The following is a 113886-nucleotide window of genomic DNA, read 5'->3' as shown; positions in this document are numbered from 1 at the left end:
AATGGACAAGCAGGGGCGGCGGCCGGCCTGCTTCCTTCAGGTCAACACCGGCGAGGAACCGCAGAAGGCCGGGGTGGTGCCGGGCGAAGTGGAAACCCTGGTGGAACTCTGCCGCTCGCTCGACCTGCCGCTGCGTGGTCTCATGTGCATCCCGCCCCTGGGCGAGCCGCCGGCGCCGCATTTTGCTCTGCTGCGCAAGCTGGCGGCGCGCCATGACCTGCCGCTGCTCTCCATGGGCATGAGCGGGGACTACGAAACCGCGGTGGAGTTGGGGGCGACCCATGTCCGCGTCGGCACCGCCATCTTCGGCGAGCGACCCTATCCGGCGGGCGCCTCCGCAAGCACTTCTACGGCGTCGCCCGGCTGAAGCTGGGCCAGAACCTGCTCCAGATCGCTGCGCCGCAGCGCGACGCAGCCCTCGGTGGGGGCATAGTCCTCGTGGGCGCAGTGCAGGAAGATGGCGCTGCCGCTGCCGGGGCGGGGCGGATTGTCGTTGTGGCCCAGCACGACCAGCAGGTCGTAGAGGCCATCCTGGCGCCATAGGATTTCATGGTGCCCCGGGAAGGGCAGGTTGACCGGCTGGTTGTACTCCCCGCGCTCGGGATCGTCGCACCAGCCGTCGCGCTGGCTCAGCGGGGCAGAGGGCAGGGCGGTCTGTGGTGCCTCGACCCGGTCCGGGCGGAAGAGCAGGCACCGCAGCGGCCAGCGGCCGAGCGGCGTCGCGCCGTCGCCCTCCCACTTCTCGGCAGCCGGACGGACACCACCGCGCCCGATGGCGCAGCGATAGCTCTGCTCGCCGATGCGAGCCACCCAGTGATCGTTTTCGGGATATACCAGGAGATCCATGGACGGCCTCTTAGCATGCTTCCCGCCCAAGGTGGAAGGCTGGACCTGCGACCGGGGCTTGGGCAAGCTGGCGCCGACACCAAGGAGGGGCGGTATGAATCGCAAGGAGCGGCGCGCCGCGGCCCGCGGGGCTGGGAGCGATCGGGGGCAGAATCGGGCGGAGCGGGCGGCGAACCTGGCGGCCGATGGTGCCGGGCTGCACGGCCAAGGCGATCTGGCCGGGGCCGAACGCTGCTACCGCGAGGCCTTGAAACAGGATCCCGCGCAGGCACAGGCAGCACACTATCTCGGCCTGCTGGCCGCGCAGTCGGGACGTCTCGCCGAGGCCGAGCGGCTCATCCGCAAGGCCCTGACGCAGCGCCCCCGGGACGCGGAAGCCCTGCGCAATCTGGCCAAGGTGGAACTGGCGGCCGGCAAGGTCGAGGCCGCGGAAGGCTCCGTGCGTGCCGCCCTGGCCGAGGCGCCCGACGATGGCGAGGCCGCCATTGTGCTGGGCGCGGTGCTGGCGGCGCAGGGCCGTGCCGCCGACGCTGAGACGGCCCTGCGGCAGGCGCTGGATCACCTGCCGGGTCATCCGGAAGCTCTCAACCATCTGGGCGGCGTGCTGCTGGCCGAGGGACGCTTTGCCGAAGCAGCGGAAACCTTCCAGGCCGCTTTGAGTGCTGCACCGGGCTTCGGGGAGGCCTTGATCAATCTGGGGGAAACCCACTTGGGCGCCGGAGAGGCTGAGCAGGCCGAGCAACTGGCGCGCCAGGCGCTCTCCGGCGGCACTCATCCGCGCCTGCTCGATCTACTGTCGCGGGCGCTGGCGGCGCGCGGCGCCAGCGGCGACGCCCTGGAGGCGGCAACTGCGGCCGTTGCGGCGGCCCCGCAGGACCTGCAGCTGCGCTACAACCTGGCGGTCACGCAGCAGGAAACCGGCCGCTGGCCCGAGGCCGAGGCCGACTACCGTGCCGTGCTGGCAAAGGCGCCGGATTTCACCGCGGCCTGGGCCAATCTCGGTGCGCTGCTGCAAAAACAGGAGCGCCTGGAAGAAGCGGAGGCCGCGCTGCGCAAGGCGCTGGCACTTGACCCCGCCCATCGGGAAGCGCGCCTCAACCTCGCTACCGGCCTGGAGCAGGCAAGCCGCCTGACGGAAGCGGCGAATGAACTGCAGCCGCTCATGGAGCTGGCCGCCGACCACCCGGCGACGCGGGTGCTGGCGGCGCGGCTTGACCGGCGTGCCGGCCGCATCGAAGCGGCCGCCGAGCGGCTTGCCGAGGCGCCGCCGCCGGAGGCGCCGGCGGTGCTGCGGGAGGACTGGCTGTTCGAGCGCGGCCGCAACCTGGACCGCCTCGGACGCTACGAGCAGGCCTTTGCCGCCTTCGCCGAGGCCAATGCCCTGGCGGCCGAGCGGGGCGCTGCGCTGCGCGGGGAGCAGGATTACAGCCGTCGGCTGATCGAGACCTTGCAGGCGCGCTTCACGCCGGAGTGGGTGGGCGGCTGGTCGCCTCTTGCCGCGCCGGAACGGGCCGAGAGCCCCATCTTCCTGGTTGGTTTCCCGCGCTCGGGCACGACCTTGCTGCACCACATCCTGGCCGGCCACTCTCAGCTTGCCGTCATGGAGGAGGTGGAGGCGCTGGATGCGGCGCGGCGCTTCCTGGCGGATTTGCCGGGCGGCTTTCCCGATTGCCTGGAGTCGCTGGGCGAGGCCGAGGCGGAGGCCGCACGCCGGGTCTACTGGCAGACAGCTGAGGGCGCGGTTGCGCGCGCACCAGGGCAGCGCCTGGTGGACAAGCTGCCGCTCAACCTCACGCAGCTTGGGTTGGCCCAGCGCCTCTGGCCCGAGGCACAGATCATATTCGCGCTGCGCCATCCCTGTGATGTCTGCCTCTCGGCCTACATGCAGAATTTCGATCTCAACGATGCCATGGCGAACTTCCTGACGCTCAAGGATGCGGGCAGCTTCTATGACAGCGTCATGCGCCTCTATCAGACCTACGCGCAGACGCTGCCGCTCAATGAGATGCGGGTGCGTTACGAGGATCTAATCGAGGACTTCGAAGGCGAGGTCGCGCGCCTGCTGGCCTTCCTGGAACTGGAATGGGAAGAGGGCGTGCGCGACTTCACCGCCACCGCCCACAAGCGCGGGCGGATCAACACGCCCAGCTACAGTCAGGTCACCGAAGGGCTCTACACCCGAGCGCGCTATCGCTGGGACCACTATCGACCGCATCTGGCGCCCTTGATCGAGCAGGTGGGACCCTGGGCGACGACCTTCGGCTATCCCTCGGTCTAGCCAGAAGGGCCTAGGGCCGATTTCCAGACGCTACGACTTTTGGTTAAACTCACGAGCACCGGCGCAGAAGAGAGCGCCGAAAGGGGAGGCGGCGGTTACAGGCAATGATGACACAGCCCGAAGGACAGGCCCCGGCGGCACCCAGGATCCTGGTGGTCGAGGACAACGAGCTCAATATGAAGCTCTTCCACGATCTCCTGGAAGCCCAGGGCTACAGCGTGCTTCAGACCCGTGACGGCCTGGACGCCCTGCGCATTGCCCGGGAGCAACGACCCGATCTCATCCTGATGGACATCCAGCTCCCAGAAGTCTCGGGCCTGGAGGTCACCAAGTGGCTGAAGGAGGACGACGAACTGCGCCGGATCCCCGTGATCGCAGTCACGGCCTTTGCCATGAAGGGCGATGAAGAGAAGATCCGCGAAGGCGGCTGCGAGGCCTACATCGCCAAGCCCATCTCCGTGAACAGCTTCCTGGAAACGATCCGCAGCTTTCTGCCGTAGGCTGGCGCTGCGGCCTTCAACGAGCCCGCTCAATCCCGGTGATAGGGGTGTCCTTGCAGGATGGCGTCGGCGCGGAAGAGCTGTTCGGCGAGCAGCACGCGCACCAGCATGTGCGGCCAGGTGAGGGCGCCCAGGGACAGGCAGAGGTCGGCGCGCTGGCGCAGGCTGGCATCCAGGCCGTCCGCGCCGCCGATGGCCAGGGCCGTTTCCCGCACGCCCTCGTCACGCCAGCGCCCGAGCAGGCCGGCGAAGCTGCGGCTGTCGAGGCTGCGGCCCTTCTCGTCAAGGGCGATGAGCCGGGCACCGGCCGGCAGGGCGGAAAGGAGGAGCTCTGCCTCCCGTGCCTTCTGGGCCTCGGGCGGCAGAGGCTTGCGCAACTCCACCTCTTTGAGCTGCAGGGGCCCGAGCGGCCCGCCGCCCAGGCGTCGGGCATAGTCGTCGAACAGGCTCTGCAGCGGACCAGCACGCCAGCGGCCCACGGCAAGCAGAGTCAGGCGCATGCCGCTCCCTTTCGATCAATCGCGACCTTTGCGCCGGAGCGGCCCGGCGTTACGCCGGCGTCTCGGCCTCCGCGGGCCGGGCGCTGGGCGTGCTCCACATCTTTTCCAGATTGTAGAACTCACGCAGCTCCGGGCGGAAGACGTGCACGACCGCATCGCCTGCGTCCAGCAGCACCCAGTCGCCCTGGGTCAGCCCTTCCACGGCGATATCCTGCACCCCCGCGCCCTTCAGGCGTTCGCGGAGATGCTCCACGATCGACGCGACCTGTCGGGTCGAGCGACCGCTGGCGATCACCATGTAATCGGCGAAGCTGCTTCTGCCGGAAAGATCGATGACGACGATGTCTTCGGCCTTGTCGTCACTCAGCGAGGCCTCGATCAATTCGATGAGGCGTGCTGTGTCTGGCTCGGCACCGGATGCGGCGAGGAAGCCCTCGGGTGCCGGGGAGGCGCTGTGGAGCGCCGTGGCCTTCGTGGTTATGGCTATCAGTCTCCTTGATGATCGGACGCCCGGCCATTCCGTGCGTCCGTGCCAGCCTCGCCCGCCGCCTCGCCAGAGCGAGCGCGGGCTCTCAGCGCCGTTGCCGACTGGGCCACCAGCTTGATGCGCAGGAAGGACCAGACGGGCGGCTTGCGCCGAGCCAGCAGACGCCCGCGAGCGGATCGCAGGCGTTGGCCGGCAAAGCGCCGGGCCGCTTTGGCAGACGACGCTCCTAGAGAATAGGAAGGCCGATCAAACACCGCAACGCCGACGCGATGAAAGATTTCGCTCCAGCGTCCCCAGCGGTGGATTTGTGCCAGATTGTCTGCGCCCATGATCCACACGAAGGTCACGCCGGGAAAGCAACGCTGGAGCTGATCGAGGGTGTCGGCGGTGACCTGGGTTCCCAGCAGGCTTTCCAGCGCCGTGGCGCGGATGCGCGGATGCCGGGCTTGGTGTGTAGCCGATGCAAGGCGTTTGGCCAGGGGCGCCATGCCGTCGCGCTCCTTCAGCGGGTTCTGCGGGCTGACCAGCAGCCAGACCTCGTCCAGGCCCAGGCGGCGCAAGGCCTCGCGCGCCACATGGCTGTGGCCCTCGTGCGCGGGATTGAAGGAGCCGCCGAACAGGCCGATGCGCGCACCGCGAGGCGGCAGCCGGCCGCCAAGCGCCCGGCCCAGTGCGGCCCGCGTCGGGCGGAGCGGCAGGCGATGGCTCGTTCGGGTCACTGGAAGGGCACGGATTGCCTTACGCCCGGGTGCGGCCGTCACTGCGGACCAGATACTTGTAGCTGGTCAGCTGCTCCGCCCCCACCGGACCGCGCGCATGCAGTTTGCCCGTGGCGATGCCGATTTCGGCCCCCATGCCGAATTCTCCGCCGTCGGCGAACTGCGTCGAGGTGTTGTGCATGACGATGGCGGCGTCGACCCGCTCCAGGAAGGCGGTGGCCGCCTCGGGATCCTCCGTCACGATGCACTCGCTGTGCCGCGAGCCGTGGTTCTCGATGTGCGCCAGCGCCTCCTCCAGATCGGTGACCGTCTTGATCGCCAGCACCGGGGCCAGGTACTCGCAATCCCAATCAGACGCGTCGGCCGGCAGTACCCGCGCATCGAGCGCCTGCACAGCCGGATCGCCGCGCAGCTCGCAACCTTCCGCCGCCAGGCGGTCGAGTATCGGTGGCAGCAGGCGCGCCGCCGCCTCCGAGTCGACCAGCAGGGTTTCAGTCGCACCGCAGATACCGGGCCGGCGCAGCTTGGCATTGACGGTTAGCGTCAGGGCCTTGTTGGGGTTGGCGGCACGGTGGAGGTAGGTGTGGTTGTTGCCGTCCAGGTGCGCCAGTACCGGCACCTGCGCCTCCTGCATCACCCGTTCAATCAAGCTGCGACCGCCCCGGGGCACGATGACGTCGATCCAGCGATGGGCGCGCAGCATCTCGCCCACCAGCGCCCGGTCGCGGCCCGGCGGGCGCTGCAGGCAGGTGGTGGGCAGGCCCGCGGCGGCGAGGCCGGCCTGCAGGGCTTCCAGGATCGCGCCGGACGAATGGAAGGACTCCGAGCCCCCGCGCAGGATCGCGGCATTCCCGGCCTTGAGGCAGAGCGCACCGGCATCGGCGGTCACGTTGGGCCGGCTCTCGTAGATGATGCCAATCACGCCCAGAGGCACGGCGACGCGCTGGATGCGCAGTCCGTTGGGCTGCTCCCACTCCGCCAGGACGCGCCCCAGCGGGTCGGGCAGCGCGGCGACGGTTTCCAGACCCTGCGCCATGGCCTCGATGCGCTTGGGATCGAGGCGCAGGCGGTCGAGCAGCGCGTCGCTCAGGCCCTTGGCCTCGGCGGCGCGCATATCCTCGGCATTGGCGGCGAGCAGCGGGGCTTCGGCCGCGCGCAGGGCGGCCGCCCCTTCCAGCAGGGCCTTGTTGCGCTGGTCCAGCGAGCTGCGAGCCAGCACGGCAGCGGCCGTGCGGGCGTCGCGCCCCAGGGCAGCCATCTGCTCCGCGGCGACTTCGGGTTTTTCTGCGAGCGTCACGGTCATCGCGCTTTCCTCACGACAACACCAGGTCATCCCGGTGGATCAGTTCTTCGCGGCCACGGTATCCCAGGATATCCTCGATGTCGCGGCTGTTGTGGCCGATGATGCGGCGCGCATCCTCGGCGTTGTAGGCACTGAGACCGCGGGCGATTTCCCGGCCTTCGGTATCGCACACCAGAACAGCGTCGCCGCGCTGGAAGGTGCCTTCGACCGCGCGCACCCCGGCGGGCAGCAGCGAACGGCCGGCGCGCAAGGCCTTCAAGGCGCCGGCATCCACCTGCAGCGAGCCCGCGGGCTTCAGGCTGCCGGCGATCCAGGACTTGCGCGCGGCGCGCGGCTCCACATCCGAGAGGAACCAGGTGCAGCGCTCGCTCTCCAGGATGGCGCGCAGGGGATTGGGTCGCGTGCCATTGGCGATCGCCATGCGACAGCCGGCGGAGACCGCGATGCGGGCGGCCGCCAACTTGGTGATCATGCCGCCCGTCGATACGCCGGGCAGGGCCTCGCCGGCCATGGCCTCGATTTCCGGCGTCAGGCGTTCGACCACGGGCATGTGGCAGGCCGCCGGGTCGCGTTTGGGGTCGGCGGTATAGAGGCCGTCGATGTCCGAGAGCAGCACCAGGGCTTCCGCGTTCATCATCGCCGCAACACGGGCGGCCAGGCGGTCATTGTCCCCGACCCGGATCTCGCTGGTCGCCACCGTGTCGTTCTCGTTTATCACCGGCAGCGCGCGGTGCTTCAGCAGGGTGTTGAGCGTGTTGCGCGCGTTGAGGTGGCGCCGCCGGGCCTCGGTGTCCTCCAGGGTCAGGAGCACCTGGGCCACGGTGATACCATGGGGCGCCAGCGCTTCCTGGTAGGCATGGGCCAGGCGGATCTGCCCGGCCGCGGCCGCAGCCTGCTTCTCCTCCAGCTTGAGGCGCTGTCGCTCGAGACCCAGCAGCCGCCGGCCCACGGCGATGGCGCCCGAGGAGACCACGATCAGTTCCTGCCCCTGGCCGGCGAGGTCGGCCAGGTCCTGTGCCAGGCTGGCAAGCCAGTCATGGCGGATGGCGCCGCTGGCCTCCTCTACCAGGAGGGCCGAGCCGATCTTGACCACCACACGCTGGGCATTGCCCAGCAGGGCGGCCTGCTCGGCGATGATCGTCTGCTCGCTCATGCTTCGCTGCCCGCTGGTGCCTCCCCAGGCGCGTCCTCTTGCGCGCTTTCCTCTGCCGCCTGGGCATCGCGGATCACCTGCAGGAGGCGGAAGTGCAGGTCGCGCACGCCGCGCCCGCTGACCGCAGAGATGAGGGCGACATCGCTGCCCGCGGCGGCAGCCAGGGCGCTCTGGCGCTCGGCCAGGGCGGAGTCGGGGATGGCGTCGATCTTGTTGAGCGCCACGATTTCCGGCTTATCCGCCAGACCGTGTCCGTAAGCCTGCAGTTCCTCGCGCACGGTGGCATAGGCCGCCGCAGGGTCCTCGGCGGTGCCGTCGACCAGATGCAGCAGCACCCGGCAGCGTTCGACGTGGCCCAGGAAGCGCGTGCCCAGGCCGGCGCCTGCCGAGGCGCCTTCGATCAGGCCGGGGATATCGGCCAGGACGAACTCGCTGTCGTCGGCGCGGACAACGCCCAGGTTGGGGTGCAGGGTGGTGAAGGGATAGTCGGCGACCTTCGGCTTCGCCCGGCTGACCGCGGAGAGGAAGGTCGACTTTCCGGCGTTGGGCAGGCCGACAAGGCCCGCGTCGGCGATCAGCTTCAGGCGCAGCCAGACCCAGCGCTCCTGCCCCGGCCAGCCGGGGTCGGCACGCCGGGGCGCGCGGTTGGTGGAGGACTTGTAGTTGGCATTGCCGAAACCGCCGTCGCCGCCGCGCGCCAGCACCACGCGCTGGCCCACCTCGGTGAAGTCGGCGATCAGGGTTTCCTTGTCGTCGTCGAGGATCTGGGTGCCGACCGGCACGCGGATCACCAGGGGCTTGCCGGAGGCGCCGCTGCGGTCCCGGCCCGCACCGTTCTGCCCGGACTCGGCCTTGAAGTGCTGGGAGTAGCGGAAGTCGATCAGGGTGTTCAGCCCCTCGACCGCCTCGGCCACCACATCGCCGCCGCGGCCGCCATTGCCGCCGTCGGGACCGCCGAACTCCACGTACTTTTCCCGGCGGAATGAGCAGGCCCCGGGACCGCCGTTGCCGCTGCGCAGGTAGATCTTGGCTTCGTCCAGGAACTTCATTGCCGTCACCGAAAAAGAGAAAGGGGGAATGGCGCGCCATTCCCCCTGGGTCTCTGCAGTGGGTCTCTGCAGCCCGTCTCGCGTGGGAAGCGCCTTACTCGGCGGCCTCGCTCATCGGGTTGGGAACCACTGAAACGTGGGTGCGGCCACCGGCGCGCGTCTTGAACTCGACCTTGCCGTCGATCAGCGCGAAGATGGTGTGGTCCTTGCCCACGCCAACGCCCGTGCCCGGCTTCCACTTGGTGCCGCGCTGGCGCACGATGATGTTGCCGGCGGTCGCGCTCTGGCCGCCGAAGAGCTTAACGCCGAGGCGGCGACCGGCTGAGTCGCGCCCGTTACGGGAGCTACCGCCTGCTTTTTTCTGTGCCATAGTGTCTCTCTCCTCAGCCGACGGCGATGTCGGTGATGCGGATGCGCGTCAGTTCCTGGCGATGGCCCTGAGTGCGGCGATAGTGCTTGCGACGGCGCTTCTTGAACACGGTGATCTTGTCGCCGCGGGTCTGCTCGACCAGTTCGGCGTTGACCACGGCGCCCGCCACCGTCGGCGTGCCAATGGTGACACCGTCTTCGCCGCCGACCAGCAGCACTTCGTCGAGCTGCAGTGCGGCACCCGCCTCTCCGGGCAAGCGCTCGATCTCGAGCACGTCGTTCGTGGCGACCTTGTACTGCTTGCCGCCGGTTTTGATCACTGCGTACATCTGTTTGCCTGCGTCGCGCGTGGAAAAACATCGCCGGGCGCGTTCCGCCCGGTCGTGGAAGCCGGACTATACGCCCGGCCCGGGGAGTGTCAACGGCTTTTGGCCGCGAAGATCCGGTAGACGCCCTGTGCCGTGGCCAGCAGCGCACCGTCCGGCGCACCGGCGTGGAGCGCCATGGCGGTATAGGCCAGGGTGCCGCCCAGACGCTCGATACTGCCGATGCCGAAGACCAGGCCCGGCTGCACGGCTTCCAGGAAAGCGGTGTTCATGTTGACCGTGGCCATGCCCGCCATGTCCGGGCGGCGGGCGTGCACGGCCAGGCCGCCGGCCACATCGAGCAGCGCCAGCGCCACGCCGCCGTGGGCGATGGCGAATTGATTAAGGTGCTGCGCTTCCACCTGCATCCGCACGACCGGGCGGCCGTCCGCCAGGCGCGCGATGTCATAGCCGAGCAGGTCCTGATAGGGCCCGGTGTAGGGCAATCCCGTCTCTGGCGTCATGGTGGTTTCTGGTATCGTCGTCGACATTGCCTCTTTTCCGGGCCTCTTCTTCGGCCCCTCCTGTGCATCGGCTGGTCTATGGCCGGCCGATCCGGGACTGTCAACGCGCAGTCCGCTACGTGCCGTTGCGGAAAAGCAAAACGGGCGGCTGCACTGCAACCGCCCGCTCGTATCATTCGGGTCGTTTGATTCGGGCCGTTTGAGTCAGGCCGTGTCGCTGGCGGGTCAGCCGATCAGGCTGGTCAGGACCGTCAGCAAGCTGGCGGCCATGACAACGGCGAGGCCGAAAGTGTGCTGGATGCTCATGGTGCGCGCTCACTCACGATAAGGGTTGGGAGGTTCTCTGCCAGGGACTGCCACAGCGCCGTCCCTGATGCCGGATATGCGCCCCATCGTTGCGCCGCACAATACACGCCAAGGCAGAGCACCACTGCAGGGAATGCATAGCATTTCTGCGGCCTGGCGCACCACCCGGCAGCGGGTGGCGAGGGGTCACCTTTCGCAGTTGCACACACCATCCGCTTCTCGCCGTTCCCCGCGGTCGTTGCGCGACGGGCGGGGGAGGGAAAAACGTTTCAGGTCAAGGTTTTGCGGAAATAGACTCGGGAATAGCCGGCTTCCTCGCGGCGCTCGGTCTCCTCCCAGCCATGGCGCTTGTAGAGCGACTGGTTCTCGGTCATGAGCTCGTGGGTATAGAGGCGCAATTCACGCAACCCTCGTTTGCGCGCTTCGTCCTCGGCGCTTTGCAGCAGGGCACGGCCGAAACCCCGTCCCTGAAAGCCTGGATCCACGGCGATGTTGTCGATCAAAAGGTGGTCCTCTCCGTCCAACAGCACGAGGAGGCCGGCAATAGCGCCGCCGCCGGTTTCCAGCACCCGGGTCCGGCCGGCCGCAATGTGGGCCGCATAGTCTTCCAGCATGGGGCCGGGCGCCTTGCCCAGGCGCACCACGTAGGGCGCATAGGCGGCGTTCACCAGGGTTTCTATCGCGTCCAGGTCTTCGGGTTTGGCCGGACGCACATGGTACTGCAGCGCGATCTCATCCGACATAGGCCCGCTCGATCCGCTCGTCCTCGTCCAGAAGAATGGTCAGTCGGTCGTCCCGATAGTCCGATGTCATCATGCCGCCTTTGGGCACCACCCTGAGACTCATGCCTTTGATGGCATTCAGGTCCGGTTGAGACTCGTCCGGCGGAACATCGCTACGACGGGCGGGTTTCTCTCGTCCTTCGGCCTGGGCGCTGCGCTGCGTGGCGCAGCCCCCCACCAAGGTTACGGCGGCCAGGCCCGCAAGGGCCCGGCGTCGGTTGTGGTCACTGTGCATCTCCACCTCCTCCGAGAGCCTGACGCCCTTGCGCCCGCACTGCAATAGAGGAGTGAAGAGGATTCCCGGAGCGCCTGCCGTGGCGGGGCGGCCATCGCGGCAGGCGACGGGATCAGTCGGTCGGCCGGTTCACCGTGAAACCCTGGCCGTCGCGCTTCAGGGTGAAATCCCCCTCGCTCACGGCATAACTCCAGGCGGCGGTCTTCTGCAGCCCGCCCAGCGGGTACATGTGCACGCCGGTGATGCCACAGTCGGGGTCGCTCGCCTGATAGCGGGCCAACTCCAATGTGAGCCGGTCCGGTGCATTGAGCGTCATCAGCCGGGTGACGTTGCGCGCCTGCTTCAGCAGGAAGGTCATGGAGGGCCCGATGCCGCAGTTGCGCGCGTGGTTCAGCAGGGTTTTCAGGGTGGCCAGCCCCGGCAGGCCGATGCGGATGGGCAGGCGGTTGCCTTCGGCCCGGATGCGCCGGTCCCAGGCGATGATCGGCGCCGCCTCGAAGCAGAACTGCGTGACGATGTAGAACTCGGCATCGCTGCGCGCGGCAAAGGCGTTCTTCCAGGCCAGAGCGGCGGCGACGTCCTCGTCGCGGATGTCGGGGCTGCCCTCGGGGTGGCCCGCCACGCCGATGCGCCGGATGCCATAGCGGTCCAGTACGCCGGTCTCCAGCAGGGCCAGGGAGCTGTCGAACGGCCCCAGCGGCGTGGGCACGGCGCCCGCCAGCACGATCACCTCCTCGACGCCGGCCTCCTCCACCAGCCGCGCCACGCCCTCCTCGAAGGCCGGCGTGCTGGGGAAGGATCGCGCGGCCAGGTGCGGCAGCGGCTCGAAACCCTCGGCGCGCAGCCGCCTGGCTGTGGCCAGCGTGTCGGCGAAGTCCGAGCCGGGCAGGAAGGTCACGGCCACCTTGGTTCCCGGGTGCAGCAGGGCGCGGTAGTCCGGGGTCTTGGCCGCGGTTCCCGGTGTCGTCTCCACGGTGAAGCCACGCATGAAGGCGCTGATGTGCCTTTTGATCTCGCTGTCGACCTCACCCACGTCGTGGATCTCCGGGAGGTAGCGGGGCTCCGGTACGTGGTGCATTTCCGGCAGGCTCATGGCGTGGGTTCCTCACTGATAGGAGGGGTGGAGGTACAATGGTGTCAGGCCGCATCGTCCTCGGCGCCGCCCTTGGCGACCAGTCGGGCGAGCCGCGCCTCGTCGTAGTCCTGCTCCAGGCGCGCCGCTGTCTCGGCAGCGACACTTTCGAGATCGTCGGCGCAGGCCTGGGGTGCGCCCTTGCGCCAGTGGGCGAGATAGCTGTCGGTGTCGCGCAGCTTCGCCTTCATGGCGGCGCGGTCGATGGCTGTCTCGAAGCGCTCGCTCAGCACCTGCTTGGCGGTCTTGCGCCCGTCCTTCACCACGACCTGGGCCGGGATGTCGCGCCAGTAGAGAATGGTTACTTCGGCCATGCGGCGGCGCTCCCCAAGCTCTCGCGGTCAGGATCTTCCTCCTGCGGCATGGCAGCGGCGCGGGCCACGAAGTCGCCCAGCTCGCCCAGGCCGGTGAAGCGATACTCGTAGGCCAGGCCCAGGCGGGCGGCCGCGTCCTCGGCGCGCGACGCCAGCGCCGGATCTGGGGTCTGGGCCAGATAGACCAGGCGGCTGTAGTTGCCGAAGTAGTCGGGCAGCAGTTCGGGATGGCGGTCGAGCCCCAGGCCGCGAATGATCAGGCTGTCGAAATGTCGGGCCAGGTAGTCGGTCAGATAGAAGGCGGTGGGGTCACGCTCGGCCTGCTCCTGGAAGACCGCCTGCCCGCTGAAGAAGGCATAGCAGTGCGGGCCCGGCAGTCGCTCGCCGCCTTCCTCCTCCAGCACCCGGTCCAGCAGGCCGCCGGTGCCGCAGTCGCCATAGGCCACGAAGATCCGCTCCACGCCCTGGGCCCGGGCAGCGCGGATCTTTGCGCGCACACCCTCGGGGATCCTTTCCGGGCGATTGTGCCAAATCGCCGGCAGGCAGGTGACACGCAGCTGGCTGCAGCCGTTGAGGCGCAGGCAATCGATGATCTCCCGCGCCACCGCACCGCAGGCAATGATGAGGCCCGAGGCCGCCTCGGCCGGTGCCAGAGCGAATGCGGACGCTGGTCGGAGGCTGGCCGGTTCTGGAGCCTGTAGGGCAGGGCTTTGATGGGCGGGCTGGGCCATGGCGGCCTCCCGGGTCAGGCGGTGGCGGCGCTTTGGCCTGCCAGATTGTGCCGGCGGGCCATGAAGTCCTTGGCGGTTTCGACCGCAACGGCGGCGTCGCGGCAGTAGGCATCCGCCCCGATGGCTTCCGCGAAGGCCTCGTTGAGCGGCGCGCCGCCCACGAGCACCACATAGTCGTCGCGCAAGCCCTGATCCTTCAGGGTTTCGATCACCACCTTCATGTAGGGCATGGTGGTGGTGAGCAGGGCGGAGATGCCGAGGATGTCGGGCTGATGCTCTTCCAAAGCCGCGAGGTAGGTCTCGACCGGATTGTTGATCCCGATGTCCACCACCTCGAAGCCCGCGCCCTCCATCATCATGGAGACGAGGTTCTTGCCGATGTCGTGGATGTCGCCCTTGACGGTGCCGATCACCATCTTGCCGATCTTCGGGGCGCCGGTTTCGACCAGGAGCGGGCGCAGGATGTACATGCCCGCCTTCATTGAGTTGGCGGCCATGAGCACTTCCGGCACGAAGAGGATGCCGTCGCGGAAGTCGATGCCCACGATGCGCATGCCTTCCACCAGGGATTCGGTCAGCACCCGGTAGGGAGTCCAGCCCCGTTCCAGGAGGATGTTGACCCCTTCACAGACCTCGTCCTTGAGGCCGTCATAGAGGTCGTCGTGCATCTGGGCGACCAGTTCCTCGTCGTCCAGAGAGCGCAGGTCGAGATCGTCGTCGTTGCTCATGATCAGTCCGTGCTTTCCATCGCAGGGAGCCGTGCCAGTTTGGCCCGCTTTCGCCGAACTTCCCGCCGCAGCCTCGCCCCAGCGATAGTGCCGGCGACCGATCGTGGTTGAAACGCGACAGAGCAAGGGAATCTGCCTCTCAGCGGTGTCTTTGCGGCGCATCTTGAGGCTGCCATCGGCAGCTACGGTTCCGCGCCTGGCAAGGGGCGCAAGAATGGCCGCGCGGCGTTGCTCGGCACTCGAAAAGCAGCGGCGGCAAAGATGGAAAGGTCGCCCGGCCGCACCCATATTTGCGAGCGGCCGAGACCCAAGTTGCGGTGGCGGGAAAGAAGGGTGCGGCGGCGGACGCGGAGGGGGCGGTGGCTTGCCGCTTCCGGTCCATGTTGTTATGACCCTGCGCCATCGCCGCATATTGCGACTGCGAAATGGAAGGAATAAGCATGCCGGACTTCACCGACTGCAAGGTCAAGGATCTGTCACTCGCGGACTGGGGCCGCCTGGAGATCGAAATTGCCGAGACGGAGATGCCCGGCCTGATGGCTACCCGCGAGGAGTTCGGCTCTGCGCGCCCGCTTGCGGGAGCGCGCATTGCCGGATGCCTGCACATGACGATCCAGACTGCAGTTCTGATCGAGACCCTGACCGCGCTGGGCGCGGAGGTTCGTTGGTCGTCCTGCAACATCTTCTCGACTCAGGATCACGCCGCCTCGGCCGTTGCCAAGGCCGGCGTTCCCGTCTTTGCCTGGAAGGGCATGAGCGAGGAAGAGTACTGGTGGTGCATTGAGCAGACCGTGCGTGGGCCTGACGGCTGGATCCCGAACATGGTGCTGGACGACGGTGGCGACCTCACCGGTCTCCTGCACAAGCCCGAGTACGCCGACATCATGGACGGCGTGAAGGGCATCTCCGAAGAGACCACCACGGGTGTGCTGCGCCTCTACGAGATGGCGAAGAAGGGCACGCTCAAGGCCCCGGCGATCAACGTCAATGACTCGGTCACCAAGTCCAAGTTCGACAACAAGTACGGCTGCCGCGAGTCCCTGGTGGACGGCATCCGCCGCGCCACCGACGTGATGATGGCCGGCAAGGTGGCCATGGTTGCCGGCTTCGGCGATGTGGGCAAGGGCTCGGCCGAGTCGCTGCGCCGTGCCGGTGCCCGGGTGATTGTCAGCGAGGTCGACCCGATCTGCGCCCTGCAGGCCGCCATGGAAGGCTACGAGGTCAAGACCATGGAGGAGGCCGCACCGGTCGCCGACATCTTCGTGACCGCCACCGGCAACGCCGACGTGATCACCGTTGATCACATGCGGGTGATGAAGGACCGGGCGATCGTCTGCAACATCGGCCACTTCGACAACGAGATTCAGGTCGAGGGGCTGAAGAACTTCAAGTGGCAGACCATCAAGCCGCAGGTCGACCAGATCGAGTTCCCGGACGGCAAGAAGATCATCCTGCTGGCCGAGGGCCGTCTGGTGAACCTGGGCTGCGCCACCGGCCACCCCAGCTTCGTCATGAGCGCCTCCTTCACCAACCAGGTGATGGCGCAGATGGAGCTCTGGGCGAACCACGCCAGCTACGACCGTCAGGTCTACGTGCTGCCGAAGCACCTGGACGAGAAGGTCGCGGCCCTGCATCTGGAGAAGCTCGGCGCCAACTTGGCGAAGCTGACCCAGGAGCAGGCGGACTACATCGGCGTGCCGGTGGAAGGCCCGTTCAAGAACGACGCCTACCGCTACTAAAGGTCATGCTGCGCTGCGGGATCCCTTTGGGTCCCGCGGCGCAGCCTGCCGCGCGAAAAGAAGGGGAGTTCCGCCTAGGTGGAACTCCCCTTTTTCGTTACCCCCTTTGTTGGTGCTCAACTCTTGAGGACTTGCCGCGCATCCAATGGTGACCGCGGGCCTTGCGGCGTGGCATGCTGGGGACATGCGCAGACGCTTTCACCGCTCCACGCTCCGCGTGGCCGTCGTCGGGGCCGGTCCGGCGGGCTTCTACACGGTCGATGCCCTGCTGCGCGCTGAGGTTCCGGTGGAGATCGACCTGATCGACCGCCTGCCGACGCCCTTTGGGCTGGTGCGCGGCGGCGTGGCGCCGGACCATCAGCACACCAAGGGGGTCGAGCGCAGCTTCGAGGCGCTGCTGGACCGGCCGGAGCTGCGCTTCTGGGGCGATGTGGAACTGGGCCGCGACATCCATCTGGCTGAACTCCGGGGCCTCTACGATGCCGTGGTGCTGGCAATCGGTGCGCCGCGCGAGCGCAGCTTGGGCATTCCAGGCGAGGATCTGCCCGGCGTCCATGGCTCGGCCGCCTTTGTCGGCTGGTACAATGGTCATCCGGATTACGAAGACCTGGCCCCGCTGCTGGACGGGCGGCCGGCCGTGGTGGTGGGCAACGGCAACGTCGCGCTCGACCTGGCGCGCGTGCTGCTCAAGACCCCGGAAGAGATGGCCGCAAGTGATATCTGTGACGCAGCCCGCGAAGCAATTGCCGCCGGACCGCCGGAGCGGGTCACCCTGCTGGGTCGGCGGGGCCCGCTGCAGGCCCGCTTCACCCTGGCCGAGTTGCGCGAGCTGGCGGATTTGGCGGTGGGGCCGCCGGCCATCCTTGCGGGCGGTGACGAGAAGGCCTTGCCCGAGGATGCCAGCGCGGTGGACGACGAGCGCGCCCGGCGCAAGGCGGAGCGCGTGCTGAGCGTGCTGCGCGGTTTCGCCGAGACCCCGGCGGAACAGGCGCGCTTGCATCTGCGCTTTTTCACCCGCCCGCTGGAAGTTCTGGGCGAGACACGCGTGGAGGCGCTGCGCTGCCAGCCCACAGGCTTCGATGCCGAGGGGCGGCTGGTCGATCAGGGCGCACCCTTCGATCTGCCTTGCGGCCTGCTGCTCACCGCCATCGGCTATGCGGGCGAAGCCGTGGAGGGGACGGCCTTCGATCCCGGTTCCGGCCGCTTCCGAGCGCAGGGCGCGCGCCTGGAGCCCGGGCTCTATGCCGCCGGCTGGTGCCTGCGCGGGCCCAGCGGGGTCATCGGCACCAACAAGCACGACGGGGATGCCGCCGCGGCGGCCATCCTGGAAGAGGTCAGGGCGGAAGCGAAGCCCGGGCGCGTCGGACTGCACGGCATTCTGACCGGCCGCCAGCGCGACTGGGTCGACCGGACAGGCTGGCGCGCCATTGACGAGGCGGAGCGCGCGGCAGCCACGGCACCGGCGCCCCGGCGCAAGCTGACCGGCTATGCCGCTTTGCGCAGTGCTGCGCAGGAGGCGGAGCAGGGATGAAAAGTCCGCACTCTTTGCGGGGCTGAACCACCGGGGCGCAGGTGTTAAGTACAGCCTAAGCCCAATCAGCCCAATCGAGGACTCTTGTTATGGAAGGCTCCGGCCCGATCGTTCCCAGCCGCCGGGAGGTGGAAAGCGCCGTTGTGCGCTTTGCCGGCGATTCCGGCGACGGGATGCAGGTGACGGGCAGCCAGTTCACCCTGGCCACGGCCCTGGCCGGGAATGACCTTGCCACCTTTCCCGACTTCCCGGCAGAGATCCGCGCCCCGGTCGGCACCACCTTTGGCGTCAGCGCCTTTCAGATCCAGTTCGGCGCCCGCGAGGTGCGCACGGCGGGAGACGAGGTCGAGGTGCTGGTCGCCATGAACCCGGCGGCGCTCAAGGTCAATCTGACCGAAGTGCGCCGCGGCGGGCTCATCATTCTCGACAGCGATTCCTTCAGCAAGCGCAACCTGACCAAGGCGGGCTATGAGGTCGATCCCCGCGCCGACGGCAGCCTGGAGCCCTGGCGGCTGCTGGAGATCGACATGACCCAGCAGACCGAGCGGGCGGTGGCCGGGCTCGGCCTGTCCAAGAAGGAAGCCCATCGCTGCAAGAATTTCTGGGCTCTGGGGCTGGTCTACTGGCTCTTCGCTCGCGAGCGCCAGGCGACGGTCGACTGGCTGGAGAAGCGTTTCGGCAAGCGCCCGGAACTTGTGGCCGCCAACCGCGCGGCCCTGGACGCCGGTCATGCCTGGGGCGAGACGGCGGAGCTGCCCAGCGATGTTTCGGCCTGGTCCGTGCCCTCGGCGCGCCTTGCTGCCGGGGTCTATCGCAATGTCACCGGTTCCCAGGCGCTGTCCTGGGGTCTCCTGGCCGGGGCGCAGAAGGCCGGATTGGGCCTGACCTTCTGCGGCTACCCCATCACGCCGGCCTCGGTGCTGCTGCACAACCTGGCGTCGCTCAAGTCCTTCGGTGTGGTCACCTTCCAGGCCGAAGACGAGATTGCCGCCATCTGTGCGGCCATCGGTGTCGGCTATGCCGGTTCTCTGGGCGTCACCGCCTCCTCCGGCCCCGGTGTGGCACTCAAGACCGAGGCCCTGGGCCTGGCGATTGCCGCCGAGCTGCCGCTGATCCTGGTCAATGCCCAGCGCGGCGGCCCCTCCACCGGGCTGCCGACCAAGACCGAGCAGTCGGATCTCTTCCAAGCCGTCTGGGGCCGCAACGGCGATGCGCCGCTCGCGGTGATCTCTGCGCGCTCTGCGGCGGACTGCTTCGAGGTGGCCATCGAGGCGGCGCGTATCGCCACCACCTGGATGACACCGGTGATCCTTTTGACCGATGGCTACATGCAGAACGCCAGCGAGCCCTGGCGCGTGCCGTCCATGGCCCAGTTTGCCGACTTCCCCGCGCAGTTCCGCACTGAGGCGCCGGTGGAGGGCGAGAGCTTCCAGCCCTATGGCCGCGACCCCGACAGCCTGGCGCGGGCCTGGGTGCGCCCCGGCACGCCGGGTCTGGAGCACCGCATCGGCGGGCTGGAGCGCGACGCCCTGAGCGGCAACATCTCCTACGACCCGGACAACCACCAGGTCATGACCGAGACCCGCGCCGCCAAGATCGCGCGCATCGCCAGCAGCTATCCGCCGCTGGAGCTGGAGCGGGGGCCCGCCGAGGGCGGCGACCTGCTGGTAGTGGGCTGGGGCTCGACCTGGGGGCCGATCGGCCGTGCGGTCTCCAACATGAACGAGGCCGGCCTGGCGGTCGGGCATCTGCATCTGCGCCACATCTGGCCGCTGCCCGAGGATCTGGGCGACCTGTTGAAGCGCTGGCGCCGGGTGGCCGTGGCCGAGATGAACGGCGGGCAACTGGCGACGCTGCTGCGCGCCACCTATCTGGTGGACGCCGTGCCCGTCACCAAGGTTTCCGGCCGGCCCTTCAAGGTGGCCGAGTTGGAAGCGCGGCTGACCGCGCTGATGAAGGATTGAGGCAATGACCGAGATTCCCGCGCCGAAGAAGCTGCAGGCCAAGGACTATGCCACCGATCAGGAGGTGCGCTGGTGCCCGGGCTGCGGCGACTATGCGATCCTCAAGTCGGTGCAGAAGACCCTGGCCGAACTGGAGGCCGATCCGGCCCAGACCGTGTTCGTCTCAGGCATCGGCTGCTCCTCGCGCTTTCCCTATTATATGGCCACCTACGGCTTCCACACCATCCACGGTCGCGCGCCGGCCATTGCGACGGGTGTGAAGCTGGCCAATCCCGATCTCGATGTCTGGGTGGTGACCGGTGACGGCGATGGCCTGTCGATTGGCGGCAACCATCTGCTGCATCTGCTGCGCCGCGACGTCGATCTGCAGCTCCTGCTGTTCAACAATGAGATCTATGGCCTGACCAAGGGCCAGGCCTCGCCCACCAGCCGCCCGGGCACCCGCTCCCCCTCGACGCCCAGCGGCTCCCTGGACCAGCCGGTTTCGGCGACCCGCTTTGCGCTCGGCGCCGGCGGCAGCTTCGTCGCCCGCACCATCGATACCGACCAGAAGCGCATGCCGGCGGTGCTTAAGCGCGCCCGCGCCCATCGCGGCACCGCCATGGTGGAGATCCTGCAGAACTGTATCGTCTATAACGACGGCGTCTTCGACCTCTTCGCCGCCCGCGATGTGGCAGCCGAACGCCAGCTGCACCTGGAGCACGGCCAGCCGATGATTTTCGGGGCCGAAGGCGACAAGGGGCTGCGCCTCAAGCCGGGCACGCTTCGGGTCGAGGTCGTTTCTCTCAGTGAGGTGCCGGAAAGCGATCTGCTGGTTCATGACGAGACCGATCCCATGCTGGCGACGCTGCTGGCGGGTCTGGAGCCACCCTTCCCGGTGGCCATGGGCGTGATCTATGCCGAGGAGCGGCCCGAGTCCTGGGAGACGCGTCAGCTTGCCGAGGTGGCGCAGGACTCCGGGCGGACGGCGCCGGGGCCGATCCAGGGCGATCTCGACGCCCTGCTGCGCAGCGGCAGTACCTGGACGGTCGAGTGAACTGCAGGCGCGTCAAAAGCGTTTGACCGGGGCTGCGCCAAGCCTTAGTGTCCGCGCGGTTTCCGCCAACAGGTCATCCTGTCGGCTCCGAGGAGCACCGCCGGTCCGCGAGGGTTCGCGCACCGGCGCGTAACTGCTTGGAGTGACATCCGGCCCGGCACCAGGAAGAGCGCATGTTCGAGTCTCTGCAAGAACGCCTGTCCGATGTTTTCGGTAAGCTCACCCGTCGCGGTGCGCTGAACGAAAGCGACGTCGACGCGGCTCTGCGCGAGGTGCGCATCGCCCTGCTCGAGGCCGACGTCGCTCTCCCGGTGGTCAAGGACTTCGTTTCCGGCGTTCGCGAGAAGGCGGTCGGGCAGGAGGTGCTGCGCTCGGTCACCCCGGGCCAGATGGTCGTCAAGATCGTCCACGACCAGCTCGTGGAGATGCTGGGCGGCAAGCCCAAGGAAGAGGACGGCAAGCAGGCGCCGCTGCTCGATCTTGCGGCGCAGCCGCCGGTGGCGGTGATGCTGATCGGCCTGCAAGGCTCGGGCAAGACCACGACCTGCGCCAAGCTGGCCAAGCGCCTGACCGAGCGCGAGCGCAAGAAGGTCATGATGGCCTCGCTCGATACCCGCCGCCCGGCTGCGCAGCGCCAGCTCGCGGTCCTGGGTGAGCAGGCGGGCATTGCGACGCTGCCGATCGTTTCCGGCGAGCCGCCACTGGCCATTGCCAAGCGCGCCATGCAGACCGGCGCGCTCGAAGGCTACGACGTGGTGCTGCTCGACACCGCAGGCCGTCTCTCCATCGACGAAGAGTTGATGGACGAGGTTGCGCAGGTGCGCGACGCGGTCAAGCCGCGGGAATCCCTCCTCGTCGCCGACGCCATGACCGGTCAGGACGCGGTCAACGTCGCCAAGGCTTTCCAGGACAAGGTGGGCCTGACCGGCATCGCACTCACCCGGGTCGACGGCGATGCGCGCGGCGGTGCGGCACTTTCCATGAAGGCCGTCACCGGCCGGCCGATCAAGTTGCTGGGCACCGGCGAAAAGCTGGATGCCCTGGAGGCCTTTCACGCCGATCGCGTGGCCGGGCGCATCCTGGGCATGGGCGACATCGTCTCCCTGGTGGAGCGTGCCGCCGAGACCATGGAGCAGGATGAGGCCGAGAAGCTCGCCAAGAAGCTGGAAAAGGGCAAGTTCGATCTCAACGACATGTCCAAGCAGCTGCAGCAGCTCACCAAGATGGGCGGCTTGAAGCAGCTCATGGGCATGCTGCCGGGCGTGCCGAAGCTGCAGGACCAGCTCAAGAACGCGAAGATCGACGACAAGGTCGTCAAGCGACAGGTTGCCATCATCTCATCCATGACGCCGCAGGAGCGCGCGCGCCCCGAGGTCATCAAGGCCTCCCGGCGCCAGCGCATTGCCAAGGGCTCCGGCACCTCCGTGCAGGAGGTGAACAAGCTGCTCAAGCAGTTCTCCGAGGCGCAGAAGATGATGAAGAAGGTCAAGAAAATGGGCAAATCGGGCCGTATGCCCAACCTGCCAGGCATGCCGCCCGGGGGTGGCCTGCCTCCCGGCGGCGGGCCTGGAGGCGGCGGTCTGGGCGGTGGCGGACTCGGGGGCCTGGGCGGTCCCTTCGGCGGTCGCTGAGCGCCAATTCACCACACGATAACGACGTTCATCACAGTTAAGAAACAGAGGAAAAGTTGCTATGGCCTTGCGTATTCGTCTTTCGCGCGGCGGTGCCAAGAAGCGCCCCTACTACCAGATCGTGGTCGCCGACTCGCGCAGCCCGCGCGACGGCCGCTTCATCGAGAAGGTGGGCGCCTACAACCCGATGCTGCCGCGCGAGCATGCCGATCGCATCGTCATCAAGGAAGAGCGGGTGCAGCACTGGCTGAGCCAGGGCGCGGTGCCGAGCGATCGCGTTGCCCGCTTCTTCAGCGATGCCGAACTGATGCCGGCGCGCGCGCGGCGCGACCAGACCAAGAAGAGCCAGCCCAAGGCGAAGGCGCAGGAGCGTCTGCGCGAGGCCGAGGAGCGGCGCAAGGAGGCCGAAGAGGCTGCGGCTACGGCTGCCGAGGCGCCTGAGGCCTCCACCGAAGCCTCTGCCGAGGCCTGAGTCGCATTGGGCTGCCGGCGGAGCGCGGCATGAGCGAGCCTCGTATCTGTCTGGCGGCCATCGCGGGTCCCCACGGCGTACGTGGGCTGGTGCGCATCAAGGCCTTCACCGAAGACCCGGAGAGCGTGGCAGCCTATGGCCCGCTCTCCGACGAGGCCGGCACGCGCCATTACACGTTGCGGCTCAAGGGGCAGGTCAAGGGCCTGGTGTTGGCGGAGATCGAGGGGGTGCGCGACCGCGATGCCGCGGAGGCCCTCAGGGGTTTGCGCCTCTACGTGCCGCGCAGTGCGCTGCCGCCCCCGGAGGATCCGGAGGAGTTCTATCACGCGGACCTGATCGGTCTGCGGGTGGAAACGACCGAAGGGACCAACCTGGGTCGGGTGGTTGCGGTGCAGGACTTCGGAGCGGGCGATCTGCTCGAGATCGAGGGCGAGGATGGCTCCCGCAGTTATCTGCCCTTTACCCGCCAAGTGGTGCCGCAGATCGACCTGGCTGCGGGCCGCCTGGTGGCCGAGCCGCCCGAGGCGGTGACCGCTGCGCCCGACGAGGGGGGTGGGACTGGACAGGAGGGAGACGGCAGGGCATAAGTCCGCGCCGTCCGGAAAGGAAGGCTCTCGTGGCGGCTGACGCGACCTGCGAAGCGGGGGGAAACCCCTGGACCGCAAGCGTGTTGACGCTCTTTCCGGAGGCCTTTCCCGGACCGCTCGGTCTCAGCCTTGCGGGACGAGGTCTGACACGGGGGCGCTGGGCCCTGGAAGTCCTGGACATCCGGGATTTCGCGCGCGATAAACACCGCTCCGTGGACGACACCCCCCTGGGCGGTGGACCCGGAATGGTGATGCGTCCCGACGTGGTGGACGCCGCCATCGAGGCCATCGCCGAGCGACCGGGCCCTTTGGTGTACTTGACCCCGCGCGGGCGGCTGCTGGATCAGGCGCTGGTGCGGGAGTTTGCGGCCGGCCCCGGCCTGCGGCTGCTCTGCGGCCGCTACGAAGGGGTCGATCAGCGTGTGCTGGACGCGCGGGAGGTACTGGAAGTCAGCGTCGGCGACTTCGTGCTCTCCGGCGGTGAGATGGCGGCGCTGGTGCTGCTGGATGCGGTGGTGCGGCTGTTGCCCGGGGTCATGGGCAATGCCGAGAGCGCTGCAGAGGAATCGTTCGAGGAGGGACTGCTTGAGCATCCCCTCTTCACACGTCCGGCCGAATGGCAGGGACGGAAGGCGCCGGAGGTCCTGCTCTCCGGTCACCATGAGAAGGTCCGCCGCTGGCGGCGGGCGCAGGCTGAGGACGTGACAAGGCAACGGCGACCGGATCTCTGGCGCCGTTATCTGGCAAGCCGCGAGAGCGGCGAGAAAGACGAAGGATAGGACCGAGGGCCATGAATACCATTCAGCAGCTCGAGCAGGAGCAGATCGCCCAGCTGACCGAAGCCAAGGCGATTCCCTCCTTTGCGCCCGGCGACACCGTGCGGGTGAAGGTGAAGGTGGTCGAGGGCACGCGCGAGCGCATCCAGGCCTTCGAGGGCGTGGTGATTGCGCGCAAGAACCGCGGCATCAACTCTGCCTTCACCGTGCGCAAGATCTCCTACGGCGAGGGCGTGGAACGTGTCTTCCCGCTTTACAGCCCGCGGATCGACGGCATCGACGTGGTACGCCGAGGCGATGTGCGTCGCGCGAAGCTCTATTACCTGCGCGGCCGTCGCGGCAAGTCCGCGCGTATCGCAGAGGCCACCACCGGTGTCGGCGCCAAGCTGAACCAGGCTGATCGCGAGCGCGCCAAGCGCTGAGCCAGGCGAACCTGCGGGTTCGGGAAAGCATGCTTTTACAGGGCGCCGGGCGAGTTCCGGCGCCCCTTTTCCGTTGGGGCTTGTCCGTGGGCGCTGTCCGTGACCATTTCGGGGCAGACAGCCCCTGCCTTTCTTTTGCCCGGAAGTTCCCGCTAAACAGGCGGCATGGCACCTTCATCGCGAACCCCTAAGCGCGCGCCGAGCGGCAGCGCCAAGACGGGAAAGGCGTCCAAGCCCGCGGGCGCCCGGACAACCCGCAGTGGGGTCACCCGCAGCAGCGCCACGCGAAGCGCCTCAGGCGCAAGCACGCCGGCAGCCGCCTCACGGCGCAAGGCTTCCCCGGCCAAGACCAGTTCGAAGAGCGCGGGCACCGTTCGTGGGCGCGGCGGGGCCAACGGTAATGGCAGTGGAAATAGCCGCAGGGGTGGGCTCTGGCGGCGTCTGCTGGCCTGGAGCGCGGCCGCTGCCATCTGGCTGCTGCTCATCGTGGGGCTCATTGTCGGCTGGTACGCCTGGGACCTGCCCGATGTGCGCCGCATCGCCGAATCCACCCGCCAGCCCAGCCTGCAGGTCGTGGACGCCGAGGGCGGGCGGGTTGCCGCCTACGGAGAACTCTATGGTGTGGCCCTTTCGGTCGAGGACCTGCCCGCGCATGTGCCTCAGGCGGTGCTGGCCATCGAGGACCGGCGCTTCTACGGCCATTTCGGGCTCGACCCCATCGGGCTGTCCCGGGCGGTGGTGGCCAATCTGCGCGCCGGACGCGTGGTCCAGGGCGGCTCGACCATCACGCAGCAGCTCGCCAAGAACGTCTTTCTCAGCTCCGAGCGCACCTACGACCGCAAGATCCGCGAACTGCTCCTGGCCTTCTGGCTGGAGTACAAGCTGAGCAAGGACCAGATCCTCTCGCTCTACCTCAATCGGGTCTACTTTGGGGCCGGCACCTATGGGGTGGATGCCGCGGCCAATCGCTATTTCGGCAAGTCGGCCACTGCGCTGGATCTCTACGAAGCCGCGTTGCTGGCCGGGCTGCTGCGCGCCCCCTCGCGCTACAATCCGGCCAACAATCCTGATCTCGCCCATGAGCGCGCCCGCAGTGTGCTGGACGCCATGGTGGCGGCAGACTTTGTCAGCGAGGAGGAGGCCCTGCGCGCGCTGGAAGAACGGGCCACGCCGGGAGAAAGGCCGCGGGGGCGCGGTCGCTATTTCGCGGACTGGGCGACCACCCAGGTCGAAGACGCGATCGGGCCGCTGGAGCGCGATCTGGTGGCGCACACCACCCTCGATCCCCGGCTGCAGCGCATCGTCGAGGAGGAGATCGAGGCGTTGTTGAGCGACGCCGGCGCCGAACGTGGCGTCAGCCAAGCGGCGGTGGTGATGCTGTCCCCGGACGGCGCTGTGCGGGCCATGGCCGGCGGACGCAGCTACGGCGAAAGCCAGTTCAACCGGGCGGTCCAGGCCCTGCGCCAGCCCGGCTCTGCCTTCAAGCCCTTCGTCTATCTGGCCGCCATGGAGGCCGGCGCGGCTCCCGATCAGCGGGTGAATGACGGGCCGATCACCGTCTCCCTGCCGCAGGGACCCTGGTCGCCCGGCAACTTCGGGGACCGCTTCTACGGCGAGGTCACGCTGCGCGAGGCCTTCGCCCGCTCGCTCAACTCCGTGGCCGTCCAGGTGTTGCAGCAACAGGGGGCGGACAACGTGGTGGAGCAGGCCCAGCGCCTGGGCATCTCCAGCCGGCTCGACAGTCTGCCCAGTCTTGCGCTCGGCACCTCCGAGGTGACTCTGCTGGACCTGACGGCGGCCTATGCCGCCTTCGCCAACGGCGGCTATGGCGTCTGGCCTTTCGGCCTGCGCCACCTCGCCACGCCGGGCGGCGAAGTTGTGTTTCGTCGCGAAGGGCAGGGGCTGGGTCGGGTCATCTCGCCGTCCGCCCATGCAGCCATGCTCGACCTGCTGCAGGCCAGCGTTGCCTGGGGCACCAGCAAGGCGGCCGATCCCGGTCGTCCGGCGGGCGGCAAGACCGGCACGACCCAGGACTTCCGCGATGCCTGGTTCATCGGCTTCACCGCGGAGCTGGTGGTCGGTGTGTGGGTCGGCAACGACGACGGCACGCCCATGCAACAGGTCACCGGAGGCAGCCTGCCGGCCCGCCTGTGGAAATCCATCGTCACCCGCGCCCTGGAGGGTGAGCCGGTGCAGCCCTTGCCGATCCAGGCGCCGGTGCCGCAGCCGCAGCCGGAGCAACGCCAGGCCCAGGCGTCCGAGGATCAGGGCGGATTTCTCGACCGCCTTATCGACAGCATCGCGAGTGGCGGCAGCTCCGATTCCAGCAGCTCTGGTGGTGAGAACGAGGCCCATCAGCGCATGCTGGAGCAGCAGGAGCGCCGCAACCTCTACGGCGGACCCTGATCTGACCGCGTTGAATTGGGATCGCTTTGCGATCCGGTCTACAGCAGCTTGCCCTGCTTCGGTGGCGGGTTCGGCGTCTCGGGTGGGGACTCAGGCTCTGGCGTGGAGGACTTCGCCGGAGGGGGATTAGGCGCACTGTCACCGCTCGCCACCGCGCTCACCGCGCCATCGAAGAACTCAATGCGCAGCGTGTCGCCCTTGCGCACGCCCTTCGCGCGGGGCTGCAGCCCCTTGGGCCCTCGCACCACGGCATAGCCACGCTCCAGGGTGCCCTTGTAGGAGAGCGTCTCCAGCAGGCGCTCGCTTGCTTCCAGCGTGTCCTTCCTGGCGGTCATGATCCGGCGCATTGCCGGCTCCAGCCGCTCGGCGCTGGCAGCCAGTGTCTGGACCGCGTGAGCCAGTTCGCGCCGGGGCGGCAGCGGCCGCAGGCGCTCGACCAGCTGGCGCCGCTGTGTGACCAGGCGCTGCATGGCCGGTGTCAGGCGGTCGCGGGCGCCATCCAGGGCCTGCTGGGCATAGCGGAGCTGCTGGCGCGGGTGCGGCAGGCGATGACCGAGGCTTTCCAGTTCCGCCCCACGGCGGTCGAGGAAGCTGCGTCCGGCCAGTTGCAGGCGCTCGCTGCGATCATCGAGGCTCTGGGTTTTTTCCTGCAGCAGGCGCTGCGGGTCCGGCAGGCCCCGGGCCAGGCCTTCCACCTGATTGCGGCGCTCGACAAGCTGCCGGGCGCTGCTGCCCAGTAGCCGCCGCTCGAAATCCAGCACCTGAGACTGGAGTTCGCTGCGCACCGGCACGGCGATCTCGGCGGCCGCGGTGGGCGTTGGCGCCCGGCGGTCAGAGGCGAAGTCGATCAGGGTGGTGTCGGTTTCGTGCCCGACCGCGGAGATCAGCGGTATGGCGGACTCGGCGGCGGCGCGCACCACGATCTCTTCGTTGAAGGCCCAGAGGTCTTCCAGGCTGCCGCCACCGCGCGCGACGATCAGCAGGTCGGGCCGCGGCACCGGCCCTTTTGCCGGTAGGGCGTTGAAGCCGCGGATGGCCTCGGCCACCTGCTCGGCGGCGCCCTGTCCTTGCACCAGCACCGGCCAGACCAGCACCCGTCGCGGGAAGCGTTCGGCCAGGCGGTGCAGGATGTCGCGGATCACCGCGCCGCTGGGCGAGGTCACCACCCCGATTACCTCGGGCAGGAAGGGCAGGGCCCGCTTGCGTTCTGGCGCGAACAGACCTTCGGCGCCCAGCTTGCGCTTGCGCTCCTCCAGCAGCTTCAGCAGCGCGCCTTCGCCGGCAAGCTCCAGCGAGTCGATCACCATCTGGTATTTGGAGCGCCCGGCGTAGCTGGTGATCCGGCCGGTGGCGATGACCTCGAGACCGTCTTCCGGCTGAATGCTGAGCCGCTGGGCCGTGCCGCGCCAGCAGACCGCATCCAGCACCGCCCGGTCATCCTTGAGCGCCATGTAGCAGTGACCGGAGGCGGCGCGCTTGAATCCGGAGATCTCGCCGCGTACCCGCACGCGGTCGAACGCGCTTTCCAGCGTGCGCTTGATCGCGCCGCTGATCTCCGAGACGGTGAGCTCCGGCAGGTTGGCGCCGGCGCGCTCGGGCTGAAGGCCTGGAGTGGTGTAAGTTTCACTCATGGTTTTGTCGGGCCATGCTACAAGAGCGCGCCTGCAGGACAAGCCGGGAAAGGGATCGAGGCGGGATGAAGGTACTGGTGGTGGGCGGCGGCGGCCGCGAGCATGCGCTCTGTTGGGCAATCGCGGCTTCGCCGGCGTGCGAGCGTCTGTGGTGCGCGCCGGGCAATGCCGGCATTGCCGAGGTTGCGGAGTGCCTTGCCATCGCCGCCGAGGACGTCGAGGGTGTGATGGCCTTCTGCCGGGAAGCGCGCCCGGACCTGGTGATCGTCGGTCCCGAGGCGCCGCTGGTGGCCGGCCTGGTCGACAGTCTGGAAGCGGCCGGCATCGCGGCCTTCGGACCCAGCGCGGCGGCTGCGGCCCTGGAGGGCTCCAAGGGCTTCATGAAGGATCTTTGCGCGCGGCAAGGCATTCCCACCGCCGCCTATGGCCGCTTCACCGATGCTGCGGCAGCCAAGGACTTCGCCCGGGAGCAGGGCGCGCCCATCGTGGTCAAGGCCGACGGTCTGGCCGCCGGCAAGGGGGTGAGCGTCTGCGCGACACTGGCGGAAGCGGACGCTGCCATCGACGCGGCCCTGCTGGAAGGACGCTTCGGGAGTGCCGGAGCCGAAGTGGTGATCGAAGAGTTTCTTGATGGCGAGGAGGTCAGCTTCTTTGCGCTCTGCGACGGCACCACGGCCCTGCCGCTGGCAAGCGCCCAGGACCACAAGCGGGCCTACGACGGCGACGCCGGGCCGAACACCGGCGGGATGGGCGCCTACTCCCCGGCTCCCTTGATGACGCCGGCGCTGCAGGAGCGCGTCATGCGCGAGATCGTCGAGCCCACGGTGCGCGGTATGGCTGCCGAGGGGCGGCCCTTCCGCGGCGTGCTCTTCGCCGGCCTGATGATCGCTGCGGACGGCACGCCGCGCCTGCTGGAGCACAACGTGCGTTTCGGCGATCCGGAATGCCAGACCCTGATGCTGCGCCTGGAAAGCGACCTGCTGGCCGTTCTGAGCGCGGCCGCGGACGGGCGGCTCAGCGAAGTCTCGCTGTCCTGGTCGCCGCAGCCGGCCCTGACCGTGGTGCTGGCGGCCGAGGGTTATCCCGACAGCTATGAGAAGGGCACCACGATCCGCGGCCTGGAGCAGGCGGCGCAGGTCGAGGGTGTGACCCTCTTCCACGCCGGCACCCGGCGCGCCGAAGACGGCAGTCTGCAGGCCGCCGGCGGCCGGGTGCTCAATGTCTGCGCCCAGGGCGAGGACCTGGTCCAGGCCCGCGAGCGCGCCTATGCCGCCGTGGCACGCATCGACTGGCCTCAGGGCTTTTGCCGCAAGGACATCGGCTGGCGCGCGCTCACGTGAGGCCGGTCTGCGAGCCGTGAGGCGGCCGCGGCTGGATCAGCCGCGGCGCACGGCTGCCAGATGCTCGGCGAAGTCCGGATCGGCCATCAGGAGCTTGCAGCGCGCGAAGCGTTCGGTGGCGTAGGCCCAGAAGTCCTCGGCCGGATTGTCGTTGGCGTGCTGGATCAGGCCCCAGAGCGTCCAGAGCAGATCGCACATGGCCTTGTAGATCACCATGCGACCCTGCACGGCCGCCGGGGCCGGGCCGTCGCAGTAGGCTTCCAGCATCTCCCGGTCCTGGGCCGCGTTGAAACCGGCCTCGACGGACAGATCGCCCAGATCCCAGAGCGGGTCGTTCATCCCGGAGTATTCCCAGTCGACGATCCACATCCGGCTGCCGGTGTCGATGAAGTTCTCGCACAGGGGGTCGCAGTGACAGGGGGCGAGAGGCGTCGGCTGCGCCGCCAGGGCTTCGCGCACGCCTTCGGCTTCCGCCACCACGTCATGGTAGCCCTCGGGCAGAGTGGCTCCGAGCCGCTCCAGCACCTTGAGATAGTCGTCGATCATGGCGAAGAGCTCGAAGCGGAACTCGAAGGTCTCGCCGCTGTGGTGCAGCTGCTTGAAGGCCTCGGCGGCCCGGGTGGGGGCCCCCGTCACACTGCGGAAACGTTCGGGGCTCAGGGTTTCGCCCTCGACGTGGCGCATCAGCATCACGCCGCTTTCCGGATCGGCATGGAGCAATTCCGGTGAGACCCCGGCCCGCTGGGCAGCGCGGGCATTGTGCGCCTCCACCTTGCGATCGATGTAGGCCTCGGTGCCTTCCCCCGGCAGCCGCAGAACCCAGGCTTCGCCACCCCGCTCGACCCGATAGACCCGGTTGGTCAGACCGCCCAGGCGCGTGACCCGCGCCTTGTCCGCCAGGGCCTCGAAGCCCGGTAGCTGCCCCAGTACCTCGATCGCTTCATTGTCATTCATGCTCTTCCTACCTCACGTTCCGTGTCAGGGTTGGCGGACGCTATCACTGGAGGCGCGGAAATGCAGCCTCGTGCGGCGACGGAAAAGTAAGGATATCCGCCAGCGCTTTGCATTACAGGGCACAGCGGCTATCAATAGCCATCCCACACCGATAAGGAGTTTCGCATGGTAACCGCGCGAAAAGCGGAGAGTCTCGATACGGTCTACAGCGCGACCAGCCCCGATGATGTTGCGCGCAAGTATGACGAATGGGCCGAGAACTATGACGGCGAGATGGCGTCACTGGGATACCGTCATCCAACCATTTGTCTTGCCCTGCTGTGCCGTTATCTGCCCGTGGGCGAAGGACCGATCCTCGATGCCGGCGCCGGCACCGGCTTGATCGGTGAATGGCTCAGGATCGTCGGCTATGGCAGCGCCGAGGCGCTGGATATCTCCGATGGGATGCTGGAGGTCGCGCGCCGCAAGGGCGTCTACGACCGCCTGCACCAGGCCGCCATGGGCGAGTCGCTGCCGCTGGAAAGCGATCACTTTGCCGGTGTCGTCTGTGCCGGGGTCTTCACCGTGGGGCACGTGGGCGCCGAGGGCCTGGACGAGCTGGCACGCGTGGTGCGCCCGGGGGGCGTCATCGTGCTCACGGTCAAGGATCGTCTTTGGGAGGACGGCTTTGCCGACCGGGTCGCCGAACAGGCGCGCGCGGGCGTCTGGGAGGTGCTGGAGGAAACCTCGAGCTATGTTTCCATGCCTGGCCGGGCCGACACCGTACCCAGCCGCGCCCTGGCACTGAAGGTTCGGTAAAGAGCCACACCCACCCAAGAAAAAAGCCTCCCGGAAGCCCTTGGTCCGGGAGGCTTTTTTGATTCGGCTGAAGCAGCGAGCGTCCCCCGGTCAGGCCAGGCTGCCGTGGCAGTGCTTGTACTTCTTGCCCGATCCGCAGGGACAGGGAGCGTTGCGCCCGATGCGGCCCCAGGTGGCCGGGTCTTCCGGATCGAAGGCGGCCTCGGGAGAGCGGTTGATGCTGGGCTGTGCCGCCGGGCGCGCTGGGCCTGCTTCGGCCGGTCCGGCACTGTCGCCCGGTGTGGCTTCGCCCGCGGCGGCCAGGGCCGGATCCTGGCGGCTTTCATGCATCTCCTGCTGCGGGCGCGGCACGTTTGGCGCCTCGGGCCCGCGGATCTGCACATGGGAGAGCAGGAGCGTCACCTCTTCGCGCACCCGCGAGAGCATGGTCTCGAACATCTCGAAGGCTTCGCGCTTGTACTCGTTCAGCGGATCGCGCTGTCCGTAGGCACGCAGGCCGATGCCGTGGCGCAGGTGGTCGAGCGCCAGCAGGTGCTCCTTCCACTGCTTGTCGAGGACGGCCAGCAGGATCTGCTTTTCCGCCGAACGCATGATCTCCGGACCGAAGCTCTCGTCCTTTTCGGCCATGCGGGCGTCGATGGCCTGGCGCAGGCGGTCCAGGATCTCCTGATCGGCGATCCCCTCCTCCTGGGCCCAGTCCTTGATCGGCATGTCGAGACCAAAGACACGCCGCACCTCCTCGTGCAGCGAGTCGACTGCCCACTGCTCCGCATAGGCCTTCGGCGGGATGCAGCGGGCGACCATGTCCTCCAGCACCTCGGCGCGCATGGACAGCACGGTGTCGCGCACATCCTCGGCCCGCATCATCTCCTTGCGCTGCTCGAACACGACCTTGCGCTGGTCGTTCATCACGTCGTCGTACTTGAGCAGGTTCTTGCGGATATCGTAGTTGCGGGCCTCGACCTTCTGCTGCGCCTTTTCCAGGGCCTTGTTGACCCAGGGATGCACGATGGCCTCGCCGTCCTTCAGGCCCAGGCGCCGGAGCATGGTGTCCATGCGCTCGGAGCCGAAGATGCGCATGAGGTCGTCTTCCAGGGAGAGGAAGAATTTGGAGGCGCCGGGATCGCCCTGACGTCCCGAGCGGCCGCGCAGCTGGTTGTCGATGCGCCGGCTTTCGTGGCGCTCGGTGCCGAGCACGAAAAGTCCGCCGGCCTGCAGCACGATCTCGCGGTTCTTCTCAACCTCGGCGCGGATTTCCGCCTCGCGCTTGGCCCGGGCCGTGTCGTCGACGATATCGCCCGATTCCTGGGCCACGCGCATTTCGACGTTGCCGCCGAGCTGAATGTCGGTGCCGCGCCCGGCCATGTTGGTGGCGATGGTCACCCCTCCCGGGGCGCCGGCCTGGGCGATGATGTAGGCTTCCTGCTCGTGATAGCGGGCATTCAGCACGTGGTGCGGAATCTTCTTCTGCTGGAGCAGGTTCGCCAGGAACTCCGATTTCTCGATGGAGACCGTGCCCACCAGCACCGGCTGGCCGCGTTGGCGGCAGTCCTCGATCTGCTCGATGATGGCGTCGTACTTCTCCCGCTGCGAGCGGTAGACCTCGTCGTCGTTGTCGACACGGGCCACGGCCACGTTCGTGGGGATCTCCACGACCTCGAGGCTGTAGATGTCGGCAAACTCGGACGCCTCGGTCATGGCCGTACCGGTCATGCCCGCCAGCTTGGGATAGAGGCGGAAGTAGTTCTGGAAGGTGATCGAGGCCAGCGTCTGGTTTTCCTGCTGGACCGTCACACCTTCCTTGGCCTCGAGCGCCTGGTGCAGGCCCTCGGAATAACGCCGGCCTTCCATCATGCGTCCGGTGAACTCGTCGATGATGATGACCTTGTCATCCTTGACGATGTAGTCCGTGTCGCGGGCGAAAAGCTTGTGGGCGCGCAGCGCCTGGGTCACGTGGTGCAGCAGGGAGACGTTCTGGATGTCGTAGAGACCGCCGCTCTCCATCAGCCCCAATTCGCGCAGCACCTCCTCGACCTTCTCCACGCCGGCATCGGTCAGCGTGACCGCGCGCAGCTTCTCATCCTTCTCGTAGTGCTCCTCGGTGAGATGCGGGAGGACCTGATCCATCGCCCGGTAGTGCTGGCTGGAGTCCTCGGCCGGACCGGAGATGATGAGCGGCGTGCGGCTTTCGTCGATCAGGATCGAGTCGACCTCGTCGACGATGGCGAAGTTGAAGTCGCGCTGGACCATGTCCTCCAGCCGGTACTTCATATTGTCGCGCAGGTAGTCGAAGCCGAACTCGTTGTTGGTGCCATAGGTCACGTCGCAGGCATACTGCTCGCGGCGCACCGGGTCGGGCAGGCCGTGCACGATGGTGCCGACGCTCAGGCCGAGGAAGCGGTAAATCTGTCCCATCCACTCGGCGTCGCGCGTGGCCAGGTAGTCGTTCACCGTGATGACGTGAACGCCCTTGCCGGACAAGGCATTGAGGTAGACGGCCAGAGTGGCGACCAGGGTCTTGCCTTCACCCGTCTTCATCTCCGCGATCTGGCCGCGGTGCAGCACCATGCCGCCGATCAGCTGGACGTCGAAGTGACGCTGACCCAGGGTGCGCTTGGCGGCCTCACGGACCGTCGCGAAAGCCTCGGCCATCAGGTCGTCCAGGCTCTCGCCCTTCTCCAGGCGCTCGCGGAAATGCTGGGTCCGGGCGGCAAGCGCCGCGTCGTCCAGCTTTTCCAGCTCGGGTTCCAGGTCATTGATCGCTGCCACCTCTCGGCGCAGCGACTTGATGAAGCGATCGTTGGCAGAACCAAAAACGCGCTTTGCAATCGCGCTGAACATGAATCCCTCGATACGGACTGGAAAAACGCCGCCGCGCGGCCGGCGCGCAGGTACGGCACGGGGACCGTGCCTGAGAAATATGGGTCGACCCCGCTCAAGTCAACGCGCGATGGGCGAGACGCTCTAGCAGGGATACCCTTTTCCGCACGCCCTTGCTCCTTGACTTGCCACAGCAAGGGTGAAAGCTCGACCCCATGGCTTGGAACGATGCAGCAAATGGCGTCATAACACCAGAAACGCTGGAAACAGCCGATTTTTCGGATGTCGAGCAGGCGCTGGCGCAGATCGAGCGGATCTACGAGCGCAACACGGCCTTCCTTCGTGCCCACTTCGAGCGCTACCTGCAGGGCGATCCGCCGGCCCGGCGCGTGCGCGCGACCTATCCTTTCGTTCGCATGGCAGCGACCAGCCACGCGCGGCTGGATTCGCGCCTGTCCTATGGCTTCGTGCAGGGGCCGGGGTTCTACGAAACGACCCTCACCCGCCCGGATCTCTTCGGGCCTTATCTTCGCGAACAGTTCGACCTGCTGCTCCGCAACCATGGTTTGCCGCTCACGGTGGGCGAATCCGAGGAGGCGATCCCGGTCCATTTCGCCTACAAGCGCGATGTCAGTCTGGAGACGGCGGCGCTGCGCCGCGCAGCGGGGCCGATCGAGCCGCCGCTGCGCGACCTCTTCGACACGCCTGACCTGGGGACGATGGACGATGCCATCGCCAATGGGACCTTTGTCCACACTGCGGGGGCGCCCGAGCCGCTGGCGCTTTTCCGGGCGGCGCGGATCGACTACTCCCTGCACCGCCTGTCGCACTACACCGGCACCATGCCGCGGCATTTCCAGAACCTGGTGATCTTCACCAACTACCAGTTCTACATTGATGCCTTCGTGCGCATGGGGCGTGAGCGCATGGCGGCCGGCGACCCGGAGTACGATGCCTTTGTGGAGCCGGGCGAGGTGGTCACGCGCAATGCGCGCTTTGGCGAGTCGGTGCGAGCTCCGGAGCCGCCGGAACGCCTGCCGCAGATGCCGGCTTATCATCTGGTGGCCCCGGATCATGGCGGGATCACCATGGTCAACGTCGGCATCGGCCCCTCCAACGCACGCACCATCACCGACCACATCGCGGTGCTGCGCCCGCATGCCTGGTTGATGCTGGGGCACTGCGCCGGGCTGCGGAACAGCCAGCAGCTCGGCGACTATGTCCTGGCCCACGGCTATGTCCGCGAGGACCACGTTCTGGACGAGGAACTGCCGCTGTGGGTGCCGATCCCGGCGCTGGCCGAGATGCAGGTGGCGCTGGAGCAGGCGGTGGTCGAAGTGACCGGCCTGTCCGGCTACGACCTGAAGCGGGTGATGCGCACCGGTACGGTGGCCAGCGTCGACAACCGCAACTGGGAACTGGGCGACCACGCCGCGATCATCCGCCGCCTGTCGCAGTCGCGCGCCATCGCACTGGACATGGAATCGGCGGCGATTGCGGCCAACGGCTTCCGCTTTCGCGTCCCCTACGGCACCCTGCTCTGCGTCTCCGACAAGCCGCTGCACGGCGAGATCAAGCTGCCGGGCATGGCAGGCGAATTCTACCGCGAGCGGGTCGGCCAGCACCTGGAGATCGGTCTGAAGGCCATGGAGCGCCTGCGTCGCCAGGAGCGCGAGCGCCTGCATTCGCGCAAGCTGAGAAGCTTCGCCGAGGTGGCTTTCCAGTAGTGGCAGCCGGTGGGATGGAGGCATCAAGGCAGTACGTAGGCGGAATAGAAGTGCTTGATTGCACACTCGTGCCATCGCCCGGTGCCGGTTGAGGCTATTCCATGTTGGCACCGCTTGCGGATCGCACATACCGCCATCTCTTCATGGCCCAGGTCATCGCCCTCGCGGGCACGGGGCTTTCGACCGTGGCGCTGGCGCTTTTGGCCTATGATCTTGCCGGAGGCGAGGCTGGTGCCGTGCTTGGGACGGCGTTGGCACTGAAGATGGTGGCCTATGTGGGTGTGGCGCCCTTTGTGGGTGGCTTCGCGCATCGACTGCCGCGCAGGTCAATGCTGATCGGCCTCGATATCGCCCGCGCCGGCTTCGTTGTGTGTCTGCCCTTCGTCACCGAAATCTGGCAGGTCTATGCGCTGATCTTCCTGCTGAATGCCTGCTCAGCCGGCTTCACTCCGACATTCCAGGCGACGATCCCCGACGTACTCCCTGACGAAGCCCGCTATACCAGGGCCCTGTCGCTTTCGCGTCTCGCTTACGATCTGGAGAACCTGCTGAGTCCGGTCGTCGCGGCGGCGGCGCTGGTGGTGGTAGCCTACGACACCCTGTTCGCGGTCAATGCAGCAGCGTTCTTGGTTTCCGCGCTGCTGGTGCTGTCAGTGCGGCTGCCCTCTCCGCGGCCAACCGAGCGCGAGCGCGGCATCTGGCGGAACGTCGCCTTCGGCCTTCGTGCCTACCTGGAGACGCCGCGTCTGCGTGGTCTTCTGGCCTTGTCGCTGGCTGTGGCAAGCGCCGGCGCAATGGTCATTGTCAACACAGTGGTCTACGTGCGCGAGCGTCTCGGCGGCTCGGAGAGCGAAACGGCCCTAGCCTTCGCTGCCGTCGGGGCAGGCTCGATGATGGTCGCCTTGCTGCTGCCGCGCCTGCTCGATCGGCATCCCGACCGGCCTTTCATGCTGTCTGGCGGTCTCCTGTTGGGCACAGGTCTGCTGCTCGGGTTGACGGAGCCAGATCTCACCACACTGCTGATCATCTGGTTCCTGCTCGGCGCCGGCTCGTCGCTGGTCCAGACTCCGGCGGGGCGGCTGCTGCGCCGTTCAGCGCATGAAGCCGACCGGCCTGCCGTTTACGCGGCACATTTCGCTCTCTCGCACGGCTGCTGGCTGATTGGCTATCCCCTCGCCGGCTGGACCGGCAGCAGCCTTGGCTTGCCGGTGGCTTTCGTGATCTTGGCTTTCGTGACCCTGGCTGCAACTGCGGCTGGGGCGGCAGTGTGGCCGAAGCGTGATCCCCTGGAATTGGAGCATCGCCATGAAGCCGTGACGCACGAGCACCTGCACGTGCATGACGAGCATCACCAGCACGAGCATGAAGGCTGGGAGGGACCGGAGCCGCACCGGCATGCGCACCGCCACACGCCACAGCGGCACCGACATGTCTTCGTCATCGACAGCCATCACCCGCACTGGCCCGGCACCAAGACCTGAAGCCGGGCGCCCATCAGCGCCAAACCAGTCCTTGTCAGTCAGGTCTCGGGCAGAGCCTAAGGAGCACGTCCGCCGCCACCGCCCCCATTCCCGCCGGGCGGACGAGAAGCGGGTTGATGTCGCACTCCAGCAGGCGGCTGGCTTCTGCTTCCGCGAAGCGGGCGAGTGCCATGGCGGCCTGCACGACCGCCTCGACGTCCCCGGCCGGGCGGCCGCGCCAGCCGTTGAGCAGGCGGTTTACCTTTAGCGTGCCCAGCGCTTCACGGACCGCGGCCTCGCTGGTGGGCAGCAGGAGGCTGACGCTGTCGCCCACCAGTTCCGCCAGGATGCCGCCGGAGCCGAGCAGCAGCGACGGGCCGAAGGGGGGCGAGACCTGCAGGCCCAGGATCACCTCGGCCACGCTGTCCTCGACCATGCGCTCGACCAGGAAGGCAGCATCGCTCGCCGGGCCACCTGCCAAGCGATGGCGCATCGCGGCGAGCGCGTCTTCCACCGCGTCGGCGGAGCGCAGATTCAAGGCGACGGCGCCGGCCTCGGTCTTGTGAGCCAGCGCGGGGTGCACCGCCTTCAGCACCAGCGGCCAGCCGAGCGCTGCGGCGGTCTCCACGACCTCGCTTGCCTGGACCACGCGGCCCTCCGGCACGTTGAGGCCATAGCCGGCCAGGCGCGCCTTGCCCTCGGCTTCACTCAACAACCGTCCTTCCGCCGTGAAGGGCGCTGCGGGCAGAGGCGGTGCTGCCGGCTCGGCAAGCAGGGCAGGGCGGCGCGCGCCGTAATCTCCTGCGGCGGCCAGGGCCGTCAGGGCTTCGCTCAGTCCCTGGAGCGGCGCGATGCCCGCCGCGATGAGGCGTTCGCGCACGGACGCGGGCAGGCTTTCGGCCAGCGTCGAGGCAATGGCGGCCACCTGGCCTCGTCCCCGGCTGGCGGCGACGAAAGCCTGCTCGCTGGCTTCCCAGGCGGCGGGGTCGCCGCGGCCGGCGCGCGGGTAGTCGAGCAGCAGCAGGCCCATGTCGACCGCTTCAAGCGACTCGGCAAAGGCCGGCTCCAGCGCTGCGGCATCGCCCCAGTGCGCCGTGTTGTAGTCGAAGGGATTGGCAACCGCCGCTGCCGGGATTCGGAGCAGGCCGGACAGCCGTTCAGCCCGCGCCACATCCGGCTGCGGGAACTCAAGCGGCAGCGAGCGCACCTCCACGAGGTCGCCCACCAGCGCAGCCTCCCCGCCGGAGCAGGAGAGCGAGATGAGCCGGCGGCCGGCGGGAATGCCGGAGACGGTGAAGAGCTTCAGCGTCTCCAGCAGCGCCGCCGGGCTGTCGACCCGCACCACGCCACTCCGCTCGAACAGCGCCTGGTAGAGGGCGTCGGAGCCGGCCAGCGCGGAGGTGTGGCTCATCACCGAGCGCGCGCCGGACTCGGAGGCGCCCAGCTTCAGAACCACCAGCGGCACGCCCTTCTCCAGGGCCTGGCGCGCCGCACGGGCGAAGGCGGGGACGTCGTGCAACTGCTCCAGGTAGAGCCCGATGGCGGTGACCCGCGGATCTTCCAGCAGGCCCTCGATGTAGTCGGCGATGCCGAGCCCCGCCTGATTGCCCAGGCTGATGACATAGGACAGCGGCAGGGAGCGTTCCTGCATGGTGAGATTGATCGCCACGTTGCCCGACTGGCTGAGGATCGCCGCCCCGCGCCGGCAACGCTCGCCGCCCTGCTCGTCGGGCCAGAGGGCGGCGCCGTCCAGGTAGTTGAGGAGGCCGGTGCAGTTGGGCCCGACCAGGGCCATGTCGCCGGCCGCTGCGGTGAGGGCCTGCTGCAGCCGAACCCCCTCGCCGCCGACCTCGGCAAAGCCGGTCGCGAAGCAGACAGCCCCGCCAGCACCGGCCTCCCGAAGCTCTCGCACCACGTCGACCGTCGGCGCCGCCGGTACGGCCACGAGCGCCGCGTCCGGTGCCTCGGGCAGGGCGGCAATCGAGGGGTAGCAGCCGATGCCGCCGAGGCACTCTCGCTTTGGGTTCACCGGCCAGACGGCGCCCTCATAGCCGATGGCCCGGCACTGGCGCAGGGCCAGTTCGGCATGATGCCCACCGATGAAGGCGATGGAACGCGGTTGCAGCAGGCGGCGAAGAGTAGCGCGGGTCATGGGCTCGCCGGCCTTTACGCCCCCAGCGGGCGCAGCAGGCTGCGGGCGATGATGTGGCGCTGGATCTCGCTGGTGCCGTCCCAGATGCGTTCGATGCGCGCATCGCGCCAGAAGCGCTCCAGCGGCAGTGAATCCATCAGGCCCATGCCGCCGTAGATCTGCACCGCCTCGTCGGTGACGCGCGCCAACATTTCCGAGGCGAAGACCTTGGCCATGGCCGCGTCCTGATCGGTCATGCGACCCTGGCCGTGGTTCCAGGCGGCCATGAGGGTGAGCAGTTCGGCGGCGCGGATGTCGGTGGCCATGTCGGCGAGCTTGAAGCCGACGCCCTGGTTGCGCCCGATGGGCTGGCCGAACTGCTTGCGTTGGGCGGCCCAGTCCACTGCCAGGTCCATGACCCGCTGGGCGCGGCCGACGCACATGGTCGCGACCGTCAGGCGCGAGGCACCGAGCCAGGTGTTGGCCAGTTCGAAACCCCTGCCCTCCTCGCCCAGCAGGGCCGAGCCGGGAATACGGCAGTCGGTGAAGTAGAGCTCGCAGTTCTTGTAGCCGCGATGCGAGACCGGCCGCGGACCGGGCCGCACCTCGAGACCGGCCGTGTCGTGGTCCACCAGGAAGGAGGAGATGCGCTTGCGCGGTCCGCGCGGTGTCTCCTCCTCGCCGGTGACCGCGAAAAGAATGCAGAAGTCCGCCACATCGGCGTGGCTGATGAAGTGCTTCTGGCCGTTCACGATCCAGTCGCCGCCGTCGCGCACGGCCCGGGTCGACATGCCGCGCACGTCGGAGCCGGCGCCGGGCTCGGTCATGGCCAGGCAGTCCATGCGTTCGCCGCGAATGGCGGGCAGCAGGTAGCTTTCCCGCTGGTCGCCTTCGCAGCCCTGCAGGATGTTGCTGGGGCGCACGACAAAGGACTGCAGGGCGTAGTTGGGCCGGCCGAGCTCGCGCTCGAAGAGCGCCAGCTCCACCGCGTCCAGGCCGCCGCCGCCCAGCTCCTCGGGCATGTTGGCGGCATAGAAGCCGGCTTTCAGCGCCTTGTCGCGGATTTCCTGCGCCAGCTCCGGCGGCACCTCATCGCTCTGCTCGACCTGGTCCTCGTGGGGATAGAGCTCCCGCTCGCAGAAGGCGCGAACGGACTCGACGAGCATGCTCTGCTCTTCGGTGAGGGCGAAATCCATCTCTGTTACCGTCCCTTGAAGTCGGCCGGGCGTTTTTCGGAGAAGGCGAGCACGCCTTCCTTGGCGTCTTCGGAATCAACCGCCTTCTCGAAGGCCTCCAGCTTGCCGCTGCGCAGCAGCTCGAAGGACTGGCGGATAGAGAGGGTCTCGCACTCGCGCAGGATCGCCTTGATCGCCTGCACGGTGAGTGGGGCGCCCGACGCGATCTGCTCGGCCCATTCACGGGCCTTCTCCAGCGGCTGGTCCTTGGGCACCACCGCGTTGATCATGCCGTGATGCAGCGCCTCGGCCGCCGGCATGCGCCGGCCGAGTAGCAGCATCTCCATGGCGATGTTGTAGGGCAGGCGGCGCGGCACCCGCTGCACGCCGCCGCTGTCCGGGATGATGCCCAGCGGCAGCTCCGGCAGGGCGAACTCCACGTGCTCGCCGGCGACCAGCAGGTCGCAGGCGATCGCCAGTTCCAGGCCGCCGCCGAGACAGAGCCCGTTGATGGCGCAGATCACCGGCTTGTTCAGGTCCCAGAGCTCGGTGATGCCGGCAAAGCTGCCCGGACCATAGTCGATATGCCACCAGCGGCCGACCTCCTCCTCCTCGTTGGCGGCCTTGAGGTCCCAGCCGGCCGAGAAGATGCGGTCGCCGGCGGCGGTGACGATGCCGCAGCGCAGCTCCGGATCATCGCGCAGCAGCACGAAGGCCTCGCCCAGGGCAATGGAGGTGGCCCGGTCGATGGCGTTCACCTTGGGCCGGTGAAGCGTGATCTCGAGGACCCGCCCGCGGCGTTCGAGTCTGACGGCGTCGGTCATGCAATTCCTCCTGGGCTGGGGCCTGCCGGCTGCCGAGGGGCCGGCGCAACAGGGCGCTTGCGGACCCGGGGCAGGCAGGGCCGCGATGCTAACGGCACGGCCGGTTTCGGCTTGCACGAAACAGCCGGTTTCCGGCTGGATCGGTTCAGACTGCGTCCGGCCGCCTGCCGTCGCAAGGGCGGATCGGGTGGAAGCTGGGGCCCAATCGCGCTATGCCGGAGCCTGGTCCACGCGACAGCCCATCCGAGCCGCAGGAGGTTTCTGCCCGCCATGTCAGAGCAAGTGTCCGAGCAAGCGCAAACCCAGGACGCCTACGTCGTTCCCCCGCCGCCGCTGCCCAGCCTGCCGGTCGCCGGCGACAGTCGCCGCTTTCCTGTGCGGCGCATCTACTGTGTCGGCCGCAACTATGTGGCCCATGCCCATGAGATGGGCGGCGATCCCGAGCGCGAACCGCCCTTCTTCTTCGCGAAGCCAGCCGATGCCATCGTGCCGGAAGGCGGCGATGTGGCCTATCCGCCGGCCACCAGCAGCCTGCACTTCGAACTGGAACTGGTGGTGGCGATCGGTAAGGGGGGCGTCGACATTCCGGTGGAGCGGGCGCTGGATCATGTCTTCGGCTACGGCCTGGGCATCGACCTGACCCGCCGCGACATGCAGAACGAGGCCAAGCAGATGCGCCGGCCCTGGGCCATGGCTAAGGGCTTCGACCAGTCCGCGCCCTGCACGGCCCTTCATCCGGCGGCGCGCATCGGTCACCCGGACAGCGGCCGGATCACCCTGGCCGTGGACGGCGAGACCCGGCAGGACAGCGATATTTCCTTGATGATCTGGAAGACGCCGGAGATCGTTTCCTGCCTTTCCGGCCTGGTCCGCCTGGAGCCGGGGGACCTGATCATGACCGGCACGCCGGACGGCGTGGGGCCGGTGGAGCGCGCTCAGACTATGACCTGCACCTGGGCCGACATCGATCGCCTGAGCGTGCGCATGGTCTGAGGCTGAGCCCGGACGCCAGCATTCGATTGCGGCGCAGCCCGATCTAGCGCTTGCGTCCGGCCGCGGCCTGTCCAATCTGCTGCTCCGCAGCAGCGGGAGAGGGACAAGCATGCAAGACACGCACAAGCAGGGGGGGCTGCGCGGCCGGTTGCAGACCCTGGTGGAAAGCAACCGCTTTCAGCAGGTGATCACGGCGTTGATCGTCATCAACGCCGTCACCCTGGGCCTGGAGACCAGCGAGCGCGCCATGGCGGCGGCCGGCGGCCTGCTGCAGACCCTGGACAAACTTATTCTCTCGGTCTTCGTGGTCGAACTGACGATGAAGATCCTGGTCTACGGCCGGCGCTTCCACCGCGATCCCTGGAACCTCTTCGACTTCCTCGTGGTCGGTATCGCCCTGGTACCGGCCACGGGCAATCTCTCGGTGCTGCGGGCGCTCAGGGTGCTGCGCGTGCTGCGCCTCATCTCCGCCGTGCCCTCCATGCGCCGGGTGGTCGGAGCCTTGCTGGCGGCCCTGCCGGGCATGGGCTCGATCGTCGCGCTGCTGGGGCTGCTCTATTACGTCTTTGCGGTGATGGCGACCAAGCTCTTTGCCGCCAGCTTCCCGGACTGGTTCGGGACCATCGGCGCCTCGGCCTACACACTGTTCCAGATCATGACCCTGGAATCCTGGTCCATGGGCATCGTGCGGCCGGTGATGGAGACCTATCCGTTGGCCTGGCTCTTCTTCGTGCCCTTCATCCTCATGACCTCCTTTACCGTCCTCAACCTCTTCATCGGCATCATCGTCGATGCCATGCAGGCCGGGCAGCAGGCGGAGATCGAGGCCGAGCGCGAACAAGCCCACGCCGATGCCGAGACCATTCTGCGCGAACTGCGCAGCCTGCGACAGGAAGTGGCCGAACTGAAAGGCGAACGCGGCGAGTGATCGCCGCGCTCAGGTCGTTGGGTTGACCGATCAGGTCAGCTGCGCGGCCCGAGGATCAGCCAGGCGATGAAGCCGACGAAGGGGAAGACCAGCAGAACCACGATCCAGATCGCCTTGCCCATGGCCGAGGCGGAGGAGCCGACGGTCTTGATGATGGCATAGACGACCAGAACGAGGAGAATGAGGCCAAGCAGGCCGACTTCGATACCCATGGATCATTTATCCTTTGTCGTGGAGGCATTGCTGCCGGTCCAGGCTCAACTGGGAAGCGACAGCATAACGTCAAGTCCTGCCTCGCAGCGAAGCAGAAATTCCAAAGGGCCGTTTAACGACCTCATCTTGGCTCGAAACAACGGGCGAAGCGCTGGCGGTAGCGGGCGGGAGAGAGGCCGACGGCGCGCTTGAAGAGGCTGCGGAAGAAGGCCGGGTCGGCGTAGCCGACCTCCAGCGCCACCGCGTCCACCGGCGCGCTGCTGCTCTCCAGCATCTGCTTGGCTTCCTCCAGGCGCAGGGACTGGACATAATCCACCGGCGCATAGCCTGTCGCCTTGCGGAAGCGGCGCGAGAAGGTGCGCTCCGACAGGCCGGCCACCTCCGCCATGCGGGTCACCGGATGAGTGCAGGTGTAGTTGAGGGCGATCCAGGCCTGGGCTCGGCCGACGGCGGCATCCTCATGCTGGCGCGGACGGGCCAATGCAGCGAAGGGCTGCTGCCCGCCCGAGGTGTCGCCGATGATGAAGATTCGGCCCATGCGCCGGGCCTCGGTTTCGCCGGCGAAGCGGGCCACCAGATAGAGCGCCAGGTCGGTCCAGGAGGAGGCGCCGCCCGCGGTGACGATCCTCTGCCCCTCGCCCGCGGGACAGAGGATGCGTTCGGCCCGCAGACGGACCTGGGGATAGTGGCGACGGAAGAGGCCCGTTGCGGCCCAGTGAGTTGTGGCTTCGAGCCCGTCGAGCAGGCCTGCCTCGGCGAGGAAGAGGGCGCCGGAGCAGACGGAACAGATCACCGCGCCCGCTTCATGCCTTCGGCGCAACCATGCCGCCTCTTCCTGCCAGCGCCCGCGCGGGTGCGCATCGTTCGACATGCCGAGATCGGTGACGATGACAATGTCGGGCGGCGGCCCTTCGTCGAGAGCGGCCTCCACGGCGATAAGCAAGCCGGCGGGCGAGCGCTGCGGCCGGCCGCTGTGCGAGACCAAGTGGGGCGCAAAGCGGCAAGCGACATCTTCGGGCTCGCCGGTCACACTCTGCCAGGTGCGGCCGACGCAGCCGAAAAGCTCGTGCAGGCAGTAGAGCACGGCGGGATAGGATTCCGGCAGGGCCAGCAGGCTGACCCGGATGAGGGGCGGTGTTCCCGGCATGAAGCGCGTCCGACGGTCGGCGGCACTCAGAAATATATCACCAAAACAGGGACGCCGCTGGCCGATATCCCTCTTTCCTGTCCGGTCCCTCTCTCACGCTCTGTTGGGCGGCGGGTGTAATCGCTGTCGCACCGAAACCTGCAAGAGGAACTGACCTCATGACACAGCTTGACACCCTGTCCTTCGAAACCGCCAAGACCGAGGCGAGCGGCGCCCTGGCCGGTGTGACTGAGACATTCGATGCGACGCGTGCGGAGGACTTCTCCGGCCACGTCGCCGCTCTGCTGGACCACGGCGCCGCCGCGGTGATGATCGCCCATGGTCATCGCCTGGGCCTGTTCGAGCAACTGGCCGCCCTGCCGGCCGTGACCAGCGCGGAGTTTGCTTCCGCCACCGGCCTGAACGAGCGCTATCTGCGCGAGTGGCTGGCGGCGATGGTGGTGGCCGGTATCCTGGACTACACGCCCGAGGGCCGGCGCTATCGCCTGCCCGTCGAGCACGCCGCCTCGCTCACCCGCGAGGGCGCGCTTTGCAACCTGGCAGTCTATGCCCAGCACGTCGCCCTCATGGGCCGGCTGGAGGAACGCACCCTGGAGAACTTCCGCAGCGGTGCTGGTACGGTCTACGAGGACTATCCCTGCTTCCACCAGATCATGGCCGAGGACAGCGGCCAGACGGTGACCGCCGGGCTCTTCGAGCACATCCTGCCGCTGGCCCCGGAAGTGCCGCTGCGTCTGGCCGAGGGCATGGAGGTGCTGGATGCCGGCTGCGGCCGTGGCTCGGCGCTGCTGGCCCTGGCCCGGCGCTATCCGCGCAGCTGCTTCACCGGCTACGATCTGGGCGCCGACGCCATCGCCTTTGCCCGGAAGGAGGCCAAGGCCCAGGGGCTAACCAATATCACCTTCGAGGCCCGGGATCTGACGGGCTATGTGGAGCCGGGCCGCTGGGATCTCATCACCAGCTTCGATGCGGTGCACGACCAGAAGGATCCGCAGGCGCTGCTCCGCGGCCTGCACGACTCCTTGCGCCCCGGCGGCCTCTACCTGATGCAGGACATCGGCGCCTCGGCCAAGCTGGAGAACAACCGCGACTTCCCCTTCGCCACCCTGCTCTACGCCGTCTCCACCGTGCACTGCACCCCGGTTTCCATCGGCCAGGGCGGTGAGGGCCTGGGCACCATGTGGGGCTGGGAAACCGCCGAACGCTTCCTGCGCACCGCCGGCTTCCAAGACATCGAACACCACCACCTGCCCCACGACCCGATGAACGTCTGGTTCATCGCACGGGTGTGAGGCGGGAGGGGGCGGTGCAGCGTATCTCTTGAGAAAAGCGGAAACGGCGCTGGCTCTTCGCCGCCCCGATACCAGTGCGGACTGAGGTCGGGGCGGCGCTTGCCGTGTTTCACTCCGCGGAAGCGGCGCGTTTCTGCTCTGGAGCAGGAAGGAACTGAGACCGATCCAGGCTCCGCCCAACGGACACGTAACTGAGGAAGCCTGCCTCGTAGACGTCGCGCGGCTCGTAGATGTTGCGCAGGTCGGCCATGCGCGGCACGGCCATGACCTCCGCGAGGCGGCTCAAGTCGAGAGCGCGGAACTCGTTCCACGGCGTGATGATGATGAGCGCTTCCGCGTCTTGTGCCGCTTCGTAGGGATCGCTGTGCCACGCAACCCCGGGCAGCAGCGCCTCACCCTCGCGACGGCCCTGGGGGTCGACAACGCGCACGCGGGCGCCGCGGCCCACCAGCGCCGGCACGATTGTCAGCGCCGGGGACTCGCGCATGTCGTCTGTGTTCGGCTTGAAGGTGACGCCCAGTACCGCCACGGCCTTGCCATTCACCGAGTCGCCGCAAAGCTCGCAGACCTTGTCCACCATGCGGCGCTTGACCTCCTCGTTCACGGCGATCACCGTCTCGGTCAGGCGTTGGGGCACGCCATGCTCCTGCCCGATACGGGCGAGCGCGCGGGTGTCCTTGGGGAAGCAGGAGCCGCCGTAGCCGGGGCCGGCATGCAGAAACTTGTTGCCGATGCGTCCGTCCAAACCGATGCCCTTGGCCACGGCCTTGACGTCGGCGCCGACCCGCTCGCAGAGCGCAGCAATCTCGTTGATGAAGCTGATCTTGGTCGCGAGGAAGGCATTGGCCGCGTACTTGATCATCTCCGCACTTTCCAGGTCGGTAAAGACCACGGGAAAGTCGCGCAGATAAAGCGGACGGTAGACCTGCTGCATCACCTCGCGCGCGTGCTCCGACTCGACGCCCACCACCACCCGGTCCGGGCGCATGAAGTCGTCGATCGCCGAGCCTTCGCGCAGGAATTCGGGGTTGGAGGCCACGTCGAACTCGGCCTCGGGTGCCACGCAGCGGATCGCCTCGGCGACCTTGCGGTTGGTGCCCACCGGCACGGTCGACTTGGTCACCACCACGGCATAGCCGGTCAGCGCCCGGCCCACCTCTTCGGCCGCCGCCAAGACATAGACGAGATCGGCATGGCCGTCGCCACGGCGGCTGGGCGTGCCCACGGCGATGAAGACCGCATCGGCTCCGGCGACGCCGAGAGCGGTGTCGGTGGTGAAGGCCAGCCGGCCGGCCTCCACGTTGCGGGCCATCACCGCATCCAGCCCCGGCTCGAAGATCGGCACCTCGCCCTTCTCCAGCCGGGCGATCTTGGCCGGATCCTTGTCGATGCAGACCACCTCGTGGCCGAAATCGGAAAAGCAGACGCCGGAAACGAGCCCGACGTAGCCGGTGCCGATCATTGCGATCTTCATGCCGCCTGGGCCCCAATCTGATTATTCATCTCTTACCTGTGCCATAACGCCTTGGTGTGCTGTTCGACCAGCTACTCGCCGAGCCGCGATCGTGGTCTGTAGTGACACGTCAACCAGCTTCGAACTGAGGAAATGGACGTTCAGCAAACTCACTTCGATCATACTTCGTGGCAAAGTACGCGAGCATAGCGTCGCTCGCTCGGAGGGCTAGGGAAATTCCCGGTTTTGATCTCCCACTTTTGGATGAGTCCCTTGATGCGATAGTAAGACGCCGGGCCGATGCTGGCCCCACCTTTGCCAATATACTTCCCCGGGCGGACTCCCCACGCTACCCCTCACTCCCGCACAAACGCCACGAAGCCCTCCAGAAAACCCGCCAGCTTTTCGCGGGCGGCCGCGTCGGTGAGGGTCTGGGTTTCGTCCATCAGGCTGTCGGCCCGGGCCACCATGAGCTTCTTGCCGAACCAGGGGCGGGTGCCCAGGGTGCGCAGCACGGGCAGCCAGGCGCCTTGTGCCAAAATGGTGCCGAAGCCGCCGGGTGAGGCGCCGATCACGGCCACCGGCTTGCCGGCGAAGTGGGCGGAGACCTCGCCCGGCGGGCGGCTCAGCCAGTCGATGGCATTCTTGAAGACGCCGGGGATCGCATTGTTGTACTCCGGCGTGGCCAGCAGCAGCCCGTCCGCGGCCCGGAGGCGGCGCTTGAGCGCGACCACCGCGGGCGGCAGGCCCTCGGCCGCTTCCACATCCGCGTCGTAGAGCGGAATCCCCTCAATCCCCTGAACATCGAGCCGGGCGCCGGCGGGCATGAGCTCCGCCGCGGCCCGCAGCAGTGCCCGGTTCAGGGAGGCCTGTCTCAGACTGCCGGAAATGCCGAGGATGGTGGTCATGGGTTCTCCTTTTGCGCCTTTGCACGACAGGCTCCCATGCCGCGCCGGCGCCTGGCAACAGGTCACCGCGCAGGGCCCCTTCCTCCCTTTGATCTACCGCAAAGGGTCAGTGGCTGACTCTGTTAGCCTCACTGCTGCGGGCGCCCGGCTGCGTGCGGCGCGAAGTGCCGCTCGCCGTTGCACAAGAAATTCATGGAGGGACCGATGGCGCAGTCCAGCGAAGGAACGGAAAAGCGCGGCCTGAGGTTTCCCACGGCCTACAGCATCCTCTTCGGCCTCATCATCCTGGTGGCCATTCTCACCTGGATCATCCCCGCCGGGCAGTATGAGCGCGCCTACAACGAGGAACTGGACCGTGATGCGCCGGTCGCCGGAACCTACTCCGAAGCGGAGGCGAACCCGCAAGGCCTCATCGACGTTCTCATGGCGCCCATCGCCGGTCTCTATGACCCGGTCAGCTACGAGGCCAACGCCATCGACGTCGCACTCTTCGTGCTCATAATCGGCGGCTTCATCGGCGTCGTGACCGCAACAGGGGCGATCACAACCGGGATCGAGCGTGCCATGCTGGCGCTGCGAGGGCGAGAGAAGTGGATGATTCCCGTTCTCATGGGCCTCTTTGCCTTCGGCGGCACCACCTACGGCATGGCCGAAGAGACGCTGGCCTTCTACCCCCTGCTCATCCCGATCATGCTGGCGGCGCGCTATGACGTGGTGACGGCCGTGGCGGTGATCCTGCTTGGGGCCGGCGTCGGCGTTCTGGGATCGACGGTGAACGCCTTCGCCACGGTCATCGCGGCGGACGCCGCCGGCATTCCCTTTACACAGGGCATCGTGCTGCGCTTCGTCATCCTGGGGCTCTGCTGGCTTGCCTGCGTCCTCTATGTCATGCGCTATGCGGAACAGGTCCGCGCGGATCCGTCACGCTCTCTGGTCTATGACCGCAAACAGGAGCACGAGCGCCACTTCCTCGTGCCCCGCGACCAGGAGAAGAACCCGGAGTTCACCAGCCTGCACAAGATCGTGCTGGTTGTCTTCGGGCTGACCTTTGCGGTCATGATCTGGGGCGTGCTTTTCGCGGGCTGGTGGATGGGCGAGATGACGGCGCTTTTTCTGGGTGCTGCCATTCTGGTCGGCCTGATCGCCCGCCCTGGGGAGGAGCAGTTCGTCGAGTCCTTCCTTTCCGGGGTTCGGGACCTCGTCGGCGTGGCACTGATCATCGGCCTGGCTCGCGGCATCGTCGTGATCATGGACGATGGCCGGATCACCGATACGATCCTGCACTCGGCCGAACTGACGGTGTCCGGCCTGTCCGAGGTGATGTTCATAAACGTCATCTTTTGGCTGGAGGTGGGGCTGTCCTTCTTCGTGCCCTCATCCTCGGGCCTGGCGGTGCTCAGCATGCCAATCCTGGCGCCAGTCGCGGATTTCGCCGGCGTCGGTCGCCACCTTGTGGTTACGGCCTACCAGTCGGCCAATGGCCTGGTGAACCTGATCAACCCCACATTCGCTGTCGTCATGGGGGGATTGGCGATTGCCCGCGTGCCCTATGAGCGCTGGCTGCGCTTCATGTGGCCGCTGCTGCTGATTCTGACCGTCATCATCATGGCGTGCCTCAGTCTCGCCGCCCTGTTCTAAGGAGCCTCAACGATGGCACAAACCTATGGCGTGCACTCGGAAGTCGGAAAACTGCGCCGCGTCCTGGTGCACCGCCCCGGCACGGCGCTGGCCCGGCTGACGCCCGCGAACCGCGAGGAGCTGCTGTTCGACGACGTGATCTGGGTCAAGCAGGCCCGGGTGGAGCACCTCACTTTCGTCGATGCGATGCGGCACCGGGGTGTCGAAGTGGTCTTCCTGCGCGAGCTTTTGACCGAGACCATGAAGATCCCGGAGGCTCGGCGCTGGCTGCTCGATCGCCGGGTGAATGACAACAGCGTCGGCGTCGGCCTGGCTGACGATCTCCACGCCTACCTGATGGAAATGGATGCCGATCAGCTCTCGCGACTGCTCATCGGCGGGATGAGCAAGGCGGAGCTGCCGGTGGCGCCCGACAGTGTGGTGGCCTCGGTGCTGGTACCGGAGGAGTTCATCCTGCCGCCCCTGCCCAACCACCTCTTCACCCGCGACACGACCTGCTGGATCTACGAAGGGGTGACGCTCAACCCCATGAAGTGGAACGCCCGGCAGCTGGAAACGGTCAACATTGCCGCGATCTACCGCTTCCACCCCGACTTCCGTGACGCCGGCTTCCCGGTCTGGTGGGGCGATCCCGATCAAAGCTTCGGCAAGGCCACGGCCGAGGGCGGCGACATCATGCCCATCGGCAATCGCACCGTCCTGATCGGCATGGGCGAGCGCACGACGGCGCACGCCACCGGCCAGATCGCCCGGGCGCTTTTCGCACAAGGGGCGGCCGATCGGGTCATTGCCTGTCGCCTGCCCATCGAGCGCGCCAGCATGCACCTCGATACGGTCTTCACCTTCTGTGACCGCGATCTGGTGACGGTCTTCTCCGACGTGGTGGACGTCATTCAGGCCTTTTCCCTGCGCCCGGGCGACAAGCCGGGGCGGATCGACGTGCGGGCGGAAGAGCGGCCGCTCACCGAGGTCGTGGCCGAAGCGCTGGGTTTCAAGCAGCTGCGCGTGGTGCAGACCGGTGGCGACGCCTATGTCCGCGAGCGCGAGCAGTGGGACGACGGCAACAACGTGATCGCCCTCGAGCCCGGCGTGGTCGTCGGCTACGACCGCAACGTCTACACCAACACCCTGCTGCGCAAGGCGGGGGTTGAGGTGATCACCGTGCCAGGCGCGGAACTGGGGCGCGGCCGCGGCGGTGGCCACTGCATGACCTGTCCATTGATCCGCGATCCAATCTGAGGGAGCACACCATGCCTGTGAACCTGCACGGTCGCAGCTTTCTCAAGCTGCTCGATTTCACGCCGCAGGAGATCCGCTTTCTCCTCAAGCTCTCCGCCTCGCTCAAGCAGGCCAAGTACGGTGGCTACGAGCAGCAGAAGCTCAAGGGCAAGAACATCGCGCTGATCTTCGAGAAGGACTCCACCCGCACCCGCACCGGCTTCGAGGTCGCCGCCTATGACCAGGGCGCGCACGTCACCTATCTCGGGCCCACGGGCACGCAGATCGGCAAGAAGGAGTCGATGAAGGACACCGCGCGGGTGCTCGGCCGCGTCTATGATGCCATCGAATACCGCGGCTTCGGGCACACCATGGCGGAAGCATTGGCCGCCCATTCCGGGGTGCCGGTCTACAACGGTTTGACCGACGAGTTTCACCCCACGCAGATCCTCGCCGACTTCCTCACCATGCGCGAGTACACCCGCAAGCATCTCTCGCAGATCACCTTCTGCTTCCTGGGTGATGCCGGCAACAACATGGGCAACTCGCTGATGGCCGGGGCGGCGCAGATCGGCATGGATGTGCGCCTGGGCGCGCCGAAAGCCTGCTGGCCGGACCAGGAACTGGTCGACCACTGCCGCGCAATCGCGCAGCAGACCGGAGCGAAGATCACCCTGACCGAGGATCCCAAGGAGGCCGCGAAGGGCTGCGACTACGTCTACACCGACGTCTGGGTGTCCATGGGAGAGCCGGATTCGGTCTGGGAGGAGCGGATCAAGCTGCTCACGCCCTACCGCGTGACCTCGGACATCATGGCCGCCACAGGCAATCCCCATGCCAAGTTCCTGCACTGCCTGCCGGCCTTCCATAACCGGGAAACCGAGATCGGCGAGAAGATCTTCCAGCAGTTCGGGATCGACTGCATGGAGGTGAGCGAGGAGGTCTTCGAGTCGGAGGCCTCCGTTGTTTTCGACCAGGCAGAGAATCGGATGCACACCATCAAGGCGGTTCTGACCGCCACCATAGGAGGCTGACATGCGCATCGTGGTCGCACTGGGCGGCAACGCCTTGCTCAAGCGGGGCGAGCCCATGACCGCCGAGGTGCAGCGCAGCAATGTGCGTCACGCTGCCCGGGCGCTGGCCGACCTGGCGCGAGACCATGAGATCATCGTGGCGCACGGCAACGGACCGCAGGTCGGCCTGCTGGCCCTGCAGGCCGCCGCCTATCAGGATGTGGAGCCCTATCCGCTCGATATTCTTGGAGCCGAGAGCGTCGGCATGATCGGCTATCTGGTCGAGCAGGAACTGGTCAATGCCCTGCCGCCGGAGCGAAACTGTGCGACCCTGCTGACTCAGATCGAGGTGGATCGCGGTGATCGCGCCTTCCTGAAGCCGGAAAAGCCCATCGGCCCGGTTTATGATGACGCGGCCGCCGAACGGGTGCGCAGCGCCCACGACTGGCCGCTGGTCGAGGAGAAACCGGGCAGTTGGCGCCGCGTCGTCCCTTCGCCGGCACCCAAGCGGATCACGCAGATTGGAGCCATCCGCCTGCTGGTCGAAGGCGGCGTCATCGTCGTGTGTGCCGGCGGCGGCGGCATTCCGGTGGTGCGCAACGATTCCGGCGAGATGGAAGGCATCGAGGCGGTGATTGACAAGGATCACGCGGCCGGACTGCTCGCCCGTGAATTGGAGGCGGAGGCCTTCCTGATGCTGACCGATGTCGAGGCGGTGTTCCTCGACTGGGGCACGGCCGAGCAGCGCCCGCTGCGCAGGGCCACGCCGGAAGAGTTGGCGCGCATGCAGTTCCCGGCCGGGTCCATGGGCCCGAAGGTGGAGGCAGCCAGCAGTTTCGCATCCACCCCTGGCCGCTTGGCGGGGATCGGCCGCCTCGAGGAGGCGCGGGCGATTCTGGAGGGGCGCAGCGGCACGCTGGTGCAGCAGGAGCCTTGACGGCCTCGACAGTCCGCTCGCACTGTCGGTGCTGGCTCTTCCTTCCGGGCGGGGTTCTGTGATGCGGCTCTCCGGCAAAAGCTGGATCCTGTTGCTGCTCTTGGTTCTGGTGCTCGCCGCGGGCGCCTATCTTTGGCAGGGTCTCGGCGATCAGGATTTGCCGGCCGGTTTCGCCAGCGGCAATGGGCGCATCGAGGCGGTGGAGATTGATGTCGCCACAAGAACGCCGGGCCGCATCACCGAGATTCTGGCGAACGAAGGGGATTTCGTCGAAGCGGGTCAGGTGCTGGCGCGCATGGACACGGCGGTGCTCGATGCCCAGCTGCGCGAAGCACAGGCGCAGTTCCGGCGTGCCGAGATTGCGGTCGGGACGGCGGGCAGCCTCGTGACTCAGAGACGCGCCGAGAAGGCCGCGGCCGAAGCCGTGGTGGCCCAGCGCGAAGCGGAGCTCGACGCGGCTGAGCGGCGCCTTGCGCGCTCGGAAGAGCTGGCGCCGCGGGGCACGGTGCCGGTGCAGCGCCTGGATGATGATCGGGCGCAGACCCAGGGCGCCCGCGCCGCGGTGAGCGCGGCCGAAGCCCAGGTGGCGGCCGCGGAAGCGGCGATCGCTGCGGCCGAAGCCCGCATCGTCGATGCTGAGGCGGAGGTGGAGGCGGTGGCTGCCACGATCGAGCGCGTTCAGGCGGACCTCGACGACAGCCTGCTGCGCGCGCCGCGCAACGGCCGGGTTCAGTACCGCGTGGCCCAGCTCGGCGAAGTGCTGCCGGCCGGCGGGCGGGTGCTCAACCTGGTGGACCTGGCGGACGTTTATATGACGGTCTTCCTGCCCACGAGCGAGGCGGGACGGGTGGCCATCGGCAGCGAGGTGCGTCTGGTGATGGATGCCGCACCGGAGCACGTCATCCCGGCGCGGGTCAGTTTCGTCGCCGACGTGGCGCAGTTTACGCCGAGAACGGTCGAAACCGCGGACGAGCGGGAGAAGCTGATGTTTCGCGTGCGCGCGCGCATCGACCCGCGCTTGCTGGAAGAGCATATCACTCAGGTGAAGACCGGACTGCCGGGCGTGGCCTACATCCGTCTCGACCCCGAGGTCGATTGGCCCGATTGGCTGGCGCTCACCCTGCAGCCATGAGCAGCGCTGCCGTTTCCGGGTCGGCGCAGCTTCCGCCGGTCGCCACGCTGCAAGACGTAACGCTGGCCTACGGGCGCACCCTGGCCCTCGACGGTGTCGGCCTTGCGGTACCGGCGGGGCAAATGGTCGGCCTCATCGGACCGGACGGGGTGGGCAAGTCGAGCCTGCTGGCCCTGATTGCAGGCGCACGGCAGATCCAAAAGGGCCAGGTCGAGGTGCTCGGCTGTGATATGGCCGATGCGGTCCAGCGACGCGCGCTGGGGCCGCGCATCGCTTACATGCCCCAGGGGCTGGGCCGAAACCTCTATCCGACCCTTTCGGTCTTCGAGAACGTCGATTTTTTTGGCCGCCTCTTCGGCCACAGCAGCGCGGAGCGCGCGCAACGCATCGCGCTCCTGCTCGAGGCCACGGGGCTTGCGCCCTTTCCCGATCGACCGGCCGGCAAGCTCTCGGGCGGCATGAAGCAGAAACTCAGCCTCTGCTGCGCCCTGATTCACGACCCGGCTCTCCTGATTCTCGACGAGCCGACCACGGGCGTCGATCCACTCTCCCGGCGCCAGTTCTGGGAGCTGATCGAGCATATCCGCAGCCAGCGGCCGGGCATGAGCCTGCTGGTGGCCACGGCCTATACGGAAGAAGCCGCGCGCTTCGACTGGCTCTTCGCCATGGACGAGGGGCGCCTGCTTGCCCAGGGTAGCCCGCAGGATCTCCAGGAGGCCAGCGGTGCCGCCTCGCTCGAGGCCGCCTTCATCGCACTCCTGCCCGAGGAGAAGCGCCGGCTGCACAAGCCGGTGGAGATCACGCCGCGTCCCGCGGGCGAGGACGCCCCCGTAGCGATCGAGGCGCGCGATCTGACCAAGCGTTTCGGCGATTTCGTCGCTGTGAACCAGGTCACCTTCCGCATCCGCCGCGGCGAGATCTTCGGATTCCTCGGCTCCAACGGCTGCGGCAAGACCACCACCATGAAGATCCTGACCGGGCTGTTGCCGGCCACCGAAGGCGAGGCCTGGCTCTTCGGGCAGCAGGTGGATGCCCAGGACATCGAGGCCCGTCGCCGGGTCGGCTACATGACCCAGAGTTTCTCGCTCTATGGCGAGCTGAGCGTGCGCCAGAACCTTGAACTCCACGCGCGCCTCTTCCAGGTGCCGGCGGGGCGGATCCCGGAACGGGTGGCCACCCTGGCCGAACGCTTCGAGTTGAACGAGGTCCTCGACGCCCTGCCGGGGAAGCTGCCGCTGGGTCTGCGCCAGCGCCTCTCACTGGCGGTGGCTCTGATCCATGAGCCGGAGCTCTTGATCCTGGACGAGCCCACCTCGGGCGTGGACCCGGTGGCGCGCGATGCCTTCTGGCGGCACCTGATCGAACTCTCGCGCCGCGATGGCGTCACCATCTTCGTTTCGACCCACTTCATGAACGAGGCTGAACGCTGCGACCGCATCTCCCTGATGCACGCGGGCGAGGTGCTGGTGAGCGACACGCCGGCGGCGCTCCAGGAAAGGAGCAACTCCGAGACTCTGGAGGAGGCCTTCGTCCACTATCTGCAGAAGGCCGTCGACGAGGAGGGGGACGGGGAGGGTAAGGAGGCCACCCGCGCTACGGCTTCCTTCGACGTCCCCGCCACCGCCGTGGCGGAAAGCGCCTCCGACCGATCTTTCGACCCGCGTCGGCTGTTCAGCTACACGCGGCGCGAAGCCCTGGAACTGCGCCGCGACCCCATCCGCGCAACCCTGGCCCTGCTCGGCAGCGTGCTGCTGCTGTTCATCATGGGCTACGGAATCACCATGGATGTGGAGGATCTCACCTTTGCCGTGCTCGACCGCGATCAGACCACCACCAGCCGCGATTACACGCTCGGCCTGTCCGGATCGCGCTACTTCATCGAGCGAGAGCCGCTTGCCAGCCACGCCGAGCTGGACTCGCGCATGCGCAGCGGCGAGATCAGTCTAGCGCTCGAAATTCCGCCCGGCTTCGCCCGCGATGTCGCCCGCGGACACGCGGTGGAGATCGGCGCCTGGATCGACGGCTCTATGCCGCAGCATGCCGAAACGGTGCGCGGTTATGTCCAGGGCATGCATGCCCACTGGCTGAGCCAGCGGCTCGCTGAAAGCCAGGCTGCCAACCAGTCTTCCGAGCTTTTCACCATCGAGACGCGCTATCGCTACAATCCGAACGTGGAAAGCCTGGTGTCGATCGTCCCGGCCGTCATCCCGATCCTGCTGGTCCTCTTTCCCGCCATGCTGGCGGCGATGAGCGTGGTTCGGGAAAAGGAACTGGGCTCCATCGTCAATCTCTATGTCACGCCGGTAACGCGCCTCGAGTTTCTCGTCGGCAAGCAGTTGCCTTACATCGCGCTGGCGATGGTGAATTTCCTGACGCTTTGGGTCCTGGCGGTCACCCTCTTCGGCGTGCCCATGACCGGAAGCTTCCTCACGCTGCTGCTGGCAACCCTGATCTACGTCAGCGCCACGACCGCCATCGGCCTGCTCATCTCCTCCTTCATGCGCAGCCAGATCGCCGCGCTTTTTGGAACGGCGGTCCTGACCATGCTTCCGGCGGTGCAGTTCTCGGGCATGATCGATCCCGTCTCCTCCCTGGAAGGGGCCGGTGCGGTGATCGGCGCGCTCTACCCCACCACGCACCACCTCACCATCGCGCGCGGCACCTTCGCCAAGGGCTTGGGCTTTGCCGACCTGCAGGCGGCCTTTGTGCCGCTGCTCATCGCCGTGCCGGTGCTGATCGGCCTCAGCGTTGTGCTGTTGAAGAAGCAGGAGCGCTGAGGCCATGCGCAGCCTGGCCAACATCTGGTTCCTGGGGGTGAAGGAGCTGCGCGGGCTGCTGCGCGACTCGGTCATGCTGGTGCTGATCGTCTATTCCTTCACCTTCTCGGTCTACACCGCGGCAACCGCCATGCCGGAGACCCTGAACAAGGCGCCCATTGCCATCATCGATGAGGATCGTTCGCCGCTGTCCTTTCGCATCATCGATGCCTTTTATCCGCCCTTCTTCCTGGAGCCATCGCTGATCGACCATGCGGAGATGGACGCGCGCATGGATGCGGGGCTGGACACCTTCGCGCTCAACATTCCCGCAGAGTTTCAGCGCGACCTGCTGGCGGGGCGCAATCCGGCGGTTCAGCTCAACGTCGATGCTACGCGCATGAGTCAGGCCTTCACCGGCACCGGCTATGTCAGCAGTATCGTCAGTGCCGAAGTCCAGGAGTTTGCCCAGGGCTATCGCGCCATACCCGAGCTTCCGGTGACGCTGGTCGAGCGGGCGCGCTTCAATCCGGAGCTCAATCCGGCCTGGTTCGGCGGCATCGTGCAGGTGATCAACAACGTCACCATGCTCTCGATCATCCTGACCGGCGCCGCGCTGATCCGCGAGCGCGAGCATGGCACCATCGAGCATCTGTTGGTCATGCCGGTCACGCCCTTCGAGATCATGACCAGCAAGGTGCTTTCCATGGGGCTGGTGGTGCTGGTCGCCGCCAGCTTTTCCCTCGCCGTCGTGGTGCAGGGGCTGATGGAGGTGCCGATCGAGGGCTCCATCGCGCTCTTTCTCGCCGGAACCGCGCTGCACCTCTTTGCCACCACTGCCCTGGGCATCTTTCTCGCCACCCTGGCGCGTTCCATGCCGCAGTTCGGCATGCTTCTGATCCTGGTGTTGTTGCCGCTGCAGATGCTTTCGGGCGGCAGCACGCCGCGCGAGAGCATGCCGGAGATCGTCCAGTTCATCATGCTGGGGGCCCCCACCACCCACTTCGTCATGCTGGCCCAGGCGATTCTTTTCCGGGGCGCCGGCTTCGCCCTTGTCTGGCCGCAGTTCCTGGCGCTGATCCTCATCGGTGGCCTGCTCTTCGCCTACACCCTCTCCCACTTCCGCAAGACCATCGGCAGCCTGGCTTGAGCAGGCAGTGCCGCGCCGTGTGCGGTTGTTCTGCTATGCTGACGTGCGAGCAGGGTAACGGCAAGAGGCAGGGCCATGAAAGAGGTGATCGCGGAGCGCATGGCGGCGCGAATCGAGGGGGATTTCGTGGTCTTCCTCATCGGCATGCGCATCAACAAGCCCTGGAAGGCGCGGCGTTGGTGGCCGGTCTTCCGGGCGATGCCGGCCATGCTGCGCGAACTGGAGGCGGCCGGACCTGAGACAGGCTTTCTCGGGCACAGCGGCCTCAGCATGCGCCTCATCGCCCAGTACTGGCGCAGCTTCGAGCATCTGGAGGCCTATGCCCGGGCCGAGGAGGGGCGCCACCGACAGACCTGGACCGCCTTCAACCGCGCCGCCCGCCACGCCCGCGGCGACGTGGGCATCTGGCACGAGACCTATCTGGTCAAGGCCGGCGCCTACGAAGCCGTCTACTCTGGAATGCCGCGCACCGGCCTCGGCCGTGCCGGGGAGCTTGTGCCGGCGAAGGGCGAACTGAGCGAGGCGCGGAGACGGCTGCGTCTTGGCGGGTGAGTGGCGCGGACGGGATTACGTGATCCGCCGTGCGCGATGGGCGATGGCGGAGATCGCGATCCAAACGGTAAGCCGCAGGAGCAACGCGCCCAGCGTGCGCATCTCGTAGGGATTTCCGGCAAGGACATGCAGGAGGAAGGGAAGCAGGGCGCGGGATCGATTCAGGTCCGGCATGTCGATCCCACTCCTCCAGAGCGCGCTGCGCCGAGTGGTGTCGTTTCAATCGTCTGATGCACGCGTCCATCCCCAATCATCGAAGAGCACGTAGATCGCCGGGATCACCAGCAGCACCAGCAGCGTGGCGCTGAGCAGACCGAATGCGACGGCGATAACCAGCGGCTTGATGGCGGCCGCCTGGGTGCTGGTCTCGGCCAGAAGCGGCAGGAGGCCGGCGATCGTCGTGCTGGAGGCAATCAGGATGGCACGCAGTCGGTCGCGGCTGGCCTGACCCGCCGCCGTCACGGCATCCAGGCCCCGGCTGCGATGGGTCTTGATGAAATGGATCAGCAGGATGGCGTTGTTGACGACAATGCCTGCCAGGGAGGCCGCCCCGATCAGCGAGGGCATGGAGAGATAGTAGCCCATGGCCACGTGCCCCCAGATGGCACCGATGAACGCCAGCGGGATCGACAGCATGACGATCATCGGTTCGACGTAGCTGCGGAACTGGAACGACAGGATCACGAAGATGCCGACCAGCCCGACCAGCAGCGCGCGGCCAATGGAGCGGCCGGTTTCAGCAGAGCGCGCCACCTGCCCCTCGAAGCTGACCGATATCTCTGGATAGCGCGCTTGGATTTCGTCCAGCCAGTTGCGGCGCAGGTCGTCGACGATGGCCTGACCGCTGGCCTGGCGCGCATCCACGTTGGCTTCGACAGTGACGGTGCGCCGCCCGTCAACATGCGTGATGCGTGCCCAGTCGCGCGTCTCTCGGACGTTCGCCACCACTTCGAGCGGCACCCGGACACCATCGGGCAGGGCAAGGGTCTGGTCGGCCAGAGCATCGAGGCTGTTGCGATCGGCTGGTGGCTGGCGCACCAGGATCTCCACTTCGCGGTCACCGATGCGCTGGGTGTCGGCAATCTCACCGAGCAGGGAAGCACGTAGCTGGGCGGCCACATCCTCGGCGGTCAATCCCAGGCCGTGGGCCCCTTCGGCGAGCGAGAAGCTGCGCTGCGGCTTGCCCCGGCGAAGATCGTCCATGACGTTGTAAACGGAAGCGTAACCCTCGAGGTATGTGCTGAACTCCCGCGCGGCCGCCTTCAGCATGTCGAGATCCTCGCCGGTCAGGCGCACCTCGACCGGCACGCCGGCGGGTCCAAAACCCGGCTCCTGGATGACCAGCCGCTGCAGTCCTGCAATTTCGCCAATCTCGTCGCGCCATGCGGCAGTGATTTCATCCAGAGACACAGGGCGACGCTCGGCGGTGAGCAGGTCGACGATAACCGTGGCCACGTGGGGGCCGGCCTCACGGGCGCTGGGGTTGTAATTGAAGCGAACCTGGATCGCCTCCACCAGGGCTTCACCGCCCGGCTGCTCCGGGGTGAAACGCGCGTCAAGGCGCCGCATGGCCGATTCCACCTGTCGAGCCACGGTTTCGGTGCGGTGGAGCGGTGTGCCCTGGGGCATCAAAATGCGTGCCTCCAGCACATCGCCATCGATGTCGGGCATCGCTTCACTGCCGATGTGCCCACCGGCTATGAAGCCGGCCGAGCCCAGCATGATCGCCAGGACGCCGCCCAGCACCGCGTAGCGGAACCGGATCGCCAGGTCCGCCAGTCTCCCCACGCCCTCACGAAACCGGGCAAATCCGCGCTCGAAGGCGGCACGAAAACGCGAGTCACCCCGTTCGCGCAGCGCGGCAACGCTGCCTTTGAGGTGATGGGGCAAGATCCAGAAGGCTTCGAGCAGGCTGGCCGCCAGCGCGGCAATCAACACCACGGGCAGCACCTCCAGCACCGCGCCCAGCTCCCCAGCCAGGAAGGAAAGCGGCGCGAACACGGCCACAGTGGTGAGGAAGGACGAGAGCACCCCCGGAAGCACCTGGCGCGTACCGCTCACCACGGCCTCTAGCGGCGTCGCGGCTTCCGTGGCATGGGCGGCGATGTTGTCGGTGATGACCACGGCATCATCCATGACGATGCCGATGGCCATGAGCAGCGCCACCAGGGTGATCATGTTGAGTGACAGCCCGGCAAGGGCCATGGCCAGGAATGCACCCATGAAGGCCACTGGCAGTCCAAGGATCGCCCATAGCGCCAGTCTTGGCCGAAAGAACAGGCTCATCACCAGCACCACGAGCACCAGTCCCGTGATCCCGTTGCTGACCAGCATCTCCAGGCGGTCGCGCACGATGCTGGTCATGTCCTGGGTCAGGTCGAGGGTGACCCGGCCATCGAAGCGCTGGTTCTCGGCTTCGAGCAGGGCGGCCATGGAGTCTCGCACCGTCAGGGCGTCGGCTCGCAGCGACTTGCTCACCTCCAGAATGAGGGCCGGTTTGCCGTTGAAGTGAACCTGTTCCTCGGCGCGCTCGCCCACCTCACGCAGGGTCGCGATCTCGCCCAGGGTCAGTTCGCCGCCCTCGCCATCGGAGACCACGACCACAGAGGCCAGATCGCGCAGCGAACGACGCCGGTCGGTGAAGCGCAGCAGGATATCCCGGTCGGCGGTTTCCAGAGTGCCAAGCGGCAGATCGACGCTTTGGCGCGCCACACGGGCAGCCAGTTCCCGGGCCGAAATACCGTGCTGTCCCAGCACCGCTGCGGGAACTTCGACCTGCCATTGGCGCTGAGACATGCCGTGGATCACCACGTCGGCGACGCCCGGCAGCGCCATCAGCCGTTTTTCCAGCCGCAGGGCATAGTCTTCCAGCTGAGGCTGCGGCATGTCGCCGGTCACCGCGACTGCGGCCACGAGATCGCTGCGGTGCAGCTCGCGCACCACCGGAGCCTCCGCACGTGCAGGCAAGTCGTTGATGGCCTGGACTTCGGTCTGCAGTTCGTTGAGGAAACGGATCGCGTCGCCGCCGGCGGTCATGGTGGCCGTGGCGCTGGCCAGATTATCCTGGGCTACGCATGCGAATTCGTCGAGGAACTCCACGCCCTTCACTGCGTCGTGGAGACGTCGGCAAATGGCGTCCTCCACGTCGGTGGCGTTGGCGCCGCGGTAGACCACCTCGATCGCCACCTCCACCGGGCGGTAGTCGGGAAAGGTCTCGCGCTTGAGCTGTGGTGCTGCGAAGAGGCCAGCTACAATCAGCAGAACCAGCAACAGATTGGCCGCCGTGCCGTGGCTGGCGAACCAGCGGATCATGGTCGTGTGCCCGCGGCCTGGGCAGTAATTCGGCGTTCCAACGCTTCGTCGCGCCGGGGCGCGAGCGCCATGCCACGCAGCGCCGATGGCAAGTCGTCGACCACCACGCGTTCGCCAGCGGTGAGGCCGGAGGTGATCACTGCGAGGCCACCCTGCTCGAATGCCACCTCGACGTGCCGCCGCTCCAGACGATCCGCCTCATCGACAAGGTAGATCTCATCCTGGTGAACCGCGCTGGCCGGTATCGCCATCAAGGGGTCGGGGCTTGCCGCGGAGAGGCGGACCCGCGTGTACATGTCACGCTGCAGCGGCGGGCGGTCCGGTGGCAGGGCGTCGCGGTAAGGGTGATCGACCCGGACCACCACGCGCACCGTTCTGGTTTCCGGGTCCAGGCCGCTGGCAACCCGAACCACCCGGCCCGACCAGCGCACGCCCGGTGCTCCCACCAGCTCGAGTTCGGCTTCGATCGCCGAGAAGTCGATCCGCTCGCCCAGGCCCAAGGCACCCTGGGGTGGTTGCCCGGGTGCCACGCTGCCCAGCAGGCGCCGCAACATCGAGAAGGGAACCCGCGCCTCCACTTCGGCTGCAGCCAGACTGTCGGCCTGGAAGAGCCGCTGACCGACCCCCACAAACTGATGAAGTTCGACCTCGACCTCCCCCAGGCGCAGGTCATAGGGTGCCACGAAGCGGGTGTCATCGAGGTCGCGACGGGCCTGGGCGAGGCGCGTGGTGGCCCGCGCACGCTGCGCGTCCAGCATGGCTCGCCGTGACGGCAGCAGCGCCAAGGTGTTCTCCAGGGAAACCACGGCCTGGCGCTGCGTCAAGGTTGCGCGGCGCTGCTCGTCGCGCCGGGCGGGCGCCACCGTCCCTCTGTCGGCCAGGCTCTCGACCCGCGCCAACTCTCGCTCGGACAGAGCGAGTTGCTCGCGCTCGACCTCCAGCAGCCGTTGGGCGTTGTCTTCCTCGGTGTCGAGCTGCAGGCTTTCAGCCTTCAGGCTGGCAATCTCGCCTTCGATTTCAGCGATTGTCAGTTCGTAGCGGCTGGGATCCAGGACCACGAGCAAGGTGCCGGTGCGAAGAAATGCGCCGCTTTCCAGATCCGGGTGACGCTCCACCACGCGGCCAGCGACGTTTGCCACCGCCTGCCAGGTCTCCGTTGGGCGGGCCACGCCATGACCGCGCGCCTCAAGTCGGAAGGTGAGGGGGCGTGCCTCGATCACGCTGACCGCGACAGGCCTGGCCTCTGCCTCCAGCCGCTCCGGGGCCTGGCGATTGGCGACGAAAAGGATGAGCAGCGCGCCCCCCAGCGCGAGGCCGAGCAGCACGGCAAATGCTTTGCCCGCTTGTTTTGTCGGGAGTCTCATCCGCCTGCTCCAGCATCGGTGCGCAAGCCGTCGAGATAGATGTCGAAGACCCCTGGCGCCCGGCGTGCAATCGACGAAAGATCCCCGGCGATCAGTGATTGTATCACCAGTCCTTGTATGGTGCCGAGGAACTGGGTGGCGGCAGCGTCGATGTCCAGGTCCGGCCTGAGTGCACCGCTCAGGCGTGCCTCGCTCAGTCTGGCCTCGACCCGCCCATGGTAGAGACGCAGGAGCGAATGGATGATCCGACGCGCCGGCGTCTGGCGGTCATGCTGAAGCTGCCCCATCAGCATTCGCGGCACACCGGGGTGCTCTGTGATGAAGGCGATATGAGCGTTGAACATCGCCTCCAGCGCCTTCACGGGGCAAGACGCATCTGCCGCCGCCTCGTCGAGGCGGCGGATCACGCGGTCGGCCACCCATTCGGCCACTGCCTCCCAGATCGCCTCCTTGTTGGGAAAGTGCCGGAAGAGCGCCCCCTGCGTGACCCGCATGTGCTTGGCGATCCTGTCGGTCGTGATGGCCGCCGGATCTGCCTCGGCACACAGCGCTATGACGGTCTCGACTGTGCGCTCGCGGCGTGCCTGCGATGAAAGATAGTGGCCTGAACCCACAGCTTCCTCGCCTCAAAAGAAAGTAAGTGATTACTATCTTCTAGGGCCTACTCAAACCGGATGGCAACCCCCAACATCGGAAAGCCCTGGAGGACTGGCTTTCTCGGCCACAGCGGGCTCAGCATGCGTCTCATCGCCCAGTACGGGCGCAGCTTCTTTCTCACAGGGGTGTGAAACCCGATTGCTTCACGTTCCGCCGGCGCATGTCAGGGGTTGGTCGCAGTGATCTTCCACGAGGCGGAAGGCATGAGAACGCCTTCATCTGTCTGGAACGGAGCCAGCTCCCGTCTCAGTGCAGAGAGGATGTCATCGCGGCGCTCTTCCGTAATCTCCCCTGCCTCGCGGAAAAGCTCGCCTGCGGGGCCGATGGCAAGATGAAACGCGATGGCCTCGTCCACGGTTTGGCCCAAGTTCACCAGGGCGTCGATGCCCTCGAAGGCGATCGCCTCGTATCCGGCAAGATGGAGTTGCTGGCGTACCGCACTCTCGTCCGCCATGGAGAACGGTCCTGGGCCGCAGGTCTCTGCACTTTGCTCGAGCGCAGGAAGATAGGCCGCAACCACCTGTTTCGGCAGGTTCATGCAGGGGCTCTCCTCCAGTGCACGCCAAACGATCATTGTCATCGTACCGCCCGGTCGGAGCGCCGCCCGCATGTTGCGTAAGCCCGCGACCGGGTTCTCGAAGAACTGGGTGCCGAAGCGCGAGAACACGGCATCGTGGATGGGTTCGAAGGGTTGGGTCTGTGCGTCGGCTTCGAGGAATGCCAGGTTGGTGATGCCCGCCAAAGCGGCGTCCTGTCGGCCATGTTCGAGAAAGGCCTGGCAACAATCGATGCCAAGCACCCTGCCAGTGGGCCCGACCATGCGCGCCAGCTTGATTGCCGTGTCCCCAAAGCCGCAGCCGATGTCGACGACGCTGTCGCCCTCCTTCACGCCGAGGGTGGGCAGGACCTGATCGCTGTGTTTGGACGTTCCTTCGACAAGAATATGACGGAAGCGGATGAACTTGGGTGCCAGTATCCTGTTCCAGAAGTCGATGAGTTCGCTTTCCTGTTGAAGAGGGGTCGTGTTCACGCTGTCACCTCGCTTACGGGTGCGTTCTATCGTTCAATAATCGGACGACCCTGGGGGCGCCGTGTTAACAAGAGTCCGTTGTACGACCCATTCACCTTCCACCTTTTCGAGGATGGCCAGGTGATAGCCTTGAAGCGGTTCGCCTTGGGGGCCCGTGATTGTGTAGCGAGCGATGTCCCACGCAGTGTCGCCAAGCACCTCGATTTCGATGGTCTCGACGGTCATGTCGCGGAATCCCGCCTCGAAGCTCTCCCGGTAGCGCTGCTCTACAGCAGCTCGGCCCTCGAAGATTTGCCCCAGCGGTCCGTAGTAGACGACCTCCTGGTCGAACAACTTGGATAAGGCGACGGCATCCTCCTCGTTGAACCGCTCCTCGTACTGCTGAAGCCGCGCCTCGATTGCGCGCCGTTGGTCGGGATCGGCCGACGTCGCGCCGGGCAGCGTTGTCACGAGGACCAGCGCCGAGCCCGCCGCGATAAGGGTTCGTCTTGCGATGTCGAACATCGTGAACTCCTGTGAGTCGGACTGCCGTTGAGACTGACAATTGAGAGCGGACCAGGTAAGTGCGAAACTCGTCCGTATCGGTCCGTTTCCGTCGCGGAGCACAAGAATGACCGGCAATGCGCGCCTTCACGTGAGTCTGGTCGCCGTACCGGGGACCTTGGCAATGCCCGTTGCCGGCCTCTACGAGGTGCTCACGGCCTTTCCGGTGGTGGCAAGTTTCCATGCCGGCGTGCCGGCGTCCCCACCCTTCGTGGTCGACATCGTCGGGACGGCGCGCGCAACCGTGGAAGCGGGCAGTGGCCTGCCGATCACAATCCAGCGTGCAGTGGACGAGATCGCGCGGACAGACATCGTCATCGTGCCAACGATGGCCGTTGACGACCGCTGGGCAACAGGTCGCCATCCCGATTTGGTGGAGTGGATGCGGAGCATGCATGCACAGGGTGCGATGCTGTGCTCGGCCTGTACCGGACTGGGGCTTGTCGCGGAAACCGGGCTGCTGGACGGTCGGCAGGCGACGACGCACTGGGCGTTCGGACCGAGCATCCGCCGCGCATTCCCGAATATCGAGTTGCGCCTGGACGAGGTCCTGATAACGGCCGGCGAGCGCGAGGAATTCGCCATGTCGGGCGGGGCCGCCTCCTGGCAGGATCTGGTGCTCTACCTGATCGGCCGCTTCGTCAGCCCCGTCGCAGCGCAAGCGGTGGCGAAGTTCGAGCTGTTGGAGCGCCACGCCGAAGGCCAGGCGCCGTACCTTCCATTTCTCCCGAACACTCAACATGGCGACGGCATGGTGAGGCGCCAGCAGGATTGGCTGGATAGGAACTTCGCGGTTGCACGTCCGGTGGCGGAGATGACGCGCAGGTCGGGCCTATCCGCCCGCGCATTCGAGCGGCGTTTCAAGCGGGCGACGGGCTTTGGACCGATTGCCTACGTGCATGAACTGCGGGTTGCCGAAGCGAAACAGAAGCTTGAACGGACCGAGATCTCTATTGATCAGATAAGCTGGGAGGTCGGCTACGAGGACGCCGCAGCGTTCCGGCGCCTTTTCAAGCGAATCGCTCGCGTTACCCCCAGCACCTATCGGCGCAAGTTCGCACCGGCCGGAAACCTGTAGACTGCGGATTCCATCACCTGCCGGCCGTGGACACACCCTGGTTGCCGGAAGGAAACGAAGCGATGATCCTCACCCGTCCGCCCCAGCCCGCGCTTGGGCCATTCGCCGCGCGGAGCCACGCGCCGCACCATGTGCCGCTCGTGGCCTGGGTTCGGCCGGTCAGACTCCTTTCAAGACACCCGGCCGGACTCGCGCCAGGGTGGGCGAGACACTGTCGGAAAGGAAAGCGCCATGTCGATACACGAGGTCTTCCCCTATCTTCGCGTGAGCAACGCCGAAGCGGCGATCGCCTTTTACACGCGCGCCTTTGGCGCCGTGGAGAAGTTCCGCCTGACGGAGCCCGGTGGCCGCATCGGGCACGCCGAGCTTCTGTTCGGCGAGGCCATCGTCATGCTGTCCGATCCATTCCCGGAATTCGGCATCCATGCCCTCGACCCCGAGGGGCCCGGCGCCGTGGCCATCCATCTCCATGTCGACGACGCCGACGCGATGATCGCCAAGGCCGTCGAAGCCGGAGGCGCGCTGTCGCGCCCCGCGCAGGACCAGTTCTACGGGGAGCGGTCGGGGACGGTGCGTGATCCCTTCGGCTACGACTGGCTGATCGGCCACGCGATCGAAGATGTCGACCCCGAAGAGATGCAGCGTCGCTATAACAGGATGCTCGCGTCCGACTGCTGACCGGCGGGATTGACCCGATCAGCGAAAGACCTGTGGTGACGGTGACGGGCCCGCGTCACGGGCCTTGCTGTGTCCTCCGAGTGAGTGGAGCTCGAGTTGGGCTAACTTCGGGAGTCCTATTGGAGCTGCTGCGGCCGCGATGGTTTGCGGACGGAACAGCCGGCGATAGGCTCCGGGGGTCAGGCCGGTGAATCGCTTGAACAGCCGGCGGAAGAATGCCGGATTGTCGTAGCCGACGAGCGCGGCGATCTCATCCGCTGATGTGGCTGTGGCTTCGAGCAGGCGTTTGGCCTCTTCGATGCGCAGATTCTGGACATGCACGAGCAGGGGCGCGCCCGTCGCAGCCTTGAATCGACGCTTCAATGTGCGTTCCGGAATGCTGCAGGCCGAGACCACACCCGAGACGGCATTGGGCTCCCGGAAGTTCCGCGTGAGCCAGTCCTCGGCACGACGGACGACGGAATCGGCATGGGGCTGTCGTCGAACCAGACTGGCAAAGGGCAGCTGGCCTTCACTGTGCCACTTCAGCAGATACACCTTGGCAATGCGCAGCGCTTCTCCCGGATGACAGTGTCGCGCGACGATGTGCAGGGCGAGGTCGTGCCACGATGTGGTCCCGCCTGCGGTGACGATCCGCGCCGCTGGATCGGCAACGACGAGACTGGGCTGCGGGTTGAAGCGCACGCTCGGAAAGCTTCTTCGGAACAGGTCCTGGTAACCCCAGTGCGACGTCGCCTCGCGGCCATCCAGCAAACCAGTCGTTGCCAGGAGAATCGAACCGGAACAGGCGGTGTAGATCGTACTGCCGCGCTGGTAGCAGTGCCGGATCCATTCCTTCAGCTCGGCATATCGATCACTCAGATCGTCCGTCGGTGCCAACCAAAGCTCCGGGATGATCAGGATGTCTGCCACGGATGTTTCGCTGAAGGAGAGCTCCGGGTGAACGGGAATGGCGTTGCCGCAGGTGAACGGCTCGCGAGTCTCCGAAACGATGCGCGGCTGGATCATGCGCGGTCCCGGCTCCTCGCCCACCAGTTCCCGCCAAACGGTACCGGTGGCGGCAAGCACATCGACCATGCCATAGAGCGACGATCCGGCGGTTTCGGGAAGCGCCAGGATCAAGGCGTCAACGGGACCCGGTTGCGCGCGCGCCATCGCTTTTCTGAAACTGGCGTAAAGGGAACGATTCTGGCAAGAACCACGCTGATGCGCGACTCTGTCAAGTCCTAAATTGTGGTCATCGCCGGCGCCGGTTCGCGGCCTGGCAGAAACCCAAAGGATGGAGTTCAATCATGACCACACAGCACGCTACCGCCGAGATGGCGCATTTCGTTAATGGTATCAATGTCCAGGCCGCCCTCGACACCATCGAGGCACTGAAGGCCGACAAGAGTCTCGCCCAGTTTCAGTTCCGCGCGCGAAACACATGGGTCAGCGGCGGTGAGAACCGCTCGACAATTCGCGACTTCTTCGGTGCCGGGCGAGAGGATACCTCGCGCACCGCTGCCTTCGAGTTCACCAATGGTGAGCCGCCGGTGCTGCTCGGCAACAACGAGGGCGCCAACCCGGTCGAGTTCCTGCTGCATGCCCTTGCCGGCTGCGTCACCACGACCTTTGTCCTGCACGCCATGGCACGCGGTATCACCATTCATCGGATGTCGACCGAACTGATGGGCGACATCGATCTCCAGGGGCTGCTCGGTCTTGATGAGACCGTTCCGGCCGGCTACCGGCAGATCAACATCCGCATGCAGGTGGACGCGGACTGTTCGGAGGAGGAACTCGACGACCTGCTCGCCTATGCACAGCAGCACTCGCCAGTCTGCAACACTGTGTGCCGACCGGTCCCCGTTGTCATCGAACGCGTTATGGCTTGACCGTAAAGTGTAAGAGCGGACGCGCCACCCCCGGGATTGCTGGGGGTGGCCGTTCGTTTCGGCGTGGCTGTTCGCTTATCGCTGGCCGCAAACGCAGGGTGCCACGGCCTGGACGGGGCAGGATCGGGACTGGAATTTCCAGAATTACCGTATGAGGGTCCTTGCCCTCTGCGGCTCGAACGGCGTCATCAATCGGGTCTGATGAATGCCCATCCCCCGATAATGGGGAAGAGCCGGACGAGCGGAACACTCTACTATGGGTGGCGGAGAGGGAGGGATTCGAACCCTCGGTAGGGGGTTACCCTACAACGGTTTTCGAGACCGCCCCGTTCGACCGCTCCGGCACCTCTCCGCAGGTGTAGGCAAAGGGGCCCGCGGGGCCCGGGTCGACGATGGCGCGGACGTTAGCGAAAGCGCCCCCGAGCCGCAAGCACCGGGCGTGGCGCGCGGCGAGAAATCTGCCCCGGCTCAGCTGCCGCTGCGAATGGAAACGGGCGGCCCGAATGGAGCCGCCCGCAGTTACGCTTGTTGCCCGCTTGCTGTGCGGGCGGCAAGCCCCTCGTCAGTCGCCGATGCTCACGGTCTCCACACCTTGGGAGGCGCTTTGGCCTGATGAGGCACTGCAACAGGGAGCCCACGGTTATGGCAACAAGAGATCCTCCTAAATCGTTGATTCGTCGGGATTGTCTGGCGACCGCAGCCGAGTGACTTGAGCCCCCGGGATGCACAAGATCCTGGTGATCGCGGTTTGCAAGGTTCTGTGCGGCGGACAAACCTGCACGGACAGGGCATTGTTCGCACGCTCGAAGCGCAAGTTCCTGAAGGAGTTTCGGCGCCTGGAGAGGCATGCTCAGGCACGATACCGTCGTGCGGCGCAAGTACTGGCGGGGTCGGCCGGTGCGAGAAGGTGCGAGCAGTAGCTGCATTCGTTGCAGGTTTTGAATCCAAGCTGCCCGTTAGGGAATGCAAAAATATTACGCCGGCGGCGAGCTGGATCTCGCCGCCGGCAAATAGACTCTGACGGCCTCTAGTCGCGTCAGTTGTCCGGATCAGAGATCTCCGAGGTTGCCCGGAATGCCGATGGTTGCCGTGGTGACGTTAAGGGCGCCGATGGCGCTGGTGCTGATCGCACCGATGTTGCCGATGCTGGACATCCAGCCGTCCGCAACGTAGTTGGCACTGCCGTCGATGCTCTCAAAGTTGAGCGCCACGTTCACGATGTTGGTCGCAGCAACGCCTTCGTAGGCGAAGTTGCCGGCCACATCGAGATCACTGAAGCGTGAGGACGACCAGTAATCGACGCCGTCCACGTCAAAGTAGCCCAGCTCGGCCCCGCCGAAGCCGCCTTCGTCGTAGTGCACGTTGGTGATCTCGTCGATCTCCAAGCTGTCCCGGCTCGAATAGGACGTGCTGTCCACCGAGAAGGCGCCGGAGGCTGCATTGCGGCCGATGTTCACGTCGGTCTGGTTGACAGCGCCGGCCGCGAAGGTTTCGCTGACACCCAGATCGCGGCCTTCATGCCAGCCCTGATGGCCGATGTCGCCACCTTCGGCGGAAACGTTAATGGAGCCATCGATCGCAGGCCCGAAGTTGCCCGGGACGTAGTTGACGGCAATGTTTGCAATATTAACGTCTGCATCATTGATGTCAGCTGCCTGCGCAGCAGTGGAAATGCCCAACGCCAAGACCGCGGCGGATGCCGAAAGAAGTACTTTACGCATTTAACCCTCCCAAACTTAGGTGATGAATGATTGGGTTGATGCTCGGGCGCTCTGTTGCCAAAATCAGAACAAGCGAACATCAACTTCGCGCTGACTGCCATTGACCGGGGAAAGCTGATCAGGATCCGACTCCTCAGCTTTCTCCGAGTCAGAGGCATCATCCAGCGGCTTGTACCAGGGCACATTGGCCTCTGGGATGACTGAACCGCTTGGATCCTCTTGGGCAGGGGCCGCTTTCGGCTCCTGCCCCTCGTTCTCTGAATGTTGGTCGTTCGTCTCGCCGCCCACGCGCGCAGGAGCAGGGTGTTTTCCGGACGGCGCAGCAGCATCGCTGCCGTGCAGCTGCGCAAGTTGCGTCTTGCACTCCGCCCAGGTCTCCTGAGGCATCATCTGTGTCAGGAGCTCAAAGGTGGCGAGGTTCAGCATTTCGCGCAGCGCAAAGTGTAGCGCTTCTCGATTCTGGCCACCGATGTCGATGGAAACGAGCGTATCCCCGAAGAAACGGCCGACGCCTACCCCGAACTCCTCGGCAAAGACCTGCTTCTGCAAAGGCACGTTGGCCACGATCCGCCCGCTGCTGGTCTCTGTGACCGCCAGGTCCAGGCCCACGAGTATGCGGTGCTGTCGATAGCGCGGTCCGACGCCAGAGATGGAGACGTCGAGGCCCGAGCCCGGAATGAAATCCAGCGAATTGATGCTGCCAGTAATGTGGAAGGTCGCAGGAACCAGGGACGCAGCGTTACGCAGCCCCCACTGCATCTCATTGACCATGACCCGCGGATCGCGGCGGTTCACGAGGGGAGTGCCCGCCTTGAAAAGGGCGCTTTGAACGATGTCGCCGGCCCCTTGTGTGACAAAACGGCCGGCGCCGCCGTCGGTCAGCTGTTCCTTGCCGGTCTGATCCAGAACCGCCCCTACCGCGAAGCTCAAGCCCTTGCTGATCCGCCCATTCAGGCACATCAAAGCTTCGTCATAGGGGGTCACGATATCCTGTACAGGCGGCCCCTTGACCATGGGCGCGTTCTTTAGCGGCATCTCTACGCCTGTGCCACCAGCACAACCGGCCAATCCAAGTAGCGCAGCACCAACCACCGCAAGCCGAAGCTTCCCCATTATCCCCACCCCCGAGTTCTCAGAAATTATTAAGCGTCAGCTTGTTCTATCAGCAGCCCGCAAATCCGCCGCTCTGGCCGGGATTGCTAGAGACGCGGATACCGCCATCCTGACATCCGGCCGAGTCCGCGAGAGAGTCGATGTTGATGTTGCTGCCGTTGCTTATGTCGACCGCAGTGTTGTTGATCGCGCCGACCGCCGTGGTGGTTGTATCGCCTTGATCGAGGGGCTGGTCGTAGCCCTCTGGAAAATTGTTCGTGAACTCGCGAGAGTTGTCGTTGTTGACGTCGCCCTCAACATTCGTGTTCTGGTAGACGGTGGTGTTGCTTCTCCCGAACTCCGAATAGTAGTCGTTGCTCTTGCGCTCGATCATTTCGGCTTCCAGCAGACGAACTTGTATCTGTTGCGGAGAGCGGAACTGATAACTGCCGTTCCAATCGGAAGAGGGGTTGTTGCTCTGCGCTGCGGCGTTTGCTGACCACAGCAGCATTGCGCAGCAGCCGGATAAGAGGCAGATTTTGATCATTGTCACATTTCCTCGCTGCAAGCCATCAATCTGCGTTTGCATCACGCTGTCTTGAACAAGTGGCGTTGCTATCAAATTTTATTAGAATGCCTAAAGAATGTCCGCAAGGGAATAATTGTATGGGCGGACTTTTCCTCCCGCGATTGCTACCTGCCGGTGAAAGTTCACGCTGCGAGTGACGGCGGAGGTGGCGCGGCGATGCGATTTTGAATCTGGGGCGGGGGATGAGTTCGTCACCGCAGGGCGGTGGCCGTGCGGCCCACAAAAACAAAAGCCCGCCAAGTCGTTGACCTGGCGGGCCTTTTTGATGGTAGCGGGGGAGGGACTTGAACCCCCGACACGCGGATTATGATTCCGCTGCTCTAACCAGCTGAGCTACCCCGCCCCGGAGGGCGCCTTGTAATAGGAAGCGGGGGTGGTCCCTGTCAAGCGTGCTGCAGCGCCGCGCGCTGGGAAAAAGCTGTAGTGCAGATGGCAGTTGCGAAGCGTCCTGGCGGGCGGTCAGCGGTTCCAGGCCTGCTGCACCTCGAAGTGACGGCGGATCGCGTCCACGACGCTCTCGGTGAAGCGCTGGCGGTGGGCCGGGTCGCGCAGGCGGCGCTCCTCATGGCGGTTGGAGATGTAGCCGATTTCCAGCAGCACGGAGGGCACGGTCGGGGACTTCAGCACCGCGAAGCCGGCGAAGCGGTGGGTGTTGCGCAGCAGCTCCACCCGCTGGCCCAGGGAGTCCACCAGCATGGCCGCGTAGGTCTTGGAGAGGTTCATGGTGTCGCGCTGCGCCAGGCCCAGCAGGATTTGCCCCACCTCGGCCGGCCGGGAGGCCAGGTTGAGGCCGCCCACGGCATCGGCGCGGTTCTCCTTCGCCGCCAGGGCGGCGGCTTCGGCGTCAGACGCCTCTTCAGACAGGGTGTAGACCGAGGCGCCGCGGATGTCGCCCGAAGGGTGGGTGTTGGCATGGAAGGAGATGAAGAGGTCGCCGCGGGACTTCTCGGCGATGGCGAAGCGCTGGCGCAGCGGGATGAAGCGGTCGTCGTCGCGGGTCATCACCACGCGATAGCGCCCGGTAGCCGCAAGCGCGTCGCGCAGGCTGCGGGCGTAGCTCAGGACCAGGTCCTTTTCCTTGGTGCCCGAAACGCCGATGGCGCCCGGGTCGATGCCGCCATGGCCGGCATCGATGACGATGGTCGGGCGATGGTCGCGCGGTGGCGACGGGACGCCGGGCAGGGCGATGTCTATGGGCGCCAGCGGCTGGGCCGATTCGCGCAGACGGCCGACCTCCGCGCTCTTAAAGGCGTTGGCCGGCACGGGTTCCAGGTCCACCACCAGCCGGTGACTGCGTCCGGACTGGGGCGGCAGTTCCAGCACCCGGCGCACGCCCGCCGGTCGGTCGAGATCGAGCACCACGCGGCTGGTGCCGGGCGTGAAGAGGCCATAGCGCAGGGCCGAGACGTAGCCGCCGGCGATCTCTCCTGGCGGGTCGTTCCAGGTGACCTCCTGCAGGTCGATGACCACACGATAGGGATCCGGCAGCGCGAAGACGCGCCAGGAGGAGCGCTCGCTGAGTTCCAGCACCACCCGCGTCATGTCCGGGTGGGTGCCGATCCGCGCGTCAAGCACCGACGGCCGCGCCGCTGCCTGGCTCCCCAGTCCGAGGAGCAGCAGCAGCGCGAGCAACAGATGCAGCGTCCGGTATCCCTGCTTTCGACAGGGCATGAAGAATACCCCCTATCGCCCTGACAAACAGTCCAGTTTGCGACGATAGCGCGTCCCAGGCCTCACTGCAACGAAAAGCCGGGGCGGTCATTGGCCTCCAGGGGAGGTCGATGCGAGGCGCCGGAGTGCGTCAGCTCTCGGCGCGCGCCTCGGCGATCAACTGGCGCAGGGTGTCGAGTCCGACCGCGCCCGGCAGCAGGCGGTCGCCGACGATGAAGGCCGGGGTGCCACGGATCTCCAGGGCTTCGGCCAGGGCATGGTTGCTGCGCAGCTGCTCGGTGATCGTCGGGTCGTTCATGTCCTGGCGCAGCCGGGCAATGTCGAGGCCGGCGCCCTCGGCGATGTCCAGGACCTGATCTTCGGTCAACTGGCCGCGATGGGCCATCAGGGCCCAGTGCAGTTCCTCGTATCCGCCCTGCCGCTGGGCAGCCAGAGCGGCGCGCGCGCCCACCAGGGAGGCGGGCCCCAGGATGGGGAACTCCTTCATCACCAGGCGAAGGTTCGGATCCTCGCGCAGCAGAGCCTGCAGCGGCTCGCTCACCTGTTTGCAGTAGCCGCACTGGTAGTCGAAGAACTCCACCAGGGTGACGTCGCCTTCGGGATTGCCCAGGACCGGAGCGGCGGGATCCTCCTCCAGCGCCACCCGATGCTCCGAGAGGCCTTCGCGTTGCCGGCTCTCCTGCCGCTCCTGGCTGCGCCGCTCCAGCACGCCCAGCGCTTCCATGATGATCTCGGGGTTCTCCAGCAGGTAGTCCCGCACCACCTCTTCCACCGCCTGGCGCTCGGCCCCACTCATCTGCGCGTGGGCCGGCTGCGTGGCCGGTTGGGTGATTGTCAGCGCGGCGGCAGCCAGCAACAGGCCGGCGAAAAGGCGTCGGGGGAAGGTCACGGGGCAGGGTTCCTCATGCTCTGGGACTGTCGGCGTCGCGTATGTGGTACGTGGTTCTGCGAGCTGGCGGCGCCGAGGTCAACGCGGACACGCGCTTGCGGCTCACCGGCGCTCGCGCTCGGCGCGTTCTTCCTCGCGCTCCGCCACTTCGGCCAGGTCGCTGGCGCGCAGCCAGGCAGAGGAGCCCTCGGGGAGCATGCGCCGGGCCCGGTCGGCCTGGCCGCGCGCCTCGTGCCAATTGTCCTCGGCGAAGTGCATCTCCGCCAGGGAGAGCGCTGCCAGGCCGGTCTCGCCCTGGCGGCCCTGGGCGATGGCCTTGAGCCGCCAGGCGCTGGCATTGTCCGGCTCGCGCGCCAGAACCTGCTCGAGGTTGCTCAGCGCCGCCCGGTTGCTCTCCGACTGGTTCAGCTCCACCTGGGCCTGGGCAAGACGCAGACGCATCTGCGCGGCGTCTGGCTGCAGGCTCACCGCCTGCTGGTAGGCGGGCACGGCTTCGGCGGCCCGGCCGTTCTCCAGCAGGATCTGGCCGCGCAGTTCGTGGAAATAGGGATCCTGGGGATATTCGGCCAGCAGCGCCTCGATCTGCTGCAGTGCCTCGTCCATGCGTGCGGCGCGGTGGGCGGCGATCGTGCGGGCATAGCGGGCCGGCAGGGACTGGTCGCTCTCGGGGTAGCGCCGGGCAACGACCTGGGACGGCTCGATAAAGCCCACCAGCTTGGCCCGCATGCGCTCGTGCTTTTCGCGCAGGTCCGCCGGCACCTCCTCTCCCTGGTAGGGGGAGTTGCGCACCGCCTCGTCCAGGAAGCTCACACGCTCGCGGCTCAGCGGGTGGGTGCGCAGGTAGGGGTCCTGGTTGGAGGACAGCAATACCTCCTGGCCTTCCAGCAGGCTCATGAAGTCGCGCAGGCCTTCGGGACTGAGGCCGGCGCGGCGCAGGTAGGTGATGGCGGCCTGGTCTGCGGCCTGCTCCTGGCCGCGGGTGTAGGCGAGCAGCCCGCGCAGGGCGGCATCCTGGCCCATGCCCATGACCGCGCCGGCCGCCCGACCGTCGCCGCTGGCCGCCGCCGCACCCAGGCCGAGCAGCAGCGAGGCAATCGCTTTGATGGAGGCATAGCGCAGTTCTTCACCGCGTCCGGCGATGTGGCCGCCGGCGATGTGGCCGGCTTCGTGGGCGATGACTCCGATCAGTTCCAGGGGGTCCTCGGCGCGCATCAGCAGGCCTGTGTGCAGAAACATGCGGTTGCCTGGAATGACGAAGGCGTTGAGGCTGCGATCCTGTATGATGTAGATGTCTATCGCCTGTGGGCTGAGTCCCGCTGCCTGCAGGACCGGGGTTGCGTAGCTGCGAATGGTGTGTTCGATCTCTGCATCGCGGATCAATGTTACGCCCTGAGCCTGGGCACGCGGGGGCAGGACGGCCCCGAAGGCTGTCACAAACAACAGGGCGATGGCGAGAATGGTACGACGCAGCTGCAACGCTAAATCCTTCCCTGGCCAGAAGGCTAAGGTTCCAGACAGCCGCACTCAACGCAAGCGCCGTGGCGGAATTATGGCGCTTGCCGCCGTACTCCTGCTGGGGGCGTGCAGCGGGGAGCCGACACCCGGCTCGGTGGCCGTTGTCGAGGGTTTCGCCGGCCTGGTCGCGGCCGACGAACCCCGCGCGGCTGTGATCGGGCGGGACGTGCTGGGGCGCAATGGCACGGCCGCGGATGCCGCAGTGGCCATGGGCTTTGCCATGACCGCCTCTTACCCCTCGCGGGTCGGTCTGGGCGGTGGCGGGGTCTGCGTCGTCTATGACGGCCCCGACCTGGAGGGAACCTCGATAGCCTTCCTGCCACAGGCCGATGCCGAGGGTGCGGTGGCGCCCATGATGGCCCGGGGCCTTGCCCTGCTGCATGCGCGCTTCGGCTCGCTGCGCTGGGAGCTCCTGGTTTCGCCGGCGGAGAACCTGGCGCGCCAGGGCAATCCGGTGAGCCGGGCCCTGAGCCGCGATCTCGAGGCCGTCGATCCGGCAGTGGCGCAGCAGTCGAGTGTGGTGGCGCGCTTCTTCCGCGATGGCCGGCCCCTGGAGGTCGGCGACCGGGCCACGGTGCCGGAGTTGGCCGGCGTGCTCAGCGGTCTGCGCAGCCGCGGCGTCGCCTACATGACCGGCGGTTCCTATTCCGAGCGTCTGGTGGCGGCTGCGCAGGCGCAGGGCCAGGCCCTGACGCCGGCGAAGTTGCGTGACTCCTTGCCGCAGGTGGCACCGGCGCGTGAAGTGCCGGTGGGCAACGACGTCCTGATGCTGCCCGCGGACGAGGCCGTGGGGCCGCGCACGGCGGCGCTGCACCAGGGGGGGCAGGGGGCCTCTGCAGCACGCCAGTCCGCTGTGCCCGCCGCGGGCTTCGTGGTCGCCGACCGCTTCGGCTATGCCGTGGCCTGCGCCTTCACGCAGAACGGACTTTTTGGCAGCGGCCGGGAGCTCGGCGACACCGCCATCATGCAGGTGGATCCGGCCCCCTCCGGGGCCTTTGCCGGCTCCATGGCCGCCGGCCTGATCGCCAACAAGAACATCATCCGGGTGCGCTATGGTGCCGCAGCCAGCGGCTTCGATGCGCCGGCGGCCTTGACCGAGGTGCTGGACCGTTTGGCCGACCTGGGTGAGACGGTGGACGGGGCAGTTGCCGCACCGCGTAGTGGTGCCGCGGATGAGGCGCGGGTCCAGGCGTTCCGTTGCCCCAACGGAGCGACTGCGGGTAGCGGTATATCCTGCCGTGTCGCCAGCGACCCACGTGGCAACGGCCTGGCGGAGATCGCGAATTGATTGGCGATCCCCCATTTTTTGCAGGGTTGAACGGCGCGAGGGGCGGTGATAGGCCACGCTTCACCGCCATGACCGAGAGCGCTTTCCTGCGCCGCATCCGGAGAGATCAGCGATGACCTACGTCGTCACCGAAGCCTGCATCAAGTGCAAGTACATGGACTGCGTCGAGGTCTGCCCCGTGGATTGCTTCTACGAGGGGGAGAACATGCTGGTCATCCATCCCGATGAGTGCATCGACTGCGGTGTCTGCGAGCCGGAATGCCCGCCCGAGGCCATTCTGCCCGACAGCGACCCGGCCGCCGACGACTGGCTGGAGCTGAACAAGCAGTACAGCGACGCCTGGCCGAACATCAATCGCAAGGGCGAGGCACCGGCCGATGCGGATGAGTACAAGGACGTCGAAGGCAAGTACGCCAAGTACTTCAGCCCGGAACCCGGCAAGGGCTCCTGAGGCGCGACGTCTTTGGACCGAGTCGCGTCAATCTGACCAGCTTCCAGATTGAACGCGTGAATTGCCGCGCCGCCTGCGCGGCGGATAGGCGGCGTGTGTCAGCGGGAGTCGTTGTTTTCTCCGGCCGCTCGTAGTATGCTTTGTTGCATTGCGGTGGTCGGTGTGTCCGGCCGTCGGACGAGAGACGTCGAGGGTCGCTGGACTCCCTGTACCACAGGCAGTGAAATCACCGGCAACATACACGCTGCAGAGCGAAACGCTCGGTACGGGCTTTGTCCCCAGTTTCGAGGACAGACAGCCTGCCGAGTTGGCCGGATATCCAGTGACGCGACCCTTGTAGCCCTGTGAGTCCCGTCCGGCAAGCGGGTGTTTTGACGGCCGAGCGGCGGCCGCCGGCAGCACCGACCCGACATTGGAGCAGAAGGCGAAAGATGGCGAAGAAGCTGGAGTTTACCGAGGGGGATTTCGTCGTCTACCCGACGCACGGCGTCGGGCGGGTAATGGGAATCGAGAATCAGGCGGTCGGCGGGCAGGAAGTCGACCTGATCGTCATCAAGTTCGAGAAGGATCGCATGATCCTGCGGGTGCCGGTGGAGAAGGCCCAGAACTCCGGATTGCGGCGCCTGTCGTCGCGCAAGATCATGGATTCGGCCCTGACCACCCTGAAAGGCCGCAGCCGCGCCAAGCGGACCATGTGGAGCCGACGGGCCCAGGAGTACGAGGCCAAGATCAACTCCGGCGATCCCGTATCGATCGCCGAGGTCGTGCGCGACCTGCATCGGGCTGACGATCAGCCGGAGCAGTCCTACAGCGAGCGTCAGATGTATCAGGCGGCACTGGAGCGCCTGGTGCGCGAGTTCGCGGCGATGGAGGAGATCGACGAGGCCGCCGCAGCGGAAAAGCTGGAGCAGCTGCTCAAGGCTGCGTAGGCAGGTCGCGTGAAGCCGGTTTAGCTCACGAAATTTCCCTGGTTGTTGAAGGCTGGGCCGGATCACCCTTGATCAGAAACCTTGTGGTTCAGATTGAATGCGATCCGGTCTAAGCTGGTGCGACTCCGATTCCGCCCCTTGTGGTGAGATCCGGGGCCGGGATGCGTGTCGGTGTGTGCCGGCCGTGGATCCCCTTATCGGCAAGCAGCAGGATGCAGCGGCGAACATGGCGGCTTCCCAGATCTTTGCGACCCTGACCGACGATTATCAACGGGTGTGGGCCGTCGCGTCGATTCATGGCGAGGTCGGGCGCCTCGAGGCGCTGCATGCCGGGCTCTGGGATCGTTTGCGGCCCGGTGACCGCCTGGTCTATCTGGGCAACGCCATCGGCCGGGGGCCGCAATCCTGCGCCACCATCGACGAACTGCTGCATTTCCGCCGCGCCTTCATGACGCTGCAGCCGGCGGAGGCGCCGCAGGTGGTTTTCTTGCGCGGGGCGCAGGAGGAGATGTGGCAGAAGTTGCTGCAGCTCCAGTTCGCCACCGATCCGCCCGGCGTGTTGGAATGGATGCTGCAGCAAGGCGTTGCCGAGACCCTTGCCGCCTATGGCTTTGACATGGAGGAGGCGCGCCGCGCAGCTTCCAGCGGGGCGGTCGGGGCGACGCGCTGGACCCAGGCGCTGCGCCAGCGCATTCAGGCCGCGCCCGGCCATTACGCCTTCATGGGAGAGATCCGCCGCGCCGCCTTAACCGATGACGGCGCGCTGCTCTTCGTCAATGCCGGTCTGGACCCCAGCCGTCCCCTGGAAACCCAGCGTGACAGCTTCTGGTGGAGCAGCGCCGCCTTCGCGCGAATGAGCGAGCCCTACGGCAGCTACCGTCGGGTGGTGCGCGGCTTCGACCCGCGCCATCCCGGTGTCGAAATCGGCGATTTCACAGCGACGCTGGATGCCGGCTGCGGCTTCGGCGGAACACTCCTCGCCGCCTGCGTTCTGCCAGACGGCACCATCGAGGAAGCCCTCGAAGCGTAAGCGCGCTCAAGAAAGATCGCGATCCGGCCTGGAAACACAGCCTCAACGCTCCGCTGCAGGCTGCACTCCAGCGGTCGCATAGGACGCATCAGCCGGGGGAGTGGACCGCTCCTTGCTCCCCCGGCCTCATTGATGCGCGGGGCGCGTCAGGCCAACTCGATGTTCTCGGCCATTGGGCCTTTCTGGCCCATGCGCGTCGTCACCCGGACTCGCTGATCTGGCTCGAGCATCGACACGCGCGCGCGTTCCAGAACGCGGGCGGAGACGAAGACGTCCTTGCTGCCGTCGTCGGGCACGATGAAGCCGAAGCCCTTGTCAGCATTAAAGAACTTCACCGTTCCCTCGATCTCCTGGCCGCCGCCCTGGTCGCCCCGGCCATAGCCGCCGTGACCGCCAGAATTGCCGCCACCATAGCCACCGCCGAAGCCGCCGCCGTAGCCGCCACCGTAGCCCTCGTCGCGACCGCGCGGGGCCGGCCGACCTTCAGGCTCATGCTCGATGCTGGTGATCTCGGCGACCTGCATCCCCTTGCGGCCCGGCTGGACGGAGCAGATCACTTCGGCTCCCTCTGCAAGCTCATTGCGGCCGATTGCCTGCAACACCGACACATGCAGGAAGGCGTCCGGCGAGCCGTCGTTCGGCTGGACGAACCCGAAGCCTTTGGCGGTGTTGAACCACTTGACGACCGCGCGCACGTCGGCGCGGGTGTCGCCCGACCCGAAAGCGTTATTCATGACTGAATGGGTACTCCTGGAGGGTAGGTAAGTCTGCGGCGCCCCAGACAGACGCCGCGTCCACCGCCATGCCAGAATCGTTCGCCTGGAGGAGAGACAACTCCGCCGGACGGTTGAATGAACCAACTTTTGTGAGTGTAACCACGGATTAACGAGCTTCATGCACGGCTGCGCGACGAGGTGCAGTATAACCGATCCCATCATTCAAATCATCACGATTCGAGCACCCCCTTGGTGGTCACTGTTCCCCCTTCTGCGTGCAGAAGTTCGGCCCTGTGGACGATCCTACCCCCCTATGTGCAGAGGGTTGAAGGGAGCGCTTTGCGCGGGTGCTGGTGGACAGGGAATTGCCGGAGAGCGGCGTTAAGCAGCCACTCTCTTGCGCAATTGTGGCGCCGGCGGCACGTTCGTTCCGAATTCGCGCTATTCAAGTTCCATCTGATGGGATAGCTTTTCGCTCCCAAGCCTTTCGGCGCCGGCTTGTCGCGGGCGGCGGCTCAAGGACGACCAGGAGGAGACCTCTCGAATGACGACAAAGCTCAAAGCGGTCGCGGCCGCGGCCTTTGCGGTAGCGGGCCTGTCCATCACGGCGGCGCAGGCGCAGGACGTCACGCTGCGCATGGCCCACATCTATACCCCCGGCAACATCTGGTACGATGCGGCGGAAGCCTACAAGCAGGCAGTGGAGGAGCGCAGCGAAGGCGCCATCACCATCGACATCGACCACAGCGGCATGACGGGCGACTGGCCGCAGGCGATCGAAGGTCTGCTGATCGGCACCAACGACATCGTGCTGCAGAGCGTCGGCACGCTCGACCGCTATGACACCATCGCGGGCATCGAGGCCTATCCCTACCTCGTGCGCGATCTCGACCACTTCAAAGAGGTCTACTTCGGCGATCTGGGCCGCGAGCTCTATGGCGAGATCCGCGAGAAGACCGGCTTCAAGATCATCGGCGCCGGCTATCGCGGCGCGCGCCACATGACCTCCAGCGTCGAAGTGCGCTCGGTCGAGGATCTCGAGGGCGTGAAGCTCCGGGTGCCGCCGCTGCGCATGTATCGCATGACCTGGGAGATGCTGGGCGCCAGCCCCGTGCCCATGGGTGTGGACGAGCTCTTCACCTCGATGCAGCAGGGCGTGGTCGACGGCCAGGAGAACCCGCTGGAGATCGTCGAGAGCCAGAAGTTCGATGAGGTGCAGGACTATGTGATCGAGACCGCGCACGTCATCGGCGCCATGACCTTCATCTTCAACGGCGACCGCTTCGAGCAGCTGCCCGAGGATGTGCAGCAGGTGCTGCAGGAGGAAGGCGACCGGGTGATGCTGGAGTTCAGCGATCGCATGGCTGACGACGAGCAGACCCTGAAGGAGGCCCTCCAGGAGCGCGGCATGGAGTTCATCGAGGTCGACCGCAGTGCCTTCCAGGCGCGACTGGGCGACATGCCGGCCGAGTTCCCGGAACTGGCCGATTGGGTGGAGCGCATCCAGGCCTCTGCCGAGTAACTGACCGCGTAAGTGGTTGCAGGGCCGGTCGGCACGGAAGCAGCCGACCGGCCCCGTTTGTTACCTAACCCTCCCCGGAGAGCATGCATGCAGGGCAATCGGGATGACCGTCCCGCGCCGCTGGCGCATTGGGCCGAAAAGCTGGCTTGCGGCCTGGAGCGGCTGCTCGATTGGGTTCTGATCGCCATGCTGTTCGTGATGACCGTCAGCGTCGTCTGGCAGGTCTTCGCACGCTACGTCCTCTCGGCGGCCCCCAGCTGGTCGGAAGAGGTGGCGCGCTATCTCATGGTCTGGGTGACCTTTCTGGGCGCGGCCGCGGTGCTGCGTTCCGGCGGGCATATCACCGTCACCGTGCTGGCTGATACCCTCCCGCCGCGCTTGCGTGGTCCGCTCCTGCTCCTGCGTGATCTCGTGATCCTCTTCGCTGCCGGGGTGCTGGCGCTGTTCGGCTGGCGTTATGCCGGTGCAATGAGTTTCCAGGACTCGGCGGCCCTGGAGTTGCCCATGTCCCTGCCCTATGCGGCGCTGTGGATCGGGGGCGGTCTGGTGCTGCTGATGGTGGTGCTCACCCGCCTGGCGCACGGCGGCGAGTGGCAGCCGCTGGACGAAGAAGAGGACTAGCCCCGTGTCGGTTGCCGAGCTGCTCACCCTGGGTGTCTTCGCCCTCATTCTGCTGTCGGTGCCCATCGGCTTCGCCATCGTGGCCGCCAGCGCCGCCCTGCTGATCTGGCTTGACGGGCCCAGCCTGATGGTCGTGCCCCAGCGGGTCTTCGGCGGCATCGACAGTTTCGCCCTGCTGGCCATCCCCTTCTTTCTGCTCACCGGCAACCTGATGAGCGCCGGGGGCATGACCGGGCGGCTGCTGGACTTCGCCAATTCGGTGCTGGGCCGCTTTCGCGGCGGACTGGCCATGAGCGGCATTCTCGCCTCGACGCTGTTTGCCGGCATCTCCGGCTCGGCGGTGGCGGACACCAGCGCCCTGGGACGCATCCTGATTCCGGCCATGAAGAAGGCGGGCTACCGCGCCGACTTCGCCGTTGCCTCCATTGCGGCGGCCAATGTGGTCGCACCGATCATCCCGCCGTCGATCGCCTTCATCGTGCTGGGTGTGCTCACCAATCAGTCCATCACCCAGCTCTTCCTGGCCGGGCTGGTGCCGGGGATGCTCTACGGGCTGTCGATGCTCCTGCTGGCCTGGTGGATTGCCCGGCGGCGGAACTATCCCGTGTCGGCGGTGGCGGAAAAGGGTGCGATCTGGCGCGCCTTCAAGGCGGCGGCCTTCGCACTGCTGCTGCCGCTCTTCATCCTCTTCGGCATTCGCACCGGCGTCTTCAACGTGACGGAATGCTCGGCCGTGGCGGTGGTCTACGCCCTGCTGGTGGGCACGCTGGTCCACCGCGAGCTGACCCTGGCGAAGTTCATCGACGCGCTCCGCCAGACCGCGCGCATGACGGCCGTGATCCTGATCATCGTCGGCGCGGCGCGCGTCTTCTCCTGGATCCTGGCCTACTACAACGTGCCCACGGAGGTGGCGGCCTTTGTCTCCGAGCACATCAGCCACCCGCTGGTCTTCCTGCTGCTGATCAACCTCATCCTGATTGTGGTGGGCATGTTCCTGGAGGCCAATGCAGCCATCGTCATGCTGGTGCCGGTGCTCTTCCCCATCGCCGCCAGCCTGGGCATCGACCCGCTGCACTTCTCCGTGGTGATGGTGCTGAACCTCTGCATCGGATTGATCACGCCGCCGGTGGGGCTGTGCCTCAACATCGCGGCCGTGATCGGCCGCCTCTCCCTGGAGCGCGCGGCCCTTGGCGTGCTGCCCTTCCTGGGTGTGGCCTTCGGTGTCCTGCTGCTCATCACGCTCATTCCCTCGCTTGTCACCTTCATCCCCAGCCTGTTGGGAGGTCGCTGATGCGTCGTTTCGAGAACAAGACCGTCCTGGTGTTCGGCGCCGGTTCCGCAGGTCCCGGCTGGGGCAACGGCAAGGCGGCCGCCGTGACCTACGCGCGCGACGGTGCTTTTGTCGCCGCCGTGGACCGCGATTTGAAGGCGGCCGAGGAAACCGTCTCCATCATTGCCGGGGAGGGCGGGCAGGCCCGGGCCTTCGCTGCCGACGTGACGCGCAGCGACGACATCCTGGCGGTGGTCCAAGCGCTGCTGCAGGAGCGCGGTCAGATCGACGTGCTGCACAACAACGTCGGCGTCACCGAGATGGGCGGCCCGGAAGTGGCGAGCGAGGAAAGCTGGCAGCGGGTGCTGGACATCAACGCCACCAGCGTCTTTCTCACCTGCAAGCACGTCCTGCCGGGCATGCGCGAGCGCCGCAGCGGTGCCGTGGTCAATATCTCCTCGCTCGCTGCCATTCGCTGGACCGGCTATCCCTACCTCTCCTACTACGCGGCCAAGGCGGCGGTGAACCAGATGACCGTGGCCATGGCGCTGGAGTACGCACCGCACAATGTGCGGGTGAATGCGGTCATGCCCGGCCTGATCAATACGCCCCTGATCCATCAGCAGATTGCCGGGCAGTATGCGGACGCCGAGGCCATGGTGCGCGAGCGCGACGCGCTGGTGCCTCTGGGCAAGATGGGCACCGCCTGGGACGTGGCGGAAGCCGCGGCCTTCCTGGCCTCCGACCAGGCAAAGTTCATCACCGGCGTCTGCCTGCCGGTGGATGGCGGCTCCAGCGCGAAGGTGGGTTGAGGGCGCGCCCGCTTGTTCGTTCCTTGCCAAGGAGCTAGGTTGCAGTGCAATAATGTTTCTGCATCGCAGCATCAAAGCGGAGAGGGCTCAGGCATGGACGAGCTGCACGGCTACTATTTCGAGGATCTGCGCGTCGGCATGACCGACGTGATCTCGCGCACCGTGACCGAGAGCGACATCGTGCTCTTCGCCGGGGTGACCGGCGACACCAACCCGGTGCATCTCGACCAGGCCTTCGCCGAGCAGACCATGTTCAAGGGGCGCATCGCCCACGGCGTGCTGGGGGCCGGGCTGATCTCCGCCGTCTTCGGCACCAAGCTGCCGGGCGCCGGCTGCATCTATGTCGATCAGAACCTCCGCTTTCGCGCCCCGGTGCGCATCGGCGACACCATGGTGGCGCGCGTGACGCTCAAGGAGCTTATTCCGGCCAAGAACCGTGCAATCTTCGACACCCGCTGCGTGGTGGGCGACACGGTGGTGGTGGAAGGTGACGCCACCTTGATGGTGGAGAACCGGCCGGCCGAGACCGTCGCCGCCCAGTAGCTCCCATCAGCCGCCCGCGGCCCTGTGCGCCGCGCCCCAGCGACTGTCCCAGTCCTGGCCAAGCATGTCGGTCACGCCGCCGTCCTTGTCGAAGAAGCGGTTGGGGATCTGGAACATGCCCAGCAGCAGGCAACCTTCGGGGGCGTGCGCATCGTGTCGGCTGCCGGCGGGCCGCCAGATGAACTCGCCGGGCCCGGCCTCGCTGTCGTGGTCGACCAGCCGGCCCTCCAGGATATAGCTCTGCTCAATGTCCACATGCTCATGGTCGGGCAGCGTGGCGCCCGGCGCCATGCGGATCAGCGCGGTCAGCAGACCCTTCTCCGGATCCAGCAGCAGCGTCTTGCTCTCCACGCCAGGAAAGCGGGTCGGCTCCCAGGGCAGACCTTCGACGTCCACATGCCGCGACTTGAGGCGGCTCAGGCCCTGGTGGTTCGGGGCATTGGGGGTGATGGCGCTCATGGGTCCTCCCTTGGAATGCATGCGAGCAAGGGGCAGGCGACCACACTATGTCGCCCGGCGCGATTATGGCATTCAGAATGCCCGCATTCTCCGCTTTGCGGAAGCGCTGGGCCGGCATCGGGGCAAGAGGCTGCCGCCGGCACGGCCCGCGCGCTTGACCGCTGCGCTGCCATGGCTACGATCCGCGACCATGCTGGCCGTCATATACCCTCCTGCGCGAATTAGCCGCCCGGTTCCCTGAGGGGAGCCGGGGAGCGTGATGCCACAACGCAGTTTCAGTGCCGGCGTGCCAGCAGCGTGCCGCCGGAAGCCAAGGCCAGACTCATGACCATCGATTATCGTTCCACCGTATTCCTGCCCAAGACGGATTTCCCCATGCGCGCCGGTCTGGCGAAGCGGGAGCCGGAAATCCTGGCGCGCTGGCAGGATATGGATCTCTATGAGCGGCAGCGCGAAGTGGCCAAGGGCCGCGAGAAGTTCGTGCTGCACGACGGCCCGCCCTATGCGAACGGCCACCTGCACATCGGCCACGCCCTCAACAAGATCCTCAAGGATGTGATCAACCGGGCCCAGCAGATGCTGGGCAAGGATGCGAACTACGTCCCGGGCTGGGACTGCCACGGCCTGCCCATCGAGTGGAAGGTGGAGGAGGGCTACCGCGCCCGGGGGCAGGACAAGGACGTGGTGGACAAGGTCGAGTTCCGCCGCGAGTGCCGGGCCTTTGCCGAGAAGTGGGTGGAGATCCAGACCGAGGAGTTCCAGCGCCTGGGCGTGATCGGCGATTGGAAGGCCCCCTATCTCACCATGGCCTACGCCGCCGAGGCGCAGATCGTGCGCGAGATCGGCAAGTTCCTGCTGAACGGCGGCCTCTATGCCGGCGAGCGCCCGGTGCTCTGGTCGGTGGTGGAAAAGACCGCGCTGGCCGACGCCGAGGTGGAGTATCACGACCACGTTTCCCCGACCATCTGGGTGCGCTTCCCGGTGGCCGAGGCCGCACGGCCGGAGCTGGAAGGTGCGTCGGTGGTCATCTGGACCACCACGCCCTGGACCATCCCCGGCAACCGCGCCGTCGCCTTCAGCGAGGAGGATGACTACGTCGTCGTCGAAGTCACCGGCACGCAGGAGGAGGCCTGGGCCCAGGTGGGCGAGCGCCTGATCCTGGCGCCGGCCCTGCTGGAAGCCACCGCCAAGCAGGCGCGCATCACCGACTGGCAGGTCAAGGCGACCTTCAAGGGCAGTGACCTGGCCGGCACGATCTGCGCCCATCCGCTGCGCGGGCAGGGCTACGACTTTCCGGTGCCCATGCTCGCGGCCGAGTTCGTCACCATGGACCAGGGCACCGGCATCGTGCACATCGCGCCGGGCCACGGCGCCGACGACTTTGGCCTGGGCCGTGCGCAGGGCCTGGAAATCCCCCAGACCATCGATGCGGAGGGGCGGTTCCTGCCGCATGTGCCGCTCTTTGCCGGCACGGTGGTCTACACGGCCAAGGGCAAGGAAGGCGATGCCAACCCCGCGGTGATCGACGCTCTGCGCGAGGCCGGCATGCTGCTGGCGCGCGGGCGCCTCACCCACTCCTACCCCCACTCCTGGCGCTCCAAGGCACCGCTGATCTTCCGCAACACGCCGCAGTGGTTCATCTCCATGGAGGCCAATGACCTGCGGGAGAAGGCGCTGGCCGGCATCGACGAGACCCGCTTCGTGCCGCCGCGTGGCCAGGCGCGCCTGCGCTCCATGATCGAGCAGCGCCCTGACTGGTGTATCTCGCGCCAGCGTCTGTGGGGCGTGCCGCTGCCGCTGTTCGTGCGCAAGGCCGACGGTGCGCCGCTGCGCGACGCGGCGGTGATCGATCGTGTCGCCGAGGCCTTCGAGCAGGAGGGCGGTGATGCCTGGCTCTCCTCGCCGGCGGAGCGCTGGCTGGGCGATGACTACGATCCGGCCGACTACGAGCAGATCTTCGATGTGGTGGAGGTCTGGTTCGACAGTGGCTCGACGCACGCCTTCGTGCTGGAAAAGCGCGAGGATCTGAAGTGGCCGGCCTCGCTCTATCTCGAAGGCTCGGATCAGCACCGCGGCTGGTTCCACACCTCCTTGCTGCAGTCCTGCGGCACCCGCGGCAAGCCGCCCTTCGAGGCGGTGCTGACCCACGGCTTCGTGCTGGACGGGCAGGGGCGCAAGATGTCCAAGTCCGCCGGCAATGTGACCGCGCCCCAGGATGTCATGAAGAACGAGGGCGCGGATATCCTGCGCCTCTGGGTCGTGGGCTCGGACTATTCCGAGGATCTGCGCATCGGCAAGGAGATCCTGAAGTATCAGGTCGATGCCTACCGGCGTCTGCGCAACACCCTGCGCTATCTCCTGGGCGGCCTCGACGGCTTCGAGGAGAGCGAGCGGGTGCCGGCCGAGCAGATGCCGGAGCTGGAACGCTGGGTGCTGCACCGCTTGTCCGAGCTGGACCGCTCGGTGCGCGGCTGGGTGGAGGACTACGAGTTCCACGAGCTCTATCGCGCCGTGCATGATTTTTGTGCCGTCGACCTCTCGGCCTTCTACTTCGACGTCCGCAAGGACGTGCTCTACTGCGATGCCTCCGACAGCCTGCGCCGGCGGGCCTGCCGCACGGTCATGGATCTGCTGTTCGATCACCTCACGGCCTGGCTGGCGCCGGTGCTCTGCTTCACGGCGGAGGAAGCCTGGTGGGCGCGGGGCAAGGCACCGGAGTCGGTGCACCTGCGCACTTTCCCGGAGGCGCCGGCGGCCTGGCTCGATCACGCCCTGGCGGAGAAGTGGGAGCGGGTTCGTAAGGTCCGGCGCGTGGTCACCGGCGCACTGGAGCTGGAGCGCAGTGAGAAGCGCCTCGGTTCCTCGCTGCAGGCGGCGCCTCTGGTGCAGGTCGAGGACGTGGAGCTGCGGGCGCTGCTTGAGGAGCTCGACTTCGCCGGGATCTGCATCACCTCGGATATCACGCTGACCGCCGAGACCCTGGAGTCGGAGGCTTATCGTCTGGAGGAGGTGCCCGGGGTTGCCGTGCGCGTCGAAGCGGCGCCCGGCGAGAAGTGCGCGCGCTGCTGGCAGGTGCTGCCCGACGTGGGCAGTCATCCGCATGCGCCGCAGACCTGCGGGCGCTGTGCCGACGCGGTGGAACGCCTTGGTGTGACGGCGGCCTAGGCCCTTGCGCGCAACGCTCCTCCTCGCCGCCCTGGTGGTGCTGGCCGATCAGGTCAGCAAGTGGGCGGTGCTGCTCTGGGTGATGAACCCGCCGCGCATCATCGAGGTCACCGGCTTCTTCAACCTGGTGCTCGTCTATAACCGCGGTGTGTCTTTCGGGCTGATGGCGAGCGACTACGCCTGGAAACCCTATGCCCTTGCGGTCCTGGCGCTGGTGATCGTGGCCTTGCTGCTCTGGTGGCTGCGCGGGCAGGCGGGTTGCCTGCCCCGGCTGGCCGGCGGGCTGGTCGTTGGCGGGGCTCTGGGCAACGTGATCGACCGCTTTCTGCACCCCGGGGTGGTCGACTTCCTTGATTTCCATTATGCCGGCTGGCATTGGCCAGCATTCAATCTTGCCGACGCGGCCATTGTGTGCGGTGTGGGCCTCTTGCTGTTCGACGGCTTGTTCGGCGGCGAAGAGGACGGTAAACATAAGCGGTCGTGAGGCCCAGGAGGACGGTTCTTTGCCAAAGCTGCTCACGCGTTCGACTACACTGCTGCTCTGCTGCGGCATGGCAATCGCTCTGGCGGGTTGCGGAGGCGATGTCCGCCGCTCGTTGGGACTGACCAAGCAGTCGCCGGACGAATTCCGCGTCGTATCTCGCGCGCCGCTCTCGGTTCCGCCCAGTTTCTCCCTGCGTCCGCCCGCGCCCGGTGCGCAGCGCCCGCAGGAGGCCAGCCCGGAACAGCGGGCCCGCCAGGCGGTCTTCCGTGTCGAGGAGCGCGAGCAGACCGCTGCCCTTCCGGAGGAAGGCGTCGACGACAGCCTTTCCACGGGCGAACGCAGCCTGCTGCGCGAGGCCGGGGCCGATCGTGCCGATCCGGATATCCGGCAGAAGGTTGAGCGCGAGACGCGGCAGATCAACGAGGAAAGCCGCGACTTCGCCGATATGCTGATCTTCTGGCAGGATCCGGAGCCGCAGTACGATCGGATCGATCCCGGTGCGGAGGCCCGGCGGCTGCGTGGCAGCGACGCCATGGGTGAACGCCCCACCGGCGAGGGCGTGCCGGTGATCGAGCGCCAGCGCCGCAGCCTCTTCGACCGGCTGTTCTGATCGGCCGCTCTGATACCGGTGCCGGTTGAACCTCAGCTGGCTCCCTGAACAAGCGAAACCGCCCGCCCCCAATCGGGGAGCGGGCGGTTTGCATGAGGGTGGATGGTGCTGCTGGGCTTGCCACAGCGGCGCCACCTTTGCCGGCGATCTTGACGGAGCTGCTGTTTCCCCCAACTTGCTTACTGTCCGCTCCCGCAACGCAAGGCTTCCACGCCCATGACCCTTCGCTCAGCGCTCTCCTCGTTCCGCCCCGTCCGACTGTCCGCGGGGCTTCTGGCCTGCGCCCTGCTGTTCTCGGTGAGTGAGAACCCGGCCCGGGCCCAGGTGTTCGAGCCGGTGGTGCACGAACTCGACAACGGCCTGGAGATCGTGGTCATCCCCAACCACCGCGCGCCGATCGTCACCCAGATGCTCTGGTACAAGGTGGGCGCCGCGGACGAGCCGCCAGGCGAGTCGGGCATCGCCCACTACCTTGAACACCTGATGTTCAAGGGCACGGAGAAGGTGGGGCCTTTCGAGTTCTCGCAGTTGATCGAGCGCCACGGCGGGCGCGACAACGCCATGACCTCCTACGACTTCACCGCCTACCATCAGACCGTGGATCGCGCGCAGCTTGATCTGGTCATGGAACTGGAGGCGGATCGCATGGTGAACCTGCAGCTCGTGGACGAGCTGGTGCTGCCTGAGCGCGACGTGATCCTGGAGGAGCGGCTCAGCCGCGTGGACAATGACCCCTCGGCTCAGCTGCGCGAAATGGCCGGCGCGGCGCTGTTCATGCACCATCCCTATGGGATCCCGGTGATCGGCTGGGAGCATGAGATGCGCGGGCTGACCACCGCCGACGCGCTCGACTTCTATGAAAGCTGGTATGCCCCCAACAACGCCGTTTTGATCGTCGCGGGCGATGTGGAGCCCGACGAGGTGATCGAACTGGCCGAGCAGCACTACGGCCCGATCCCGGCGCGCACGCTTCCGGAGCGCCGTCGCCTGGCAGAACCGGCCCAGTGGGCGCCGCGCCGGGTGGAACTGGACAGCCCCCGGGTCGGGCAGGCTTCGCTCTCGATCCGCTATCTTGCGCCCAGCTACACCCGCGCCCTGGAGGAGAGCTCCGAGGAAACGCCCTACGCCCTGCAGGTCGCCAGCGAGCTGCTTTCCGGCGCCACGGGACGGCTCTATCGCCGCCTGGTCGTGGAAGACGAGATCGCCGCCGGGGCTGGCGCCGGCTACTCGGCCACCGCCTACGACCTCTCCAGCTTCATCTTCTGGGGCACGCCCCGCCCGGAGGTGTCTCCCGAAGCGGTGGAAGAGGCACTGCGCGCCGAGATCGATGAGCTGTTGGAAGAAGGCGTGAGCGAGCGCGAGGTGGAGCGCGCCAAGCAGCGCCTGATCGACGACGCGGTTCTGGCCCGCGATTCCGTGGCCGGGCCGGCCTATGCCTTCGGGCAGGCGCTGACCACCGGCGGCGACATCGACCAGGTCGAGCTGTGGCCTGAGCGTATTCGCGCCGTGACGCCGGAGCAGGTGGATGCGGCCCTGCGGCTGGTGCTCACGCCCGAGCGATCGGTGACCTCGGTTCTGCGCCCCGATCCCACCACCTGATGCCTCAGCCTTTCCAGCGGAGTTGGCCCATGCCGTTCCAGCGTTTCGCCACGCCCCTGTTCCTTCTCGCCCTGACGCTGGCCGCGCTCATGCCGTTGCGTGCTGGCCAGGCGCTGGAGCCCGAGCGTGTGGTTTCCCCCGGCGGCATCGAAGCCTGGCTGATTCAGGACGAGTCCAACCCTTTGATGGCGCTTTCCTTCGCCTTTCGCGGCGGGGCGGCCGAGCAGCCGGATGGTCTGGAGGGCGTGGCGGCGCTGGCCACTTCGCTGCTGACCGAAGGTGCGGGCGACTATGACTCCGAGGCCTTTCAGGAAGAGCTGGCGGATCGCTCCATCCAGCTGTCCTTCTCGGCCGGCCAGGACCGACTCGGCGGCTCGCTCCTTACCCTGACCCGCCAGCGCGACGAGGCCTTTCGCCTGCTGCGTCTTGCCATGACTGAACCGCGCTTCGACCCGCCGGCGGTGGATCGGCTGCGCCAACAGTACCAGGTGGTGCAGGCACGCCGCGCCCAGGATCCCAACACCATGGCGTCCCGCGCCTTCTTCCGCCTGCTGTTCGACGACCATCCCTATGCCCGGCCGAGCGAAGGCTCGCCGGAGAGCCTAGCCGCCATCGAGATCGAGGATCTGCGAAGCTTCATTGCCGAGCAGTTTGCCCGCGATCGACTCTATGTGGCCGCGGCGGGAGACATCGATCCCGAGACCCTGGGGCGCCTGCTCGACGAGACCTTCGGGCCCCTGCCGGAAGAGGGCGCACCGCCCAAGGCCGAGGCGATAACGCCTGACCCCGAAGGCGGCCTGCTGGTGGTCGAGCGCGACCAGCCGCAGTCGAATGTTGTGCTGGGCCAGGGCGGCATCGCGCGCGAGAACCCCGATTTCATCACCGCCGCTCTGGTCAACCGCATCCTGGGCGGGGGCGGTTTCTCCTCACGTCTCTTCAACGAGGTGCGCGAGAAACGCGGTCTTGCCTACGGCGTCAACACCAGCCTGGCTGCGCTCGACAAGGCGCCGCTTCTGGTCGGCAGTGTGAGCAGCGACAACGCCCGGGTCGGCGAGGCCATTGGACTGATCCGCGCGGAATGGCAGCGCATGGCGGAAGAGGGGCCGAGCGAAGAGGAACTGCGGCTGGCCAAGGACTATCTCCTCGGCTCCTTCGCCCTGGGGCTCTCCAGCTCGCCGCGGATCGCCGACACGCTGCTGGGCCTGCAGCTCGACGACCTGGGCCTGGACTACATGGAGCGCCGTCGCGAGCTGATCGAGGCGGTCACGCCGGAGGATGCAAAGCGCGTGGCGGCCGAACTGCTGGACAGCGAAGCCCTGACCCTGGTGGTGGTCGGAAAGCCCGAAGGATTGGTCTCCACCCGCAGTCTGCCGAACTAGCTACGGCCCGCTGGCTCGCCCGAAGCGGCAGGCCTCAAGTAAGGTCCTGGTCGCGTTCGGCCCAGAGCAGGTAGTTGATCGAGAGGTCGTGACGGCTCAGCTTCCACTCGCGCGAAAGCGGGTGGTAGACCATGCCGGCCACTTCGCGCACCTCGAGCCCCTGGCGGCGCACCGCGCCGGCCAGTTCGGAAGGCTTGAGGAACTTCCGCCAGTCATGGGTGCCGCGGGGCAGCTTGCGCAGCAGATACTCGGCACCCACGATGGCGAAGGCGAAGGCCTGCGGCGTGCGCGAGAGGGTCGAAAGCGCCAGCGCGCCGCCGGGCCGCACCACCTGGCAGCAGGATCCGAGAAAGCCGGGGACGTCAGCCACGTGCTCGACCACCTCCAGGGCGGTGACGAGGTCGAAGGTCTCGCCCGACTCGGCCAGCGCCTCGACGCTGCTGTGGCGGTAGTCGATCTCCAGGCCGCTGTCGGCCGCGTGCTGCCGGGCCACGGCCAGGCTTTCATCGGCCGCGTCAATGCCGGTCACCTGCGCCCCCATGCGCGCCAGCGGCTCACAGAGCAGGCCGGCGCCGCAGCCGACGTCCAGCACCGTCAGGCCGGCAAGCGGCGCCAGCGCCCGTTCATCGAGCCCGAAATGCCGCACCGCCTGGTCGCGCAGGAACTGCAGGCGCACCGGGTTCATGGCATGCAGCGGCGCCATCTCGCCCTCCGGATCCCACCAACGGGCCGCCAGCCGGGAGAACTTCTCGATCTCGGCGGCGTCAATGCTCTGCCCGGCGGTGGCGCTGCGGGGCCGGCGGGGCTTGCTGGGGGCCATGGACTACCTCGTGCGATGGGATGAAGCGTGCCGGCGCGCCTCCGGCGCGATGCTTGCGCGGAACCGGCCCCTTCAAGTATGGATAGGCCGCCCGCTATCAGCAACCCAGGGCTGGCTCACCGTGAGGGGCGCGCAGCGTCGAGGACCCGCAAATCCGGCGGGGCGGGACAGCAGCCTCTGGCACCGTCGCGGCGGTTGTCGGCATCGCGGGCAGGCGTTCTCCGATTCAGGCCCACCCCGGACAGGCACAGGGACGATGGCACGCATCGTAATGAAGTTCGGCGGCACATCCGTCGCCGATATCGACCGCATCAAGTCTGTGGCGCAGCGCGTCAAGGCGGAGTTGGACGACGGCAATGAAGTGGCCGTGGTCGTCTCCGCCATGGCCGGGGTCACCAATCAGCTCATCGACTACACCCGCTCCGCCGCCCGTCTCTACGACCTCCGCGAGTATGACGCCATCGTCTCCTCGGGAGAGAATGTCACGGCCGGGCTTCTGTCGGTGGTGCTGCAGGACCTGGGCGTCTCGGCACGCTCCTGGCAGGGCTGGCAGATCCCGATCCGCACCGACGCCGCGCACGGCTCTGCGCGCATCGAGGCCATCGAGACCACGGAGATGAGCCGCCGGTTGAGTTCAGGTGAGGTGGCGGTGGTCGCAGGCTTCCAGGGCATCGAGCCCGAGCGCCAGCGGATCACCACGCTCGGGCGCGGCGGATCGGATACTTCGGCGGTGGCCCTGGCTGCAGCGCTTGGAGCGGATCGCTGCGACATCTACACTGATGTGGACGGGGTCTACACCAGCGATCCGCGCATCGTGAAGGGCGCGCGCAAGCTCCATCGTATCACCTACGAAGAGATGCTGGAGATGGCCTCTCTCGGCGCCAAGGTGCTGCAGACGCGCTCGGTCGAGATGGCGATGAAACATGGTGTACGCCTGCAGGTTCGCTCAAGCTTCGAGAACCTGCCCGGAACCCTGGTGGTGGACGAGGAAGAAATCGTGGAACAGGCAGTCGTAAGCGGTGTGACCTACAGCCGGGACGAAGCGAAAATCACCCTGCGCAGCGTGCCCGATCGACCGGGCATCGCCGCTGGCATCTTCGGCCCCCTGGCCGAGGCCGCCATCAACGTCGACATGATTGTGCAAAACATCTCCAGTAAGGAGAAGGCCACCGACCTGACCTTCACGGTCGGTCGGGCCGAGGTGGAGCGCGCCCTCGCCGTGTTGGAAAAGCACGCGGAGTCGATCGGCTACGAGGAACTCGCCTCCGAGCAGAACGTGGTCAAGGTCTCGGTGATCGGCGTTGGCATGCGCAGCCATGCCGGCGTGGCCCAGACCATGTTCGGGGCGCTGGCGGAGAAGGGGATCAATATCGAGGTGATCACCACTTCAGAGATCAAGGTCAGCGTTTTGATCGCTGAGGAGTATCTTGAGCTGGCGTTGCGCAGCCTTCACTCGGCGTACGGCCTGGACCAGGTCTGAGGCCGGACCCTCCGAAGGGGGCGACGCACCCGGAACGAATAGAACCCGGGGCGCAGAAGAAGAGTAAGACGAGCGCGAAAGAGGGGTAAAGCCGATGGCGCCGCAGGCAGGAGGCTGGGGCGGTTCGCGCCGGCTGTTGCGGCAGTTGCGCGACCTGATGCAATCGGGCGGTCTATGGCAGGATCGCCTGGATTCCTTGGTGCGCCTGATCGCCGATGCCATGGTGGCCGAGGTCTGCTCCCTCTATGTCATGCGCGCCGGCGAGGTTCTCGAACTATTCGCCACCCAGGGCCTGCGTCGGGAAGCGGTGCACCGCACCCGCCTGCGCGTCGGCGAAGGCATCGTCGGCGAGATCGCCTCCACCGGGCGCCCCCTGTCGCTGCAGGACGCGCAGCAGCATCCAAACTTTGCCTACCGGCCGGAAACCGGGGAAGAAATCTTCCACTCCATGCTCGGCGTGCCGCTGCTGCGTGACCGCCGGGTCATCGGCGTGCTTGCCGTGCAGAACAAGACCCGGCGCGCCTACGGCGATGACGAGCTGGAAGCGCTTGAAACGGTGGCTATGGTCCTGGCCGAGATGGTCGGGGGCGCCGGCCTGATCGGCGAGGAGGAGGGGCGCCACACCGACAGTCTGGCGACCCTGCCGGCGCGCCTGGCGGGTGTGACCCTGAACGAAGGCATCGGCATGGGCACCGCCGTGCCGCATGAGCGCGGCATCGTCATCAAGCAGATCGTCGCCGAAGACATCGATGTGGAGCTGCATCGGCTCGAGAGTTCGCTCTCCGAGATGCAGGAATCTCTCGACGATCTGCTGCAGCGCCAGGAACTCTCCGGCGACGGCGAGCATGTGGAGGTGCTGGAAACCTATCGCATGTTTGCCGAGGACCGCGGCTGGGCCGAACGCCTGCGCGAGGCCGTGCGCAGCGGCCTGACCGCCGAAGCGGCGGTGCAGCGCGTGCTCACCGACATGCGCCAGCGCATGACGAAGGTGCGCGACCCCTATATTCGCGAGCGCTACGCCGACCTGGAGGACCTGGGCAATCGGCTGCTGCACCACCTGACCGGCAACGACTCCACGGCGCGCGACGATCTGCCCGATGATCTGGTGCTGGTGGCGCGCAGCCTCGGCCCGGCGGAACTGCTCGACTACGATATCTCGCGCCTGCGTGCCGTGGCGCTCGAGGAGGGCAGTCCCACGGCGCATGTGGCAATCGTCGCCCGGGCGCTGGGCATTCCCATGATCGGCCGCTGCCCGGAGCTGCTGGCGCGCGTGCGGCCCGGCGATTTCGTCATTATCGACGGGGATGTCGGCCAGGCGCTGCTGCGGCCGCGGCAGTCGGTGCGCCAGAGTTTCTCCGATGCCATCGAACTGCGGGCCAACCGCCGGGCCGAGCAGCTTGCCAATCGCGCGCTGCCGCCGGAGACCCGCGACGGCGTGCGCATTAGCCTGCAGGCCAACGCCGGCCTCCTCGTGGATCTGGACCAGCTTGAAGAAAGCGGCGCCGAAGGGGTCGGCCTCTACCGCACCGAGGTGCCCTTCATGGTGCAGGAGCGCTTTCCGGACGCGGCGACGCAGACGGAGCTCTACGGCCGGGCGCTGGACATGGCTGGCGAGAGGCCGGTCACCTTCCGCACCCTGGATATCGGCGGTGACAAGGCGCTGCCCTACTGGAGCGGTACCAAGGACGAGAACCCAGCCATGGGCTGGCGGGCCATTCGCATCGGTCTCGACCGCCCGGCCATGCTGCGCCAGCAGCTGCGCGCCCTGCTGGCCGCTGGCGCCGGCCGGCATCTGCGGCTGATGTTCCCCATGGTCAGCGAGGTGAACGAGCTGATGCAGGCGCGGGCGCTGCTGGACATGGAGCTGGCTCGGCACCTGGCCCGCGGGGCAGAGCCTCCGACCCGGCTGGAAGTGGGGGTCATGCTGGAGGTGCCGGCGCTGATCTGGCAGCTGCCGGCGCTGTTCGCGCGGGCTGACTTCGTTTCCGTGGGTTCGAACGACCTCTTCCAGTTCCTCTTCGCCATCGACCGGGGCAATCCGCGCCTGGCCCGGCGCTATGATGCGCTGTCGCCGCCGATCCTGACGCTGCTGCGCTTTCTGTCCGCCGAAGCCGACAGCCACGGCGTGCCGCTGTCGGTCTGTGGCGAGATGGCCGGCCATCCGCTGGAAGCCTTGGCGCTGATCGGCTGCGGCATTCGCATTCTCTCCATGCCGCCCTCGCATGTGGCGTCGGTCCGCTCCACGGTGCGCAGCCTCAAGCTGGGGCCGCTGCAGGAATACGTGACCTATCTCAGCGGCTTGCCAAACCGCAGTGTCCGACAACATCTTAGGGCTTACGCCGGCGATCACGGCATCGCCCTTTGAGCCTGGCGTTGCGGCCAGGCATTGCGGCCAGGCATTGCAGGACGAGTCGACTCCGGGGCCGTCCTGGTCTAATGCGTGAGACCATTCTAAGCGTTTGCCGTTTCGCTTCCGCCTTTGGTAAGACTCGCGCGTCCGTTCGCATGAGGTCTGCCGCATGGGGTCCGTGATAGTTGGGGCGACCCGAGCACTTGTTTCCTATGCTGAGCTTGTTCATTCCGACGAGGTGATCGTTTGACACAGGATGCCGAGGATCTGCGCTACAAGCCCGAGTGGCCCGAGGATGGACATGCGCCCCAGCGGCGGCCGGAGCCGATCGGCAGCATCCTGCGCCGCAGCCGTTATGAGCTTGGCTACGAACTCGAGACCGTGGCAGCCGAATTGCGCATCCGGCGTCCCTATCTCGAGGCCATCGAGGAAGGCCACTACGAGGAACTGCCGGGCACGCCCTACGCCATCGGCTTTGTACGCTCCTACGCCGAGTATCTCGGGCTCGACTCCGATGCGACGGTGGCGCTTTTCAAGTCCGAGATCAACGAGGCGGCGCGGGCGAAGCAGGACCTCTCCTTCCCGGCGCCCAAGCCGGAAGGCCGTCTGCCCGGCTTCGCCCTGGTGCTGATTTCCCTGCTGGTGGTCGCACTCGCCTACGGCGGCTGGCATGTCTGGAGCCAGAGCGGCAAGCCCTTCGTGGAGCTGCTGCCCCTGCCGGGCGGGGAGGAGCCGGTGCAGTTGGCGGAGCAGGAAGTGGCAGAGCCCGAGGACCCACCGGCTGCCACATTGGACGGGACGCCGGAACAGGACAGCCTCGTGGGGCGCACCGGCACCACCGAGGAAGCGACCTCCCCGGCGCCGGACAGCGCCACAGCCTTGCCGGATGAGGATCTCTCCGATCCGCAAACGCCGCAGGGGACCGAGACCGGCGCGCTCGAACCTGGCGCGGAGGGTGCCGACGTCGAGGGCAGCGAAGAGAGCCTGCTGCCCGATGGCACCGATGCCGGCGACACCGAGGTGCCGTCCCTGGCGGACGCCCAGCCGGAGCCGGAGGCGACGTCAGATGACGCGCTGCCCGAGCCGCCAGCCGTTGAAGGCGCTGGTGAGGACACGGCTGCACCGGCGGTTCCCGGCGAGGCCGGTGCCGATGCGGAGGAAGCGCCGCTTGCGGCCTCCGAGCTCGAGGAGCCGGAAGAGCCGCTGCTCTCCATGGACGATCTGGGCACTGGGCAACGCTACGGGGCGGAAAGCGCGGATGTGCGCGTCGTCCTGCTCGCCACGGCCGACTCCTGGATCCAGGTGCGCAGCGCCAGTGACGAGTTGCTGTTCACGCGGGTTCTGCGGCCGGGCGACACCTACCGCGTGCCGGATCAGGAAGGTCTGAGCCTGCTCACCGGCAATGCCGGGGGCCTGGACATCGTGGTGGAGGGCCGACGCTTGGCACCCCTGGGGCCCAATGGTGCAGTGCGCCGCGATATCTCCCTGGACCCCGAGGCCCTGCGCAGCCGTGGTGAGTGACCCTGCGTGCCTCTTGCAGCCCTGGCATTCCGGCGCGGTGCTTGAAGTCGCGCGGAGCAGCGGGCAGTTTGAAGGAACGTTCCAATCCAGGATGACACTACGGGAGTGCCGGCCATGAGCGTTCGGCCTTACCGCCACATTCAACGCCGTCCCTCGCGCCGCATTCACGTCGGCCCGGTGGCGGTGGGTGGTGACGCACCGATCTCGGTGCAGTCCATGACGAACACGGCCACCTCGGATGTGCGCGCCACCGTCGAGCAGATCCAGCGCATCGCGGAGGCCGGGGCAGACATCGTGCGCGTGTCCTGCCCCGACGAGGCCTCCACCGCGGCGCTGCGCGACATCGTGAGGGAATCACCAATCCCGATCGTCGCCGACATCCACTTCCACTATCGCCGAGGCATCGAGGCGGCGGAGGCCGGGGCGGCCTGCCTGCGCATCAATCCCGGCAACATCGGCAGTCGCGAACGGGTGCGCGAAGTGGTCAAGGCCGCCAGCGACCACGGCTGCTCCATGCGCATCGGCGTCAATGCCGGTTCGCTGGAGCGCGACTTGCTGGAACGCTACGGCGAGCCCTGTCCCGAGGCGATGGTCGAAAGCGCGCTCAACCACATCAAGCACCTGCAGGACGAGGACTTCCACGAGTTCAAGATCTCGGTGAAGGCCTCCGACGTCTTCCTCGCGGTGGCCGCCTATCAGGGCCTGGCCGAGGCGACCGACGCCCCCTTGCACATCGGCGTCACCGAAGCCGGCGGGCTGCGCAGCGGCACGGTGAAGTCCTCCATCGGCCTGGGCATGCTGCTCTGGTCGGGCATCGGTGACACCCTGCGCGTCTCGCTCTCCGCCGATCCGGTGGAAGAGGTGCGCGTCGGCTTTGAAATGCTCAAGTCCCTGGGGCTGCGCCACCGCGGCGTCAACGTCATCTCCTGCCCCTCCTGCGCGCGGCAGCAGTTCGACGTCATCAAGACGGTGGAGGTGCTGGAGCAGCGCCTGGAGCACATCACCACGCCCATGACCGTCTCCGTGATCGGTTGCGTGGTGAACGGGCCGGGCGAGGCGACCATGACCGATATCGGCTTCACCGGCGGCGGGCGCGGCACCCATCAGGTCTATCTCGCCGGCGTGCCGCACCATCGCCTGAAGGACGAAGCCATCGTTGACCACCTGGTCCGCCTGGTGGAGGAGAAGGCTGCAGAGATCGAGGCGGGGCGCAGCGAACCTTCCGCTGCCGCCGAGTAAACCCCGAGGCCGAACAAAAGCGAGAAAGAAGCACCGCCCGTGTCCAGCCTGCAGCCCGTCCGCGGCACCCATGACCTTCTGCCCGAGGAGATGCGCCGCCATCGCGCCGTAATCGAGCGCGCGCGCGCCCTGGCCGAAGGCTACGGCTATCTCGAGATGGCCACGCCGATCTTCGAGTTCACCGAGGTCTTCAAGCGCACGCTGGGCGACACCTCCGACGTGGTGACGAAGGAAATGTACACCTTCGCCATGAAGGAGGGGGAGGAGATCACCCTGCGGCCGGAGAACACCGCCGGTGTGGCCCGGGCCTTCATCACCCACGGTCTACAGCAGGCCTTGCCGGTGAAGTATTTCTACGCCGGACCGATGTTCCGGCACGAGCGCCCGCAGAAGGGCCGCCAGCGGCAGTTCCACCAGATCGGCATCGAGCTGCTGGGTGTGCCGGCACCGCAGGGCGACATCGAGATCATCGCCCTGGGGCGCCACATCCTCGAGGCCCTGGGTGTGGCCGAGCGCACCACTTTGGAACTCAACACCCTGGGCGATCCCGAAAGCCGCCAGGCCTATCGTCAGGCCTTGATCGACTACTTCTCGGACCATCAGGCGCGGCTGAGCGCCGACAGCCGGGAGCGGCTGGAGCGCAACCCCTTGCGCATCCTGGACAGCAAGGATACAGGCGATCGGGCGTTGATCGCTGAGGCGCCGGCCTTCGAGGATTATCTGAACCAGGCCAGCGTCGATTTCTTCGCCGAGGTGCGCGAGGGCCTGGAGGCGCTGGAGATCCCCTATCGCCTGAACAACCGCCTGGTGCGCGGGCTCGACTACTACTGCCACACGGCGTTCGAGTTCACCACCGATGCCCTGGGCGCTCAGGGTACGGTGATGGGCGGCGGACGATACGACTACCTCGTAGAGACCATGGGCGGTCCGCCCACCGCGGGTGTCGGCTGGGCCGCCGGCATCGAGCGTCTGGCGATGCTTCTCGCCGACCCGCCTGCGGCGCCACGGCCGGTTGCCGTCGTGCCGGTGGGGCCGGAGGCGGAGAAGCCGGCCCTGTTGCTGACCCAGCGGCTGCGGCGCGAGGGGTTTGCCGTGGAACTGGGCTACAGCGGCAACGTGAAGAAGCGGATGCGACGGGCGAATGGTCTCGGCGCGCGTTTCGCCCTGCTCCTCGGCGAAGAGGAGCTGGCGAAGGGGGCGACCAGCCTGCGCGACCTCGACAGCGGTGCGCAGGAACTCGTCTCCCTGGATTCGCTGGGCGAGCGCCTCCGCGAACTCGCCTAGGCAGCGGGCCCGCCATGGCGGTGCCGCAGGAGCGCAGCTTTCTGGTCGTCGGTGTCAATCACCGCAGCGCCGGCATGGAGCTGCGTGAAGCGCTCTTCATCGAGGAAGAGCGTGTGCCCGAACGCCTGTCCGAGCTGCGCGACAGTGGCCTGGACGAGGCGCTCCTGCTCTCCACCTGTGACCGGGTCGAGGTGCTCGCCGCCGTCGAGGACAGTACGGAAGCCGCGCTTCGGTTGCGCCGGCTGCTGGCGCAGTGGGCCGGCGTTTCGCACGACGATCTGGTGGGCCAAAGCTACGCGCTCAGCGACGACGACGCTCTGCGTCATCTTTTCGCCGTGGCAGCCTCCCTGGACAGCCAGGTAATCGGCGAGCCGCAGGTGCTGGGTCAGGTCAAGGAGGCGCATCGACTGGCGGCCGCCTTGGGCCTGACCGGTCCCTTCCTCGGTCGCCGGCTGGAAGCGGCCTACAAAGCCGCCAAGCGGGTGCGCAATGAAACCAGCCTGGCGCAGCAGCCCGTCACCCTGGCGGCTTCGGCGCTGCGTGTTGCGCGCGACCTGCATGGCGATCTCGGGCGCAGCAGTTTGCTGCTGCTCGGCCTGGGTGAGATGGGCGAATTGCTTGCGGGTGAGTTCCGCGCGGCCGGCGTCGGCGAACTGGCTGTCAGCCATCGTTCCGAGCGGCGCGCGGAGGCTGTGGCCCGGCGCCTGCGCGCGCATCTGCGAGCCTGGGAGGAGCAGGAGGAGGCGCTGGCGCAGGCCGATGTGGTGGTTTCTGCACTGGGCAGCGGCCGCCTGCTGCTGCCGGCTGCCCGGGTGGAGCAGGCCTTGCGTCGTCGGCGCCGACGCCCGATCTTCCTGATCGATGCGGCCGTGCCCGGCGACATCGAGCCGGCGGTCGAGAGCCTGGATGGGGCCTTTGTCTACAGCCTCGATGATCTGGAGCGGGTGGCGGCTGCAGGGCGACGCAGCCGGGAAGGGGCCTCGATGCGGGCCTGGCGCATTCTCGGCGAGGAGCTCGACAGTTTCCGCCGGATCAGCCGGGGGCGAGAGACGGCGCCGCTGCTTTCAGACCTGCGTGCCCATGCCGAACGCATTCGCCAGGAGGTGCTGGCCGAGAAGGGGGATGACGCCGAGGCGGCCACCCGCCTGCTGCTGGCCCGCCTCCTACATGAACCCTCGGAGGCTTTGCGTGAGGCGGCAAGCGAGGATCCGGGCAACCGCCCCCTATTCGAGCGTCTGCTGCGCCGGCTGTTCCGGCTTGACGGCGAGGGACCGCGCGGCGGCGGAGAAGGAGAGAAAAAAAGGTGAAGCTGGACCAGAGTCTGGAGCAGGTGGTCGCGCGCTGGCGCGAGCTCTCGGCCCTCTTGAACGACCATCCGGAGCCGGGCTCCACGGCCTATACCGACATGCTGCGCGAACACCACGAGCTGCAGCCGCTGGTGGAGCATGTCGAGGCGCTGCAGGCGAAACGGCGTGAAGTCGCCGAGTTGGACGCAATGCGCCAGGACCCGGAGGCGGAGTCGGAGATGCGGGCGCTGGCGGAGGAGGAGTATTACAGCTTGCGCGATGCCCTGCCGGCGTTGGAGCAGGAGGTCATGCTGCTCCTGCTGCCCAAGGATGAGGCCGACGCGCGCAATGCGATCCTCGAAGTGCGCGCCGGCACCGGCGGCGAGGAGGCGGCGCTTTTTGCCGGTGAGCTCTTTCGCATGTACCAGCGCTATGCCCAGCTGCGCGGCTGGCGCTTCGAGCTGCTGGACTATACCGAGACTGAGATCGGCGGGGTCAAGGAAGCCAGCGCGGCCATCACCGGCCGGGACGTCTTCAGTCGCCTGAAGTTCGAGTCCGGCGTGCATCGGGTGCAGCGCGTGCCGGTGACCGAATCCGGCGGGCGCATCCACACCTCGGCCGCGACCGTTGCCGTGCTGCCCGAGGCCGAGGACGTGGATGTGGAGATCGAGGACAAGGATCTGCGCATCGACACCTTCCGCTCCCAGGGCGCCGGCGGTCAGCACGTCAACACCACTGACTCCGCCATCCGCATCACCCATCTGCCCAGCGGTGTGGTGGTGCAGTGCCAGGACGAGAAATCCCAGCACAAGAACAAGCTGAAGGCCATGAAGATCCTGCGCGCACGTCTCTATGACGAAAAGCGCCGCCAGCAGGCCGACGACCTGGCCGCCACCCGGCGCCAGCAGGTTGGCTCCGGCGATCGCTCGGAGCGCATCCGCACCTACAACTTCCCCCAGGGCCGCGTCACCGACCATCGCATCAACCTGACCCTGCACAAGATCGACAAGATCCTGGCCGGCGAGGCCCTGGACGAGGTGATCGACGCGCTCATCACCGAGGATCAGGCCGCGCGCCTGGCGAGCATGCAGTGACCAGCATCGGCACCGCGCTGGCCTCGGCGCAGCAGGAACTGGAAGCCGCCGGGGTGCCGGATGCGCGCCGCGACGCCCGCCTGCTGCTGGCCGCGCTGCTGGACTGCGACGTCTCCACGGTCATCGCCTGGCCCGAACGCAGTCTGGACACGGCGAGCGAAGCGGCGTTTCGCGAACGCATCCGGCGCCGGGTCGCCCGTGAGCCGGTGGCCCGCATTCTTGGGGTTCGGGAGTTCTGGTCGCTGCCCTTCCTGCTGGCGCCCGAAACCCTCGATCCGCGCCCGGACAGCGAACTGCTGGTCTCGGCGCTCCTGGAGCGCGTGAATGACCGGCAGGCGCCCCTGCAGCTGCTCGACCTGGGCAGCGGCAGTGGCTGTCTGCTGCTTGCTCTGCTGTCCGAGTTGCCGCAGGCGCGCGGACTGGGCGTGGACTGCTGCCAAGCGGCTGTGGACACGGCAATTCGCAATGCAAGGAACCTCGGCCTGGCCGAGCGCGCTGACTTCCAGCTTGGCAACTGGTGCGAGGGCCTCCAGCAACGCTTCGACCTGTTGCTCTGCAATCCACCCTACATCCCCGCGGGTGAGATCGATGCCCTGGAGCCGGAGGTGGCCGGCTGGGAGCCGCGCGGGGCGCTGGATGGCGGTGAGGACGGCCTCGAGCCCTATCGCATCCTGATTCCGCAACTTGACCGGCTGCTCACGGCTTCGGGGATGGCGATCTTCGAGCATGGACCGGGACAGGCTGCGGCCATTGCGGCGCTGCTGGAGCAGCCCCGAAGGTGGCAATGGCAGGTCCTTTTGGACCTGGCCGGGCGTGAGCGGGCACTTTTGATCCGGCGCAGAGGGTGAAATGTATAAAAAACAGTTGGAAAGCGGGGTGCGGGTCGCTAGGTTTCCTTTATGACGCTGGCTCGGCTGGCGTAGATGGGGTGCATTTGAGCGCCAAGGGCTTTTCGCCCTCAGTCGCTCCGACTTCCAGATGGACGTTGATGATTTCGTGCAGCGATCGCCGTTGCGATGGCTGACGAGTGCTCCCATTGACTATTTTTGATCCCACTCGTGACGCCATAACGGACTGAGATGAGGCAAGGCAACAATCCACGGCGGGGCCGCGGTCGCCCCGGACGACGCCCGAACGTGCCGACTCGCACCCAGAACTTCGAAAGTAATGGGCCAGAGGGACGCGTGCGCGGCAACGCAGCGCAGGTTTATGAAAAGTACACGCAGCTGGCGCGCGATGCTCAGACCGCCGGGGACCGAGTGCTTGCGGAATCATTCCAGCAGCATGCTGAGCACTATTATCGGATCATCAACGACAGCACCGATCCCAATAATCGACCGCAGCAGTCGCGTGAGCAGCGGGCGGAGGATCGTGGCGAGTCCGAGACCGATAACGGCCAGGATGAGAACGGCGAGGCCGCGGAGGCAGGGCCGCGCGGGCGCCACAACCGCGGTGAGCGCAACGGTTCGCGTTTCGAGGACCGCCGTCAGCAGGCGCGCCAGGGCGATCCTCGCTTTGCCGAGAACCGTAATGGCGAGAGCGGTGGCCAGGACTCGCGCAGCGACTCGGAGCAGTCCGACGAGCCGGAGCGTGTCCGCGACCGCGACATCGAGCAGGCATCGCAGGCGGCTGAGCCCACTGGCTCCAGTGAGCCGGTGGCGCAAGCCGAAGATGCTGCTGCGGAAACCGAAGCCGAGAAGCCGGCACCGCGCCGCACCCGGCGCACCAGCACCTCGACGACCAGCCGGACCACCACCCGGCGCTCCAGCAAGGCCAAGGTCGAGGAGGCCCCAGCCGGTGAAGAGGATGCCGGCCTGCTGAAAATGCTCGGCCAGACCACGCGCAGCGGCAATGGGTCTGCTGGTGAGTCTGACGCCGGATCTGCCCCGGAAACTGCCACCGGATCTGCCAGCGAGTCGGTCGAAACCGGTAGCGGTGAGGCCGAGGCGAGCGAACCCAAGGTGGCCAAGCCACGGCGTCGGCGCACCACCCGCGCCAGCGGCGACACGGTGAAGGTTGAGGCGTGAGCCTTTCGGCTCCCGCGTCGCGCAGACGACGGGTTCTCTAGGTACCTGCTGTGCGGCAAGCGATCTTCATTGCCTGCCTGGCAGCATCACTGACGGCAATAACAGCGGCCTGGACCGGAGTGGTCCAGGCCGCTTTGCGTTGTGATCTGGCCTACGAGGTCTTCTCCGCGGCGACAGTTCCGCCGCCGGCCGATCTCGACCGCTACCAGGCCGTCACGCGGGCGGAGGCGGACTCCCTGCCGGATCTGCTGGGCACCGCACTGCCAGGGGATGATTTCACGCTGTCGGCACCCAGGGTCACCTGGGGTGGCTGGCGCTGGTCCAGCAGTCCCAGCATTCATCTGCAACTGAGCGCAGCAGACAGCGAAGTCGGCTGGCGCAGGGCACGGGACCTGGCAGCGGACTTGGCCTGGCTCTATGAGCAGGAGGCCGTTTTGCTGGCCTGCGACGTGCCCGAACCCGCCGATCCACCAGAGCGGCTGCCACACGGGAACTTGGTGGATAGCTGGCTGGTAACGGCGGAGCCGGAAAGCTTCTTCCAGTCCCGCGACAGTCTATTCGCGTTCTACGGCGCCCTGCTCGCCCACGCCGGTCACGTCGACCTCGGCTACACGCGTTTGGGCCCGCACTTCTGGATGGTTGATTTCGGGGGCGACCTGGAACGGGTTCTGCTACAGGCCACGGGCTCCTTCGAGGAACTCAGCGGCGACGGCCTGAACTTTGACCTCGAGCGTCGCCCTATGGCCGTGACCCTGATTTCCGGCGACGACGTGCGCCCCAACCGGTCGCTGCAAGAGGCGCGCACGGCAATCCGGGAGCGGCGCGAGAAACTGGTTCAATCCAGCAGCAGCGTGTCGCCCGGCGCCACCTCCCCGTCGGAGACCACCTCGCAGTAGACGCCCATGTTGAGGTGCTGGTAGCCCCGGCGCAGCAGCAGCGGCAGGTTCATGTCGACTGTCGCGCTGTCCGGATCAACGTTGGTGGCAGCACAGCGCTCGATGGGTTCCATGACACGAAGCTTTGCCGTGCCGATGCGCAGGTTGCGTCCCACCCAGCTGAACTCCTCCCAGGCGGCGGCGCCCTCGATCCAGAGATTGGCGCGGAAGCGGCGCGGGTCGACCGGCCGGCGCGCCACCCGCGCCAGGTCCTCGACGCTGGCCAGGTTGAGCAGGGAAATCCAGGGCTGGGGCACATCGGTCATGCCCTCCCCGGCTTCGGCTTCCACCAGCTTCGGCACGCCACGCCCGTCCCGACCCAGGTAGTCGGCGAAGAACTGACCGATCATGGCGCGGCCGAGCGGCTCGGTGATGACGGCGCGGGCGAGCTGCCGTCCGCGCCGCTCCAGGGTCAGCACGCCGCTGTCCGGATCGAAGCCGGCACTGAGGCTGGCCAGCCGGGGTTCGCTGCGCAGGCTGTAGAAGTGTTTGGGCGGCAGCCAGCGTGGCACGCTGGCCTCCCAGGGAGCCGAGCCGTGGGCCAGCGCAAAGCGGCGATCGCCTGGCAGTCTCGCATGGCTGGTCAAGGCAATCCGGTCCAGCGCTTCGCCGTTCAGGCCCTTGACGGGATAGCGGTAGAGTCCCTGCAGGATCATGGTTGCCCCTGTCTCCCTTTCAGGCCAGTCAAGCCGAGCGCCCCGGCCGGGTCAACGCCCGGGTGAGCCCTCCGGACCAAGACCCCTTGTAAAGGCACCCGGTCAAGGCCGGCCCGCGGGTCTGTGACAGCAAGTAGGGCGTCGCCGCCGTAAGAATGTCCGCAAAAAGTCTGCACATGCGAGTGAATTGCAGTTGCGCCCTGCAAAGGCAGCCCTTAGGGTGCCGCTGTTGTTTGGGGGTGGCGGCCATCGCCGGAGAGTGATCCCTCGTCGCTCCGGCACCGTTTAACCCAGGCATCGATCTCTCCTGACCTTCAACCCCCGTGCATCGGCACGGGGGTTCTTTTTTTGCACGGCGGTTGCTGTTCCGGTGCGGTCCCAATCTTGAGTCTTGCGCGCCTCAGCCCATATCCACTCCAGGCGTGTGTGATTTCGATCAACGCCTTGCGGGCCGCATGCCGCTAGTCTTTTGGGTGCGGTCCATCCGACAACAACAGCATCGTCGACCGTGCGCCACTTTGGGCGCGGACGAGGAGGGCAGGAGAAGCATGGATTTCGAGAAGTACAGCGAACGCTCTCGCGGTTTTCTGCAGTCGGCCCAGGGCCTGGCCCTGCGACGCGGGCATCAGCGTTTGACCCCAGAGCACCTTTTGAAGGTGCTGCTTGATGACAAGGAAGGCCTCGCGGCCAACCTGATCCGGGCGGCCGGCGGCGACGGCGCCAAGGCGCTCTCGGCGGTCGAGGCCGCGCTTGAGCGCCAGCCCAAGGTCGAGGGCAGTGGCGCCGGACAGATCTACCTCTCACCGGAACTGGCGCGCACCTTCGAGCAGGCGGAGAAGTTGGCCGAGCAGGCCGGCGACTCCTTCGTCACCGCGGAGCGGCTGCTCACCGCCCTGGCTTTCGATGGCAGCAGCCCGGCCGGCAAGGCGCTGGCCGACGCCGGCGTCACGCCGCAGAAACTCAACAGCGCCGTGGAGTCCCTGCGCAAGGGCCGCACCGCCGACAGTGCCAATGCCGAGGCAGGCTACGACGCGCTCAAGAAGTATGCCCGCGACCTCACCGAAGCGGCGCGCGAGGGCAAGCTGGACCCGGTGATCGGCCGCGACGAGGAGATTCGCCGCACCATTCAGGTTCTCTCCCGGCGCACCAAGAACAACCCCGTGCTGATCGGCGACCCCGGTGTGGGCAAGACCGCCATCGTGGAAGGCCTGGCGCAGCGCATCATCAATGGTGACGTACCGGAGGGTCTGAAGCACAAGCGCCTCATGTCCCTGGATCTGGGCGCCATGGTTGCCGGCGCGAAGTTTCGCGGCGAGTTCGAGGAGCGGCTGAAGGCGGTGCTGCAGGAGATTTCCGCCTGCGAGGGCGAGATCATCGTCTTCATCGACGAGCTGCATACCCTGGTGGGTGCCGGCAAGGCCGATGGGGCCATGGACGCCTCCAACATGCTGAAGCCGGCGCTCGCGCGCGGTGAACTGCACTGCGTCGGTGCCACCACGCTCGACGAGTATCGCAAGCACATCGAGAAGGATGCGGCGCTTGCCCGGCGGTTCCAGCCTGTCTTCGTCTCCGAGCCCTCGGTGGAGGACAGCATCTCCATCCTGCGCGGGCTCAAGGAGAAGTACGAGTTGCACCACGGCGTGCGCATCGCCGACGCTGCGCTGGTGGCTGCTGCCACCCTGTCCAACCGCTACATCAGCGACCGTTTCCTGCCCGACAAGGCGATCGACCTGATCGACGAGGCGGCCAGCCGGCTGCGCATGGAGGTCGATTCCAAGCCGGAAGAGCTCGACGAACTCGACCGCCGGATCATCCAGCTCAAGATCGAACAGGCGGCGCTGAAGAAGGAAAGCGACCGCGCCTCGCAGGAGCGGCTGGAGAAGCTGGAAAAGGAGCTGGGCGAACTGGAGTCGCAGTCGGCCGAGCTCACGGTGCGCTGGCAGGCGGAGAAGGCCAAGCTGGCCGACGCCCAGAAGCTGAAGGAACAGCTGGAGCAGGCGCGCCTCGAGGTGGAGGCGGCCCAGCGTCGCGGCGACCTCGAACGGGCCGCCGAGCTGCGCTATGCCATCCTGCCGGATCTGGAGCGCCGACTGGCCGACGCGGAAGTGGCCGAGGAGGAGCACCTGCTGGATGAGCAGGTTCTGCCCGAGCACATTGCCGGCGTGGTCTCGCGCTGGACCGGCATTCCCGTGGACAAGATGCTGGAGGGCGAGCGCGAAAAGCTGCTGCAGATGGAGTCGCTGTTGCGAAAGCGCGTCATCGGGCAGGAGGAAGCGATCAAGTCCGTCTCCAGCGCCGTGCGCCGCGCCCGGGCCGGACTACAGGACCCGAACCGGCCCATGGGCTCCTTCCTCTTCCTGGGGCCGACTGGCGTCGGCAAGACCGAGCTGACCAAGGCGCTGGCGGCCTTCCTCTTCGATGATGAAACCGCCCTGCTGCGGCTCGACATGTCGGAGTACATGGAAAAGCACGCTGTCAGCCGCATGATCGGCGCACCGCCTGGCTATGTGGGCTACGAGGAGGGCGGCTCGCTCACCGAAGCCGTGCGTCGCCGCCCCTATCAGGTGATCCTCTTCGACGAGGTTGAGAAGGCGCATCCCGATGTCTTCAATGTCCTGCTGCAGGTGCTCGACGACGGGCGCCTGACCGACGGGCAGGGGCACACGGTCGACTTCCGCAACACGCTGATCGTGCTGACCTCAAACCTGGGCGCCGACATTCTCGCCGGTCAGGCCGAAGGGCAGGACTCCGATGCGGTGCGCGGCCAGGTGATGGAGGTGGTGCGGTCGGCCTTCCGGCCGGAGTTCCTCAACCGCCTGGATGAGATCCTGCTCTTCCACCGCCTGACCCGCGAGCAGATGACGGGGATCGTCGACATCCAGCTGCGGCATCTCGAAGCGTTGCTGGCCGATCGCAAGATCGAGCTGGTCATGGAGGACTCGGCGAAGCGCTGGCTGGCGAATGCCGGCTACGACCCGGTCTATGGCGCCCGGCCGCTGAAGCGGGTGATCCAGCGCGAACTGCAGAACCCGCTGGCGGAGATGATTCTCGCCGGGCGTGTTGCTGAAGGCGAGAGCGTGACGGTGGCGGCCGACGACGGCGGGCTGACCATCGACGGCTCACTGGTCCAGGCGGCGTAACCATCCGGTAGAGCCTACGGCAAACGGCGGCGCTCCCTGCGCCGCCGTTTGTTGCGTTTATGCCTGTCGTGAGGCTGGGAGCCGACCAGGGCCGAGCCCGCTCTGCCGATCAGCAGCTGGCGTCGGTGCTTTCGTCAGGCCCCTCGCCGCACGCCTGCGGGAGCTGCTGGCGGCGCTGTTCGATGCTCGCCACCTGGATCTGGCGCTGCTGCAGGCGCTTGCGGTTGATCTCCTGCACCCGCTTGTCGAAGAGTTCCATCTCGGCCCCGGCCAGCTGACGGCCGGTGGGCAGCTTGATCGAGGCCGGGTTCACCTGCTCGCCATTCACATGCACTTCGTAGTGCAGGTGCGGGCCGGTTGAGGCGCCGGTGCTGCCCACATAGCCGATGACATCACCCTGGGTGACCCGGCTGCCGGACTTGAGGCCCTTGGCGAAGCGGCTCAGGTGGGCATAGGCGGTGCTGTAGCCGTTGCCGTGGCGGACCTTGATGTAGTTGCCATAGCCGCCATTGCGCCCGGCCTGCTCGACAACCCCGTCGCCCGCTGCGTAGATCGGGGTGCCGGTGGGCGCGGCAAAGTCGGTGCCCTGGTGCATGCGGGTGTAGCCCTTGATGGGGTGCCGACGCATGCCGAAGTTGGAGGAGATGCGCGCCCCGTCGATCGGAGTGCGCAGCAGTCCGCGCCGCGCGGAGAGACCGTTGGCATCGAAAAAGTCGACGATGCCGTCCTCGGTCTCGAAGCGGTAGTAGGCCCGCTCCCGATTGCCCAGCGCCAGGGCGACATAGTGCAGGTCACCGCTCTTCACCGTCGCGCCGGATTCGTCGGTGAGGCTGTCATAGAAGAGCTCGAAGCCGTCGCCGGGCTGGATGTCGCGCTGGAAGTCCACGTCGTAGCTCATGGCGCGAATCGCGTCGACCAGGATCCCGTGCGGCACGCCCTTGGCGGCGGCCGCCGCGAAGAGGCTGGTATCGATGCGCCCCTCGGCGTAGCGCTCCTGGGCCGCCAGGGGGCGTTCGACCGCGAGCGCGACATAGCCCGCGCTGTCGCGCTGCACATGCACTTCCGAGGTGGCGTCGGGCACGAGGCGCAGCCACTCCAGCGCGGCCTCCTCACCCTGGGCACTGAAGGCGAGCTGGATTTCCTGGCCCGGCCGCAGCTTGCGCGGATCATACTGCTCTGCCAGGGCCGCGATGGCGGCATGGGCGTCGGTCCGCTGCGCGCCGGCGCGGGTCAGCAGGGCCATGAGCGTGTCGCCGCGGCGCACGTGCACGAGGGATTCGTGCAGGCGCTGCAGATCGCGGCCGCTTGCACCAGGAGCGCTGCGCAGGCCCGGGGCGAAATTCGTGAGGTAGAGACGATCGGCGAGCGGGTCACGCGCGGCATCGAGATCGACCGGGGCCAGCTCGGCAGTGACATTAGCAGTGGCAGGGGGCTCCTTCGGCGCCGCCTGCGCCAGCGATCCGCGGCTGTCGGCTTTGGATGCCAGAGAGAGATTGATGCCGCCGCCCAGCCCTGCGGCCACGGCAAGGAAACTGCCCAATCCGACCGCCGCCAGCGCCGCGCCGGCGCAAAGAGGAAGGCGCCAGGATGTGCGCGTGGGTCCCTTACCTTCCGGGTTCGCTGCCATGCCCCCCGATCTCCTGCTGTTGCTGCGTCACTGAATCCCGTACGGACAGGCAAGGCGCCCCTGTTGCCGCTGCCGTCCAGGTACCTCGAAAGGGGCCGAGTGGCCCGGATTCCGCTGTCCCTATTACCGCGACTGGCGCCGACGCGGGCGCCGCTGTGCGATGACTGCAGGAAAGATGCCGTTCAAGCGATTCCCTGTCAACAGCCGGCAAGCCTCGGAATCCCTTGAGAAACCGCCTTCCCGTGCAGGCGGTGATGAGAGGCGGGCGAACCCGTTGCGAAACTTTTTTGACGCTTTGGCGATTTTTTGTCTTGCCTGGTTGGTCTGATGGGCCTAGAAACCGGCTCACCGCAGCGACGGGGTCCTTGAGGGGTTCTGGCGGGGCGGCGAGACCGGGGGCTCCCGGGGCGATGTTTGAAGCATTGCTTGTTGGGGGCATCATCGCTAGGATGGGGCGTGCCGCAGGACCGGGAGATCGGTCGTGGGGTCGCTTGTGCCCGGTGGGTGAGTTTTGCGGG

General features: G+C 66.9%; 101 protein-coding genes and 2 tRNA genes (1 of these 103 only partly in view). 56 read left to right on the top strand and 47 right to left on the bottom strand.

Annotated features, from left to right (window positions below):
• Window positions 1-367, top strand: partial view of a YggS family pyridoxal phosphate-dependent enzyme gene (locus tag ABZ720_RS05605; protein WP_366554528.1) — the 3' portion only. 353 nt of this gene lie to the left of the window's left edge; 367 of the gene's 720 nt are visible here — the last part of the coding sequence; its start codon lies beyond the left edge, outside the window; the stop codon is at window positions 365-367.
• On the opposite strand, the gene ABZ720_RS05600 is transcribed toward ABZ720_RS05605, so the two are convergent.
• The gene (locus tag ABZ720_RS05600; protein WP_366554527.1) at window positions 319-846 is read right to left on the bottom strand and encodes a L,D-transpeptidase family protein; all 528 of its coding nucleotides are present in this window, start codon (window positions 844-846) and stop codon (window positions 319-321) included. The genes ABZ720_RS05605 and ABZ720_RS05600 overlap by 49 nt on opposite strands.
• A 94-nt stretch (window positions 847-940) precedes the next feature.
• Between ABZ720_RS05600 and ABZ720_RS05595 the strand changes: the two genes are divergently transcribed.
• The gene (locus ABZ720_RS05595; protein WP_366554526.1) at window positions 941-3124 is read left to right on the top strand and encodes a tetratricopeptide repeat-containing sulfotransferase family protein; all 2184 of its coding nucleotides are present in this window, start codon (window positions 941-943) and stop codon (window positions 3122-3124) included.
• A gap of 104 nt (window positions 3125-3228) precedes the next feature.
• On the top strand, window positions 3229-3624 hold the full coding sequence (locus ABZ720_RS05590) for a response regulator (protein ID WP_366554525.1): 396 nt from the start codon (window positions 3229-3231) through the stop codon (window positions 3622-3624).
• A 29-nt stretch (window positions 3625-3653) separates the two neighbouring features.
• Here the strand turns inward: ABZ720_RS05590 and rlmH are convergent, their stop codons facing one another.
• The 15 genes from rlmH to ABZ720_RS05515 form a co-directional block, all read right to left on the bottom strand.
• On the bottom strand, window positions 3654-4124 hold the full coding sequence (gene rlmH / locus ABZ720_RS05585; protein ID WP_366554524.1) for a 23S rRNA (pseudouridine(1915)-N(3))-methyltransferase RlmH: 471 nt from the start codon (window positions 4122-4124) through the stop codon (window positions 3654-3656).
• A 49-nt stretch (window positions 4125-4173) separates the two neighbouring features.
• Window positions 4174-4512 carry a ribosome silencing factor gene (gene rsfS, locus ABZ720_RS05580; protein ID WP_497006765.1) on the bottom strand — a complete coding sequence of 113 codons (339 nt, stop codon included), beginning with the start codon at window positions 4510-4512 and terminating at the stop codon, window positions 4174-4176.
• 98 nt (window positions 4513-4610) lie between these two features.
• Window positions 4611-5330 (bottom strand): nicotinate-nucleotide adenylyltransferase, encoded by a 720-nt coding sequence (locus ABZ720_RS05575; RefSeq protein WP_366554522.1) that lies wholly within the window; start codon window positions 5328-5330, stop codon window positions 4611-4613.
• 19 nt (window positions 5331-5349) lie between these two features.
• Window positions 5350-6633 carry a glutamate-5-semialdehyde dehydrogenase gene (locus tag ABZ720_RS05570; protein WP_366554521.1) on the bottom strand — a complete coding sequence of 428 codons (1284 nt, stop codon included), beginning with the start codon at window positions 6631-6633 and terminating at the stop codon, window positions 5350-5352.
• Between the two features lie 10 nt (window positions 6634-6643).
• Complete coding sequence (proB, locus tag ABZ720_RS05565) at window positions 6644-7786, bottom strand: glutamate 5-kinase (RefSeq protein ID WP_366554520.1); 1143 nt, start codon at window positions 7784-7786, stop codon at window positions 6644-6646.
• On the bottom strand, window positions 7783-8835 hold the full coding sequence (gene obgE / locus ABZ720_RS05560) for a GTPase ObgE (protein ID WP_366554519.1): 1053 nt from the start codon (window positions 8833-8835) through the stop codon (window positions 7783-7785). Before obgE ends, proB begins: the two co-directional genes overlap by 4 nt.
• Window positions 8836-8929: 94 nt before the next feature.
• Window positions 8930-9205, bottom strand: a complete 276-nt coding sequence (rpmA, locus tag ABZ720_RS05555; protein WP_275820839.1) for a 50S ribosomal protein L27 — start codon at window positions 9203-9205, stop codon at window positions 8930-8932.
• A gap of 13 nt (window positions 9206-9218) precedes the next feature.
• Window positions 9219-9533, bottom strand: a complete 315-nt coding sequence (gene rplU, locus ABZ720_RS05550; RefSeq protein WP_366554518.1) for a 50S ribosomal protein L21 — start codon at window positions 9531-9533, stop codon at window positions 9219-9221.
• Between the two features lie 89 nt (window positions 9534-9622).
• Window positions 9623-10060, bottom strand: coding sequence for a PaaI family thioesterase (locus ABZ720_RS05545; RefSeq protein WP_366554517.1), 438 nt, complete (start codon window positions 10058-10060; stop codon window positions 9623-9625).
• 548 nt (window positions 10061-10608) lie between these two features.
• Entirely contained in the window at window positions 10609-11082 is a 474-nt protein-coding gene (locus ABZ720_RS05540; protein ID WP_366554516.1) for a GNAT family N-acetyltransferase, read from the bottom strand.
• A complete protein-coding gene (locus ABZ720_RS05535) occupies window positions 11072-11356 on the bottom strand; it encodes a hypothetical protein (protein ID WP_366554515.1) in 285 nt (94 codons plus the stop codon). Before ABZ720_RS05535 ends, ABZ720_RS05540 begins: the two co-directional genes overlap by 11 nt.
• 112 nt (window positions 11357-11468) lie before the next feature.
• Window positions 11469-12449: a methylenetetrahydrofolate reductase gene (locus tag ABZ720_RS05530; protein WP_366554514.1), complete on the bottom strand. Its 981-nt coding sequence runs from the start codon at window positions 12447-12449 to the stop codon at window positions 11469-11471.
• Window positions 12450-12493: 44 nt separating this feature from the next.
• Window positions 12494-12802, bottom strand: a complete 309-nt coding sequence (locus tag ABZ720_RS05525) for a virulence factor (protein ID WP_366554513.1) — start codon at window positions 12800-12802, stop codon at window positions 12494-12496.
• Window positions 12790-13533 carry a DUF1638 domain-containing protein gene (locus ABZ720_RS05520; RefSeq protein ID WP_366554512.1) on the bottom strand — a complete coding sequence of 248 codons (744 nt, stop codon included), beginning with the start codon at window positions 13531-13533 and terminating at the stop codon, window positions 12790-12792. The genes ABZ720_RS05525 and ABZ720_RS05520 overlap by 13 nt, the downstream gene beginning before the upstream one ends.
• Window positions 13534-13547: 14 nt before the next feature.
• Complete coding sequence (locus ABZ720_RS05515) at window positions 13548-14261, bottom strand: corrinoid protein (protein ID WP_366554511.1); 714 nt, start codon at window positions 14259-14261, stop codon at window positions 13548-13550.
• Window positions 14262-14701: 440 nt separating this feature from the next.
• Between ABZ720_RS05515 and ahcY the strand changes: the two genes are divergently transcribed.
• The 9 genes from ahcY to rplS all read left to right on the top strand — a co-directional run bounded on the left by ahcY (window position 14702) and on the right by rplS (window position 24419).
• Window positions 14702-16000, top strand: a complete 1299-nt coding sequence (gene ahcY / locus ABZ720_RS05510) for an adenosylhomocysteinase (RefSeq protein ID WP_366554510.1) — start codon at window positions 14702-14704, stop codon at window positions 15998-16000.
• Window positions 16001-16184: 184 nt separating this feature from the next.
• Window positions 16185-17531: an FAD-dependent oxidoreductase gene (locus ABZ720_RS05505; protein WP_366554509.1), complete on the top strand. Its 1347-nt coding sequence runs from the start codon at window positions 16185-16187 to the stop codon at window positions 17529-17531.
• Between the two features lie 89 nt (window positions 17532-17620).
• Entirely contained in the window at window positions 17621-19495 is a 1875-nt protein-coding gene (locus tag ABZ720_RS05500) for a 2-oxoacid:acceptor oxidoreductase subunit alpha (protein ID WP_366554508.1), read from the top strand.
• A gap of 4 nt (window positions 19496-19499) precedes the next feature.
• On the top strand, window positions 19500-20531 hold the full coding sequence (locus tag ABZ720_RS05495; protein WP_366554507.1) for a 2-oxoacid:ferredoxin oxidoreductase subunit beta: 1032 nt from the start codon (window positions 19500-19502) through the stop codon (window positions 20529-20531).
• A 173-nt stretch (window positions 20532-20704) separates the two neighbouring features.
• Window positions 20705-22162: a signal recognition particle protein gene (ffh, locus tag ABZ720_RS05490; protein ID WP_366554506.1), complete on the top strand. Its 1458-nt coding sequence runs from the start codon at window positions 20705-20707 to the stop codon at window positions 22160-22162.
• Window positions 22163-22223: 61 nt separating this feature from the next.
• Window positions 22224-22634, top strand: a complete 411-nt coding sequence (gene rpsP / locus ABZ720_RS05485) for a 30S ribosomal protein S16 (protein WP_366554505.1) — start codon at window positions 22224-22226, stop codon at window positions 22632-22634.
• A 29-nt stretch (window positions 22635-22663) separates the two neighbouring features.
• Window positions 22664-23221 carry a ribosome maturation factor RimM gene (gene rimM / locus ABZ720_RS05480; protein WP_366554504.1) on the top strand — a complete coding sequence of 186 codons (558 nt, stop codon included), beginning with the start codon at window positions 22664-22666 and terminating at the stop codon, window positions 23219-23221.
• Window positions 23222-23250: 29 nt separating this feature from the next.
• Window positions 23251-24000, top strand: coding sequence for a tRNA (guanosine(37)-N1)-methyltransferase TrmD (gene trmD / locus ABZ720_RS05475; RefSeq protein WP_366554503.1), 750 nt, complete (start codon window positions 23251-23253; stop codon window positions 23998-24000).
• A gap of 11 nt (window positions 24001-24011) precedes the next feature.
• On the top strand, window positions 24012-24419 hold the full coding sequence (rplS, locus tag ABZ720_RS05470; protein ID WP_366554502.1) for a 50S ribosomal protein L19: 408 nt from the start codon (window positions 24012-24014) through the stop codon (window positions 24417-24419).
• Window positions 24420-24571: 152 nt separating this feature from the next.
• Here the strand turns inward: rplS and ABZ720_RS05465 are convergent, their stop codons facing one another.
• Entirely contained in the window at window positions 24572-24904 is a 333-nt protein-coding gene (locus tag ABZ720_RS05465; RefSeq protein ID WP_366554501.1) for a hypothetical protein, read from the bottom strand.
• Between the two features lies 1 nt (window position 24905).
• Between ABZ720_RS05465 and ABZ720_RS05460 the strand changes: the two genes are divergently transcribed.
• Window positions 24906-26825: a transglycosylase domain-containing protein gene (locus ABZ720_RS05460; RefSeq protein ID WP_366554500.1), complete on the top strand. Its 1920-nt coding sequence runs from the start codon at window positions 24906-24908 to the stop codon at window positions 26823-26825.
• A 38-nt stretch (window positions 26826-26863) separates the two neighbouring features.
• On the opposite strand, the gene xseA is transcribed toward ABZ720_RS05460, so the two are convergent.
• A complete protein-coding gene (gene xseA, locus ABZ720_RS05455) occupies window positions 26864-28456 on the bottom strand; it encodes an exodeoxyribonuclease VII large subunit (protein WP_366554499.1) in 1593 nt (530 codons plus the stop codon).
• Between the two features lie 65 nt (window positions 28457-28521).
• Here xseA and purD point away from each other — a divergent pair, with 65 nt between their 5' ends.
• Window positions 28522-29796: a phosphoribosylamine--glycine ligase gene (gene purD, locus ABZ720_RS05450; RefSeq protein WP_366554498.1), complete on the top strand. Its 1275-nt coding sequence runs from the start codon at window positions 28522-28524 to the stop codon at window positions 29794-29796.
• Window positions 29797-29832: 36 nt separating this feature from the next.
• Here purD and ABZ720_RS05445 read toward each other — a convergent pair whose 3' ends face one another.
• On the bottom strand, window positions 29833-30750 hold the full coding sequence (locus tag ABZ720_RS05445) for a phosphotransferase (protein WP_366554497.1): 918 nt from the start codon (window positions 30748-30750) through the stop codon (window positions 29833-29835).
• A gap of 165 nt (window positions 30751-30915) precedes the next feature.
• Here ABZ720_RS05445 and ABZ720_RS05440 point away from each other — a divergent pair, with 165 nt between their 5' ends.
• Complete coding sequence (locus ABZ720_RS05440) at window positions 30916-31548, top strand: class I SAM-dependent DNA methyltransferase (RefSeq protein WP_366554496.1); 633 nt, start codon at window positions 30916-30918, stop codon at window positions 31546-31548.
• 90 nt (window positions 31549-31638) lie between these two features.
• Here ABZ720_RS05440 and secA read toward each other — a convergent pair whose 3' ends face one another.
• Window positions 31639-34389, bottom strand: coding sequence for a preprotein translocase subunit SecA (secA, locus tag ABZ720_RS05435; RefSeq protein WP_366554495.1), 2751 nt, complete (start codon window positions 34387-34389; stop codon window positions 31639-31641).
• 194 nt (window positions 34390-34583) lie between these two features.
• Between secA and ABZ720_RS05430 the strand changes: the two genes are divergently transcribed.
• Complete coding sequence (locus ABZ720_RS05430; RefSeq protein WP_366554494.1) at window positions 34584-36095, top strand: AMP nucleosidase; 1512 nt, start codon at window positions 34584-34586, stop codon at window positions 36093-36095.
• Window positions 36096-36196: 101 nt separating this feature from the next.
• On the top strand, window positions 36197-37576 hold the full coding sequence (locus tag ABZ720_RS05425) for an MFS transporter (RefSeq protein WP_366554493.1): 1380 nt from the start codon (window positions 36197-36199) through the stop codon (window positions 37574-37576).
• A 34-nt stretch (window positions 37577-37610) separates the two neighbouring features.
• On the opposite strand, the gene ABZ720_RS05420 is transcribed toward ABZ720_RS05425, so the two are convergent.
• Genes ABZ720_RS05420 through ABZ720_RS05410 form a run of 3 tightly spaced genes read right to left on the bottom strand, consistent with a single transcriptional unit; the run spans window position 37611 to window position 41685 of the window.
• On the bottom strand, window positions 37611-39707 hold the full coding sequence (locus ABZ720_RS05420) for an acetate--CoA ligase family protein (RefSeq protein WP_366554492.1): 2097 nt from the start codon (window positions 39705-39707) through the stop codon (window positions 37611-37613).
• A 14-nt stretch (window positions 39708-39721) separates the two neighbouring features.
• Entirely contained in the window at window positions 39722-40882 is a 1161-nt protein-coding gene (locus ABZ720_RS05415; RefSeq protein WP_366554491.1) for an acyl-CoA dehydrogenase family protein, read from the bottom strand.
• Between the two features lie 5 nt (window positions 40883-40887).
• Window positions 40888-41685 (bottom strand): enoyl-CoA hydratase-related protein, encoded by a 798-nt coding sequence (locus ABZ720_RS05410; protein WP_366554490.1) that lies wholly within the window; start codon window positions 41683-41685, stop codon window positions 40888-40890.
• Window positions 41686-41955: 270 nt separating this feature from the next.
• Here ABZ720_RS05410 and ABZ720_RS05405 point away from each other — a divergent pair, with 270 nt between their 5' ends.
• The gene (locus tag ABZ720_RS05405; protein ID WP_366554489.1) at window positions 41956-42678 is read left to right on the top strand and encodes a fumarylacetoacetate hydrolase family protein; all 723 of its coding nucleotides are present in this window, start codon (window positions 41956-41958) and stop codon (window positions 42676-42678) included.
• Window positions 42679-42787: 109 nt separating this feature from the next.
• Window positions 42788-43606 carry an ion transporter gene (locus tag ABZ720_RS05400; protein WP_366554488.1) on the top strand — a complete coding sequence of 273 codons (819 nt, stop codon included), beginning with the start codon at window positions 42788-42790 and terminating at the stop codon, window positions 43604-43606.
• Window positions 43607-43641: 35 nt separating this feature from the next.
• Here ABZ720_RS05400 and ABZ720_RS05395 read toward each other — a convergent pair whose 3' ends face one another.
• Window positions 43642-43818 carry a PLDc N-terminal domain-containing protein gene (locus tag ABZ720_RS05395; RefSeq protein WP_366554487.1) on the bottom strand — a complete coding sequence of 59 codons (177 nt, stop codon included), beginning with the start codon at window positions 43816-43818 and terminating at the stop codon, window positions 43642-43644.
• Between the two features lie 122 nt (window positions 43819-43940).
• Window positions 43941-44966 (bottom strand): GlxA family transcriptional regulator, encoded by a 1026-nt coding sequence (locus tag ABZ720_RS05390; RefSeq protein WP_366554486.1) that lies wholly within the window; start codon window positions 44964-44966, stop codon window positions 43941-43943.
• Window positions 44967-45124: 158 nt separating this feature from the next.
• On the opposite strand from ABZ720_RS05390, the gene ABZ720_RS05385 reads away from it, so the two are divergent.
• The gene (locus tag ABZ720_RS05385) at window positions 45125-46258 is read left to right on the top strand and encodes a class I SAM-dependent methyltransferase (RefSeq protein ID WP_366554485.1); all 1134 of its coding nucleotides are present in this window, start codon (window positions 45125-45127) and stop codon (window positions 46256-46258) included.
• Between the two features lie 109 nt (window positions 46259-46367).
• Here the strand turns inward: ABZ720_RS05385 and ABZ720_RS05380 are convergent, their stop codons facing one another.
• Window positions 46368-47732: a UDP-glucose dehydrogenase family protein gene (locus tag ABZ720_RS05380; RefSeq protein WP_366554484.1), complete on the bottom strand. Its 1365-nt coding sequence runs from the start codon at window positions 47730-47732 to the stop codon at window positions 46368-46370.
• Between the two features lie 335 nt (window positions 47733-48067).
• Entirely contained in the window at window positions 48068-48619 is a 552-nt protein-coding gene (locus tag ABZ720_RS05375) for an NADPH-dependent FMN reductase (RefSeq protein ID WP_366554483.1), read from the bottom strand.
• Window positions 48620-48823: 204 nt separating this feature from the next.
• On the opposite strand from ABZ720_RS05375, the gene ABZ720_RS05370 reads away from it, so the two are divergent.
• From ABZ720_RS05370 to ABZ720_RS05335, 8 genes are all read left to right on the top strand, one after another.
• Entirely contained in the window at window positions 48824-50257 is a 1434-nt protein-coding gene (locus ABZ720_RS05370) for a YfcC family protein (protein ID WP_366554482.1), read from the top strand.
• 12 nt (window positions 50258-50269) lie between these two features.
• The gene (gene arcA, locus ABZ720_RS05365) at window positions 50270-51496 is read left to right on the top strand and encodes an arginine deiminase (RefSeq protein ID WP_366554481.1); all 1227 of its coding nucleotides are present in this window, start codon (window positions 50270-50272) and stop codon (window positions 51494-51496) included.
• An 11-nt stretch (window positions 51497-51507) separates the two neighbouring features.
• Window positions 51508-52509, top strand: a complete 1002-nt coding sequence (gene argF, locus ABZ720_RS05360; protein ID WP_366554480.1) for an ornithine carbamoyltransferase — start codon at window positions 51508-51510, stop codon at window positions 52507-52509.
• A gap of 1 nt (window position 52510) precedes the next feature.
• Window positions 52511-53425: a carbamate kinase gene (gene arcC / locus ABZ720_RS05355; RefSeq protein ID WP_366554479.1), complete on the top strand. Its 915-nt coding sequence runs from the start codon at window positions 52511-52513 to the stop codon at window positions 53423-53425.
• 61 nt (window positions 53426-53486) lie between these two features.
• On the top strand, window positions 53487-54557 hold the full coding sequence (locus ABZ720_RS05350; protein WP_366554826.1) for an HlyD family secretion protein: 1071 nt from the start codon (window positions 53487-53489) through the stop codon (window positions 54555-54557).
• On the top strand, window positions 54554-57334 hold the full coding sequence (gene rbbA, locus ABZ720_RS05345; protein WP_366554478.1) for a ribosome-associated ATPase/putative transporter RbbA: 2781 nt from the start codon (window positions 54554-54556) through the stop codon (window positions 57332-57334). Before ABZ720_RS05350 ends, rbbA begins: the two co-directional genes overlap by 4 nt.
• Before the next feature lie 4 nt (window positions 57335-57338).
• Window positions 57339-58463 (top strand): ABC transporter permease, encoded by a 1125-nt coding sequence (locus tag ABZ720_RS05340; RefSeq protein ID WP_366554477.1) that lies wholly within the window; start codon window positions 57339-57341, stop codon window positions 58461-58463.
• Window positions 58464-58538: 75 nt separating this feature from the next.
• Window positions 58539-59015, top strand: a complete 477-nt coding sequence (locus ABZ720_RS05335; RefSeq protein WP_366554476.1) for a DUF4188 domain-containing protein — start codon at window positions 58539-58541, stop codon at window positions 59013-59015.
• A 15-nt stretch (window positions 59016-59030) separates the two neighbouring features.
• On the opposite strand, the gene ABZ720_RS05330 is transcribed toward ABZ720_RS05335, so the two are convergent.
• The 6 genes from ABZ720_RS05330 to ABZ720_RS05305 form a co-directional block, all read right to left on the bottom strand.
• Window positions 59031-59189: a hypothetical protein gene (locus tag ABZ720_RS05330; protein ID WP_366554475.1), complete on the bottom strand. Its 159-nt coding sequence runs from the start codon at window positions 59187-59189 to the stop codon at window positions 59031-59033.
• A 45-nt stretch (window positions 59190-59234) separates the two neighbouring features.
• Window positions 59235-62327: an efflux RND transporter permease subunit gene (locus tag ABZ720_RS05325; RefSeq protein WP_366554474.1), complete on the bottom strand. Its 3093-nt coding sequence runs from the start codon at window positions 62325-62327 to the stop codon at window positions 59235-59237.
• Complete coding sequence (locus ABZ720_RS05320; RefSeq protein ID WP_366554473.1) at window positions 62324-63691, bottom strand: efflux RND transporter periplasmic adaptor subunit; 1368 nt, start codon at window positions 63689-63691, stop codon at window positions 62324-62326. The genes ABZ720_RS05325 and ABZ720_RS05320 overlap by 4 nt, the downstream gene beginning before the upstream one ends.
• Window positions 63688-64305 carry a TetR/AcrR family transcriptional regulator gene (locus tag ABZ720_RS05315; protein WP_366554472.1) on the bottom strand — a complete coding sequence of 206 codons (618 nt, stop codon included), beginning with the start codon at window positions 64303-64305 and terminating at the stop codon, window positions 63688-63690. The genes ABZ720_RS05320 and ABZ720_RS05315 overlap by 4 nt, the downstream gene beginning before the upstream one ends.
• A 206-nt stretch (window positions 64306-64511) precedes the next feature.
• A complete protein-coding gene (locus ABZ720_RS05310; RefSeq protein ID WP_366554471.1) occupies window positions 64512-65378 on the bottom strand; it encodes a class I SAM-dependent methyltransferase in 867 nt (288 codons plus the stop codon).
• Between the two features lie 33 nt (window positions 65379-65411).
• Window positions 65412-65882 carry a YybH family protein gene (locus ABZ720_RS05305; RefSeq protein ID WP_366554470.1) on the bottom strand — a complete coding sequence of 157 codons (471 nt, stop codon included), beginning with the start codon at window positions 65880-65882 and terminating at the stop codon, window positions 65412-65414.
• Between the two features lie 106 nt (window positions 65883-65988).
• On the opposite strand from ABZ720_RS05305, the gene ABZ720_RS05300 reads away from it, so the two are divergent.
• Together ABZ720_RS05300 and ABZ720_RS05295 are read left to right on the top strand one after the other, a co-directional pair.
• Window positions 65989-66999 (top strand): GlxA family transcriptional regulator, encoded by a 1011-nt coding sequence (locus tag ABZ720_RS05300; protein WP_366554469.1) that lies wholly within the window; start codon window positions 65989-65991, stop codon window positions 66997-66999.
• 231 nt (window positions 67000-67230) lie between these two features.
• Window positions 67231-67677: a VOC family protein gene (locus ABZ720_RS05295; protein ID WP_366554468.1), complete on the top strand. Its 447-nt coding sequence runs from the start codon at window positions 67231-67233 to the stop codon at window positions 67675-67677.
• Window positions 67678-67695: 18 nt separating this feature from the next.
• Here ABZ720_RS05295 and ABZ720_RS05290 read toward each other — a convergent pair whose 3' ends face one another.
• On the bottom strand, window positions 67696-68832 hold the full coding sequence (locus ABZ720_RS05290; RefSeq protein ID WP_366554467.1) for a GlxA family transcriptional regulator: 1137 nt from the start codon (window positions 68830-68832) through the stop codon (window positions 67696-67698).
• Between the two features lie 137 nt (window positions 68833-68969).
• Here ABZ720_RS05290 and ABZ720_RS05285 point away from each other — a divergent pair, with 137 nt between their 5' ends.
• Entirely contained in the window at window positions 68970-69554 is a 585-nt protein-coding gene (locus ABZ720_RS05285) for an OsmC family protein (protein ID WP_366554466.1), read from the top strand.
• Between the two features lie 261 nt (window positions 69555-69815).
• On the opposite strand, the gene ABZ720_RS05280 is transcribed toward ABZ720_RS05285, so the two are convergent.
• The 8 genes from ABZ720_RS05280 to ABZ720_RS05245 all read right to left on the bottom strand — a co-directional run bounded on the left by ABZ720_RS05280 (window position 69816) and on the right by ABZ720_RS05245 (window position 76992).
• A tRNA-Ser gene (locus ABZ720_RS05280) sits at window positions 69816-69906 on the bottom strand.
• 697 nt (window positions 69907-70603) lie between these two features.
• Window positions 70604-71275: a hypothetical protein gene (locus ABZ720_RS05275; protein ID WP_366554465.1), complete on the bottom strand. Its 672-nt coding sequence runs from the start codon at window positions 71273-71275 to the stop codon at window positions 70604-70606.
• Window positions 71276-71338: 63 nt separating this feature from the next.
• A complete protein-coding gene (locus ABZ720_RS05270) occupies window positions 71339-72289 on the bottom strand; it encodes a CsgG/HfaB family protein (RefSeq protein WP_366554464.1) in 951 nt (316 codons plus the stop codon).
• Between the two features lie 148 nt (window positions 72290-72437).
• Window positions 72438-72914 (bottom strand): hypothetical protein, encoded by a 477-nt coding sequence (locus tag ABZ720_RS05265; RefSeq protein ID WP_366554463.1) that lies wholly within the window; start codon window positions 72912-72914, stop codon window positions 72438-72440.
• Between the two features lie 308 nt (window positions 72915-73222).
• Window positions 73223-73299 (bottom strand) — tRNA-Met (locus tag ABZ720_RS05260).
• Window positions 73300-73415: 116 nt separating this feature from the next.
• Window positions 73416-74627 carry an N-acetylmuramoyl-L-alanine amidase gene (locus ABZ720_RS05255; protein WP_366554462.1) on the bottom strand — a complete coding sequence of 404 codons (1212 nt, stop codon included), beginning with the start codon at window positions 74625-74627 and terminating at the stop codon, window positions 73416-73418.
• A gap of 130 nt (window positions 74628-74757) precedes the next feature.
• Entirely contained in the window at window positions 74758-75516 is a 759-nt protein-coding gene (locus tag ABZ720_RS05250) for a DsbA family protein (RefSeq protein WP_366554461.1), read from the bottom strand.
• Window positions 75517-75618: 102 nt separating this feature from the next.
• Complete coding sequence (locus tag ABZ720_RS05245; RefSeq protein WP_366554460.1) at window positions 75619-76992, bottom strand: M48 family metalloprotease; 1374 nt, start codon at window positions 76990-76992, stop codon at window positions 75619-75621.
• A 73-nt stretch (window positions 76993-77065) separates the two neighbouring features.
• Between ABZ720_RS05245 and ABZ720_RS05240 the strand changes: the two genes are divergently transcribed.
• The 4 genes from ABZ720_RS05240 (at window position 77066) to ABZ720_RS05225 (ending at window position 80729) form a co-directional block, all read left to right on the top strand.
• Window positions 77066-78319 (top strand): gamma-glutamyltransferase, encoded by a 1254-nt coding sequence (locus ABZ720_RS05240; RefSeq protein ID WP_366554459.1) that lies wholly within the window; start codon window positions 77066-77068, stop codon window positions 78317-78319.
• A 112-nt stretch (window positions 78320-78431) separates the two neighbouring features.
• Complete coding sequence (fdxA, locus tag ABZ720_RS05235; RefSeq protein WP_275824130.1) at window positions 78432-78770, top strand: ferredoxin FdxA; 339 nt, start codon at window positions 78432-78434, stop codon at window positions 78768-78770.
• Between the two features lie 431 nt (window positions 78771-79201).
• Window positions 79202-79699 carry a CarD family transcriptional regulator gene (locus ABZ720_RS05230; RefSeq protein ID WP_366554458.1) on the top strand — a complete coding sequence of 166 codons (498 nt, stop codon included), beginning with the start codon at window positions 79202-79204 and terminating at the stop codon, window positions 79697-79699.
• Window positions 79700-79925: 226 nt separating this feature from the next.
• Complete coding sequence (locus ABZ720_RS05225) at window positions 79926-80729, top strand: metallophosphoesterase family protein (RefSeq protein WP_366554457.1); 804 nt, start codon at window positions 79926-79928, stop codon at window positions 80727-80729.
• A gap of 146 nt (window positions 80730-80875) precedes the next feature.
• Here ABZ720_RS05225 and ABZ720_RS17475 read toward each other — a convergent pair whose 3' ends face one another.
• A complete protein-coding gene (locus ABZ720_RS17475) occupies window positions 80876-81463 on the bottom strand; it encodes a cold-shock protein (RefSeq protein ID WP_438264083.1) in 588 nt (195 codons plus the stop codon).
• Window positions 81464-81989: 526 nt separating this feature from the next.
• Between ABZ720_RS17475 and ABZ720_RS05210 the strand changes: the two genes are divergently transcribed.
• The 5 genes from ABZ720_RS05210 to ABZ720_RS05190 all read left to right on the top strand — a co-directional run bounded on the left by ABZ720_RS05210 (window position 81990) and on the right by ABZ720_RS05190 (window position 86213).
• Window positions 81990-82967, top strand: coding sequence for a TRAP transporter substrate-binding protein (locus ABZ720_RS05210; RefSeq protein ID WP_366554456.1), 978 nt, complete (start codon window positions 81990-81992; stop codon window positions 82965-82967).
• An 87-nt stretch (window positions 82968-83054) separates the two neighbouring features.
• Entirely contained in the window at window positions 83055-83588 is a 534-nt protein-coding gene (locus ABZ720_RS05205) for a TRAP transporter small permease (RefSeq protein WP_366554455.1), read from the top strand.
• 4 nt (window positions 83589-83592) lie between these two features.
• Window positions 83593-84879, top strand: a complete 1287-nt coding sequence (locus ABZ720_RS05200) for a TRAP transporter large permease (protein WP_366554454.1) — start codon at window positions 83593-83595, stop codon at window positions 84877-84879.
• On the top strand, window positions 84879-85670 hold the full coding sequence (locus ABZ720_RS05195) for an SDR family NAD(P)-dependent oxidoreductase (protein ID WP_366554453.1): 792 nt from the start codon (window positions 84879-84881) through the stop codon (window positions 85668-85670). The genes ABZ720_RS05200 and ABZ720_RS05195 overlap by 1 nt, the downstream gene beginning before the upstream one ends.
• Window positions 85671-85763: 93 nt before the next feature.
• On the top strand, window positions 85764-86213 hold the full coding sequence (locus ABZ720_RS05190) for a MaoC family dehydratase (RefSeq protein WP_366554452.1): 450 nt from the start codon (window positions 85764-85766) through the stop codon (window positions 86211-86213).
• Between the two features lie 6 nt (window positions 86214-86219).
• On the opposite strand, the gene ABZ720_RS05185 is transcribed toward ABZ720_RS05190, so the two are convergent.
• On the bottom strand, window positions 86220-86672 hold the full coding sequence (locus ABZ720_RS05185; protein WP_366554451.1) for a cupin domain-containing protein: 453 nt from the start codon (window positions 86670-86672) through the stop codon (window positions 86220-86222).
• Window positions 86673-86996: 324 nt separating this feature from the next.
• Here ABZ720_RS05185 and ileS point away from each other — a divergent pair, with 324 nt between their 5' ends.
• From ileS to ABZ720_RS05160, 5 genes are all read left to right on the top strand, one after another.
• The gene (gene ileS, locus ABZ720_RS05180; RefSeq protein ID WP_366554450.1) at window positions 86997-89837 is read left to right on the top strand and encodes an isoleucine--tRNA ligase; all 2841 of its coding nucleotides are present in this window, start codon (window positions 86997-86999) and stop codon (window positions 89835-89837) included.
• A 4-nt stretch (window positions 89838-89841) separates the two neighbouring features.
• Window positions 89842-90321, top strand: coding sequence for a signal peptidase II (gene lspA / locus ABZ720_RS05175; RefSeq protein ID WP_366554449.1), 480 nt, complete (start codon window positions 89842-89844; stop codon window positions 90319-90321).
• A gap of 19 nt (window positions 90322-90340) precedes the next feature.
• A complete protein-coding gene (locus ABZ720_RS05170; protein ID WP_366554448.1) occupies window positions 90341-90931 on the top strand; it encodes a DUF3035 domain-containing protein in 591 nt (196 codons plus the stop codon).
• Between the two features lie 216 nt (window positions 90932-91147).
• Entirely contained in the window at window positions 91148-92530 is a 1383-nt protein-coding gene (locus ABZ720_RS05165) for a M16 family metallopeptidase (protein WP_366554447.1), read from the top strand.
• 29 nt (window positions 92531-92559) lie between these two features.
• A complete protein-coding gene (locus ABZ720_RS05160; RefSeq protein ID WP_366554446.1) occupies window positions 92560-93909 on the top strand; it encodes a M16 family metallopeptidase in 1350 nt (449 codons plus the stop codon).
• 34 nt (window positions 93910-93943) lie between these two features.
• On the opposite strand, the gene ubiG is transcribed toward ABZ720_RS05160, so the two are convergent.
• Window positions 93944-94729 carry a bifunctional 2-polyprenyl-6-hydroxyphenol methylase/3-demethylubiquinol 3-O-methyltransferase UbiG gene (gene ubiG / locus ABZ720_RS05155; protein WP_366554445.1) on the bottom strand — a complete coding sequence of 262 codons (786 nt, stop codon included), beginning with the start codon at window positions 94727-94729 and terminating at the stop codon, window positions 93944-93946.
• Window positions 94730-94985: 256 nt separating this feature from the next.
• Here ubiG and ABZ720_RS05150 point away from each other — a divergent pair, with 256 nt between their 5' ends.
• The 10 genes from ABZ720_RS05150 (at window position 94986) to ABZ720_RS05105 (ending at window position 107906) form a co-directional block, all read left to right on the top strand.
• Window positions 94986-96209 carry an aspartate kinase gene (locus ABZ720_RS05150; RefSeq protein WP_366554444.1) on the top strand — a complete coding sequence of 408 codons (1224 nt, stop codon included), beginning with the start codon at window positions 94986-94988 and terminating at the stop codon, window positions 96207-96209.
• Window positions 96210-96303: 94 nt separating this feature from the next.
• Entirely contained in the window at window positions 96304-98574 is a 2271-nt protein-coding gene (gene ptsP / locus ABZ720_RS05145; protein ID WP_366554443.1) for a phosphoenolpyruvate--protein phosphotransferase, read from the top strand.
• A 231-nt stretch (window positions 98575-98805) separates the two neighbouring features.
• The gene (locus ABZ720_RS05140; protein ID WP_366554442.1) at window positions 98806-100080 is read left to right on the top strand and encodes a RodZ domain-containing protein; all 1275 of its coding nucleotides are present in this window, start codon (window positions 98806-98808) and stop codon (window positions 100078-100080) included.
• A gap of 114 nt (window positions 100081-100194) precedes the next feature.
• Window positions 100195-101319 carry a flavodoxin-dependent (E)-4-hydroxy-3-methylbut-2-enyl-diphosphate synthase gene (gene ispG / locus ABZ720_RS05135; protein ID WP_366554441.1) on the top strand — a complete coding sequence of 375 codons (1125 nt, stop codon included), beginning with the start codon at window positions 100195-100197 and terminating at the stop codon, window positions 101317-101319.
• A gap of 39 nt (window positions 101320-101358) precedes the next feature.
• Window positions 101359-102603, top strand: a complete 1245-nt coding sequence (gene hisS, locus ABZ720_RS05130; RefSeq protein ID WP_366554440.1) for a histidine--tRNA ligase — start codon at window positions 101359-101361, stop codon at window positions 102601-102603.
• A 14-nt stretch (window positions 102604-102617) separates the two neighbouring features.
• Window positions 102618-103910, top strand: coding sequence for a glutamyl-tRNA reductase (gene hemA / locus ABZ720_RS05125; RefSeq protein WP_366554439.1), 1293 nt, complete (start codon window positions 102618-102620; stop codon window positions 103908-103910).
• The gene (gene prfA, locus ABZ720_RS05120; protein ID WP_366554438.1) at window positions 103907-104983 is read left to right on the top strand and encodes a peptide chain release factor 1; all 1077 of its coding nucleotides are present in this window, start codon (window positions 103907-103909) and stop codon (window positions 104981-104983) included. Before hemA ends, prfA begins: the two co-directional genes overlap by 4 nt.
• On the top strand, window positions 104980-105831 hold the full coding sequence (prmC, locus tag ABZ720_RS05115) for a peptide chain release factor N(5)-glutamine methyltransferase (protein WP_366554437.1): 852 nt from the start codon (window positions 104980-104982) through the stop codon (window positions 105829-105831). Before prfA ends, prmC begins: the two co-directional genes overlap by 4 nt.
• A gap of 231 nt (window positions 105832-106062) precedes the next feature.
• Entirely contained in the window at window positions 106063-107010 is a 948-nt protein-coding gene (locus tag ABZ720_RS05110; RefSeq protein ID WP_366554436.1) for a DUF4167 domain-containing protein, read from the top strand.
• Window positions 107011-107060: 50 nt separating this feature from the next.
• Window positions 107061-107906 carry a transporter family protein gene (locus tag ABZ720_RS05105; protein ID WP_366554435.1) on the top strand — a complete coding sequence of 282 codons (846 nt, stop codon included), beginning with the start codon at window positions 107061-107063 and terminating at the stop codon, window positions 107904-107906.
• Here the strand turns inward: ABZ720_RS05105 and ABZ720_RS05100 are convergent.
• Window positions 107846-108601: an MOSC domain-containing protein gene (locus ABZ720_RS05100; RefSeq protein ID WP_366554434.1), complete on the bottom strand. Its 756-nt coding sequence runs from the start codon at window positions 108599-108601 to the stop codon at window positions 107846-107848. The two genes, ABZ720_RS05105 and ABZ720_RS05100, sit on opposite strands and share 61 nt — an antisense overlap.
• Before the next feature lie 548 nt (window positions 108602-109149).
• Here ABZ720_RS05100 and clpB point away from each other — a divergent pair.
• Entirely contained in the window at window positions 109150-111741 is a 2592-nt protein-coding gene (gene clpB, locus ABZ720_RS05095; protein ID WP_366554433.1) for an ATP-dependent chaperone ClpB, read from the top strand.
• A 109-nt stretch (window positions 111742-111850) separates the two neighbouring features.
• On the opposite strand, the gene ABZ720_RS05090 is transcribed toward clpB, so the two are convergent.
• Window positions 111851-113368, bottom strand: a complete 1518-nt coding sequence (locus ABZ720_RS05090) for a M23 family metallopeptidase (RefSeq protein ID WP_366554432.1) — start codon at window positions 113366-113368, stop codon at window positions 111851-111853.
• Window positions 113369-113886: the final 518 nt, after the last annotated feature.

The sequence above is a fragment of the Aquibaculum sediminis genome, from assembly GCF_040712085.1.
In the GTDB taxonomy this organism is placed as follows: domain Bacteria; phylum Pseudomonadota; class Alphaproteobacteria; order Kiloniellales; family DSM-21159; genus Aquibaculum; species Aquibaculum sediminis.
This window is presented reverse-complemented; position numbering and strand designations above follow the sequence as displayed.

Coding starts and splice junctions, on each gene's coding strand:
- ABZ720_RS05190 (WP_366554452.1), top strand. CDS start 85,764: ATGGACGAGCTGCACGGCTACTATTTCGAGGATCTGCGCGTCGGCATG.
- ABZ720_RS05325 (WP_366554474.1), bottom strand. CDS start 62,327: ATGATCCGCTGGTTCGCCAGCCACGGCACGGCGGCCAATCTGTTGCTG.
- ABZ720_RS05195 (WP_366554453.1), top strand. CDS start 84,879: ATGCGTCGTTTCGAGAACAAGACCGTCCTGGTGTTCGGCGCCGGTTCC.
- clpB (WP_366554433.1), top strand. CDS start 109,150: ATGGATTTCGAGAAGTACAGCGAACGCTCTCGCGGTTTTCTGCAGTCG.
- rplS (WP_366554502.1), top strand. CDS start 24,012: ATGAATACCATTCAGCAGCTCGAGCAGGAGCAGATCGCCCAGCTGACC.
- ABZ720_RS05520 (WP_366554512.1), bottom strand. CDS start 13,533: ATGGCCCAGCCCGCCCATCAAAGCCCTGCCCTACAGGCTCCAGAACCG.
- ABZ720_RS05320 (WP_366554473.1), bottom strand. CDS start 63,691: ATGAGACTCCCGACAAAACAAGCGGGCAAAGCATTTGCCGTGCTGCTC.
- ABZ720_RS05395 (WP_366554487.1), bottom strand. CDS start 43,818: ATGGGTATCGAAGTCGGCCTGCTTGGCCTCATTCTCCTCGTTCTGGTC.
- ABZ720_RS05525 (WP_366554513.1), bottom strand. CDS start 12,802: ATGGCCGAAGTAACCATTCTCTACTGGCGCGACATCCCGGCCCAGGTC.
- ABZ720_RS05285 (WP_366554466.1), top strand. CDS start 68,970: ATGACCACACAGCACGCTACCGCCGAGATGGCGCATTTCGTTAATGGT.
- ABZ720_RS05370 (WP_366554482.1), top strand. CDS start 48,824: ATGGCGCAGTCCAGCGAAGGAACGGAAAAGCGCGGCCTGAGGTTTCCC.
- ABZ720_RS05265 (WP_366554463.1), bottom strand. CDS start 72,914: ATGATCAAAATCTGCCTCTTATCCGGCTGCTGCGCAATGCTGCTGTGG.
- fdxA (WP_275824130.1), top strand. CDS start 78,432: ATGACCTACGTCGTCACCGAAGCCTGCATCAAGTGCAAGTACATGGAC.
- ABZ720_RS05405 (WP_366554489.1), top strand. CDS start 41,956: ATGTCAGAGCAAGTGTCCGAGCAAGCGCAAACCCAGGACGCCTACGTC.
- ABZ720_RS05380 (WP_366554484.1), bottom strand. CDS start 47,732: ATGAAGATCGCAATGATCGGCACCGGCTACGTCGGGCTCGTTTCCGGC.
- ABZ720_RS05090 (WP_366554432.1), bottom strand. CDS start 113,368: ATGGCAGCGAACCCGGAAGGTAAGGGACCCACGCGCACATCCTGGCGC.
- proB (WP_366554520.1), bottom strand. CDS start 7,786: ATGAGCGAGCAGACGATCATCGCCGAGCAGGCCGCCCTGCTGGGCAAT.
- ABZ720_RS05500 (WP_366554508.1), top strand. CDS start 17,621: ATGGAAGGCTCCGGCCCGATCGTTCCCAGCCGCCGGGAGGTGGAAAGC.
- ABZ720_RS05210 (WP_366554456.1), top strand. CDS start 81,990: ATGACGACAAAGCTCAAAGCGGTCGCGGCCGCGGCCTTTGCGGTAGCG.
- ABZ720_RS05535 (WP_366554515.1), bottom strand. CDS start 11,356: ATGCACAGTGACCACAACCGACGCCGGGCCCTTGCGGGCCTGGCCGCC.
- ABZ720_RS05335 (WP_366554476.1), top strand. CDS start 58,539: ATGAAAGAGGTGATCGCGGAGCGCATGGCGGCGCGAATCGAGGGGGAT.
- ABZ720_RS05300 (WP_366554469.1), top strand. CDS start 65,989: ATGACCGGCAATGCGCGCCTTCACGTGAGTCTGGTCGCCGTACCGGGG.
- ABZ720_RS05400 (WP_366554488.1), top strand. CDS start 42,788: ATGCAAGACACGCACAAGCAGGGGGGGCTGCGCGGCCGGTTGCAGACC.
- ispG (WP_366554441.1), top strand. CDS start 100,195: ATGAGCGTTCGGCCTTACCGCCACATTCAACGCCGTCCCTCGCGCCGC.
- ABZ720_RS05205 (WP_366554455.1), top strand. CDS start 83,055: ATGCAGGGCAATCGGGATGACCGTCCCGCGCCGCTGGCGCATTGGGCC.
- ptsP (WP_366554443.1), top strand. CDS start 96,304: ATGGCGCCGCAGGCAGGAGGCTGGGGCGGTTCGCGCCGGCTGTTGCGG.
- rlmH (WP_366554524.1), bottom strand. CDS start 4,124: ATGCGCCTGACTCTGCTTGCCGTGGGCCGCTGGCGTGCTGGTCCGCTG.
- ffh (WP_366554506.1), top strand. CDS start 20,705: ATGTTCGAGTCTCTGCAAGAACGCCTGTCCGATGTTTTCGGTAAGCTC.
- ABZ720_RS05415 (WP_366554491.1), bottom strand. CDS start 40,882: ATGGATTTCGCCCTCACCGAAGAGCAGAGCATGCTCGTCGAGTCCGTT.
- ABZ720_RS05515 (WP_366554511.1), bottom strand. CDS start 14,261: ATGAGCAACGACGACGATCTCGACCTGCGCTCTCTGGACGACGAGGAA.
- rbbA (WP_366554478.1), top strand. CDS start 54,554: ATGAGCAGCGCTGCCGTTTCCGGGTCGGCGCAGCTTCCGCCGGTCGCC.
- ABZ720_RS05440 (WP_366554496.1), top strand. CDS start 30,916: ATGGTAACCGCGCGAAAAGCGGAGAGTCTCGATACGGTCTACAGCGCG.
- arcA (WP_366554481.1), top strand. CDS start 50,270: ATGGCACAAACCTATGGCGTGCACTCGGAAGTCGGAAAACTGCGCCGC.
- ABZ720_RS05240 (WP_366554459.1), top strand. CDS start 77,066: ATGGCGCTTGCCGCCGTACTCCTGCTGGGGGCGTGCAGCGGGGAGCCG.
- ABZ720_RS05230 (WP_366554458.1), top strand. CDS start 79,202: ATGGCGAAGAAGCTGGAGTTTACCGAGGGGGATTTCGTCGTCTACCCG.
- ABZ720_RS05305 (WP_366554470.1), bottom strand. CDS start 65,882: ATGTTCGACATCGCAAGACGAACCCTTATCGCGGCGGGCTCGGCGCTG.
- obgE (WP_366554519.1), bottom strand. CDS start 8,835: ATGAAGTTCCTGGACGAAGCCAAGATCTACCTGCGCAGCGGCAACGGC.
- ABZ720_RS05340 (WP_366554477.1), top strand. CDS start 57,339: ATGCGCAGCCTGGCCAACATCTGGTTCCTGGGGGTGAAGGAGCTGCGC.
- ileS (WP_366554450.1), top strand. CDS start 86,997: ATGACCATCGATTATCGTTCCACCGTATTCCTGCCCAAGACGGATTTC.
- ABZ720_RS05420 (WP_366554492.1), bottom strand. CDS start 39,707: ATGACCCGCGCTACTCTTCGCCGCCTGCTGCAACCGCGTTCCATCGCC.
- xseA (WP_366554499.1), bottom strand. CDS start 28,456: ATGAGTGAAACTTACACCACTCCAGGCCTTCAGCCCGAGCGCGCCGGC.
- ABZ720_RS05295 (WP_366554468.1), top strand. CDS start 67,231: ATGTCGATACACGAGGTCTTCCCCTATCTTCGCGTGAGCAACGCCGAA.
- secA (WP_366554495.1), bottom strand. CDS start 34,389: ATGTTCAGCGCGATTGCAAAGCGCGTTTTTGGTTCTGCCAACGATCGC.
- ABZ720_RS05390 (WP_366554486.1), bottom strand. CDS start 44,966: ATGCCGGGAACACCGCCCCTCATCCGGGTCAGCCTGCTGGCCCTGCCG.
- rplU (WP_366554518.1), bottom strand. CDS start 9,533: ATGTACGCAGTGATCAAAACCGGCGGCAAGCAGTACAAGGTCGCCACG.
- ABZ720_RS05430 (WP_366554494.1), top strand. CDS start 34,584: ATGGCTTGGAACGATGCAGCAAATGGCGTCATAACACCAGAAACGCTG.
- ABZ720_RS05350 (WP_366554826.1), top strand. CDS start 53,487: ATGCGGCTCTCCGGCAAAAGCTGGATCCTGTTGCTGCTCTTGGTTCTG.
- rpsP (WP_366554505.1), top strand. CDS start 22,224: ATGGCCTTGCGTATTCGTCTTTCGCGCGGCGGTGCCAAGAAGCGCCCC.
- ABZ720_RS05100 (WP_366554434.1), bottom strand. CDS start 108,601: ATGATCCTGCAGGGACTCTACCGCTATCCCGTCAAGGGCCTGAACGGC.
- ahcY (WP_366554510.1), top strand. CDS start 14,702: ATGCCGGACTTCACCGACTGCAAGGTCAAGGATCTGTCACTCGCGGAC.
- ABZ720_RS05375 (WP_366554483.1), bottom strand. CDS start 48,619: ATGACCACCATCCTCGGCATTTCCGGCAGTCTGAGACAGGCCTCCCTG.
- rpmA (WP_275820839.1), bottom strand. CDS start 9,205: ATGGCACAGAAAAAAGCAGGCGGTAGCTCCCGTAACGGGCGCGACTCA.
- ABZ720_RS05160 (WP_366554446.1), top strand. CDS start 92,560: ATGCCGTTCCAGCGTTTCGCCACGCCCCTGTTCCTTCTCGCCCTGACG.
- ABZ720_RS05270 (WP_366554464.1), bottom strand. CDS start 72,289: ATGGTCAAGGGGCCGCCTGTACAGGATATCGTGACCCCCTATGACGAA.
- ABZ720_RS05150 (WP_366554444.1), top strand. CDS start 94,986: ATGGCACGCATCGTAATGAAGTTCGGCGGCACATCCGTCGCCGATATC.
- ABZ720_RS05185 (WP_366554451.1), bottom strand. CDS start 86,672: ATGAGCGCCATCACCCCCAATGCCCCGAACCACCAGGGCCTGAGCCGC.
- ABZ720_RS05465 (WP_366554501.1), bottom strand. CDS start 24,904: ATGAGCAGCAGCCAGATGGCAGCGGCCGCGCTCCAGGCCAGCAGACGC.
- ABZ720_RS05275 (WP_366554465.1), bottom strand. CDS start 71,275: ATGCGTAAAGTACTTCTTTCGGCATCCGCCGCGGTCTTGGCGTTGGGC.
- purD (WP_366554498.1), top strand. CDS start 28,522: ATGAAGGTACTGGTGGTGGGCGGCGGCGGCCGCGAGCATGCGCTCTGT.
- ABZ720_RS05545 (WP_366554517.1), bottom strand. CDS start 10,060: ATGTCGACGACGATACCAGAAACCACCATGACGCCAGAGACGGGATTG.
- ABZ720_RS05290 (WP_366554467.1), bottom strand. CDS start 68,832: ATGGCGCGCGCGCAACCGGGTCCCGTTGACGCCTTGATCCTGGCGCTT.
- ABZ720_RS05495 (WP_366554507.1), top strand. CDS start 19,500: ATGACCGAGATTCCCGCGCCGAAGAAGCTGCAGGCCAAGGACTATGCC.
- ABZ720_RS05330 (WP_366554475.1), bottom strand. CDS start 59,189: ATGCCGGACCTGAATCGATCCCGCGCCCTGCTTCCCTTCCTCCTGCAT.
- ABZ720_RS17475 (WP_438264083.1), bottom strand. CDS start 81,463: ATGAATAACGCTTTCGGGTCGGGCGACACCCGCGCCGACGTGCGCGCG.
- ABZ720_RS05110 (WP_366554436.1), top strand. CDS start 106,063: ATGAGGCAAGGCAACAATCCACGGCGGGGCCGCGGTCGCCCCGGACGA.
- arcC (WP_366554479.1), top strand. CDS start 52,511: ATGCGCATCGTGGTCGCACTGGGCGGCAACGCCTTGCTCAAGCGGGGC.
- ABZ720_RS05540 (WP_366554516.1), bottom strand. CDS start 11,082: ATGTCGGATGAGATCGCGCTGCAGTACCATGTGCGTCCGGCCAAACCC.
- ABZ720_RS05445 (WP_366554497.1), bottom strand. CDS start 30,750: ATGAATGACAATGAAGCGATCGAGGTACTGGGGCAGCTACCGGGCTTC.
- ABZ720_RS05410 (WP_366554490.1), bottom strand. CDS start 41,685: ATGACCGACGCCGTCAGACTCGAACGCCGCGGGCGGGTCCTCGAGATC.
- ABZ720_RS05530 (WP_366554514.1), bottom strand. CDS start 12,449: ATGAGCCTGCCGGAAATGCACCACGTACCGGAGCCCCGCTACCTCCCG.
- ubiG (WP_366554445.1), bottom strand. CDS start 94,729: ATGGCCCCCAGCAAGCCCCGCCGGCCCCGCAGCGCCACCGCCGGGCAG.
- rimM (WP_366554504.1), top strand. CDS start 22,664: ATGAGCGAGCCTCGTATCTGTCTGGCGGCCATCGCGGGTCCCCACGGC.
- hemA (WP_366554439.1), top strand. CDS start 102,618: ATGGCGGTGCCGCAGGAGCGCAGCTTTCTGGTCGTCGGTGTCAATCAC.
- ABZ720_RS05165 (WP_366554447.1), top strand. CDS start 91,148: ATGACCCTTCGCTCAGCGCTCTCCTCGTTCCGCCCCGTCCGACTGTCC.
- ABZ720_RS05255 (WP_366554462.1), bottom strand. CDS start 74,627: ATGCCCTGTCGAAAGCAGGGATACCGGACGCTGCATCTGTTGCTCGCG.
- ABZ720_RS05590 (WP_366554525.1), top strand. CDS start 3,229: ATGATGACACAGCCCGAAGGACAGGCCCCGGCGGCACCCAGGATCCTG.
- ABZ720_RS05595 (WP_366554526.1), top strand. CDS start 941: ATGAATCGCAAGGAGCGGCGCGCCGCGGCCCGCGGGGCTGGGAGCGAT.
- ABZ720_RS05385 (WP_366554485.1), top strand. CDS start 45,125: ATGACACAGCTTGACACCCTGTCCTTCGAAACCGCCAAGACCGAGGCG.
- ABZ720_RS05225 (WP_366554457.1), top strand. CDS start 79,926: ATGGCGGCTTCCCAGATCTTTGCGACCCTGACCGACGATTATCAACGG.
- argF (WP_366554480.1), top strand. CDS start 51,508: ATGCCTGTGAACCTGCACGGTCGCAGCTTTCTCAAGCTGCTCGATTTC.
- ABZ720_RS05425 (WP_366554493.1), top strand. CDS start 36,197: ATGTTGGCACCGCTTGCGGATCGCACATACCGCCATCTCTTCATGGCC.
- ABZ720_RS05600 (WP_366554527.1), bottom strand. CDS start 846: ATGGATCTCCTGGTATATCCCGAAAACGATCACTGGGTGGCTCGCATC.
- ABZ720_RS05570 (WP_366554521.1), bottom strand. CDS start 6,633: ATGACCGTGACGCTCGCAGAAAAACCCGAAGTCGCCGCGGAGCAGATG.
- ABZ720_RS05505 (WP_366554509.1), top strand. CDS start 16,185: ATGCGCAGACGCTTTCACCGCTCCACGCTCCGCGTGGCCGTCGTCGGG.